At 70.6% G+C, this 113,533-nt stretch carries 100 protein-coding genes; 50 read left to right on the plus strand and 50 right to left on the minus strand.

What is annotated here, in order from left to right; genetic code table 11:
• Positions 1 to 169: 169 nt before the first annotated feature.
• Positions 170 to 313 (minus strand): hypothetical protein, encoded by a 144-nt coding sequence (locus AB0I98_RS26785; RefSeq protein ID WP_362946013.1) that lies wholly within the window; start codon positions 311 to 313, stop codon positions 170 to 172.
• Positions 314 to 617: 304 nt separating this feature from the next.
• Here AB0I98_RS26785 and AB0I98_RS26790 point away from each other — a divergent pair, with 304 nt between their 5' ends.
• The 4 genes from AB0I98_RS26790 to AB0I98_RS26805 all read left to right on the plus strand — a co-directional run bounded on the left by AB0I98_RS26790 (position 618) and on the right by AB0I98_RS26805 (position 5,635).
• Positions 618 to 2,867 carry an MMPL family transporter gene (locus tag AB0I98_RS26790; RefSeq protein WP_362946015.1) on the plus strand — a complete coding sequence of 750 codons (2,250 nt, stop codon included), beginning with the start codon at positions 618 to 620 and terminating at the stop codon, positions 2,865 to 2,867.
• A gap of 7 nt (positions 2,868 to 2,874) precedes the next feature.
• On the plus strand, positions 2,875 to 4,200 hold the full coding sequence (locus tag AB0I98_RS26795) for a sensor histidine kinase (protein ID WP_362946018.1): 1,326 nt from the start codon (positions 2,875 to 2,877) through the stop codon (positions 4,198 to 4,200).
• Complete coding sequence (locus AB0I98_RS26800) at positions 4,197 to 4,889, plus strand: response regulator transcription factor (RefSeq protein ID WP_362946021.1); 693 nt, start codon at positions 4,197 to 4,199, stop codon at positions 4,887 to 4,889. The genes AB0I98_RS26795 and AB0I98_RS26800 overlap by 4 nt, the downstream gene beginning before the upstream one ends.
• 197 nt (positions 4,890 to 5,086) lie before the next feature.
• On the plus strand, positions 5,087 to 5,635 hold the full coding sequence (locus tag AB0I98_RS26805) for a hypothetical protein (RefSeq protein WP_362946023.1): 549 nt from the start codon (positions 5,087 to 5,089) through the stop codon (positions 5,633 to 5,635).
• Between the two features lie 91 nt (positions 5,636 to 5,726).
• On the opposite strand, the gene AB0I98_RS26810 is transcribed toward AB0I98_RS26805, so the two are convergent.
• Together AB0I98_RS26810 and AB0I98_RS26815 are read right to left on the minus strand one after the other, a co-directional pair.
• Positions 5,727 to 6,374, minus strand: coding sequence for a response regulator transcription factor (locus tag AB0I98_RS26810; protein WP_362946025.1), 648 nt, complete (start codon positions 6,372 to 6,374; stop codon positions 5,727 to 5,729).
• Positions 6,371 to 7,618 (minus strand): sensor histidine kinase, encoded by a 1,248-nt coding sequence (locus AB0I98_RS26815; RefSeq protein ID WP_362946028.1) that lies wholly within the window; start codon positions 7,616 to 7,618, stop codon positions 6,371 to 6,373. The genes AB0I98_RS26810 and AB0I98_RS26815 overlap by 4 nt, the downstream gene beginning before the upstream one ends.
• Positions 7,619 to 7,795: 177 nt before the next feature.
• Here AB0I98_RS26815 and lgt point away from each other — a divergent pair, with 177 nt between their 5' ends.
• From lgt to AB0I98_RS26830, 3 genes are all read left to right on the plus strand, one after another.
• Positions 7,796 to 8,662 (plus strand): prolipoprotein diacylglyceryl transferase, encoded by an 867-nt coding sequence (gene lgt / locus AB0I98_RS26820; protein ID WP_362946031.1) that lies wholly within the window; start codon positions 7,796 to 7,798, stop codon positions 8,660 to 8,662.
• Between the two features lie 30 nt (positions 8,663 to 8,692).
• On the plus strand, positions 8,693 to 9,124 hold the full coding sequence (locus AB0I98_RS26825) for a DUF6069 family protein (protein ID WP_362946033.1): 432 nt from the start codon (positions 8,693 to 8,695) through the stop codon (positions 9,122 to 9,124).
• Between the two features lie 283 nt (positions 9,125 to 9,407).
• Positions 9,408 to 10,886, plus strand: coding sequence for an FG-GAP repeat protein (locus AB0I98_RS26830; protein WP_362946035.1), 1,479 nt, complete (start codon positions 9,408 to 9,410; stop codon positions 10,884 to 10,886).
• 78 nt (positions 10,887 to 10,964) lie between these two features.
• Here AB0I98_RS26830 and AB0I98_RS26835 read toward each other — a convergent pair whose 3' ends face one another.
• Positions 10,965 to 11,894 (minus strand): LysR substrate-binding domain-containing protein, encoded by a 930-nt coding sequence (locus AB0I98_RS26835; protein WP_362946038.1) that lies wholly within the window; start codon positions 11,892 to 11,894, stop codon positions 10,965 to 10,967.
• Between the two features lie 99 nt (positions 11,895 to 11,993).
• On the opposite strand from AB0I98_RS26835, the gene AB0I98_RS26840 reads away from it, so the two are divergent.
• The 3 genes from AB0I98_RS26840 (at position 11,994) to AB0I98_RS26850 (ending at position 14,931) form a co-directional block, all read left to right on the plus strand.
• A complete protein-coding gene (locus AB0I98_RS26840) occupies positions 11,994 to 13,322 on the plus strand; it encodes an aspartate aminotransferase family protein (RefSeq protein ID WP_362946041.1) in 1,329 nt (442 codons plus the stop codon).
• 117 nt (positions 13,323 to 13,439) lie between these two features.
• Positions 13,440 to 13,832 carry a VOC family protein gene (locus tag AB0I98_RS26845; RefSeq protein WP_362946043.1) on the plus strand — a complete coding sequence of 131 codons (393 nt, stop codon included), beginning with the start codon at positions 13,440 to 13,442 and terminating at the stop codon, positions 13,830 to 13,832.
• 34 nt (positions 13,833 to 13,866) lie between these two features.
• Positions 13,867 to 14,931 (plus strand): adenosine deaminase, encoded by a 1,065-nt coding sequence (locus tag AB0I98_RS26850; RefSeq protein WP_362946046.1) that lies wholly within the window; start codon positions 13,867 to 13,869, stop codon positions 14,929 to 14,931.
• Here the strand turns inward: AB0I98_RS26850 and AB0I98_RS26855 are convergent.
• Complete coding sequence (locus tag AB0I98_RS26855; RefSeq protein WP_362946048.1) at positions 14,919 to 15,428, minus strand: DUF664 domain-containing protein; 510 nt, start codon at positions 15,426 to 15,428, stop codon at positions 14,919 to 14,921. The two genes, AB0I98_RS26850 and AB0I98_RS26855, sit on opposite strands and share 13 nt — an antisense overlap.
• A gap of 27 nt (positions 15,429 to 15,455) precedes the next feature.
• Positions 15,456 to 16,343, minus strand: a complete 888-nt coding sequence (locus AB0I98_RS26860; protein ID WP_362946050.1) for a LysR substrate-binding domain-containing protein — start codon at positions 16,341 to 16,343, stop codon at positions 15,456 to 15,458.
• Positions 16,344 to 16,459: 116 nt separating this feature from the next.
• On the opposite strand from AB0I98_RS26860, the gene mgrA reads away from it, so the two are divergent.
• Positions 16,460 to 17,452 carry an L-glyceraldehyde 3-phosphate reductase gene (gene mgrA, locus AB0I98_RS26865; RefSeq protein ID WP_362946052.1) on the plus strand — a complete coding sequence of 331 codons (993 nt, stop codon included), beginning with the start codon at positions 16,460 to 16,462 and terminating at the stop codon, positions 17,450 to 17,452.
• Between the two features lie 132 nt (positions 17,453 to 17,584).
• Here the strand turns inward: mgrA and AB0I98_RS26870 are convergent, their stop codons facing one another.
• Positions 17,585 to 17,872 carry a DUF1905 domain-containing protein gene (locus tag AB0I98_RS26870; RefSeq protein WP_362946055.1) on the minus strand — a complete coding sequence of 96 codons (288 nt, stop codon included), beginning with the start codon at positions 17,870 to 17,872 and terminating at the stop codon, positions 17,585 to 17,587.
• Between the two features lie 71 nt (positions 17,873 to 17,943).
• A complete protein-coding gene (locus tag AB0I98_RS26875; protein ID WP_362946056.1) occupies positions 17,944 to 18,327 on the minus strand; it encodes a nuclear transport factor 2 family protein in 384 nt (127 codons plus the stop codon).
• A gap of 342 nt (positions 18,328 to 18,669) precedes the next feature.
• On the opposite strand from AB0I98_RS26875, the gene AB0I98_RS26880 reads away from it, so the two are divergent.
• The 4 genes from AB0I98_RS26880 to AB0I98_RS26895 are packed head-to-tail and all read left to right on the plus strand — an operon-like array spanning position 18,670 to position 22,992.
• Entirely contained in the window at positions 18,670 to 19,080 is a 411-nt protein-coding gene (locus AB0I98_RS26880; protein ID WP_362946059.1) for a hypothetical protein, read from the plus strand.
• Between the two features lie 47 nt (positions 19,081 to 19,127).
• A complete protein-coding gene (locus AB0I98_RS26885) occupies positions 19,128 to 21,467 on the plus strand; it encodes an FHA domain-containing protein (protein ID WP_362946062.1) in 2,340 nt (779 codons plus the stop codon).
• A gap of 6 nt (positions 21,468 to 21,473) precedes the next feature.
• The gene (locus AB0I98_RS26890) at positions 21,474 to 22,010 is read left to right on the plus strand and encodes a hypothetical protein (RefSeq protein ID WP_362946065.1); all 537 of its coding nucleotides are present in this window, start codon (positions 21,474 to 21,476) and stop codon (positions 22,008 to 22,010) included.
• The gene (locus AB0I98_RS26895) at positions 22,000 to 22,992 is read left to right on the plus strand and encodes a serine/threonine-protein kinase (RefSeq protein ID WP_362946067.1); all 993 of its coding nucleotides are present in this window, start codon (positions 22,000 to 22,002) and stop codon (positions 22,990 to 22,992) included. The genes AB0I98_RS26890 and AB0I98_RS26895 overlap by 11 nt, the downstream gene beginning before the upstream one ends.
• Positions 22,993 to 23,058: 66 nt before the next feature.
• On the opposite strand, the gene AB0I98_RS26900 is transcribed toward AB0I98_RS26895, so the two are convergent.
• Complete coding sequence (locus AB0I98_RS26900; RefSeq protein ID WP_362946070.1) at positions 23,059 to 24,318, minus strand: streptophobe family protein; 1,260 nt, start codon at positions 24,316 to 24,318, stop codon at positions 23,059 to 23,061.
• 158 nt (positions 24,319 to 24,476) lie between these two features.
• On the opposite strand from AB0I98_RS26900, the gene AB0I98_RS26905 reads away from it, so the two are divergent.
• Positions 24,477 to 25,640: a DUF6777 domain-containing protein gene (locus tag AB0I98_RS26905; protein ID WP_362946073.1), complete on the plus strand. Its 1,164-nt coding sequence runs from the start codon at positions 24,477 to 24,479 to the stop codon at positions 25,638 to 25,640.
• 95 nt (positions 25,641 to 25,735) lie between these two features.
• Positions 25,736 to 26,191 (plus strand): ATP-binding protein, encoded by a 456-nt coding sequence (locus AB0I98_RS26910; protein WP_362946076.1) that lies wholly within the window; start codon positions 25,736 to 25,738, stop codon positions 26,189 to 26,191.
• Positions 26,192 to 26,201: 10 nt separating this feature from the next.
• Here AB0I98_RS26910 and AB0I98_RS26915 read toward each other — a convergent pair whose 3' ends face one another.
• Positions 26,202 to 27,086, minus strand: coding sequence for an RNA polymerase sigma factor SigF (locus tag AB0I98_RS26915; RefSeq protein ID WP_362946238.1), 885 nt, complete (start codon positions 27,084 to 27,086; stop codon positions 26,202 to 26,204).
• A 220-nt stretch (positions 27,087 to 27,306) separates the two neighbouring features.
• Between AB0I98_RS26915 and AB0I98_RS26920 the strand changes: the two genes are divergently transcribed.
• Positions 27,307 to 27,807 (plus strand): helix-turn-helix transcriptional regulator, encoded by a 501-nt coding sequence (locus AB0I98_RS26920; protein WP_362946079.1) that lies wholly within the window; start codon positions 27,307 to 27,309, stop codon positions 27,805 to 27,807.
• Between the two features lie 13 nt (positions 27,808 to 27,820).
• On the opposite strand, the gene AB0I98_RS26925 is transcribed toward AB0I98_RS26920, so the two are convergent.
• From AB0I98_RS26925 to AB0I98_RS26935, 3 genes are all read right to left on the minus strand, one after another.
• Positions 27,821 to 28,423 carry an ATP-dependent Clp protease proteolytic subunit gene (locus AB0I98_RS26925; protein ID WP_362946082.1) on the minus strand — a complete coding sequence of 201 codons (603 nt, stop codon included), beginning with the start codon at positions 28,421 to 28,423 and terminating at the stop codon, positions 27,821 to 27,823.
• 1 nt (position 28,424) lies between these two features.
• Positions 28,425 to 29,078 carry an ATP-dependent Clp protease proteolytic subunit gene (locus AB0I98_RS26930; RefSeq protein WP_362946084.1) on the minus strand — a complete coding sequence of 218 codons (654 nt, stop codon included), beginning with the start codon at positions 29,076 to 29,078 and terminating at the stop codon, positions 28,425 to 28,427.
• 160 nt (positions 29,079 to 29,238) lie between these two features.
• A complete protein-coding gene (locus AB0I98_RS26935; protein ID WP_362946087.1) occupies positions 29,239 to 30,447 on the minus strand; it encodes an epoxide hydrolase family protein in 1,209 nt (402 codons plus the stop codon).
• 123 nt (positions 30,448 to 30,570) lie between these two features.
• Between AB0I98_RS26935 and AB0I98_RS26940 the strand changes: the two genes are divergently transcribed.
• The gene (locus tag AB0I98_RS26940; RefSeq protein WP_362946089.1) at positions 30,571 to 31,053 is read left to right on the plus strand and encodes a VOC family protein; all 483 of its coding nucleotides are present in this window, start codon (positions 30,571 to 30,573) and stop codon (positions 31,051 to 31,053) included.
• Positions 31,054 to 31,103: 50 nt separating this feature from the next.
• Here AB0I98_RS26940 and AB0I98_RS26945 read toward each other — a convergent pair whose 3' ends face one another.
• The 4 genes from AB0I98_RS26945 to AB0I98_RS26960 all read right to left on the minus strand — a co-directional run bounded on the left by AB0I98_RS26945 (position 31,104) and on the right by AB0I98_RS26960 (position 35,358).
• On the minus strand, positions 31,104 to 31,994 hold the full coding sequence (locus AB0I98_RS26945) for an aminoglycoside phosphotransferase family protein (protein ID WP_362946091.1): 891 nt from the start codon (positions 31,992 to 31,994) through the stop codon (positions 31,104 to 31,106).
• Between the two features lie 72 nt (positions 31,995 to 32,066).
• Entirely contained in the window at positions 32,067 to 32,969 is a 903-nt protein-coding gene (locus AB0I98_RS26950) for an SGNH/GDSL hydrolase family protein (RefSeq protein ID WP_362946094.1), read from the minus strand.
• A 77-nt stretch (positions 32,970 to 33,046) separates the two neighbouring features.
• The gene (locus tag AB0I98_RS26955) at positions 33,047 to 34,675 is read right to left on the minus strand and encodes an ATP-binding protein (protein ID WP_362946096.1); all 1,629 of its coding nucleotides are present in this window, start codon (positions 34,673 to 34,675) and stop codon (positions 33,047 to 33,049) included.
• An 8-nt stretch (positions 34,676 to 34,683) separates the two neighbouring features.
• Positions 34,684 to 35,358, minus strand: a complete 675-nt coding sequence (locus AB0I98_RS26960) for a response regulator transcription factor (RefSeq protein WP_362946098.1) — start codon at positions 35,356 to 35,358, stop codon at positions 34,684 to 34,686.
• Positions 35,359 to 35,513: 155 nt separating this feature from the next.
• On the opposite strand from AB0I98_RS26960, the gene AB0I98_RS26965 reads away from it, so the two are divergent.
• Complete coding sequence (locus AB0I98_RS26965; protein WP_362946100.1) at positions 35,514 to 35,651, plus strand: hypothetical protein; 138 nt, start codon at positions 35,514 to 35,516, stop codon at positions 35,649 to 35,651.
• Between the two features lie 17 nt (positions 35,652 to 35,668).
• Here the strand turns inward: AB0I98_RS26965 and AB0I98_RS26970 are convergent, their stop codons facing one another.
• Positions 35,669 to 36,679: a zinc-binding alcohol dehydrogenase family protein gene (locus AB0I98_RS26970; RefSeq protein ID WP_362946241.1), complete on the minus strand. Its 1,011-nt coding sequence runs from the start codon at positions 36,677 to 36,679 to the stop codon at positions 35,669 to 35,671.
• 175 nt (positions 36,680 to 36,854) lie between these two features.
• Here AB0I98_RS26970 and AB0I98_RS26975 point away from each other — a divergent pair, with 175 nt between their 5' ends.
• Positions 36,855 to 37,652 carry a VOC family protein gene (locus AB0I98_RS26975; protein ID WP_362946102.1) on the plus strand — a complete coding sequence of 266 codons (798 nt, stop codon included), beginning with the start codon at positions 36,855 to 36,857 and terminating at the stop codon, positions 37,650 to 37,652.
• A gap of 46 nt (positions 37,653 to 37,698) precedes the next feature.
• The gene (locus AB0I98_RS26980) at positions 37,699 to 38,388 is read left to right on the plus strand and encodes a ribonuclease H (protein ID WP_362946105.1); all 690 of its coding nucleotides are present in this window, start codon (positions 37,699 to 37,701) and stop codon (positions 38,386 to 38,388) included.
• A 74-nt stretch (positions 38,389 to 38,462) separates the two neighbouring features.
• On the opposite strand, the gene AB0I98_RS26985 is transcribed toward AB0I98_RS26980, so the two are convergent.
• On the minus strand, positions 38,463 to 39,479 hold the full coding sequence (locus tag AB0I98_RS26985; protein WP_362946107.1) for a LacI family DNA-binding transcriptional regulator: 1,017 nt from the start codon (positions 39,477 to 39,479) through the stop codon (positions 38,463 to 38,465).
• Between the two features lie 283 nt (positions 39,480 to 39,762).
• Between AB0I98_RS26985 and AB0I98_RS26990 the strand changes: the two genes are divergently transcribed.
• The 6 genes from AB0I98_RS26990 to AB0I98_RS27015 all read left to right on the plus strand — a co-directional run bounded on the left by AB0I98_RS26990 (position 39,763) and on the right by AB0I98_RS27015 (position 46,401).
• A complete protein-coding gene (locus AB0I98_RS26990) occupies positions 39,763 to 41,076 on the plus strand; it encodes an extracellular solute-binding protein (protein ID WP_362946109.1) in 1,314 nt (437 codons plus the stop codon).
• A gap of 212 nt (positions 41,077 to 41,288) precedes the next feature.
• Positions 41,289 to 42,218, plus strand: coding sequence for a sugar ABC transporter permease (locus tag AB0I98_RS26995; protein ID WP_362946243.1), 930 nt, complete (start codon positions 41,289 to 41,291; stop codon positions 42,216 to 42,218).
• A gap of 13 nt (positions 42,219 to 42,231) precedes the next feature.
• Complete coding sequence (locus tag AB0I98_RS27000) at positions 42,232 to 43,173, plus strand: carbohydrate ABC transporter permease (RefSeq protein ID WP_362946112.1); 942 nt, start codon at positions 42,232 to 42,234, stop codon at positions 43,171 to 43,173.
• 91 nt (positions 43,174 to 43,264) lie between these two features.
• Positions 43,265 to 44,710: a GH1 family beta-glucosidase gene (locus AB0I98_RS27005; RefSeq protein ID WP_362946114.1), complete on the plus strand. Its 1,446-nt coding sequence runs from the start codon at positions 43,265 to 43,267 to the stop codon at positions 44,708 to 44,710.
• A gap of 112 nt (positions 44,711 to 44,822) precedes the next feature.
• A complete protein-coding gene (locus AB0I98_RS27010) occupies positions 44,823 to 45,806 on the plus strand; it encodes an aldo/keto reductase (protein WP_362946116.1) in 984 nt (327 codons plus the stop codon).
• Between the two features lie 91 nt (positions 45,807 to 45,897).
• On the plus strand, positions 45,898 to 46,401 hold the full coding sequence (locus AB0I98_RS27015; RefSeq protein WP_362946119.1) for a DUF6328 family protein: 504 nt from the start codon (positions 45,898 to 45,900) through the stop codon (positions 46,399 to 46,401).
• A 24-nt stretch (positions 46,402 to 46,425) separates the two neighbouring features.
• On the opposite strand, the gene AB0I98_RS27020 is transcribed toward AB0I98_RS27015, so the two are convergent.
• Positions 46,426 to 47,451 (minus strand): hypothetical protein, encoded by a 1,026-nt coding sequence (locus AB0I98_RS27020; RefSeq protein WP_362946121.1) that lies wholly within the window; start codon positions 47,449 to 47,451, stop codon positions 46,426 to 46,428.
• 161 nt (positions 47,452 to 47,612) lie between these two features.
• Here AB0I98_RS27020 and AB0I98_RS27025 point away from each other — a divergent pair, with 161 nt between their 5' ends.
• Positions 47,613 to 49,043: a serine hydrolase domain-containing protein gene (locus AB0I98_RS27025; RefSeq protein WP_362946123.1), complete on the plus strand. Its 1,431-nt coding sequence runs from the start codon at positions 47,613 to 47,615 to the stop codon at positions 49,041 to 49,043.
• On the opposite strand, the gene AB0I98_RS27030 is transcribed toward AB0I98_RS27025, so the two are convergent.
• The 4 genes from AB0I98_RS27030 to AB0I98_RS27045 form a co-directional block, all read right to left on the minus strand.
• Positions 49,035 to 50,669, minus strand: a complete 1,635-nt coding sequence (locus tag AB0I98_RS27030) for a serine/threonine-protein kinase (protein WP_362946126.1) — start codon at positions 50,667 to 50,669, stop codon at positions 49,035 to 49,037. The genes AB0I98_RS27025 and AB0I98_RS27030 overlap by 9 nt on opposite strands.
• Positions 50,670 to 50,826: 157 nt before the next feature.
• Positions 50,827 to 51,795: a threonine/serine dehydratase gene (locus AB0I98_RS27035; protein WP_362946128.1), complete on the minus strand. Its 969-nt coding sequence runs from the start codon at positions 51,793 to 51,795 to the stop codon at positions 50,827 to 50,829.
• Positions 51,796 to 51,925: 130 nt separating this feature from the next.
• Positions 51,926 to 52,603, minus strand: coding sequence for an AIM24 family protein (locus tag AB0I98_RS27040; RefSeq protein WP_328370639.1), 678 nt, complete (start codon positions 52,601 to 52,603; stop codon positions 51,926 to 51,928).
• 69 nt (positions 52,604 to 52,672) lie between these two features.
• Entirely contained in the window at positions 52,673 to 54,157 is a 1,485-nt protein-coding gene (locus tag AB0I98_RS27045; RefSeq protein ID WP_362946131.1) for a CAP domain-containing protein, read from the minus strand.
• A 263-nt stretch (positions 54,158 to 54,420) separates the two neighbouring features.
• On the opposite strand from AB0I98_RS27045, the gene AB0I98_RS27050 reads away from it, so the two are divergent.
• The 8 genes from AB0I98_RS27050 to AB0I98_RS27085 all read left to right on the plus strand — a co-directional run bounded on the left by AB0I98_RS27050 (position 54,421) and on the right by AB0I98_RS27085 (position 66,573).
• Positions 54,421 to 55,326 carry a DUF4239 domain-containing protein gene (locus tag AB0I98_RS27050; protein ID WP_362946133.1) on the plus strand — a complete coding sequence of 302 codons (906 nt, stop codon included), beginning with the start codon at positions 54,421 to 54,423 and terminating at the stop codon, positions 55,324 to 55,326.
• Positions 55,323 to 56,660, plus strand: coding sequence for a sugar ABC transporter substrate-binding protein (locus AB0I98_RS27055; RefSeq protein WP_362946135.1), 1,338 nt, complete (start codon positions 55,323 to 55,325; stop codon positions 56,658 to 56,660). The genes AB0I98_RS27050 and AB0I98_RS27055 overlap by 4 nt, the downstream gene beginning before the upstream one ends.
• Positions 56,661 to 56,971: 311 nt before the next feature.
• Complete coding sequence (locus AB0I98_RS27060; protein WP_362946137.1) at positions 56,972 to 58,759, plus strand: M4 family metallopeptidase; 1,788 nt, start codon at positions 56,972 to 56,974, stop codon at positions 58,757 to 58,759.
• A 104-nt stretch (positions 58,760 to 58,863) separates the two neighbouring features.
• Positions 58,864 to 60,039 carry an ROK family transcriptional regulator gene (locus AB0I98_RS27065; protein WP_362946140.1) on the plus strand — a complete coding sequence of 392 codons (1,176 nt, stop codon included), beginning with the start codon at positions 58,864 to 58,866 and terminating at the stop codon, positions 60,037 to 60,039.
• A gap of 41 nt (positions 60,040 to 60,080) precedes the next feature.
• Complete coding sequence (locus AB0I98_RS27070; RefSeq protein ID WP_362946142.1) at positions 60,081 to 61,865, plus strand: CBM35 domain-containing protein; 1,785 nt, start codon at positions 60,081 to 60,083, stop codon at positions 61,863 to 61,865.
• A gap of 33 nt (positions 61,866 to 61,898) precedes the next feature.
• Complete coding sequence (locus AB0I98_RS27075) at positions 61,899 to 64,253, plus strand: glycoside hydrolase N-terminal domain-containing protein (RefSeq protein WP_362946145.1); 2,355 nt, start codon at positions 61,899 to 61,901, stop codon at positions 64,251 to 64,253.
• 23 nt (positions 64,254 to 64,276) lie between these two features.
• The gene (locus AB0I98_RS27080) at positions 64,277 to 65,416 is read left to right on the plus strand and encodes an SGNH/GDSL hydrolase family protein (protein ID WP_362946245.1); all 1,140 of its coding nucleotides are present in this window, start codon (positions 64,277 to 64,279) and stop codon (positions 65,414 to 65,416) included.
• 26 nt (positions 65,417 to 65,442) lie between these two features.
• Positions 65,443 to 66,573: a glycoside hydrolase family 88 protein gene (locus tag AB0I98_RS27085; protein ID WP_362946148.1), complete on the plus strand. Its 1,131-nt coding sequence runs from the start codon at positions 65,443 to 65,445 to the stop codon at positions 66,571 to 66,573.
• 9 nt (positions 66,574 to 66,582) lie between these two features.
• Here AB0I98_RS27085 and AB0I98_RS27090 read toward each other — a convergent pair whose 3' ends face one another.
• The 5 genes from AB0I98_RS27090 to AB0I98_RS27110 all read right to left on the minus strand — a co-directional run bounded on the left by AB0I98_RS27090 (position 66,583) and on the right by AB0I98_RS27110 (position 73,634).
• Positions 66,583 to 69,528: an AAA family ATPase gene (locus tag AB0I98_RS27090; protein WP_362946150.1), complete on the minus strand. Its 2,946-nt coding sequence runs from the start codon at positions 69,526 to 69,528 to the stop codon at positions 66,583 to 66,585.
• 150 nt (positions 69,529 to 69,678) lie between these two features.
• On the minus strand, positions 69,679 to 70,032 hold the full coding sequence (locus tag AB0I98_RS27095) for a UBP-type zinc finger domain-containing protein (protein WP_362946152.1): 354 nt from the start codon (positions 70,030 to 70,032) through the stop codon (positions 69,679 to 69,681).
• Positions 70,029 to 71,486 carry an ATP-binding protein gene (locus AB0I98_RS27100; protein WP_362946154.1) on the minus strand — a complete coding sequence of 486 codons (1,458 nt, stop codon included), beginning with the start codon at positions 71,484 to 71,486 and terminating at the stop codon, positions 70,029 to 70,031. Before AB0I98_RS27100 ends, AB0I98_RS27095 begins: the two co-directional genes overlap by 4 nt.
• Positions 71,483 to 73,159: an FAD-dependent oxidoreductase gene (locus AB0I98_RS27105; RefSeq protein ID WP_362946157.1), complete on the minus strand. Its 1,677-nt coding sequence runs from the start codon at positions 73,157 to 73,159 to the stop codon at positions 71,483 to 71,485. The genes AB0I98_RS27100 and AB0I98_RS27105 overlap by 4 nt, the downstream gene beginning before the upstream one ends.
• Positions 73,160 to 73,277: 118 nt before the next feature.
• Positions 73,278 to 73,634 (minus strand): VOC family protein, encoded by a 357-nt coding sequence (locus AB0I98_RS27110; protein ID WP_301977395.1) that lies wholly within the window; start codon positions 73,632 to 73,634, stop codon positions 73,278 to 73,280.
• Positions 73,635 to 73,710: 76 nt separating this feature from the next.
• Here AB0I98_RS27110 and AB0I98_RS27115 point away from each other — a divergent pair, with 76 nt between their 5' ends.
• Positions 73,711 to 74,583, plus strand: a complete 873-nt coding sequence (locus AB0I98_RS27115) for a universal stress protein (protein ID WP_362946160.1) — start codon at positions 73,711 to 73,713, stop codon at positions 74,581 to 74,583.
• A gap of 1 nt (position 74,584) precedes the next feature.
• Here the strand turns inward: AB0I98_RS27115 and AB0I98_RS27120 are convergent, their stop codons facing one another.
• The 3 genes from AB0I98_RS27120 to AB0I98_RS27130 form a co-directional block, all read right to left on the minus strand.
• Positions 74,585 to 75,817 (minus strand): DUF4032 domain-containing protein, encoded by a 1,233-nt coding sequence (locus tag AB0I98_RS27120; protein ID WP_362946162.1) that lies wholly within the window; start codon positions 75,815 to 75,817, stop codon positions 74,585 to 74,587.
• A gap of 10 nt (positions 75,818 to 75,827) precedes the next feature.
• Positions 75,828 to 76,574, minus strand: a complete 747-nt coding sequence (locus AB0I98_RS27125) for an MBL fold metallo-hydrolase (RefSeq protein WP_362946164.1) — start codon at positions 76,572 to 76,574, stop codon at positions 75,828 to 75,830.
• Between the two features lie 127 nt (positions 76,575 to 76,701).
• On the minus strand, positions 76,702 to 77,328 hold the full coding sequence (locus AB0I98_RS27130) for an alpha-ketoglutarate-dependent dioxygenase AlkB (protein WP_362946167.1): 627 nt from the start codon (positions 77,326 to 77,328) through the stop codon (positions 76,702 to 76,704).
• Between the two features lie 119 nt (positions 77,329 to 77,447).
• On the opposite strand from AB0I98_RS27130, the gene AB0I98_RS27135 reads away from it, so the two are divergent.
• Positions 77,448 to 78,074, plus strand: a complete 627-nt coding sequence (locus AB0I98_RS27135; protein WP_328370686.1) for a helix-turn-helix domain-containing protein — start codon at positions 77,448 to 77,450, stop codon at positions 78,072 to 78,074.
• Between the two features lie 17 nt (positions 78,075 to 78,091).
• Positions 78,092 to 79,765, plus strand: a complete 1,674-nt coding sequence (locus AB0I98_RS27140; RefSeq protein ID WP_362946169.1) for an FAD-binding dehydrogenase — start codon at positions 78,092 to 78,094, stop codon at positions 79,763 to 79,765.
• 18 nt (positions 79,766 to 79,783) lie between these two features.
• Here the strand turns inward: AB0I98_RS27140 and AB0I98_RS27145 are convergent, their stop codons facing one another.
• Positions 79,784 to 80,134 (minus strand): DUF488 family protein, encoded by a 351-nt coding sequence (locus AB0I98_RS27145; protein WP_362946172.1) that lies wholly within the window; start codon positions 80,132 to 80,134, stop codon positions 79,784 to 79,786.
• A gap of 213 nt (positions 80,135 to 80,347) precedes the next feature.
• Between AB0I98_RS27145 and AB0I98_RS27150 the strand changes: the two genes are divergently transcribed.
• The 3 genes from AB0I98_RS27150 to AB0I98_RS27160 are packed head-to-tail and all read left to right on the plus strand — an operon-like array spanning position 80,348 to position 83,623.
• Positions 80,348 to 81,091 (plus strand): L,D-transpeptidase family protein, encoded by a 744-nt coding sequence (locus tag AB0I98_RS27150; protein WP_362946174.1) that lies wholly within the window; start codon positions 80,348 to 80,350, stop codon positions 81,089 to 81,091.
• Between the two features lie 19 nt (positions 81,092 to 81,110).
• Positions 81,111 to 81,806, plus strand: a complete 696-nt coding sequence (locus AB0I98_RS27155; RefSeq protein WP_362946177.1) for a response regulator transcription factor — start codon at positions 81,111 to 81,113, stop codon at positions 81,804 to 81,806.
• Entirely contained in the window at positions 81,806 to 83,623 is a 1,818-nt protein-coding gene (locus AB0I98_RS27160) for a HAMP domain-containing sensor histidine kinase (protein ID WP_362946179.1), read from the plus strand. The genes AB0I98_RS27155 and AB0I98_RS27160 overlap by 1 nt, the downstream gene beginning before the upstream one ends.
• 25 nt (positions 83,624 to 83,648) lie before the next feature.
• Here the strand turns inward: AB0I98_RS27160 and AB0I98_RS27165 are convergent, their stop codons facing one another.
• Positions 83,649 to 84,839, minus strand: coding sequence for a fumarylacetoacetate hydrolase family protein (locus AB0I98_RS27165; RefSeq protein WP_362946181.1), 1,191 nt, complete (start codon positions 84,837 to 84,839; stop codon positions 83,649 to 83,651).
• 51 nt (positions 84,840 to 84,890) lie between these two features.
• Positions 84,891 to 86,627, minus strand: coding sequence for an IlvD/Edd family dehydratase (locus AB0I98_RS27170; RefSeq protein WP_362946184.1), 1,737 nt, complete (start codon positions 86,625 to 86,627; stop codon positions 84,891 to 84,893).
• Between the two features lie 122 nt (positions 86,628 to 86,749).
• On the opposite strand from AB0I98_RS27170, the gene AB0I98_RS27175 reads away from it, so the two are divergent.
• Positions 86,750 to 87,439, plus strand: a complete 690-nt coding sequence (locus AB0I98_RS27175) for a FadR/GntR family transcriptional regulator (protein WP_362946187.1) — start codon at positions 86,750 to 86,752, stop codon at positions 87,437 to 87,439.
• A 103-nt stretch (positions 87,440 to 87,542) separates the two neighbouring features.
• Here AB0I98_RS27175 and AB0I98_RS27180 read toward each other — a convergent pair whose 3' ends face one another.
• The 4 genes from AB0I98_RS27180 to AB0I98_RS27195 form a co-directional block, all read right to left on the minus strand.
• Positions 87,543 to 89,915, minus strand: coding sequence for a glycoside hydrolase family 3 N-terminal domain-containing protein (locus AB0I98_RS27180; RefSeq protein ID WP_362946190.1), 2,373 nt, complete (start codon positions 89,913 to 89,915; stop codon positions 87,543 to 87,545).
• 94 nt (positions 89,916 to 90,009) lie between these two features.
• On the minus strand, positions 90,010 to 90,903 hold the full coding sequence (locus AB0I98_RS27185; RefSeq protein ID WP_362946193.1) for a carbohydrate ABC transporter permease: 894 nt from the start codon (positions 90,901 to 90,903) through the stop codon (positions 90,010 to 90,012).
• Between the two features lies 1 nt (position 90,904).
• A complete protein-coding gene (locus tag AB0I98_RS27190) occupies positions 90,905 to 91,807 on the minus strand; it encodes a sugar ABC transporter permease (RefSeq protein ID WP_362946195.1) in 903 nt (300 codons plus the stop codon).
• Entirely contained in the window at positions 91,804 to 93,132 is a 1,329-nt protein-coding gene (locus AB0I98_RS27195) for an extracellular solute-binding protein (RefSeq protein ID WP_362946197.1), read from the minus strand. The genes AB0I98_RS27190 and AB0I98_RS27195 overlap by 4 nt, the downstream gene beginning before the upstream one ends.
• Positions 93,133 to 93,430: 298 nt before the next feature.
• On the opposite strand from AB0I98_RS27195, the gene AB0I98_RS27200 reads away from it, so the two are divergent.
• On the plus strand, positions 93,431 to 94,441 hold the full coding sequence (locus AB0I98_RS27200) for a LacI family DNA-binding transcriptional regulator (protein WP_362946199.1): 1,011 nt from the start codon (positions 93,431 to 93,433) through the stop codon (positions 94,439 to 94,441).
• A gap of 35 nt (positions 94,442 to 94,476) precedes the next feature.
• Here AB0I98_RS27200 and AB0I98_RS27205 read toward each other — a convergent pair whose 3' ends face one another.
• Complete coding sequence (locus AB0I98_RS27205; RefSeq protein ID WP_362946202.1) at positions 94,477 to 95,376, minus strand: LysR family transcriptional regulator ArgP; 900 nt, start codon at positions 95,374 to 95,376, stop codon at positions 94,477 to 94,479.
• A 69-nt stretch (positions 95,377 to 95,445) separates the two neighbouring features.
• Here AB0I98_RS27205 and AB0I98_RS27210 point away from each other — a divergent pair, with 69 nt between their 5' ends.
• Both AB0I98_RS27210 and AB0I98_RS27215 read left to right on the plus strand, forming a co-directional pair.
• On the plus strand, positions 95,446 to 96,057 hold the full coding sequence (locus AB0I98_RS27210; RefSeq protein WP_362946204.1) for a LysE/ArgO family amino acid transporter: 612 nt from the start codon (positions 95,446 to 95,448) through the stop codon (positions 96,055 to 96,057).
• An 80-nt stretch (positions 96,058 to 96,137) separates the two neighbouring features.
• Positions 96,138 to 97,436, plus strand: a complete 1,299-nt coding sequence (locus tag AB0I98_RS27215; RefSeq protein WP_362946206.1) for an MFS transporter — start codon at positions 96,138 to 96,140, stop codon at positions 97,434 to 97,436.
• 4 nt (positions 97,437 to 97,440) lie between these two features.
• Here the strand turns inward: AB0I98_RS27215 and AB0I98_RS27220 are convergent, their stop codons facing one another.
• From AB0I98_RS27220 to AB0I98_RS27230, 3 genes are all read right to left on the minus strand, one after another.
• Positions 97,441 to 97,893, minus strand: a complete 453-nt coding sequence (locus AB0I98_RS27220) for a cyclic nucleotide-binding domain-containing protein (protein WP_362946209.1) — start codon at positions 97,891 to 97,893, stop codon at positions 97,441 to 97,443.
• A gap of 266 nt (positions 97,894 to 98,159) precedes the next feature.
• On the minus strand, positions 98,160 to 99,653 hold the full coding sequence (locus AB0I98_RS27225; RefSeq protein ID WP_362946211.1) for an aminotransferase class I/II-fold pyridoxal phosphate-dependent enzyme: 1,494 nt from the start codon (positions 99,651 to 99,653) through the stop codon (positions 98,160 to 98,162).
• Between the two features lie 50 nt (positions 99,654 to 99,703).
• Positions 99,704 to 99,925 (minus strand): hypothetical protein, encoded by a 222-nt coding sequence (locus AB0I98_RS27230; RefSeq protein ID WP_362946213.1) that lies wholly within the window; start codon positions 99,923 to 99,925, stop codon positions 99,704 to 99,706.
• A gap of 151 nt (positions 99,926 to 100,076) precedes the next feature.
• On the opposite strand from AB0I98_RS27230, the gene AB0I98_RS27235 reads away from it, so the two are divergent.
• Positions 100,077 to 100,508 (plus strand): ATP-binding protein, encoded by a 432-nt coding sequence (locus AB0I98_RS27235; RefSeq protein WP_362946216.1) that lies wholly within the window; start codon positions 100,077 to 100,079, stop codon positions 100,506 to 100,508.
• 9 nt (positions 100,509 to 100,517) lie between these two features.
• On the opposite strand, the gene AB0I98_RS27240 is transcribed toward AB0I98_RS27235, so the two are convergent.
• Positions 100,518 to 102,761, minus strand: coding sequence for an FUSC family protein (locus AB0I98_RS27240; protein WP_362946218.1), 2,244 nt, complete (start codon positions 102,759 to 102,761; stop codon positions 100,518 to 100,520).
• Positions 102,762 to 102,851: 90 nt separating this feature from the next.
• The gene (locus tag AB0I98_RS27245) at positions 102,852 to 104,228 is read right to left on the minus strand and encodes an NAD(P)/FAD-dependent oxidoreductase (RefSeq protein WP_362946220.1); all 1,377 of its coding nucleotides are present in this window, start codon (positions 104,226 to 104,228) and stop codon (positions 102,852 to 102,854) included.
• Between the two features lie 307 nt (positions 104,229 to 104,535).
• Between AB0I98_RS27245 and AB0I98_RS27250 the strand changes: the two genes are divergently transcribed.
• Complete coding sequence (locus AB0I98_RS27250) at positions 104,536 to 105,138, plus strand: hypothetical protein (protein WP_362946222.1); 603 nt, start codon at positions 104,536 to 104,538, stop codon at positions 105,136 to 105,138.
• A 14-nt stretch (positions 105,139 to 105,152) separates the two neighbouring features.
• Positions 105,153 to 105,713 (plus strand): fibronectin type III domain-containing protein, encoded by a 561-nt coding sequence (locus AB0I98_RS27255; RefSeq protein ID WP_362946224.1) that lies wholly within the window; start codon positions 105,153 to 105,155, stop codon positions 105,711 to 105,713.
• A gap of 8 nt (positions 105,714 to 105,721) precedes the next feature.
• Here the strand turns inward: AB0I98_RS27255 and AB0I98_RS27260 are convergent, their stop codons facing one another.
• The 5 genes from AB0I98_RS27260 to AB0I98_RS27280 form a co-directional block, all read right to left on the minus strand.
• Positions 105,722 to 107,626: an AMP-dependent synthetase/ligase gene (locus tag AB0I98_RS27260; RefSeq protein ID WP_362946226.1), complete on the minus strand. Its 1,905-nt coding sequence runs from the start codon at positions 107,624 to 107,626 to the stop codon at positions 105,722 to 105,724.
• A gap of 125 nt (positions 107,627 to 107,751) precedes the next feature.
• Positions 107,752 to 109,956, minus strand: coding sequence for a 1,4-alpha-glucan branching enzyme (gene glgB, locus AB0I98_RS27265; RefSeq protein ID WP_362946229.1), 2,205 nt, complete (start codon positions 109,954 to 109,956; stop codon positions 107,752 to 107,754).
• A 4-nt stretch (positions 109,957 to 109,960) separates the two neighbouring features.
• Positions 109,961 to 111,328, minus strand: a complete 1,368-nt coding sequence (locus AB0I98_RS27270) for a maltokinase (protein ID WP_362946232.1) — start codon at positions 111,326 to 111,328, stop codon at positions 109,961 to 109,963.
• Positions 111,329 to 111,356: 28 nt separating this feature from the next.
• Positions 111,357 to 113,075, minus strand: coding sequence for a maltose alpha-D-glucosyltransferase (gene treS, locus AB0I98_RS27275; protein ID WP_362946234.1), 1,719 nt, complete (start codon positions 113,073 to 113,075; stop codon positions 111,357 to 111,359).
• The coding region (locus AB0I98_RS27280; RefSeq protein WP_362946236.1) for an alpha-glucosidase C-terminal domain-containing protein at positions 113,072 to 113,533 on the minus strand (462 nt) is incomplete at its 5' end. The genes treS and AB0I98_RS27280, both read right to left, overlap by 4 nt.

A 113,533-nucleotide genomic window follows, 5' to 3' on the forward strand; every position in this document is an offset into this window, starting at 1 on the left:
TGACCATACTGTGGCCGGTCCCTGGTTTCACCATGGGGAGCGGATGAGATTCGCCTGAGCATTCACGCAGGGCGCCCAGCAGCAGCGGCAGCGAGGGCTCTCCAGGAGGGGGCGGACCTTGCCGGTGCGGCCGAGCGCGGGGGAGCCGATCGTGAGGTCGACGAGGCGGTCACCCGCCCCGCTCCTCAGCGACAACTCGGGCGCCGTGTGGCGCGGGGGCGGACGCGTCGGCTTCGGACACGGCCAGCAACAGCAGCAGGTCCGCGATCACGAGGGCGAGGAGTAGACGTACACGGGCGGGGCTCAACGACATGGCGAAGTCTCCTTTCGTACAAGGGTGTGTACGTGCGCCGTCGTCATGCGTCTCGCTCGCGCGGCGTTTCGGCCGCGAGCGGGCGGGCCCGGTCCATAAGGCCGCGCCCGCCACCCTCAAGCCCCGTTGAGGCCCAAGTCGGCCTGTGGTGCGTAGGCACCAGGACGCGTGCGGGCTGGTGCGGGTGCACCAGGGGGAGATGGCGGCGGGGAACGATGCCCGGCGAGGGCGCCGGAGGGAAGTGTGGGTGGCGCGTGAATCTCGCGTATTTCCCTTGCCTAGCGGTGTCTGGAGTGATCAACAGGTGGCGACATTTCTTTACCGGATCGGACGGTGGGCCTTCCGGCGGCGCCGGCGCGTGCTGGGTCTGTGGCTGGGTGTCCTGGTGCTGGCCGGGCTCGCCGCCGCCCTGGCGCCGGCCGCGGAGGAAGAGGACCTCTCCATGCCCGGCACCGAGTCGCAGAAGGCGTTCGACCTGCTGGACGAGCGCTTTCCCGAGAGCAATTCCCAGGGTGCCGAGGCCCGCTTGGTGTTCCGGGCCCCGGACGGGCAGCGGGTGACGGCCATGGAGCACAAGGCGGCTGTCGAGGACACGATCGGCTCGCTGGACGGGGGCGATCAGGTCGCGTCGACCACCGACCCCTATGAGACCGGCGCTGTCAGCGAGGACGGCACCATCGCCTACTCCACGATCACCTACACCGCGGACGCCGTCGACCTGACCGAGCCGACGAAGAGCGCCCTCGAGGACGCCGCGAGCCAGGCCCGGGACGCGGGGCTGACCGTGGAGATCGGCGGCTCGGCCCTGGAATCGGAGGAGGCACCGGGCGGTACGACGGAGATCATCGGCGTGGCGGTGGCGGCGCTGGTGCTGATCCTCGCCCTCGGGTCGCTGGTCGCGGCCGGATTGTCGCTGCTGACCGCCTTCGTGGGCGTGGCCATCGCCTTCGGCCTGGTCTCCGCGCTGGCCGTTCCGCTGGGCCTGACGTCCACCGTCGCCATCCTGGCGCTGATGCTGGGACTGGCGGTCGGCATCGACTACGCGCTCTTCATCACCTCCCGCTTCCGCGACGAACTCGCCCAGGGCAGCCAGCCGGAGGAGGCCGCCGGCCGGGCAGTGGGCACGGCCGGATCCGCCGTCGTCTTCGCCGGCGCGACCGTCATCATCGCCCTGGTCGGGCTGGGGGTCGTCGGCATCCCCGAACTCACCAAGATGGGCTTGGGCGGCGCGGGCGCCGTGGCCCTTGCCGTCCTCGTCGCACTGACCCTGGTCCCCGCGCTGTTCGGCTTCTTCGGCCGGCGGATCCTGTCCCGCGCCGTCCGCAAGGCCACCCGGCCGGGTAGCGGGCGCCCGCACCCGGAGCCCACCGCGGCCGGCCGGCCCGGGCTCGGCACCCGCTGGGCGCGGTTCGTGCTGCGCCGGCCCGTGCCCGTGCTGATGATCGCCGGACTCGGTCTCGGCGCCGTCGCCCTGCCGGCGCTGAGCCTCGAACTCGGGTTGCCCGGAGACGAGTCCAAGTCGGTGGAGACCACCCAGCGCCGCGCCTACGACCTGCTGTCGGAAGGCTTCGGCCCCGGCTTCAACGGCCCGTTGACCGTGGTGGTGGACACGTCGGCATCCACGGACACCCAGGCCACCACGGATCAGGTCGTCGAGACCCTGCGCGGAGTGGACGGGGTCGCCTCGGTCGGTGATCCGGTCCTCAACCAGACCAAGGACACAGCCGTCCTCACCGCCGTCCCGCAGACCGCGCCGAACAGCGGCGAGACCAAGGACCTGGTGCACGCGATCCGGGGCGCGGTCTCCGACGTCGAGGCCGACACGGGCGCCGGCGTCCTCGTGACCGGGAAAACCGCGCTGAACATCGACATTTCCGAGGCCATGTCCGATGCCCTCATCCCCTATCTGACCGTGGTCATCGGCTTGGCGGTGCTCCTGCTGATGGTGGTCTTCCGCTCGGTCCTGGTCCCGGTCAAGGCCGCGCTCGGCTTCCTGCTGTCGGTGGGTGCCGCCTTCGGCGTCCTCGTCGCCGTCTTCCAGTGGGGCTGGGCGGCGGACCTGGTCGGCATCGAGCAGACCGGACCGGTCATGTCGCTGATGCCGATTCTCATCATCGGCATCGTGTTCGGCCTCGCCATGGACTACGAGGTCTTCCTCCTCACGCGGATGCGGGAGGCCTACGTCCATGGCGCGTCGCCCGGCGAGGCAATCGTCAACGGTTTCCGGCACAGCGGACGTGTGGTGGCCGCGGCGGCGATCATCATGGTCAGCGTGTTCGCCGGATTCATCGGGATGAGCAACCCGACCATCCAGACGATGGGCGTCGGCCTGGCCGCCGCCGTCGCCTTCGACGCCTTCGTGGTCCGGATGGCGATCGTGCCGGCGGTCCTGGCCCTGCTCGGCCACCGGGCCTGGTGGCTGCCTCGTATCCTGAACCGCGTGCTGCCGAATGTGGATATCGAGGGCGAGAAACTGAGCAGGCGTGTCCCGGACTCCGCGACCGAGCCGGACACAGCGGTGACGCCGCTCGCCGTCGGCCGGCACCAGCGCTGAGCCGGCCATGACGAACACGGGCGGCGGCGGCCCGCGACCACGCGGCACGTGGTGGCGGGAGGCGGCGATCACGGCGACGGCGTTCGCGATCTGTCTGTTCGGCGGCGTGGTGCAGGCCGACGACAAGCCGCTGTCTCCGCCGCCCGCCGCCGCCTACCTCATCGCCGTGGTGTCCTGTGCCGTGCTGCCGGTACGGCACAGGACACCCCTGGCCGCCATCGCGGTCACGACCGTGAGCGGCATGCTGGTCGCGCCGTCGGGTCTCCTGCTGAGCCCGCTCATCGTGGCCCCCGCCGTGATCACCGCCTACTCAATCGCCGTGCGCATGGAACGGCGCGCGGCGAGCGCGGTGTTGCTCATCTCCACGGCGCTGCTGGTCGCCTCCACCCTCCCGTTCGGGACCGATTCGTGGAAGGACGCGAGCAGGATGGGAGCGGTGGCGGCGTTCCCGCTGGTGGCCGGCGTACTCGGCAACTCGGCGCAGAACCGACGGGCCTACCTGGCTGCCGTGGAGGAACGGGCGCGGCGGGCCGAGGAGAGCCGGGACAGCGAGGCGCGCCGGAGAGTGGCCGAGGAACGGGTGCGCATCGCCCGGGAGTTGCACGACCTGGTGGCCCATCAGATCACCCTGGCCAACGCACAGGCCACGGTCGCCGCCCACCTCTTCGACGCCCGCCCGGAGCAGACCCGCAAGAGCCTGAAGGAGCTCGTCAAGACCACCGGCGACGCGCTCGACGACCTGCGGGCCACGGTCGGTCTGCTGCGCCAGTCCGGGGACGCGGCCGCGCCCGCCGAGCCGGCGCCCGGGCTGGCCCGGCTTCCCACGCTCCTCGAGTCCTTCCGCCGCGCGGGTCTGGAGGTGGCAGTGCACCAGGAGGGCACGGCCAGGCCGCTGCCGCCGGGAGTGGACCTCACCGCCTACCGCATCGTCCAGGAGGCCCTGACCAACGTGACCAAGCACGCCGGTACCGGTAGCGCCCGGGTGCGTCTCGCTTGGAACCGCGATCGCGTGACCATCACAGTCGCCGACGACGGAAGGGGTGTCCGTACGGTGCCGACCGCATCGGCGGGACCGAGTGCGGCCAAGGTGCCGGACCGTCCGCCCGGTTACGGTCTGATCGGGATGCGTGAACGTGCCACGGCGGTCGGCGGCCATCTCTCCGCGGGCAGGAGCCCGGAGGGCGGTTTCCTCGTCTCCACCCAACTGCCCCTCCCGCCCGCCGAAGACGCGACGCGGAGGACTGACGCAGCGACAACCATCGAGGGACGAATGACCGACGGAGCGACAGGCGACCGACGGACGGGCCACTCAGAGGCCGGGGATGCGCCGTGACGATCCGCGTGCTCCTCGCCGACGATCAGGCCCTGCTGCGCGGTGCCTTCCGGATGCTTCTCGACACCGCCGACGACATCACCGTGGTCGGCGAGGCCGGCGACGGCAGGGAGGCGGTGCGGCTCACCCGGGAACTGCGCCCGGATGTGGTGGTCATGGACATCCGTATGCCCGAAGTGGACGGTCTCACCGCCACGTCGGAGATCTGCGCGGACCCGGAACTACGCGGCAGCCGCATCCTGATCCTCACCACGTACGAGACCGACGAGCACGTCGCTCAGGCGCTCCGCGCAGGGGCCGGCGGCTTCATCGGCAAGGGCATCGGCGCCGAGGACCTGGCGGACGCCGTCCGTACGATCGCCGACGGCGACACACTTCTGTCCCCTGCCGCGACCCGCTCCCTGGTCGCCCGTTTCCTGGCCACCCCGGCCCACGCCCCGCCGCACGACCCCGAACAACTCGCCGTGCTCACCCCGCGCGAACGCGAGATGGTGGCCCTGGTCGCGACCGGCCTGTCCAACCAGGAGATCGCCGAGCGGATGTTCCTCAGCCCCTTCACCGTCCGCGCCCACGTGCAGCGCGCCATGACGAAGCTCGAGGCCCGCGACCGGGCCCAACTCGTCGTCATCGCCTACCGCACGGGCCTGGCCCACGCCGCCCCCGACGGCGACACCGACCGCCTGCCGTAGTCCGATACGGCGGCCGGCCGCCCGCTGTCGCAGAACAACACCGCAGGCTGGGGTGCCCGACTCACCTCAGGGCTGGCGTGCCGATTCGTTGCTCGGTTGCCTGGTGGCGGCGGTAGCGCTGGCCGGCGCAGCGCGGTCGCCAACAGGACTGTGCCGCCGCGAGATCACCCAAGCTGTCACTCGGGTACGGTCTGCACGTGATCTACCTGATAGGCGGCCCGCCGCGGGTGGGCAAGAGCACGCTCGCTTGGATGTTGCTGGAACGGGATGGCATCCCGGGATGCCCGACCGACGCTCTGGTTTCGATGCTGCAGCGCGCCGCGCCCCGGCTCGGCGTGCGGCACGGTACGCATCCGGACAAGGCTGTCCAGGCACAGCCCTTCCTCGTGGAGTTCATCCGCGCCACCGCGGAGGGGCTCGACGAATCCGATCCCCTGGACGGTTACGTGGTCGAGGGCGACATCGTCACGCCTGCGGCGGCCGCAGCCGCCACCGGTCTCGGGATGCCGCTGCGCTCCGTCTTCCTCGGAAACACGGAGCTGACCACCGAAGACTTGAGAACCGCCCCGGACTGGCTCGATGGAGCCGATGACACCACCTACCGGGAGATCGCCGCGTGGGTCAGAGAACAGAGCTCGGCCTTGCGTGAGGCCTGTGCGGCCGGCGGGCACGTCTATGTCGAGTTGGGGGCCAGCTACACGCAGGGCCTCGAGAGGGCCTACTCGATACTGGTGGAGAGGGCCTGACCGTCCACCGCCGGCACCCGCGAAGACCGAACTCGTGCAGTGATGGCGCGCCCTGCAGCGCGTGATGCTCAGCCTGGGCTCCGTGCGGCGTTCAGTCGATGCGGATGATTCCGCGGCTCAGTGCGGCGGTGACGGCGGCGGTGCGGTCGGCGACGTCGAGCTTGGCGTAGATGTGCAGCAGATGGGTCTTGACCGTGGCCTCGGACAGACGCAGGGCGCGGGCGATCAGCTTGTTGCTCTGCCCGCGGGCCACGGCGGACAGCACTTCGAGTTCCCGGCCGGACAGCCCGGCAGCCCGGTCACCGCGCATGTGGGCGAGAACTTTGGCGGCCACCGTGGGGGACAGTGCTGATCCTCCCCGGGCGGCGGTACGCACGGCCTCGCACAGTTCGTGTCGTCCGGTGTCCTTGAGCAGGTAGCCGACCGCGCCGGCGTCGATGGCTGCGGTGATGTCGGCGTCCGTGTCATAGGTGGTCAGGACGAGGACCCGCACCTCGGGCTGGGCGGCACGGATGGCGGCGGTCGCGGCCGTGCCGTCCATGCCGGGCATCTGCAGGTCCATCAGGACGACGTCGGGTGCGAGTGAGGCGGTCTGGTGCACTGCCTCGGTACCGCTGGCTGCTTCGCCGGCGACCGTGAGGTCGGGCTGGGTGGCGAGTATGGCGGCCAGCCCCTCGCGGACGACGAGGTGGTCGTCTGCGAGGAGGATGCGGATCGAAGGGGAGGCCGAAGTGGTCATGGTGCTGGGGCCATCCGTTCAGTACCGGCCACGGGTGAGGCTTCGGCGGCCGAAGGGCCGACCGGGACGGAGACCGAAGGCTCGATCGGGAGAGGCACGGTGACGGCGACGGTCGTACCCTCGCCCGCGCCGCTTTCCACCGCGAACGTGCCGTCCAGGGCGGCGATGCGCTCGCGCATGGTGATCAGCCCGATGCCGGCATGCCGGCCAGCGGGTGCGAAACCGGTGCCGTCGTCCTGGATGTCGACGGCCAGGGCGTCTCCGAGGTAGGACAGCGTGACCGACACGCTCACCGCGTGGGCGTGCCGCCGGGCGTTGGTGAGTGCCTCCTGCACGACACGCAGCAACTCGCCCTCGCTGCCGGCAGTAAGGGCGACCGGTTGGCCGGTCACGACCGTGTAGGCCTCGATGCCGGTCTCCTCCGTCAGTCGGGTGGTGAGTTCGCGGACCGCGTCCGCCAGGTGTGTGCGGTCCAGTGGCGCCGGGCGAAGGGCCTGCACGAGGCGGCGGCTCTCGGCGAGGTTGTCCCGGGCCGTGCGCATGGCCTGCTCGACGCGGCGGGCCGCGGGGGAGTTGGCCGGCAGGTCGTCGCGTGCGGCGTCCAGCAGCATGGAGATGGACGCGAAGCCCTGGGTCAGGGTGTCATGGACCTCTCGGGCCAGGCGCTGGCGTTCGGCCAGCGTGCCTGCCTGACGTTCCGCCGCCGCTCGTTCCGCCTGAGTGGCGGTGAGCTCGTCCAGGAGCCGCTGGCGCTTGTGGCTCTCGTGGTCGAGGGCGGCGACGTAGCAGACGATGGTGACCGCCAGCGCGGCACCGAGCACGCAGCCCGTGAGTATGCGCGCGTCGGCGGAACCGTCCGTGGTGAAGCGCTGCCACGACCAGGCGCCGCTCAGCACCAGCACCCCGCCGGCCGACCACCAGGCCCGTCGTAGCCAGTACGGGGTCAGCACGGCCACGGCGACCGGGAGCAGCGCGGGGTCCACCACGGACATGGCCATCCACGCCGCCAACGCCCCGACGAGGTAGGGCAGCGGTGGGCGGCCGGCGCCGCCGCGCAGCGCGATCCAGTACGCGTACCAGGCGGCGAGTCCCACCGCCGGGCCGATCCGCAGCAGTGCCGTGCCGGTCGTCAGGTCCGTCCCGGCCAGTGCACCCAGCACGGACAGGGTGAGCACGACGGCGAAGAAGGCGTGTTGGCCCACGGCCTTCCACCGTGCTCTCTCCCATGCCTGCTGCAGTGCCATGGTCGTCAGCGTACGGGCAGCCGAGTAGCCGGAGGATCAGTCGTCCAGTGCGAACGCATCGACCGATCGGTGGGCGGAGGATGCGTCGATCGGTCGATGTGCCAGGCCGTGCGGACGGCGAAGATCAGCCTCGCACCCGGCCGCCCGAGCTCCACCGCACCCCGTGAGGAACCACCAGTGCCCCTGGCCTTCATTCCCAGCCCCTCCATCGGCGAGATCCACCTGGGGCCGCTCCCGCTGCGCGGCTACTCACTGATGCTGATCCTCGGAATCGCCGCGGCGGTATGGCTGGGAGGCCGTCGCTGGGCCGCCCGCGGGGGAGAGAAGGCCGTCGTGACGAATGTGGCCCTGTGGGCGGTCCCCTTCGGTGTGGTCGGTGCCCGCCTCTACCACGTGATCACGTCCAGCGAGCCGTACTTCGGCACGGGCGGCGATCCGCTCAAGGCCCTCTTCGTCTGGGACGGGGGCATCGGCATCTGGGGCGCCATCGCGGGCGGTGCCGTCGGAGCCTGGATCGGCTGCCGCCGGGGCGGTGTCCCCCTGCCGGCGTTCGCCGACGCGGTCGCCCCCGGCATCGCCCTGGGCCAGGCCGTCGGCCGCTGGGGCAACTGGTTCAACCAGGAACTCTACGGGCGGGCCACCACCCTCCCCTGGGGGTTGGAGATCGACCCCGCGCACCGGCCCGAGGCCACCTCCGACCTGGCCACCTACCACCCCGCCTTCTTGTACGAGTCGCTGTGGTGTCTCGGTGTGGCCGCCCTGGTCGTGTGGGCGGATCGCCGCTTCCGCCTCGACCGAGGGCGCGCGTTCGCGCTGTACGCCGCCGCCTACTGCGTCGGCCGCTTCTGGATCGAGTACCTGCGGGTCGACGAGGCCCACCACATCCTCGGCCTGCGCCTGAACGACTGGACCGCACTGCTGGTCTTCGCGGCAGCCCTCGCCTACCTGATCGCCGCGAGTCGGCATGCGTCCGACAGCCGTGGCGACGCCGACTCCGACCGTCTCCTGCCGCGCCTGGACGCGACCAGCAGTCCCAGGAGCTGACCATGTCCCCTTTCACGAACTGGAGTTGCCATGCCCCCTGTCTCCGCTGTCTCCGAGGCACTCCCTTCACGGCGGAGCCCGCTGGTGGTGGCGGGAGGTGTTTTCCTCGCCTTCCTGCTCGCCTCCTCGGTAAACGCGTTGATCGCTGTGCTGGCGCACGCGATGAGCGCGCCGGACGACTTCGACCCGCTGGAGCCCCCGTCGTACGTCTTCCTGACCGCCCTGGGTGTGCTGGCGGGAGCGGTCGGGTGGGGCATCGTCCGCAGGCTTTCCCAGGATCCCGAACGCCTGGTCCGCCGACTCGTCCCCTCGGTCGTCGTCATCTCCCGCGTTCCGGACTTCTTCCTGTTCGACGAGGGCGAGGTGACCGGTGTGGTGGCCCTGCTCGTGATGCACCTCGCGGTCGCGGTGATCGCGGTGCAGGCGTATCGCAGGGTCATGCCACTGGGCTCGGTGCGGTGACCGTAGCGGCATTCGGGCTCATCGCCCGCGCCCGCGCGGAGCCGGTCCGAGGAAGACCCCCAGGCAACTCCCGTGCGGGAAGAGGATGTCGGGCGTGCGTACGCCCGGGGTGGTTGCCGTTTCCGCGCGACCGAGCACAACCCTTGTGCCCGGTCTCCGGTCCAACCTCGCGGCAGCGGGGAACGGGCCCCCGCCGCACCCCCGCGACTCCGCGCCCGACCGGCCATGCCGAGATCCCAGGAGCCACGAAGTGCGCAGTACGCGTTCCACCACCAGAACCTCCATGACACGACGAGGCCTGCTGTCCGGGCCTGCCGCCGCGACCGTATTACTCACGATCGGCGCCACCATCACCGCGACGGCCGCTCCGGCGCCCGCCGCGCCCGCGGCCGTGCAGGCGGCCCACGACGACTTCAACGGCGACGGGTACCCCGACGCGGTGATATCCGCCCCCGGCGGCACGGTCAGCGCCCAGAAGGGCGCCGGATATGTCGCCGTGCTGTACGGCTCCGCGAGCGGCCTGTCCGTCGCCCGCCGGGCGACGTTCAGCCTGAGCACCCCCGGGATACCGGGTCTCGCCCAGACCGACGACGGCTTCGGGCGGACCACCGCCTCCGGGGACCTGGACGGCGACGGTTACGCCGACCTCGTCGTCGGCATGCCCGGCAAGGACTTCGGCACCACTGTCGACGCGGGGGCGGCGGTCGTGCTGTGGGGCTCCGCGAACGGGCTGCGGGCCACCGGCGCGGTCACGCTGCAGGACAGCACCCCGACGACCCGCGGACGCTTCGGACTGGGCCTGGCCGCCGGCCGCTTCCACGGCTCCGGCACCGAACTCGCGCTCCTGAGTAGCAAGGCGCTGCAGACCTACGTCTTCGAAGCCGGCGCCGACGGCGGACACACCGTCCGGGCCACTCCCGTGAACTGGAGGTGGAATGAGGACTTCACCCCCACCGGCCTCACCCCCGGCGACTACGACAAGAGCGGCAACGACGACGACCTGGTCCTGCTCGGCACCTTCACCGTCTACGAATCGCTCAATCCCGTCGAGACGTTCGGCGCGGCCAGTTACCTCCGGGGTGGCCCCGATGGGCTGACGTACGGTCGTGGTCTGCGCGGTGGCCCGGTCGGTGCTTCCGGTGACCTCAACAACGACGGCTACGCCGACCTAGTCTTCGGTTCCCCGGCCGACAGCGACGACCTCAACGAGGTCCTGGTCGACGGCGGCACCGTCGATGTCTTCCTCGGCGGGCCCAGCGGCCCGGGCGGTCCGGATGCCGACCAGCACTTCACCCAGACGACCATCGGCGCCTCCGGTGACGACAAGACCGGCGACCGTTTCGGCGGTGCGGTGACCGTGGCGGACGTCAACGGCGACGGCTATGCCGACGCCGCGCTCGGCGCTCCCGCCAACGACATCAACACCCTCACCGACCCGGGCACCGTGTGGGTGATGCGGGGGAGTCCCGGCGGGCTCACACCGAGAGGTTTGGCCAGCTTCAGCCAGAGCACACCGTCCGTTCCCGGTGACAACGAGAACGGCGACTGGTTCGGCGGCGCCCTGCGGCTCATCGACGCCAACAAGGACGGCAAGGCCGAACTGATCGCCTCCGCACCCCGCGAGGACACCAACGACGGCGCCGCCTGGGTCTTCCCCGGCACGGCCAACGGCCCCGCCGCGGCCGGATCCTGGTCCTTCAACGGCGCCACACTCAGCGCCCCCTCGCCCGACGCCCGCTTCGGGGAGACCCTCGCCCCGTAGCGGCGGCCCCCACCAACTGCCGATCACCGGCCGGTCTGCTCCGCCGCCACGGGGCAGACCGGGCGTGATCCCGACCGACTACCGGACGTCGCGCGGCCCGAGCAGCTGGGCGCTTTCTGGGGCCGGATGGTCACGCAGGACGTCCAGCACGACGCGCACCGCCGCGCGAGGTGGTGAGCCGCGGCGGATCGCCGCCGTGATGTCTCGCGTCACGGGAGTCGCGAGTTCCCGGGTGGCGACGCGATAGCGGCTGTGGTGGACAGCCAGGCCGGGCAGCAATGTGATCGACAGCCCGGCCTCGACGTGCTGAAGGGCCATCATGTAGTTGCTGAACCGGCAGACCACCCGCGGTTCGAACCGTGCCTGGCGGCACAGTCGTAGCGCGAGATTGGCCATGTACGAATGCGGCATGTCGAACGCCCAGGGCTCGTCCGCCAGGGCCGCGAGGTCCACCGCGCCACGGCCGACGGCGTGATGCCCGGGCGGGACGACCAGCAGGATGCGGTCGGTGGCCAGTGGTACGAGGTCGACGTCCGGACCCAACGGCAGCTCGTCGACGTCCGTGGTCGTGATGATGACGTCCACGTCGCCCGCCCGCAGGGCAGGCATGCTGGCGTGCGGCTCCAACTCGCGCAACTCTACGTCGAGGTGCGGATGTTCGCGCGCCAGACGGGTCACCGCCGGTACGGCCATGGTGTGGATCGCGCTCTGGAACGCGCCCAATCGCACCAGCCCGGCCGGTTCCTCGCCGAAACCGCGCAACTCCGCCTCGACGCTGTCCATGTGGTCGAGGATCACCCGCGCCCGCCGCGCGAGAATCAGCCCGGCCGAGGTCAACCGCACCCGCCGACCCGTGCGTTCCAGCAGTTGGGTTCGCGTCTCGGTCTCCAGCACGGCGAGCTGTTGGGACACGCTCGACGGGCTCAGGTTGGCGGCCTGGGCGACCGCCCGGACGGTGCCCAGCGCGTCCAGCTGGGTCAGCAGCCGCAGCCTCCAAGGGTTCATCACGCCGCCATTGTGCTGCGGATCGCTGTGCGGAAACACCGAACAGGAAGGCCGGAATTGTGAGATGGACGTGTCGCTCGACCCCGACCTAGCGTCGGCGGCATGGCCTCTTCGACCCCCTCCCTTCCGTCCACCGACGCCTTCTGGGCCGATGCCGAGCGGCATCTCGTGCGCTACGGCGGCGAGTTCACCCGCGAGATCATCGTCCGCGCCGCCGGGAGCTTCCTGTTCACCGCGGACGGCCGGAAGATCCTCGACTTCACCTCCGGCCAGATGAGCGCGATCCTCGGCCACTCCCACCCGGAGATCGTCGCGACCGTCCAGCGGCAGATCGCGACCCTCGACCACCTCTACAGCGGCATGCTCAGCCGCCCCGTCGTGGACCTCGCCGCGCGGCTGGCCGGCACCTTGCCCGCACCGTTGGAGAAGGTCCAGCTGCTGACGACCGGCGCCGAGTCGAACGAGGCCGCCCTCCGGATGGCCAAGCTCGTCACCGGCAAGCACGAGATCGTGTCCTTCGCACGGTCCTGGCACGGCATGACACAGGCCGCCGCCTCCGCCACCTACAGCACCGGCCGCAAGGGCTACGGCCCACCCGCGCCCGGCAACTTCGCCATCCCCGTGCCGAACGCCTACCGACCGGACTTCACCACGGCCGACGGCTCGCTGGACTGGCGCCGCCAGCTGGACTTCGCGTTCGACCTGATCGACGCCCAGTCGACCGGCAGCCTGGCCGCGTGCCTCGTAGAACCGATTCTCAGCTCGGGCGGCGTCATCGAGCCGCCGGAGGGGTATGTCGCGGCCCTCCAGCAGAAGTGCCGGGAACGCGGCATGCTGCTGATCCTCGACGAGGCCCAGACCGGGCTGTGCCGCACCGGGACCTGGTACGCCTTCGAGCGCGACGGTGTCGTCCCCGACATCCTCACGCTGTCCAAGACACTCGGCGCGGGACTCCCGCTCGCGGCCGTGGTCACCAGCGCCGAGACCGAGCAGGAGGCGTACGACCGCGGGTTCCTGTTCTTCACCACGCACGTGTCCGACCCGCTGGTGGCCGCCGTCGGCAACACCGTCCTCGATGTGCTGACCGGCGACAAGCTCGACGAGCGCGCCCGGTCGCTCGGGGAGTTCCTGCGTCAGGGACTTCAGGACATCGCCGGGCGTCACGCGGTCGTCGGCGACATCCGCGGCCGGGGGCTGCTGGCCGGGCTCGAACTCGTCGTGGACCGCGAGTCGAAGCGGAGCTCGGACGAACTGGGCGCCCGGGTCACCCGGCGCTGCCTCGAACTCGGCCTCCACATGAACATCGTCCAGCTCTCCGGCATGGGCGGAGTCTTCCGCATCGCGCCACCGCTGACCGCCACCGAGGAGGAGCTCTCGCTCGGCCTGACGATCCTGGACGAGGCGATCGGCGACGCCTGCGCCGCGCTCTGACGTCACCGTGCCGATCGGGCCGCCCGCATGCCCGTACGTACCGACTGGCGCCCCGGGGGTTTTACGTATAACCTCTCGCGTCAACCACTCCTCGGCACCCCGCCCCGAAAGGCCCCGATGAGACGCATCGCCCTGGTCACCCTCGTCGTCGACGACTACGACGAGGCGATCCGCTACTACACCGAGGCCCTCGGATTCCGGCTCGTCGAGGACACACCGCGCCCCGACGGCTCGCGCTGGGTCGTGGTCGAACCCGGTGCCGGGGTGCAGGGGACCGGGCTGCTGCTCGCGCGCGCCCAGGGTGACGCCCAGCGCGGGCGGATCGGCGACCAGACCGGTGGGCGCGTCGGGTTCTTCCTGTACACCGACGACTTCGCCCGTGACCACGCCCGGATGCTCGCGGCCGGCGTGACCTTCCTGGAGGAGCCGCGGCATGAGCCGTACGGCTCGGTCGCCGTCTTCCAGGATCTGTACGGCAACCGCTGGGACCTGCTCCAGCCCGCGGCCTGACCCCGCTCAACCGAACGTCGAGGAACCATCGCACATGTCATCTACGCGCATAGACCCCGCCTCTCTCCGCCGCCTCCCCAAGGCAGTCCTGCACGACCACCTCGACGGCGGACTGCGCCCCGCCACCGTGGTGGAACTGGCGGACGAGGTCGGCCACACGCTTCCCACCACCGACCCCGACGCGCTCGCCGCCTGGTACTTCGAAGCCGCGAACTCCGGCGACCTGGTCCGCTACATCGCCACCTTCGAGCACACCCTCGCCGTGATGCAGACCCGCGAGGGACTGCTGCGCACCGCCGAGGAGTACGTCCTCGACCTCGCCGAGGACGGTGTGGTCTACGCCGAGACGCGGTACGCGCCCGAGCTGATGGTCAAGGGCGGGCTGCCCCTGTCGGAGGTCGTCGAGACCGTGCAGGAGGGGCTGGCGGCCGGCATGGCGAAGGCCGCGGCCGCGGGCACGCCGGTCCGGGTGGGCACGCTGCTGTGCGGGATGCGGATGTTCGACCGCGTCCGCGAGGCCGCCGACCTGGCCGTCACCTTCCGGGACGCCGGAGTCGTCGGCTTCGACATCGCCGGCGCCGAGGACGGCTTCCCGCCCGCCGACCACCTCGCCGCCTTCGAGCATCTGCGCCGCGAGAGCGTCCCGTTCACGATCCACGCCGGCGAGGCGCACGGGCTGCCCAGCATCCACCAGGCCCTCCAGGTGTGCGGCGCCCAGCGCATCGGCCACGGCGTCCGCATCACCGAGGACATCGTGGACGGCAAGCTCGGCCGTCTCGCGGGCTGGGTACGGGACCGCCGTATCGCGCTGGAGATGTGCCCGACATCCAACCTGCAGACCGGTGCCGCCACCTCGATCGCCGACCACCCGATCACCGCCCTGAAGGATCTGGGCTTCCGGGTCACCCTCAACACCGACAACCGACTGGTGTCCGGCACGACGATGACCCGGGAGATGTCCCTGCTGGTCGAAGAGGCGGGCTGGGGTGTCGAGGACCTGCGCACGGTCACGGTGAACGCGGTGAAGAGCGCGTTCCTCCCGTTCGACGAGCGCAAGGCCCTCATCGAGGACGTCGTCCTGCCGGGCTACCTGCTCTGAAGCAGTCCGCGGATGTAGGCGGCCTGTCCGACGTGCTGCAGATCGTCGGACAAGACGCTGACCAGCCGGACGCCGAGGCTGACCGGCGGATCCCAGCGGTCGTCCACGATGCGCTCCAGATCCTTGGCGGCGAGCGCACGCAGGGCACCGAGCGTCTGCTCGTGGACGGCGTCGTAGTAGCCGGTCAGCAGGTCACCGGAGTCGACCCGCACCTTGGCGACCTTGGTCGACGAGTGCCCGTACCCGGTGTCGTGGCGCGGCAGGTCGAGACCGAAGGTCTTCTGCCAGTCCTGGGTGAGCCACACCTGGTCGAGCGCGAAGGCGTCGGCGATGTGGTCGTCCTGGACGCGGGTGAGATGCCAGACCAGCCAGGTGATGGAGTTGGCGTCGGTGGACGGCCGGGCGTTGAGGTCGTCGGGGCCCAGGCCCTCGACGGTGGCGTGGACTTCTTCCTGGATGCGGCCGTACGCGTCGATGAGGATGTCCTTGGCATGCATGGCTCCACCATCGCGCATCGCCGTCCGTCACGCGCCCTCTGTTTCCAGCAGAGTCATCAGGGCCCGGGCGGCCGGGCTCGTGGCCTGCGCGGGCGGCAGCAGGGCGACCGTCTCGTACACGATCTCGTCGGTGTCCTTCACCGACAGGGCCGTCAGCGACTCGCGCTTGTGCCGGAAATGCCGCGGTACGACGGCGATGCCGAGGTTCTCGTCGACCATGTCCAGCAGGCTGTGCACGTCGTTCACCTCCAGGGCGACCGTCCGCCGTACGCCCGCGTCGGCGAACGCGGCGTCGGTGGTGCGGCGCGGCCCCCAGTCCGGGTGGAAGTCGACGAAGACCTCGCCGCCCAGCTCCTCCAGGGTCACGGCCGTACCGGCCGTCGCCAGCCGGTGGCTGGGATGGCACAGCACTGTCATCGGCTCGCTGGTCAGGGGTACGGCTCGCAGCTGATCGGTGTCCTCGCCCGCCGTCCGGACGGTGAACGCCAGATCGAGCCGCCCGGCCGCGACCTCCTCCGCCAGCGCGCCCGAGCCCGCCTGCCGCAGACAGATCTCCACGTCCGGGTGGCGGCCCCGGAACGCGGCGAGCAGCCCGGCCACATGCACCCCGGCGATGCACTGCTCCGACCCGAGCGCCAGCATGCCGCGCAGCACGCCCTGCACCGCGGCCACCGCCTCATGGGCCGCCCGCACCTGGGCGAGGATCCGTTCCGCCTCGACCAGCAGCGCCCGCCCGGCCGGGGTGAGCGTCACCCGGCGCGTCGTCCGCACGAACAGCGGCGTCTGCAACTCCCGCTCCAGCGCCCGGATGGAGGCGGACAGGCCGGACTGGGACACCAGCAGCCGCTCGGCGGCACGGGTGAAGTGCTGGTCCTCGGCGACCGCGACAAAGTGCTGAAGATGGCGCAGTTCCATGACTGAGAAGCCTATCCGCTGAATTCCATCGGATTCTTCTGTTGGACCAATGCCCCCAGGTCGCGAAAGAGTGGACAAAGGTAGTCAGGAAACCGCGCCAACCCCCTGGAGTCGCGTTGTACACCGCACACCCCGACCGTTACGCCGACATGCCCTACCGGCGCACCGGACGCAGCGGCCTGAGGCTGCCCGCTCTGTCGCTCGGCCTGTGGCACAACTTCGGTCCGGACCGCCCGGTCGAGACACAGCGCGCGATCCTGCGCCGCGCCTTCGACCTCGGCGTCACCCACTTCGACCTGGCGAACAACTACGGCCCGCCGCCCGGCGCCGCCGAGAGCGCCTTCGGTGAGGCCCTGAAGGCGGACTTCGCGGCCTACCGCGACGAGCTGGTCATCTCCACCAAGGCCGGGTACCTGATGTGGCCCGGACCGTACGGCGAGTGGGGCTCCCGCAAGTACCTGCTCTCCTCGCTCGACCAGTCCCTCTCCCGTATGGGCCTGGACTACGTCGACATCTTCTACTCGCACCGCCCCGACCCGGAGACTCCCCTCGATGAGACGATGGGCGCCCTGCACTCGGCGGTGCAGCAGGGCAAGGCGCTGTACGTGGGCGTCTCCAACTACTCGGCCGAGCAGACCCGTGAGGCCGCCCGCATCCTCGGTGAGCTGGGCACCCCGCTGCTGATCCACCAGCCGCGCTACTCGATGACCGACCGCCGCCCCGAGGACGGGGGTCTGCTGGACGCCCTCGACGAGCTGCAGGTCGGCTCCATCGCCTACTCCCCGCTGGACCAGGGCGTGCTCACCGCCCGCTACCTCGACGGCATCCCGGAGGACTCGCGAGCCGCCGGTGACAGCCCGTTCCTGAAATCCGAGGCACTGACCGGGGAACTCGTCGCCCGGCTGCGCGCCCTCGACGACATCGCCAAGTCCCGCGGCCAGACCCTGGCCCAGATGGCCCTGGCCTGGGTCCTGCGCGGCGGCCGGGTGACATCCGCCCTCGTCGGCGCGAGCAGCCCGCAGCAGCTCGAGGACAGCGTCGGCGCCATCCGCAACCTCGACTTCGACGCGGACGAACTGACCCGAATCGACGCGCTCGTCAAGCCGTAAGCGGCTTCCCGCGCTGAAGTCGACTACGGTGCGGTAGCGCCCTGAAGGGGCGCGGGGAACTGCGCGACCAGCCACGACGGGCCCGCAGGCGAACGACGGACTGTTGCGGCACTTCCTGCGGAGCGCTGCCGCTCAGGAGCTGAGCCGCTCGTCCAGGTGCACGGTCACCGTGTCGCCCTCGCCCTTTCCGATGGCCTTGCGGAGGTCGGTCTTGATGGGCAGCTTGTGGGTGCCGTCGCCCAGGGCCATGAAGGAGCTGCGGAAAGGGTGTCCGTCGATCGTGCCGCGGACCTTGACGAGCCCTCGGGTGCCGAAGAACTCGACGCTCCGCGGCCAGACGAGGTAGGTCCAGCCGCCCTCGCTCGGGCTCTTGCGCAGGACGGCGGTGAATTGCTCGTCCAGGTGGGTGGTCGTCGTCATGATGCTGCCTCCGCTCGCGGTGGTCCTCGTATGGAGAAGACCCCCGCGAGCGGAGAAACTCATCGCGAGCCTCACGCCCCGGCGGGCACCCGGTCCAGAAAGCCCAGCACGGACCGGATGCGACCGTCGGTGTCCAGCGTGATCACGTCGAAGCCGGCGACGGGCGCCGCCCCGTCGGTCTCGCTCACCAGCTCCCAGGAGAAGCGCGCCGTGTCGTGGTGCCCGTCGACGGCGCCCAGCGGCCGGAAGGCGAAACCGGGGAACTGCTCGTGGGCCGCCGCGATCACGGCCGCGATCTGCTCGTGGCCGCTGACGTCGGCGAGCGGGTCGGTGTAGCCGCCGTCCGTTGTCCAGGCGGCGGCGACCGCCTTGGCCAGTTTCTCCGGCTCGACGGCGTTCCAGGCCTCGAAGTAGCGGGCGACGGCACTCTCGTAACGGTCGGTGTTCGCGGACATGCGAAATCAGCCTCCATCGAGGTCGTACGTGCTGGTCGGAGCCCGGATCACGGTCGGGGTGACCCGGTACCGCAACCATGCCCGGCTCGGAGGAGACCGTCGATTACCCCTCGGGTAATGGCCGCGCCCGCCGCCTTTCGGCCAATGACTGCCCTGAATATGCCAGGAGAGTGGCCGGAAATTCATGGTGACAGTGATTCAGTCGTGAACATACTCGACTTCAGGGACCTTCACAGTCGGCGCAGCATCCGTCACGCACCGCGCATGAGCCGCGCACAGCACCAGAGCCGCAGGAAAGCGAGGACTGGCCAACCGGCGAGCGGAACAAACGGGGAGTGGATCGTGCACGACGAATTCCTGTGCCATGTCACGGGGTACGGCACCTGCGGCGGCCGGCGTATAGGAGTGCCCTTAGGAACCTACCGGGCTCCCACGCTCGCCCTCGCCCTGTGGTGGCTGCGTGACCGTGCCTCCTGGATCGCCGACCGGCTGGATCCGCAGCCCGCGGCCGAGCATCTGCCGCCCGGCGCGCTCGTCCCGGTCGCCGACACGGTGGCCGACGTGCCCGCCGTGCTCCGCGGCTGGTGCCGTGACGTGGACCAGCAGGAGCTCATCGCCGAGGCGTTGGCCGAGGGCCGATTAATCAGGGTGGCCGTCAGCGATGACACCACCGAGTACGAGCTGCTGGCGGAATCCGTGGACGCTCTGCGTATGCAGCGGACCGCCGCGGCCCTGTTCGCGCCGGTCGCCTGAAGCCTTCGCGTCGCGCGCATATATGAACAGATCGATAGAATTCCGGCATGGCGGAGCGGTCGTTCGCGCCGACGGCGCCCGAACTCGTCCTGGAGACCGACACCGGCTCCACGGTGATGAGTCCGGGGCGCGAGTACCACGTCGGGCGCGATCCACTGAGCGACATCGTCATCGACGATGCCCGGGTCTCGTGGCACCACGCGGTACTGCGGGCCGACGACGGCCACTGGACCCTCGAGGACGAGCACAGCACCAACGGCACCTACGCCGACGGCCGCCGTATCCAGGCAGGGGACGTCGGCCCCGGCTGTGAGATCCGCTTCGGCAACCCCTCCGACGGCCCCCGTGCCCTCCTGGTCGGGCCCGCCGCGCCGGCCCCGGAGCGCCCCTCCGCCGTCTCCATGCCGTCCCACACGGGAACCTTCCGCCGGCCCACCACCGTACGGCCGCTGCCCACCCGTACCGTCCGCATCGGCCGCGCCGACGACAACGACCTGGTCATCGACGACCTGGTCGTCTCCCGCCGACACGCCGAACTGCGTGCCCTCCCGGACGGCAGCTACGAGATCGCCGACCTCGGCAGCCACAACGGCACCTTCCTCAACGGCCTGCCCGTGACCCGCGCGCCGATGGGCCCCGGCGACATCGTCGGCATCGGCCACTCGGCGTTCTGCCTGGTCGGCGACCAGTTGCAGGAGTACGTCGACACCGGCGAGGTCTCCCTCGACGTACAGGACCTCGCGGTCGCCGTCGACCGCGGTCGCAAGACACTGCTCGACCATGTGTCGTTCCCGGTGGGGGAGAAGTGCCTGCTCGCGGTCGTCGGCCCGAGCGGTGCCGGCAAGTCCACCCTGCTCAACGCCCTGACCGGCCAGCGCCCCGCCGACCACGGCACCGTCCTCTACGACGGCCGCGACCTCTACCGCGACTACGCCGAACTGCGCCAGCGCATCGGCCTCGTCCCGCAGGAAGACATCCTGCATGCCCAGCTGACCGTCCGCAGCGCCCTGTCCTACGCCGCCGAACTGCGCTTCCCGCAGGACACCGCCAAGGCCGAGCGCCGGGACCGGGTCGACGAGGTGATCCGCGAACTGGGCCTGGAGCAGCGCGCCCGGCAGCCCGTGCACAGCCTGTCCGGCGGACAGCGCAAGCGGGTCAGCGTGGCCCTGGAACTGCTGACCAAGCCGTCGCTGCTGTTCCTCGACGAGCCGACCTCGGGTCTGGACCCCGGCATGGACCGCTCGGTGATGCACATGCTGCGCAGCCTCGCGGACGACGGCCGGACCGTCATCGTGGTCACCCACAGCGTCCTGAGCCTCGACGTCTGCGACCGGCTCCTGGTGCTCGCGCCCGGGGGGAAGATCGCGTACTACGGACCGCCCGACGAGGCCCTCGCCTTCTTCGGTTTCGAGCAGTGGCCGGAGGCCTTCGAGGCGTTCGAGCGGGACACCGACCGGGACTGGGCCGGTGACTTCCGTGCCTCGCCCCTCCACCGTCGGTACATCACCGACGCGACCGCGCAGCCCCTGCTGGACGGCTCCGCCCCGGTCGCCGTTGCCCCGCCGCCCCGGCCGCGCAGCCGCGGCGCCCAGCTGGGCACCCTGATCCGCCGGTACGCCGCGGCACTCGGCGCCGACCGCACCTTCCTCGCCATCATGATCGCGCTGCCGTTCGTGATGGGCGCCATGGCCCGCGCGCTGGCGGGCAGCAAGCTGACGCAGGAGACGGCGATGAACGCCCTGCTGATCCTGTGCGTCGGCGGCGTCCTCACCGGCGCGGCCAACGCCGTACGCGAACTGGTCAAGGAACGCGTCATCTACCAGCGCGAGCGAGCCGTGGGCCTGTCCAGATCGGCGTACCTGATGTCCAAGGTCGTCGTGCTGGGCACGATCACCGTCCTCCAGGCGGTGGTGCTCACACTGGTCGCGCTGCTCGGCGTCGACCTCAACGCGCCTGGCGGAAAAGGCGTGTTGATGCCGCCGCTCATCGAGATCACGGTGGCCGTCGCCCTGCTCGCCTTCACCGCCATGATGCTCGGCCTGCTGGTGTCGGCGCTGGTGCGCAAGGAGGAGGTGACGATGCCACTGCTGGTGCTGCTTGCGATTGTGCAAGTCGTCTTCTGCGGCGCCCTGCTGAAACTCCACGGCGTGCCCGGCCTGGAGCAGCTGTCGTGGATCGTGCCCTCCCGGTGGGCGCTCGGCGCCATGGCCGGCACCGTGGGCCTCGCCCGGATCGTGCCCGGCGAACTCACCGGCGACCCTCTGTTCAAGCACGCGGCGGGCGTGTGGCTGCTCAACGTGGGCATGCTGGTCGTGCTGTCGGCGGTCTTCGGCTACGCGGTGTCCCGGCTGCTGCGCCGGCACGAACCCGTCGTGATGCGGAAGTAGGCGGCCATGACGGCGACCCCCGGCTTCCGCCCCACCCACGTCGTCCCGCAGCACGGCATGCCCGCCTGGGAGGCCCCCGACCCCGCCCGGCCCACGGTGCCCCTCGACCCGCTGCTGCCCGTCCAGCTCGTCGAGCGGCGCGGCGACTGGGGCCACGTCCTGTGCGCCAACGGCTGGTCCGCCTGGGTCGACGGCCGCTGCCTGGTCGCCGTACCCCAGGATCCACCCCTGCCCGGCGGACCGCTCACCCCCGGCGACGACCCGCGCCCCCTGCTCGCCCACGCCGAACAGACCCTCGCGCACTACCGCGCCGCGGTCGCGGAGCTCGCCGCCGGCACCCTCGACGGAGAGGCCTTCCGCAGCCGCACGCAAGGGCTGCGCATCGGAATCGTCGTCGACGGGGAGCACGTGTGGCTGTACGACGTCGAGAACGCGCGCTGGGTCTACGCGGACGGCGTACGGGCGAGCACATTCGCGACGGACGACGGGCCCCGCGCCGCTGGCCACGCCCCCACGCAGGTGGTGACACCCGATGGCCCGTGACACGAGCCTCTTCTCCGGCCGCCCCTCCGAACTGATCGGCAGGCAGGTCGCGGGCTACCGCATCGAACGCGAGATCGGCCGCGGCGGCATGGCCGTCGTCTACCGCGCCCGGGACCTGCGCCTGGAACGCACCGTCGCCCTCAAGCTCCTCGCCCCCGAACTCGCCCGCAACGACACCTTCCGCCGCCGCTTCACCCACGAGTCCCGGGCCGCCGCCGCGATCGACCACCCGCACATCGTCCCGGTCTTCGAGGCGGGCGAAACGGACGGCGTCCTCTACATCGCGATGCGGTACGTGGCCGGCAGCGATCTACGTCATCTGCTCGACCGCCAGGGCCAGTTGCCGCCCCCGACCGTCCTGCGCATCGCCGCCCAGATCGCCTCCGCGCTCGACGCGGCCCACGAGCACGGCCTGGTGCACCGGGATGTGAAACCCGGCAACATCCTGGTCTCCCGCGGCACCGACAGCGACCACCCCGAGCACGCCTACCTCACCGACTTCGGTCTCACGAAGAAGTCGCTGTCCCTGACCGGCTTCACCACCGTCGGCCAGTTCGTCGGCACGCTCGACTACGTCGCCCCCGAACAGATCTCCGGCAAGCCCGTCGACGGACGCTGCGACGTCTACGGGTTCGCCTGCGTCGTCTACGAGTGCCTGGCCGGCCGCCCGCCCTTCCGGCGCGACGACGACATGGCGCTGCTGTGGGCCCACCAGTACGACGAGCCGCCCCCACTGACCGACTCCCGCCCCGACCTCGCCCCTCTCGTCGACCCGGTGTTCACCAAGGCCCTGGCCAAGAGCCCCGACGACCGCTACGACACGTGCCTGGCCTTCGTCACCGCGCTGCGGGTCGCTGCGCGCGGCGAGCGGGAGTCGGGTCACCCGGCGACGGAGGTTGATCTGAGGGGCGTCGGAGTACAGCGGGAGGAGCCGAAGCCGCCGCCGCGGTGGGCGGCACCGATCTTTGGAGGACGGGACTGAGGCGCCCCATAGGGGCGCGGGGAACTGCGCGACCAGCCACGACGGCGCAGCAGGCGAAGAACCACGTCATGCCTGCCCCCGCCGCCGCACCCGCCGTGCCGGCAGCGCGCCGATGAAACCCGCCACCAGCCCCCACAGCACCGCCAAGCCCAGCGCCGACCACAACTCCGGTCGCAGAAGCAGCTCCCCGCCGAGATCGCCGCCCAGGTCGCCGATGCCGAGTACGGACAGGCCGTAGTGCGCGGAGATGCGGCCGACGAGGCAGACCATGAGAACCGTGAGGGCGAGCGCGACCGCCAGATGCACCGCGTGCTGCCACGCCCGCATCCGGCGGGGTGAGCGGGCCGCCATCAGGAAAGCGACGGTCAGCAGCAGTACGGCGTCGACGACCACGAGCCACCACACCCGCCCGTCCTGCTCGGCGAGGGTGCTCAGGTTGAGGGTGGAGACGTCCGGACCGCGCAGCACCTCGTCGAGGACATGCGGCATCGGCAGCCCGAACGGCCCCTCGACCTGGCCCTCCCAGCTCGCGCCGAGGCCGATGGTGAAGGCGAGCCAGACCAGGTTCGGCAGACCGAGCAAGATCACGGCGAAGGTCTCCGCGGCATGGCCGCGCGTCGCGGCGGTGACGAGGGCGATGACGAGGCCGAGAGCGACGTAGGAGAGGAGCAGGACGACCATGGCGTACGCGGCCGGGCGCACCGACTCCTGAAAGCGCAGCAGCCGGGGCGGCAGCGGTGCTCCGCGTGCGACCAGCAACGCCAGTACCAGCACACCGGCCAGCCACAGCAGGCCGAACACGAGCGTCAGCGGCACATCGGTCTCGAAGCCGACCTTGGGTGTGATGCCGAACAGGTCGCCGATTTCCCCGAGGGTGTCGTCGCCGAGGGCGATCGTGAAGGTCTGGCGAGCGGCGAGGGCGAGGCCGAGCAGCCCCAGCACCCACAGCGCGGCGATCCGGCCCGCCCAGCCCGCCAGCTCCCGGGCACCTGCCACCGCCCGGTGCCGCAGCGGCCGTAGAAAACCGGCGGCGAGGACGAGGGCCCCGGCGAGCGTGACGGACAGCGGGATCACGGTGAGCCCTGCCGAACTGTCGGCCAGGCCACCCGCGTCGCCCGACAGCTCGATGGTCCCTCCGACGGACGTGACGACCGTCGCCGCCACCACCCGGGGGAACGCGCCGTCCGGCAGATCGGCCGCGCCGGCCGCCCAGAGTCCCAGAGCGGCGGTCACTCCCATCGCGATCAGCCCGGCCAGCACGACGGCGACGGCCTGGACCCAGCCGTGACGGGCGAGGGCCTGGCCGGAGGGGGTACGAGCGCTCACGCTGCCACGCTAAGCAGGAGCCGGTGGGCTCGCCCGCCGGGAGGTCCGTCCGCGTCGGCTTGCGGGGGCCACCGCACCGGGGCGCACAATGAGGATGTTGCGGATAAAGAGCAGAACTGCCAGCAGATACTGACAATTCACTTCGGGAAGAAGAGCTCGTGAGCGTCGAACCGCCGTCCTCAGGCCGCCCCACTGGACCACCCTCCGGTCCGCTGTCGGGGCCCTCCCAGCCGCCGCCCCCGGGACCGCCGTCCCAGCCGGGCGGTGGTGGCGAGACGCCCGAACCCGGTCGGCCGTGGTGGAGGTCGGTGCCCCGGATCGCGGTGCTGGCCACCGTCGTGGTGGCCGCCGTCGTCCTGGCCGTCGTCCTCAGCCGCTCCGACGGCGGCTCGGGCAAGGGCAGCGAGGTCTTCCTCCAGGCTGCGGGCAAGACGGGCCCCGACCCCTTCACGGAGTCGACGGCGACCGACAGCTCGGCCCCGCCGGTCTCCCCCTCGCCCACCCGGCCGGCGCCCTCGAACGCGGTGCGCGGCGTCGACGGCGGGGCGCCCGGCCTGTACGGCGGCACGCGCAACGTCGCCAGCTGTGACGTGGAGAAGCAGATCAAGGCGCTGCGGGCCGACCCGGACAAGAACCGGGCGTTCGCCTCCGTCGCCGGTGTCGACCCGTCCGCCGTGCCCGCCCATCTCCGCTCGCTCACCCCCGTACAGCTGCGCATGGACACCCGCGTCACCAACCACGGCTACCGCGACGGCGCCGCCACCAGCTACCAGGCCGTCCTGCAGTCCGGCACCGCCGTCCTCGTCGACGACCGCGGCGTGCCCCGCGTGCGCTGCGCCTGCGGCAACCCGCTGACCCCACCCGTCGCCCAGCGGACGACGCCGCAGCACACGGGCGACTCCTGGCCGTCGTACCGGCCCTCGAACGTAGTCGTGGTCACGCCCTCGACGACGGTCATCAACATCTTCGTCGTGTACGACCCCGAGCGCGGCGACTGGTTCGCCCGGCACCGCGGTGACACCGGCGAGAAGGACCGGAAGACCGACCCGCCGGCCCGGCCCTCGCCCTCGGTGAGCGTGTCGACGCCGGCCTCGCCGTCGCCCTGCGACTCGAAGGCCGCCGACGGGGCGACCACGTGCCCGCCGACGTCGACCGCCCCCTCCCCGGTGACCCCCAGCCCCGAGTCCCCGCCCTCCGAACCGACGACCTCGGAGCCTGAGAAGCCTGAGACAAGCGTCGAACCGCCGTCCCCCGAGACCTCGCCGGCCCAGCCGCCGCCGGTCTCGGGCCCGACGAGCACACCGGAAGCGCCCGCCGGCTGACCGGCTGTGCGGTTGCGGGGACTGCCGCGCGCCACTCGGGGTACGAGCACTGATGCAGCAGCGTCCGGCGAGCCCGGCTTCCGAGAGAGAAACGCATGATCGACAACCTGGACGGGGCAGTGGTAGCGACTGGTTTCGACGTGCCCGTGGAACCACTACGGCGGGCGGCGCACTACACCGGCGAGCCGGGATGCATCGCCGAGGCGCGGTCCTTCGCCGCGTTCTTCCTCGATCAGCTCAGAACCGAGTGGTGCGCCGAGATCGACGAGCGGGCCGAGGGAGCGCTGCTCCTGGTGGTGAGCGAGCTGGTCACCAACGCGGACCGGCACAGCGACGGGCCGTACATCCTGGACCTGGAGGGCACGGACACCGCGGTGACGGTGTGCGTCTACGACAGCAGCGCCGCGCTGCCCCGGCGCTTCCCCCGGGATCCCGAGCGCGTGGGCCGGCACGGGCTGGAGATAGTGCACGCGCTCGCGACGGAGGTCGCCGTCGAGCGCGTGCCGGTCGGTAAGCGCGTGCGCGTCGTGGTGGGCCTGACTTCCGAGTGACGGCCCTTGGTCAGGCGCAGCCCAGCTCGCCCAGCATGCCGTGCCGCAGCCGCGTGATGATCCGCTTGATCAGCCGGGACACATGCATCTGGGAGCAGCCCAGCCGGGCGCCGATCTCCGCCTGCGTGGCCTCCTCCACGAACCGCATATGGATGATCTGCCGGTCCCGCTCGCTGAGTTCCGCCATCAGCGGGGCGAGCGACTGGCAGTCCTCGACGAGCCGCAGCCCATCCTCCTCGACGCCGATGAAGTCGGCGAGCACCGCCTCCCCGTCCTCCGGGCCGTCGCCGGTGAGCGCGGCGTCCAGCGACGCGGAGTTGTAGCCGTTGGAAGCGACCTGGGCCTCGATGACCTGGTCCTCGTCGATGTTCATCAGCGTGGCGAGTTCGGCGACGGTGGGCTCCCGGTCGAGCCGGCCGGCGAGTTCGTCGCGTGCCTTGGCCAGGTCGACCCGCAGCTCCTGCAGCCTGCGCGGCACGTGCACGGCCCAGGTGGTATCCCGGAAGAACCGCTTGATCTCACCGACGATGTACGGCAGCGCGAACGACGTGAACTCCACCTCGCGGCTGAGTTCGAACCGGTCGATGGCCTTGATCAGGCCGATCATCCCTGTCTGGACGATGTCCTCCATGTCGTCCCCGCGGCCCCGGAACCGGCCGGCCGCGAACCGCACGAGGGACATGTTCATCTCGATGAGCGTGTTGCGTGCGTACTGGTGGGCGTGTGTGCCCTCGTCGAGTTCCGACAGGCGCTGGAAGAACTGGCGGGACAACTCCCGCGCGTCCCGCGGAGCCACGGTCCGCGGGTTCTCGATGTCCGGCAGTGGTCCGATCCCCGTGCTGGTCCCGGCGGTCCGCTCGACCTCTGCCTCCGACCGCATCACGGCGGTGTCCATGTCGTCCTCTCCCACGCGGGTCATGTGCGACTCCGGCTCGGTCCTCCATAAGCGGGTACCCCGGTCCGCACGCCGCATGCCCATCGGGCCGTCGGGCGGCGGAAATTGAGTGGTGTGGGGCAGATGGGTTCAGCTGCCGTCCACCCTCCGCCTCGGCGATTCCACCCAGGGCAGAATGCTGCTCCCTTCCCCTGGAGTCGAGGGAATTTAGTCTGGGAAGGTGAGCAACCAAGCGCCGAACCAAGCCCGCGTGATCCCTCTGCGCCCGCCGGCCCAGCGCCCAGCGGCCCAACGCCCGCAGCACGAACGCCCGTCGGGCCAACGCCCCCAGGTTGAGCGCCCCTTGGCGCAGCGCCCGTCAGCCGAGCGTCCGCAGTCCCAGCGCCCGTCGGTGTCGCGCCCGGAGACCGGCGCCCGCCCCCTCGCGCCCGCTGCCTCCAAGGAACCTCTCTGGCGTGACCTGATCGGCGATGTGCTGCGGCGCGAGCGGCTCGCGCAGGAGCGGACGCTCAAGGATGTGTCCGACGCCGCTCGTATCTCCATGCCGTATCTGTCGGAGGTGGAGCGGGGCCGCAAGGAGGCCTCCTCGGAGGTCCTCGCGGCCGCCGCTCACGCCCTCGGCCTGGGCCTCGGTGATCTGCTCTCGCTTGCGCAGAGTGAGCTCACTCGGAGCCGGGCCACGGGCATGTCGTCGTACAACGGCCTCTGCCTGGCCGCCTGACGGGACCGCCGCCTCAGACTCCCACCAGGCGCCGGCTCACCACCTCGTCGGCCAACCCGTACGCCACCGCCTCCTCGGCCGTGAACACCTTGTCGCGGTCCATGTCCGCGCGCAGCGTCGCGATGTCGTGGTGCGTGTGCCGGGCCAGCACCTCCTCCACCTGGGAACGGATCCGGACCATCTCCTTGGCCTGGAGCGCGAGATCGGAGATCGCGCCCCGGCTGCCGCCGCTGGCCGGCTGACCGAGCAGCACGCGCGCGTGCTCCAGCACGAACCGCCGGCCGGGATCCCCTCCGGCCAGCAGTACGGCCGCCGTGGAGGCCGCCTGGCCCACGCAGAACGTCGAGACCGGCGCCTGCACGTAGGTCATCGTGTCGTAGATCGCCATCAGCGAAGTGAACGAGCCGCCGGGCGAGTTGATGTAGATCGCGATCTCGCTCTCCGGCGCCGAGGACTCCAGATGGAGCAGCTGCGCGATGACGACGTTGGCCACGCCGTCGTCGATCTCGGTGCCGAGGAAGATGATCCGCTCCGACAGCAGACGGCTGAAGACGTCGGAGGAGCGCTCGCCGTGCGCGGTCCGCTCGACGACGTACGGAATCGTGTAGTTCCCCATGTCACAGCCCCATCCGTCGCTTCGAGGCGGCCGGGCGGACGTCGGCGAGCGACTCCAGGACCCGGTCCACCATGCCGTACTCCATCGCTTCTTCGGCCGTGAACCAGCGGTCGCGGTCGCCGTCCCGGGCGATCGTCTCCGGCGTCTGGCCCGTGTTCTCGGCGAGAAGGCGCTCCATGGTCCGCTTGCTGTGGTCCAGGTTCTCCGCCTGGATCTCGATGTCGGCGGTGGTGCCGCCGATGCCCGCCGACCCCTGGTGCATCATGATCCGCGCGTTCGGCAGGGCGTACCGCTTGCCGGGCGTGCCTGCGCAGAGCAGGAACTGGCCCATACTCGCCGCGAAACCCATTGCCAGCGTCGACACATCGTTCGGGATCAGCCGCATCGTGTCGTAGATGGCGAGGCCCGCGTAGACCGAGCCGCCCGGACTGTTGATGTACAGGCTGATGTCCATGCGCGGGTCCTCGGCGGACAGGATCAGCAGTTGCGAGCAGATCCGGTTGGCGGAGACCTCGTCGACCTGGGTGCCCAGCAACACGATCCGCTGGCCCAGCAGTTGGGCGGCGAGGTGGTCGTCGAGCCGGGTCGGAGGGGTGTCGCCCTCCTCCGCCCGCGGGATGAGGTCCGGCCCCCGGCCGGCGATGAGTGGAGACATCGGCGCGCTCCTAGTCGAGATGTCGGGATGTCGAGATGTAGATGTCGACGGGTCGAGTCGCAGTGGCCTGCGCTCTCCACTCTCGGCCGGGAACGCCCCTCACCGGGGATTTCTCTGCCCGCGGCAGATTCGCCGTGGGCAGAGCCCCGTACGCGTACGGTCAGGCGTCACCCTTCTCGCGCAACTGCCGGAAGAACGCCCGTACGTCCTCGACCAGCAGATCCGGCTCCTCCATCGCGGCGAAGTGCCCACCGCGGTCCAGCTCCGTCCACCGCACGATGTTCTCCGTGCGGTCCGCCTTGTGCCGCAGCGGGATCTGCGGTTCGGCGGGGAAGAGGGCGAGCGCGGTCGGCGCGGTCGACGGCTGCCTGGGCGCGCCGGCCCGGTCGGCCGGGGCGTGCGCGCGCTCGTAGTAGATCCGGGCGGACGAACCGGCGGTCCCGGTCAGCCAGTACAGCATCACGTTTGTCAGCAGCCGGTCCCGGTCGACGGCCTCCTCGGGCAGCTCCGCCGAGTCCGTCCACTCCTGGAACTTCTCGACGATCCAGGCGAGTTGACCGACGGGGGAGTCCGTGAGCCCGTACGCCACGGTCTGCGGCTTGGTGGACTGAAGGATGGCGTACCCCGTGCCCTCGCGCGACCAGGCGCTCCAGCCGCGCCAGGAGGCGAGCGCGCGCTCCCGCTCCTCGGGACTGAGCGCGTCCAGTTCCTCGGCCGTCGGTTCATGGGTCGCCTGGGCGCCCGGCAGCAGATTGAGGTGCACGCCGATCAACCGGTCCGGGTACGCGCGGCCCAGCTCGCGGGAGATGGCCGACCCCCAGTCACCGCCCTGCGCGCCGAACCGCTCGTAGCCGAGCCGTGTCATCAGCTCGGCCCACGCGTCGGCGACCCGCCCAGCCTCCCAGCCGGTGTCCGGAGTGGGCCCCGACAGCCCGAACCCCGGAATGCTCGGTACGACGACATGGAACGCGTCGGCCGGATCGCCCCCGTGTGCGGCCGGATCGGTCAACGGCCCTACGACGTCCAGGAATTCGACGATCGAGCCGGGCCAGCCGTGCGTGATGATCAGGGGCGTGGCGTTCGGTTCCGGGGAGCGGACATGCGCGAAGTGCACGTTCGCGCCGTCGATGGTGGCCGTGAACTGGGGCCACTCGTTGAGCTGAGCCTCGGCCGCACGCCAGTCGTACTCGTGCCGCCAGTACCGGGCGAGCTCCTGGAGGTAGTCGCGCGGGACGCCGTACGACCAGCCCACCCCCGGCAGCATGTCCGGCCAGCGGGTGCGGTCGAGCCGGTCGTGGAGATCATCGAGGTCGCTCTGCGGGATGTCGATACGGAAAGGACGGATGCCGTCGGCGGGCGTCGATGTCATGCTCGCGATGCTATGCCGGGACCGTGTAGCGGCCGCGTGGATTAATCCGCTGCCCGACCGATGAGTTCCGGGGGCAGGATCGGTCGATACAGGTGACCGCGTTCCATGCCCCAGGAGGTACTCATGGCCACCGACGGATTCACCACGTGTCTCTGGTTCGAGGACCAGGCCGAGGAAGCCGCCCACTACTACGTCTCGATCTTCAAGAACTCCAGCGTCGGCAAGGTCGCCCGCTACACCGAGGGCGCCATGCAGCCCGCCGGATCCGTGATGACCGTCGAGTTCACGGCCAACGGCCAGCGCTTCCTGGCCCTCAACGGCGGCCCGCAGTTCAAGTTCACCGAGGCGATCTCCTTCATGATCGCCTGCGCGGACCAGGAAGAGGTCGACTTCTACTGGAACAAGTTCCTCGAGGGCGGCGGCGAGCCCGGTCCCTGCGGCTGGCTCAAGGACAAGTACGGCCTGTCCTGGCAGGTCATCCCCGACCGCCTCGTCGAGCTGACCACCGACCCGGACGTGGAGAAGGCCACCCGCGCGATCGGCGCCATGATGAAGATGGGCAAGATCGACATCGCCGCGCTGGAGAAGGCGGCGGCGGGGGAGTAGGGCACGCGGCGCGGTGACCGGTCGCCGAGCACCCGGCGGCCGGTCCGCCGCTACCCGACCTCGGCCAGGATCTCCTTGATCACATGCCGTGAGTTCGCCGCGAGCGGCGGATTCGTCTCCCAATAGAAGGGCAGCTGGATCAGCGAGATCGACAGCGCCCAGCCCCGGCCCCGCGCCCACTCGGCGTCGTCGACACCGAGAGCGTGACGGAGGACGGGGCGGGCCGACGCGGGCAGGAGGTTCCAGGCCACGATCAGATCCACGGCCGGGTCGCCGACGCCCAGGGTCCCGAAGTCGATCACGGCGCTCAGCCGTCCCTCGGCCACCAGTACGTTCCCGGGTGACAGGTCCCCGTGCGCCCAGACGGGCGGCCCGGCGTGCTCGGGGACCCGCAGGGCCGCGTCCCACAGCGCCGTCACCGCGTCCGTGTCCACGGCGCCCGCCAGCTGGGCGATCGCCTCACGCGTCGGCGTGTCCCGGTTCGCCAGGGGAGTCCCCCGGTAGCCGACCGGCGCGCCCGTGGGGTCCACGCGGCGCAGCGCGCCGATGAAAGCCGCCAGCTCCCCGGCCAGCGTCTCGGGATCGTCGAGCGCGTCGACGGCCGGGTTACGCCCGTCCAGCCACCGGAACACCGACCACGCCCACGGGAATCCGTCGCCCGCCACACCCCGCCCGACCGGCTCGGGCACCGCGGCGGGCAGCAGCGGCGCCAGCCGGGGCAGCCAGCGCTGCTCGTGCTCCACGTCCCCGACGGCACCGGGATGCCTGGGGAGCCGTACCACCAGGTCGTCGCCGAGCCGGAACATCGCGTTCTCGGTGCCGGAGGACCGCAGTCGCGCCACGGGCAGTCCCGCCCACTGGGGGAACTGCCGGGCGATGAGCCGGCTCACCAGGGTGGCGTCGATGTCCACTTCGTCCGGACGCATCTTCTGGGCACACATGGGCGCCATCTCACTCGTCAACGGCCCCTGCTGTCCAACGATTTCGGTGCGCGCCGCCGAGTCACAGCAGGCTCATCGAGACCGAGCCCGTTCGCCGATCACCCGAGTGATCTCCCGGGCGATGCGCAGGATGCCGGGGGAGCGGACCGGGCACGGCTTCGGGGTGGACGTCGTGGGTGCCAGACAGAAGTGCAGATAGTCGTCGCCGAAATGCAGCTCGGTCCGGTCGCCGCCCGGTTGGGTGCAGTAGTCGGGGTGCTCGCGCTCGTACGGCGTGCAGGGCAGGTACTTGGTCCAGGTGTAGCGGGCGCCGTCCGGGCTGACCGTCCTGCCCGCGTCGGCGACGACATCACCCGAAGCGGCGGCCCGCTCTTCGTAGATGGCGTTCACGCGCCGCACCCGGTCGGGGGTGATCGGGTCAGGGCCCTGCAACACCCAGACGATCCGCGGGCGGTGGGATCCTCCGGCCGCGGCGATCTGTTCGGTGAGGCGTTCGGCGTCGGCGGCGTACCGCGCGAAGTACGTGCCGGGGGCCTTCGCGTGCGTGATCCCGTCCATGCACCAGGTGTAGCCCCAGGCGTTGCCCCAGAACTGCAGCACGACGTAGTCCGGGTGCAGGGAGCGCACCAGGGCGGCCGCCTTGTGCGCGTCCGGGACGAGGGAGCGCTTGTCGGTGCCCTCCAGGTAGTCGCAGAGCGTGGTGCCCGAGTACGGGGCGCTGGTGTACTCGGCGTCCAGGTCCTTGCGCAGCTCCTGCCCCAGCACCTTCTGGTTCTCCATTGCGAGGGAGTCCCCGAGGTAGAGCACGGTGGGAGCCTTCACCGGCGGCGTCGGCGTGGCCGGCGCCTGCTGTCGTGTCGTGCCCCCCGGCGCGGAGGGTGTGGGCGGTGCCTTCTCCGGCTCGGACGCCGGATCCCCGCACGCGCCGAGCAGCACCCCGGCCAGCAGCACCCCCACGATCCACGGTCTCCGCATACAGCAACTCCCGCCCCGGACACGGAAAAAGCGGCTCCCCAGGCAAGCACAGCCCGGCCCGAGGGGGAAGACACATGTCAGGGATGCTCGACCAGGTCCAGCAGATCGGTGAGCGGCAGCGGCTTCGCCAAGTGGGTGTCGAATCCGGCCGCCCGGGACAGCACGCGGTCGGTGCCCTGGCCGAAGCCCGACACCGCGATCAGCCGGATCCGCTTGCCGTGCGGCCGGGCCCGCACGCCCCGCGCGACCGCGTAGCCGTCGATGTCGGGCAGGCCCAGGTCGCACAGAACGACGTCGAACAGGTCGGCCTGTGTGGCGGTGAGCGCGTCGGCGCCCGTGTGCACGGCGGTGACATGGTGGCCCTGTCGTTCCAGCAGGGTGCGATAGGTCGCCGCCAGGTCGGTGTTGTCCTCCACGATCAGGACGGCGAGATGACGCCGGGGCGGCCGGACGGCGGACAAAGGGCGTGGTGGCTGGGGCGCCGTGGTGTCCGCCACCGGCATCAGTGCCGTGAACGTCGCGCCCTTGCCGGGGCCGTCGCTGTGCGCTGAGATGGTGCCGCCGTGCAGTTCCATGACCGTCCGCGCGACCGCGAGCCCGAGCCCCAGGCCGTCCGGGCTGCGGGGGCCGACCGGGGCCGCCCGCATGAACACCCCGAAGAGGTCATCCGCCTGTCCGGGGTCGAAGCCGATGCCGTCGTCCTGCACGGTGAGCCGGACCTGGCCCTGCTCGACCGTGAGCCGCACCTCGGTGTGGCCGCCCGGCGCGGTGTACTTGAGGGCGTTCGACAGCAGGTTCGTCAGAACCTGGGCCAGCCGCAGCCGGTCGCCGTCCACCAGCACGGGCCCCGGTGGCAGGCCGACGTCCAGCGTGCGGTCCTCGTGCCCGAACAGGCCACGGATGTCGGCGCAGGCACTGTCGACAACGGACCGCAGATCGGTCCGCTCGCGCACCAGCTCCAGCCGGCCGGTCACCGCCCGGGTGCCGTCCAGCAGGTCGTTGCTCATGCGCACCAGCGTGCCCAGCTGCCGTTCCAGGACCGACAGCGCCGGATGCCCCTCCGGCATGTCCAGCGCCAGCAGCTCGGTGGCCGCGGTCGCGGCTGCCAGCGGGTTGCGCAGCTCGTGCGAGAGCGTGGCGATGAACCGGTCCTTGGCCCGCTGCTCCTCCCGCAACCGCCGCCCCACCGCGTCCAGTTCGGTATTGGCCCGGCTGAGCTGCTCGTTCGCCTCGCGGATCTCCCGGGCGCGCACGAACAGATCGATCTCCATGCCCTCGGCCGTCGCCGGCCGTGTCCGGCGCAGACGCACCAACTCCGTGACGTCCTCGACCCGGTGGATGATGTGCGTGACCTGACCGTCCGCACCGATGACCGGTGTGTTGACGGGGCTCCAGTAGCGCTCGGCGAAGACCCCCTCGTCGCCCGTGGGGATGTCGTACCGCTGCAACGCCATGACGTCCGTACGGCCGGTCGCCACCACCGTCTCCAGCGAGCGGCGCAGTTTGGCGACGCCGTCGGCCGACGGGTCGTCCGGGTTGTCGGGAAACACCTCGAAGATCGGCCGCCCGACGATCTCCCGCTTGGTGCGGGTGGCCGCCAGGTAGGCGCGGTTGACCTCGACGATCGTGAAGTCGGGGCTGAGGACCAGCAGCGGCGACAGCGTGGCGTCGAAGAGTCTCTGGAAGTCCGGGCCGGTCGGCGGCATGGCGGCTCTCAGGGGTCGAGGCGGTAGCCGTAGCCGCGGACGGTGGTGATCCGCGGAGCCGATGCGGGCAGGCACGCGAGCTTGCCGCGCAGCCGGTACACGTGCTCGATCACGGTCGCGGACTGCTGCCAGGCGGCACCCCAGACCTGTTCGAGGAGCTGCTCCGCCGAGAACACCCGCCCGGGAGCACCGGCCAGCACCTCCAGCAGCGCGTATTCCTTGGGGCGCAGCGTCAGCATCGTGCCGCCGGCGGAGGCTTGGCGGGCGCCCGTGTCGACGCGTAACGACCCGACCTGGAGGACTTCCGGTGTCTCGGGAGGCTGCGAGCGGCGCAGCACGGCCCGGATCCGGGCCACCAGCTCCCGCTGCGAGAACGGCTTGACCAGATAGTCGTCGGCGCCGATCTCCAGCCCCGCCACACGGTCGGCCTCCGCGCCCCGCCCGGTCACCACGATCACCGGAAGACGGCTGGTGGAGCGCACCGCGCGCAGCAGTTCGAGACCGCTGCCGTCCGGCAGCCCCAGATCCAGTACGGCCAGGTCGACCCGTGCCTCGTACAGCACGGTCTTACCCGCGCGGGCGTCCATGGCCCAGGTGACGGTGAAACCCTCGCGCTCGAGATAGGAACGGCACATCAGTGCGAAGTCGGGGTCGTCCTCAATCAGCGCGAGGTGCGGACGCATTCCACATCACCGGCCCCATCCGCCGCTCGGGCGTTGTGTCGCCGATGAGCGGGCGTTGATGCCCCGACCATGTGGCGAAGGTAGAACAGTAATCGCCCAGGGTTCAAGGGGGGAGCCACCAGGGGGAGGTCCGGCGCGGGCGGTGCGGTGCGGGGATGACGAAGTCGCCGCACCCGCCCGTGCCGGATGCGCTGCGCGTCGTAGGTGTGCCCGTCGCCGTGCTGCACGGCAGCATCCATCTCGTGACGGCCATGCGCCTACGCTCCTGGCCGGACATCATCGCCGCCCTGTGAGCAGGCGGCGTACGCCATCACCGCGCCACGTCGTTCACCAGCACCGCCGCCCCGTCGAAGCGGCCGTGCTTGAGGTCGGCCAGCGCCCGATCGGCGGCCGACAGGGGATAGGTGTGCGTCGTGGCGTGGACGTCGTGCCGGGCGGCCAGTGCCAGGAACTCCCGTGCGTCCTCACGGGTGTTGGAGGTGACGCTGCGCAGCTCCTTCTCGTAGAACAGCTCGCTTTCGTAGCGCAGGGACGGGATGTCGGTGAGGTGGATCCCGGCGATCGACAGGATGCCGCCGCGGTCGAGGGCGCGCAGCGCGACCGGGACCAGGTCGCCGACCGGTGCGAACAGGATCGCCGCGTCCAGGGGTTCCGGCGGCGGCTCGTACGCGCCGCGCGCCGACGCCACCCCCAGCTCCAGCGCCAGCCGCCGCGCCGCCGCACCCCGGGTCAGCACATGCTCGGTGGCGCCCTCGGCCAGTGCCACCTGCGCGCACAGATGGGCGCTGCCGCCGAAGCCGTACAGCCCGAGCCGCCCGCCCGGCGGGAGCGACGCCCGCCGCAGCGCGCGATAGCCGATGATCCCGGCGCACAGCAGGGGCGCAGCCGCCACGTCGTCGAGACCCTCGGGGAGTCGGTGGGCGAACGCGGCCGGAACGGTCGTGTACTCCGCGTAACCACCGTCGGCGTCCCAGCCGGTGAACTCGGAGCGCGGGCACAGGTTCTCCGCCCCGCGCAGACAGTACGCACAGGTGCCGTCGGTCCGCCGCAGCCAGGCCACACCGACCCGGTCGCCGACCGCGAACCCGCGCACGTCCGCCCCGAAGGCCGCGACGACGCCGACGACCTCGTGCCCCGGCGTCACCTCCGGCCGGTGCACCGGCAGGTCCCCCTCGGTCACATGCAGGTCGGTCCGGCACACCCCGCACGCGCGCACACGCACCAGCAGGTCGTCGTCCCCCGGCACCGGCACCGGTCTCCGCACGAACCGGAGGGGCCCCTCCTCGACGGGCGCCGGTCGCACCACGGCCCACGCCCGCATCGTCCCGTCCGCCATCCCGCACCCCGTCCACCCGACGTCCGCCCCCCGTCCCCCTCCAGTCTGGAACGGAGTCAGGCATTCGGCGCGCGGTCCGGCCGACGGGTGGCTAGCGTGAGAATCCGGACAGCCAACCCACCCGATTCGGACAAGCCAACACACCGAGAGGGCCGCAGTCATGGCGGTACAACCTGAGGGAACCCCCTGTTGGGCCGATGCGATGTTCAGCGACGTCGAGGGGGCGAAGAGCTTCTACGGCGACGTCCTCGGCTGGACGTTCGGCGAAGAGGCGACGGAGTTCGGCAACTACACCCAGGCCTACGTGGACGGCAAGGCGGTCGCCGCCGTCGTACCGCCGATGCCCGGCCAGGAAGACCAGTCCCAGTGGTGTCTCTATTTCGCGTCGCCGGACGTGGCCGCCACCGCGGCCAAGATCCGTGACAACGGTGGCCAGGTGGTGATGGAGCCGATGGCGGTGGGCGACTTCGGCAGCATGTGCCTGGCGAGCGACCCCGGCGGCGTCGTGTTCGGCGTGTGGCAGGCGGGCACCCACGAGGGGTTCGAGGCGCCGATGGACCAGCCGGGCGCGTTCTGCTGGGCGGAGATCTTCACCCGGGAACCCGAGAAGTCGGACACGTTCTTCCCCGCCGTCTTCCCGTACACGTCCCAGCAGATGGACGACGACGAGATGGACTTCCGGGTCTACAACGTCGGAGGCAACCCCGCCCTGGGCCGGATGAAGATGACCGAGGACTTCCCGCCCGAGGTTCCGCCGTACATCAACGTCTACTTCGGTGTCGCCGACTGCGACGACGCCGTCGCCAAGGCCACCAAGCTCGGCGCGATCCTGCGATTCGGGCCGATGGACAGCCCCTTCGGACGGTTCGCGGCGCTCACCGATCCGCAGGGTGCGAACTTCTCGGTGATCGACACCACGACCATCCAGGGTGAGATGCCCAAGCTCACCGACGTCTGACCCACACCACGTTCAGGGCCCGGTCCGTCCATGGCATGATCGGCACATGCGTGAACGACTGGTGGCCGCGTGCGACGGGGCTTCGAAGGGAAACCCCGGACCGGCGGGCTGGGCCTGGGTGGTCGCCGACGGGGCCGAGACCCCGAGCCGCTGGGAGGCGGGGCCGCTCGGCAAGGCGACCAACAACGTCGCCGAACTCACCGCGCTGGAACGCCTGTTGACGGCTGTCGACCCGGACGTGCCGCTGGAGATCCGGATGGACTCGCAGTACGCCATGAAGGCCGTCACCACCTGGCTGCCCGGCTGGAAGCGCAACGGCTGGAAGACCTCGGCCGGCAAGCCCGTCGCCAATCAGGACCTCGTCGTCCGCATCGACGAACTCCTCGACGGCCGCAAGGTCGACTTCCGCTACGTCCCCGCCCACCAGGTCGACGGCGACCCGCTCAACGACTTCGCCGACCGCGCCGCCAGCCAGGCCGCGATCGTCCAGGAACCCGCGGGCAGCGACCTCGGCTCCCCCGAGCCGCCGCCCTCGCCCGACACCCCGGCCTCCGGCGCCCCGCGCCGCAAGGCCGCCACCGCGTCCCGGCCGCGCAAGGGCGCCAGCTCCTCCCGCACGATCAAGGCGAAGTTCGCGGGCCGCTGCCTGTGCGGCCGCTCCTACGCCGCCGGGGAGCCCATCGCCAAGAACGCGCAGGGCTGGGGCCACCCGGAGTGCCGTACGGCGGACGCCTGATCAGACCGGTCGGCACACGTCCTGCCACGGCTTCATCGTCTCGTTGATGTCGACGACGTCCGGGGCGCCCGGACTCATGACGATTCGCGTACGACGAGCTCAGTGGGAAGCGTGACCCGCCGACGCGGCTCCTCGTGATCGCCGATCTCCTCCAGAAGGATGTGGGCGATCATGCTGCCGATCTCCTCGACGGGCTGACGCACGGTGCTGAGGGGCGGATTGGTATGCCGGGCGATGATGGAGTCGTCGAATCCGACCACGGCCACGTCGTCGGGGACGCTCCTGCTTTGCCTGCGCAGCTCCGCCAGGGCCCCCGCCGCCATGACGTCCGAGGCGACGAACACGGCGTCGAGCTCGGGGACGTGTTCAAGAAGTGAACGCATCGCCGCCTCGCCGCCCTCCTCGGTGAAGTCGGCCGAGGCCACGAGGCGGTCGGTGGACTCGTGGCCCGCTTTCTCGAGGGCCTCGCGCCAGCCCTGGAGCCTGCTGCGCGCCACGTCCATGTCGAGCGGTCCGCTGATGGTGGCGACGGTCCGCCGCCCTCGCGAGAGGAGGTGATTGACAGCCGCCGAGGCCCCGCCGGTGTTGTCGGAGTGCACATGGCTGAGCGACTCGTCGGGGGAGCGGCGCCCGGCGAGCACCGTGGGCAGCCCCATGTCCTCCAGCAGTCCGGGCAGCGGGTCGTGCTCGTGCACCGAGACCAGGAGCACCCCGTCCACGCGCCGTTCCGCAACCGACTGGGTGAGCTGGTCCCGCTCGGCCTGGTCGCGTACCAGCACCAGTTGGAGCTGCGTGCGGGTGTCCGCGAGGGCCGTGCTGACCCCGCGGATGACCGCCGAGAAGTAGGGCTCCGCGCCCAGTCTGCTCTCCGACTCGGGGATCACCAGGGCCACGGAGTTCGTCCTGCTCGTCACCAGCCCCCGGGCAACCGAGTTCGGGACGTAGTTCAGCTCGGCGATGGCGGCGAGCACGGCGGCCCTGGCCTTCTCGCTGACGAGCTCGGAGCCGTTGATGACTCGTGAAACCGTGGTGCGTCCGACACCGGCGCGCGCGGCCACGGTCTTGATGGTCGGGAGTTGTCTGTCCCCCATGACGCCTCCCTCGCTCGGCGCTGCCCCGACGGCTTTCACCTGCGCATTGTGCCAGACCCGAGGAGAGCGCCCGCAGGGTCCGGGAGCGGGCTCACGACATCTTTCCGCAACGAAGTGGATTCAACTTCTTGACAGACGCCTTCCGGGGCGGCGAGGCTGCGGACTCCTGGGTGGGCACGTTCCCATTGCCAGTTGGGAACGTACCCACCGGACAAATCGCGCCTACGGAACGGTCCGTGGGGCTCGAACTCCGGTGCGTCAGCGCCGCCGCTTGGAGGACGAAATGGACAAGTTCCGAAGGAAGTTGCGTACGAGGGTCGTGGCCGCCGTGTCGGCTGCGTCGGCTCTCGGTCTGGTCGTGGGCTGCGGGGGCAGCGGTGACGGGGGAACCGGTGGGGGGAAGCAGGACGGCAAGGTCACCATCACCATGGGCCTGTTCGGTGTCATGGGCTTCAAGGAGAGCGGCCTGCTCGACAAGTACATGAAGGAGCACCCGAACGTCGTCATCAAGGCGGACGTCGCGGGCGACGAGCAGACCTACTACACCGCGCTGCAGACCCACTTGGCCGCCGGCAGCGGGCTGAAGGACATCCAGGGCATAGAGATTGGTCGGGCCAAGGAGTTGTCCGACACGCAGAAGGACAAGTTCGTCGATCTGGCCGGCGTGCCCGGGACGGACCACTTCCTTCCGTGGAAGCAGAGCCAGGTCACCGCCTCGGACAAGAAGGTCATCGGCCTCGGCACCGACATCGGCCCGATGGCGGTCTGCTACCGCAAGGACCTCTTCGAGCAGGCCGGCCTGCCCACCGACCGCGACGAGGTCGCCAAGCTGTGGGAGGGCGACTGGTCGAAGTACGTCGCCGCGGGCAAGCGGTTCAAGCAGAACTCGAAGGACGACAAGGTCGCCTTCATGGACAGCTCCAGCGGGCTGTTCAACGCCATGGTCTACGGCGACTCCCAGCAGTTCTACGACAAGCAGGGCGAGCTGATCTACGCCACCAACCCTGTCGTGAAGGACGCGTGGAAGCTGGCCTCCGAGGCGGCCACGTCCGATCTGACCGCCAAGCTCCGCCAGTTCCAGGCCGGTTGGGACCCCGGTCTGGCCAACAGCACCTTCGCCAGCACCGTCTGCCCGGCGTGGATGCTCGCGCACATCAGCGAGAAGGCGGGCCCGGAGAACAAGGGCAAGTGGGACGTCGCCAAGGCGCCCAAGGGCGCCAACTGGGGTGGATCGTTCCTCGGCGTGATGGAGCAGAGCCCCGTCAAGAAGGAGGCGCAGGAGCTCGTAGCCTGGCTCACCGCCCCTGAGCAGCAGGCCTACATCTTCAAGAAGCTCGGCAACGTCCCCTCTTCGCAGACCGCGTTGAAGATGCCCGAAGTGGTCAACGCCAAGTCGGACTACTTCGGCGGCGCGCCCATCGGGCAGATCTTCGGCGCCGCGGCTCAGGAGATCCCCGATGAGCAGGTGCTCGGCCGCAAGGACGGCACCATCAAGGACATCTTCTCGCAGGGTCTGACCTTGATCGAGGCGCAGAACAAGAGCCCGAACGAGGCGTGGGAGACCACTGACGAGCGGATCGAGAAGGCCGTCGGCTGACAGACGCTTCGCTGGAAGCGCCGGTGCGTCGGCCGCGGTTCCGTTGTGGCTGGTCGCGCAGTTCCCCGCGCCCCTTTGGGGCACCTCCGCTGCCCGGCGCCCCACGCATGGCCCGTGTGGGCCGCCGGGCCCTGCCCGTCTCCTCATTCCTCCAGGAAGGACGCCTTCCGGTGGCCATCTCCACCTCGACACCTCCAGACGGTGCGCCCGGCATCGGCGTGGAGCGGCAGCGGCGCCGTACGCTGCTGCACCGCCTCGACGTCCGGGGCGCCCCGTACGCCTTTGTCGCTCCCTTCTTCGTCGTCTTCGCCGCCTTCAGCTTCTACCCGCTCATCTACACCTCGTGGATCTCGCTGCACCGCGTCGAACTGTCGACCCTGAACCTCATGGAGTGGGTCGGCTTCGACAACTACACGGCGCTATGGGACGACGAGCGCTTCTGGAACGCGCTGTTCAACACCCTCACCATCGGCGTCCTGTCGACCGTGCCGCAGCTGCTGATGGCGCTCGGGCTTGCGCATCTGCTCAACTACCGGCTGCGCGGCTCGACGTTCTTCCGTGTCGCCGCCCTGACGCCGTACGCCACGTCGGTCGGTGCCGCGGCCCTCGTGTTCACGATGCTCTTCGAACGCGACTTCGGCATGATCAACTGGATGTTGAGCCTGTTCGGTGTCGACAACATCGACTGGGAGAACAACAAGTGGGCCGCGCAGACGGCCATTTCCTCGATCGTCATCTGGCGCTGGACCGGCTACAACGCCCTGCTCTACCTCGCGGCGATGCAGGCGATCCCGCGCGACCGGTACGAGGCCGCGGCCATCGACGGCGCCTCACGGTGGCAGCAGTTCCTGAAGGTCACCGTCCCCGGTATCCGTTCCACGATCGTGTTCACCATCGTCCTGTCCACGATCGGCGCCACCCAGCTCTTCGGTGAGCCCCTGATCTTCGGCCAGGGCCCGAACGGCATCACCGGGGGAGCGGACAACCAGTACCAGACGCTTGGTCTGCTGCTGTACGAGGAGGGCTGGAAGAACTACCAGATGGGGCGGGCCGCCACGGTCGCCTGGGCGATGTTCCTGTTGCTGATTCTCGTGTTCGTCGTCCAACGAATCGTCAAGCGCGTCCTGGCGCGCAGGGCCTGACCGGGAGATCTCCATGACCACAGACAGCATCCCGGTCCAGACGGCGGACGCGCGCCCCGCGGTCGCGCAGAAGGCCCGGAAGGGCACACCGTCCGGCGGACGGCGCCGACAGTTGTTCCGGCACCCGGGTGCCGGACGTCAGCACCACGCGGGTCCCGTCGCCTACATACTCCTGGGAATCGCGGCGCTGTTCTCGCTCTTCCCGCTCTACTGGACGATGGTGGCGGCGTCGACCGACAACACGCGTGTCACCCAGACGCCTCCGCCGTTCCTGCCGGGACCCAACCTCCTGGAGAACCTCGGCAAGGCCTGGCAGGACGCCGCGCTGGGCAAGGCCATGCTCAACAGCCTGATCGTGGCCGGTGTCATCGCCCTGTCCACGGTGCTGTTCGCCACCCTCGCCGGCTTCGCGTTCGCCAAACTCCGCTTCAAGGGCCGCAACATCCTGCTGATGCTCGTGATCGGCACGATGATGGTGCCGCCCCAACTCGGCGTCGTACCACTGTTCATGATGATGACGGAACTGGGCTGGGGTCAGAAGCTGCCCGCGGTCATCTTCCCGACGCTGGTCAGCGCCGTCGGCGTGTTCTTCATGCGGCAGTACCTGTCCGAGGCGCTGCCCGACGAACTCGTCGAGGCCGGGCGGGTGGACGGTGCGCACTCCCTGCGCATCTTCTGGAGCATCGTGCTGCCGATCGCCCGGCCTCCCATGGCCGTACTGTTCATGATCACGTTCGTGCACGCCTGGAACGACTTCTTCTGGCCGTTCATCGTGCTCGACATGAGCAATCCGACGGTCCCCGTCGCGCTCACCCAGATCAGCGCGGGATACGTGCGCGACCAGTCGGTGATCATGGCGGGCGCGCTGCTCGGCACGCTGCCCCTGCTCGCCCTGTTCGTCGTCTTCGGCCGCCAGATCGTCGGCGGAATCATGCAGGGAGCGGTCAAGGGATGAATTCCGTGCCGTCCCACCGCTGCCGTGGCCCTTCGACGCCCGCCACCCCACTTCGCCGCTCCCGCCCCGCAGTACATCTGGAAGGACCCACGTGACCACCGCAACCCGACGCGTCGCGCCCGCCCTGGAGAACACCACCGCCATCAAGTTCCCGCAGGGATTCACCTGGGGTACGGCGACCGCCGCCTACCAGATCGAGGGTGCCGCCTCCGCGGACGGCCGCACCCCTTCTATCTGGGACACCTACTCGCACACGCCCGGCAGGGTGCGCAACGGTGACACCGGTGACGTCGCCACCGACCACTACCACCGCTGGCGCGAGGACGTCGCGATCATGGCCGACCTCGGAGTGAGCGCGTACCGGTTCTCCCTGTCGTGGCCGCGCGTGCAGCCGACCGGCCGCGGCCCGGCCGTCGAGAAGGGGCTCGACTTCTATCGCGCCCTGACCGACGCACTGCTGGAGAAGGGCATCGAACCGGTCGTCACGCTGTACCACTGGGACCTGCCGCAGGAGTTGGAGGACGCCGGCGGCTGGCCGGTGCGCGCCACCGCCGACCGGTTCGCCGACTACGCGACGCTGGCGGCCCGTGCGCTGGGGGACCGAGTGAAGACCTGGACCACCCTCAACGAGCCCTGGTGCAGCGCCTTCCTCGGCTATGGCTCCGGTGTCCACGCGCCCGGGCGCACCGACCCGGTCGGGGCCCTGCGCGCGGCGCACCACCTCAACCTCGCCCATGGCAAGGCCGTTCAGGCGCTGCGCGCCGAACTGCCCGCCCGCGCACAGGCGTCCATCACACTCAACATCCACCACGTCCGCGCCCTGACCGAGGCCGCCGAGGACCTCGACGCGGCCCGGCGGATCGACGCACTGGCCAACTGCGTCTTCACCGGTCCTCTGCTGGAAGGCCAGTACCCGCAGGATCTCCTCGAGGACACGGCGAGCCTGACCGACTGGTCCTTCGTACGGGACGGCGACACCGCGACGATCCACCAGCCGCTGGACTTCCTGGGCGTCAACTACTACACACCCACGCTCGTCTCCGCCGCCACCGGCGAGGCCAGCCACGGTTCCGACGGCCACGGGGCGAGCGAGCACAGCCCCTGGCCGGGCGCCGACAACGTCGCCTTCCACCGGCCGCCGGGCAGCACCACCGCGATGGGCTGGGCGGTCGACCCCAGCGGCCTGTACGACCTGCTGATGCGACTCAAGGCGGACTTCCCCGCGATGCCTCTGGTGATCACCGAGAACGGCGCCGCGTTCGACGACTACGTGAACCCGGAGGGCGAGGTGGCCGACCCCGAACGCATCGCCTACCTCCACGGCCATCTGTCGGCCGTGCACCGGGCGATCGTGGCCGGCGTCGACGTCCGGGGCTACTTCCTGTGGTCCCTGCTGGACAACTTCGAGTGGGGCTACGGCTACAGCAAGCGCTTCGGTGCCGTCTACGTCGACTACCCGACCGGCAAGCGCACCCCCAAGGCCAGCGCGCGGTGGTACGCCGACGTGGCCCGCACGGGCACCCTGCCGGAGGACTGACAGACGATCCCCGTTGCGGTGCGCGGGACGCACGCCGTCCCGCGCACCGTAACGGGCGCAGCACGAGCCGGCCCGGTCCGCGCGCGCGGATCACGGATGGCAGACTGACGCCATGGACGAGCGCGTATTCAGTAGGTCGGGTCAGCAGGCATCCGTCGTAGGTCTCGGCACATGGCAGCTGGGTGCCGACTGGGGAGACGTCGACGACAAGGAAGCCCTGGCGGTGCTGGAGGCGGCGGCCGAGACGGGGGTGACGTTCTTCGACACCGCCGACGTGTACGGCGACGGCCGCAGCGAGCAGACCATCGCCACGTTCCTGCGCGGACGCCCCGATCTGCGGGTCCTGGTCGCGACCAAGATGGGCCGCCGTGTCGACCAGATCCCGGAGAACTACGTCCTGGACAACTTCCGCGCCTGGAACGACCGCTCCCGCCGCAACCTCGGCGTCGACCGTCTCGACCTGGTGCAGCTGCACTGCCCGCCGACGCCCGTCTACTCCACCGACGAGGTCTTCGACGCCCTGGACACGCTGGTCGCCGAGGAGCGGATCGCCGCGTACGGAGTGAGCGTGGAGACCTGCGCCGAGGCGCTGACCGCCATCGCCCGCCCGAACGTGGCGAGCGTGCAGATCATCCTCAACCCGTTCCGCATGAAGCCGCTGGCCGAGGTGCTGCCGGCCGCGCGGGAGGCCGGCGTCGGCATCATCGCCCGGGTTCCGCTGGCCTCGGGGCTGCTCTCCGGCAAGTACACCAAGGACACCGTCTTCGCCGAGAACGACCACCGCACCTTCAACCGGCACGGGGAGTCCTTCGACCAGGGTGAGACGTTCTCCGGCGTCGACTTCGAGACGGGCGTGGAGGCCGCGGCCGAGTTCTCGGCGCTGGCCCCGCAGGGGTACACGCCGGCCCAGCTGGCGCTGCGCTGGATCATCCAGCAGCCCGGCGTGACCACCGTCATCCCTGGCGCCCGCTCGCTCGAGCAGGCCCGCGCCAACGCGGCCGCCGCCGAGCTGCCGGAGCTGTCCGGCGAGACGCTCACCGCGATCCGGGACCTCTACGACCGCCGGATCAAGGACCAGGTGGAGAGCCGCTGGTAGCGAGGGCGTGCCGCCCTGACCGATCGAACCGCGCGAATCTGGGCACTCGGGGTCCGAGACAGATGCGGGTTCGATCGATCAGGGAGGAACCTTGTCGGTCACGAGAAAGAGTGCGGACACCGAGGACTGGGGTCGCGGCGAGACCCCGGAGCAGCGGGCCGACCGGAAGTGGGGCGAGCTGATCCAGGAGGTCCGGGTCGCGCAGACCGGTGTGCAGATCCTGTTCGGCTTTCTGCTGACGGTCGTGTTCGCCCCGAGGTTCGTGGATCTGGACGCCACGGACGAGAACATCTACATCGTCACCGTCGTCCTGGGCGCCGCCTCGACCGGAGCACTGATCGGCCCGGTGTCCCTGCACCGGCTCGTGTCCGGCCGACGCATCAAGCCGCAGGCAGTGGAATGGGCCTCCCGGCTGACCCTCGTCGGCCTGTTGCTGCTGCTGGCCACGATGACCGCCGCGGTTCTGCTGATCCTCAGGGTCGCGACGGGCCACGACGACTATGTGCCGTGGCTCGTCGCCGGCATCGTGGCGTGGTACCTGCTGTGCTGGTTCGGCGTGCCGTGGTGGACACGGCACCGCCACACGTCACGGTGAGATCGCGCATGTCACCCTGTGTGATCAGGAAGCGTCCCCACGGGCCCCGCGCAGTGCAACGATGCATGTGCTGATCGCCTGCTGGAGCTCCTCCAGCTGCTGGACCATGTCGTCCTCGTAGAAGTCCTGGGCGTCGTCGAAGGTCAGCTCCTCGAACACCTTCGTCGCCCGCTGGAGACTGCTGTAGAACTTCGTCCGCCGCTCCTGCACGCGCAGTTCGGGGTCGGCCTCCACGGTCTCGGCGACCAGGGACTTCATGGTGTCGTAGGCCTCGCCGGCCCACTCGCCGGGGTCCTCCGCCTCGTCCAGCTCGTCGATGAGGGACAGATGCCGCTCGGCCTCCTGGCGTACGTCGAGCGGCGCGTCGACGGTCTGCCCGGCGGGGGTCTTGATCTGGCCCGACTCGGCGATCTGGCGGACGTATCCGATCCGGTCGGCGGCCCTGCTCTCGGTGGCGACGGCCTTCTTCAGGTCGTCGGTGCGCACGATGTCACGGGCCAACTCGGCCTGGAGTTCCGGGTCTTCGCGGACGCGGTCCAGGAGTGCCCGGCGGGCCGCCTGTGCGGTGGAGGGGTCCGCGAGGATCGCGGCGCGCAGTGCGGTGGGGTTCTCCGCTACTTCGAGGGCCTTGGTCGGCCGGATGCCCTCGGCCTCGGCTGCCTCGGTGATGGCGGTGCCGCGCTCCGAGGCGGCGCTGTTGCGTGAGACGTAGTAGCTGAGCCATACGTCCGCGTCGGGCAGTTCGATCTCCTGGCCGGGCGCCAGTTCCTCGAAGTGCGGGACGAGACCGTCGTCGGCGGCCCGGTCCCAGGCCTTGTAGTAGCGCATGACGCGGTCGGCGGAGCAGCCGGCGAGCTCGGCGAACTCCTTCGCGGAGACCTTCGGCGTCTCGTCCGCGCCCTGACCGCCGGGCCGTACGCTGCGCGCCACCAGCAGGCCGAAGGCCCAGCCTCCGGTCCGCGCATAGACCCCGAACTCGCGGGCGTCCCGCGTCACGAGATCTGACAGGGGCGCGGGGGACGTCTCGGACGGGACGGTCGCCAGGGTCACGGGTGACTCTCCTGAAAGGTGTGCCGGGGGCTGGACAGGTGCGACAGGAAGCCTATAGGGGCTCATGACGAGGCCTTTCCCGGCCTCGGCCTAATGTGTTTCGTCTCCCGTTCCTCGGCAGACCCCTCGATCATGGCGGCCGGCCGGGAGAGGATGCGGGCATGAGTGTTCGCCCGCTGCCCAAGAGCACCCCCGCCGCCCAGGGCGTCGACGCGTCCGGCGTCCACGCCTTCCTCGACGCCCTCGACGCCGCCCCGGACATCGAGCCGCACAGCCTGATGATCCTGCGGCACGGCCACCTCGTGGCGTCCGGCTGGTGGGCGCCGTACACCGAAGACCGCCCGCATCTCCTCTACTCGCTCAGCAAGAGCTTCACGGCGGCGGCCGCCGCGCTCGCCGCCGACGAGGGGCTGCTCGACTTCGACGCCCCGGTGATCTCGTACTTCCCGGAGTTCGAGGCCGACATCACCGATCCGCGCAGCCGCGCGATGCTCGTACGGCACGTGGCGTCCATGGCGAGCGGCCACGGCGCCGACACCCTGTACCCCGCTCTCGCCCTCGACCACCGGAACCTGGTGCGCGGCTTCCTGCTGCTGCCGCCGGACCGTGATCCGGGGACCGTGTTCGCGTACAACCAGCCCACCACGTACACGCTCGGCGCGATCGTGCGGCGCGTCTCCGGTCAGTCGCTGACGGACTATCTGCGGCCCCGGCTGTTCGATCCGCTCGGCATCGGCGAGACGGCATGGCTGCGTGACGGGTCCGGCGGCGAGCTGGGCTTCAGCGGACTGCACGCCACCACCGACGCCGTCGCCCGGCTGGGCCAGCTGTATCTGCAGCGCGGCGTGTGGGAGGGCGAGCGGCTGCTGACCGAGGCGTGGGTGGCCGAGGCCACGCGGGCGCACATCTCCAACGCCGGGGTCGAGATGACCGGGACCGACTGGCAGCAGGGCTACGGCTTCCAGTTCTGGATGTCCCGGCACGGCTACCGCGGCGACGGGGCGTTCGGCCAGTTCTGCCTGGTGCTGCCGGAGCACGACGCGGTGATCGCGACGACGGCGGCGACCGAGCAGATGCAGAAGCTTCTGAACCTGGTCTGGGATCATCTGCTGCCCGCGTTCGGACTGACGCCGCTGCCCGGCCACGAGGAACACGACACCGTCCTCGCCGCGCGGCTGGCACGCCTCGCACTGCCGCCGGCCGCGGGCAAGCCGACACCGCCGGAGCGCGCGGAAGCCTGGTCCGCCGCCGACTTCGCGCCGCACGGCGGTGTGTGTGAGGCCCAGCCGACACTGACCGCGGTGCACATCACCGAGGGCCGGAACCTGGCGCTGATCGACGACGGGCAGCCGCTGCAGGTGCCGATCGGCAACGACGGCTGGACCGTCATCGAGGAGCCGGTGCCCCTCGCGGTGAGCGGGGGGTGGAGCGACGCGGACACCCTCGTGGTGGACATCGCCTTCCTGGAGACACCGCACCACCTGGTCGTGACGTGTTCGCTCACCGACGGCACCTTCACCGCGCGGTGGCTCACACAGCCGCTGCACCAGGGCGCGCTGCGCACGATGCGCGCACCCCGCGCCTCACTCTGACGGCACCCGGAAGGTCCGCAGGAAGGTGTCCAGCGCCTGACGGTTGGCGGCGTCGTCCCAGTCCTCGGCGGGGGTCGTCCAGCGCAGGGAGAAGCCCCGGTGTTCGCCGATGAGGAAGCCGCGGCCGAAGGTGCGCACGTGCGTGCCGTCGATGTCGATGAGCCACTCGATGTCGGCGGCCTCACGGCCCTGGTACGTCGTCGCGCGGATGTCGCCGATCCGCCGGTAGTCGTCGTCCTGCTTCAACGCGGGCTCGACATCGTCCCGCCACACGGCGACCGGATCCGGGCCCACCGCCTCGCTGTAGGTGACGGCGAGCGTGCGCGGGTCGCCGTCCTTGCCGAGGACGACCCGGTAGGCCAGATCGGCCTGGCGGGTGGTCTCCAGCGGCTTCCAGCCCGCGGGGAGGGCGAGCGAGAACCCCTTGGGGGAGTGGTAGCGGCTGAAGCCGGGCGGCAGGGGCGTACCCGTGGGGGACGGGGACGCCGACGTCGGAGTAGGTGTGGGCGTGGGCGTGGGCGTGGGTGTCGGCGTCGGGGTGGGGGACGGTGTCACGGACGGCGACGGGGTCTGTTGCCCCGGGGCGGTGGCCGAAGCCGGTGGCCGGGGTGCCGTACCGGCCTCGGACGTGCTGTCGTTGTCGGAGACCTGGCGGGACACGGCGAGGACGGCGACGGACACGGTGACGACGGCCAGCGCCGTCCCGGCGACCATGGTGCGCCGGCTCCACCCCTCACTCGCGTGCAGGGCCGCCGCGTACGCCCCGCGCAGCCGGGGCCGCGACGTCGACCGTGCGACCATCTCGGGGTCTTCGCTGAGAACACGGACCAGCGTCTCGCGGACCACCGGCCGGGTCAGCCGCTCCCGGCAGTTCTTGCGCAGCAGCCCCTGCACCAGCTGGGTGAGCGGTCCGGCGCGCAGCGGTGTGCGCAGCGGAAGCTTGTCGACCCCCTTCAACGTCGTTTCGGGCCGGTCCCGTTCACGGAAGGGCGGGCGGCCCTCCAGCATCGTGTAGAGGAGCGCGCCCAGGGCCCACAGGTCGGCCGCCGGGCCGATGCGCTCGTCACGGGCCTGTTCCGGGGAGGCGTACGACGGTGCTGTCACGCGCGGTACGAGGGTCGCGCCGGCCAGGCCGAAGCCGGTGACCACGACGGGGCCCTGGTCCCGCACGAACACCTGACCCGGACTCAGCTCGCCGTGCGTGATGCCCTCGCCGTGCGCCGCCTCCAGCACGTCGAGCAGCTCCAGGCCGATGCGCGCTGCCCGTACATAGTTGAACGTGCCCTCCTGCGCGAGGAGTTCCCCCAGCGGAATGCCGTCGATCCACTCGGTGACGGTCCACAGGGTGCCGTTCTCCTCGATCGCGTCGACGACCGTGGCCACCTTGCCCGGACGCAGCAGTCCCATGGTCTCGGACATGCGGATCACCCGGGCGGTGGCCCGCCGCACGGTCTCCCCGTCGGAGTCGGCCGGGATCACCGTCTGTGTGAGGAGACAGGGCCGTGAGGCCTCGACATCCTCGCCGTACCAGCAGATGCGGTTCGTCTCGCGATGGAGGACTTCCAGGAGGCGGTACCTTCCGGCGACCAACTCGTGTGTGGAGACGTGCGCCTTGACCATGGTCATCCCTCGCTGAACCCCTGGCTCTCACCCTTCTCAGAGAGGTACGACGGGTGCATTGGTGTGCGTTCAACGAATCCGCAACTCTGGTCCTCTTCTTTCGTCTTGCGCCCAAGGTGTGCGGAACATGCCGTATTCCATGGGGAATTCGACCGGGATGCGCTCAGCGCAGACCGAAGCGCTCCGTCCACTTAATGACGTCCCCGGTCGTCGCGTTGCCGCCGCACACCACCAGGCCGAGCCGTGCCCCTTCGCCCACCCGCTCCAGGACCCGGCGGGCCGCGGGCAGCAGACATCCTGCGGCCGGCTCGGTCCACAGCTTGGCGTGGTCGGCGAGGTCGAGAACGCCCTGCACGGCCTCCCGGTCCGGAACCACGAGCACGTCGGTGACCAGGGAAGACACATGGTGGTATGTCACATGTGACACGGACGGGGCGCTGAGCGTGGTCACGATCGACGACAGCGCCACCGGCACCGGTCCGCCCGCCGCCAGCGCCTCGGACATCGCCTGCGCGCCCTCGGTCTCCACGCCCCACACCCGCACGCCGGGCCGGCGCGCACGCAGCGCCGCCGCCACACCGGCGATCAGCCCACCGCCCCCGACGCTCACCAGGACATCGGTCAGTTCTCCGGCGTCGTCCGCGAGTTCCAGCCCGACGGTGCCCTGTCCGGCGATCACCACCGGGTCGTCGAACGGGTGGACCAGCGTCAGCCCCTCGTCCCTGAGCCGCGTCACCAGCGAGAACGCGCCGTCCATGTCATCGGTCAGCCGCACCGAGGCGCCCGCGTCCTGGGCGGTCTCGATGGCACGGGCCGGCGCCGAGCGCGGCATCACGACCGTGGCCTTCACATCGAGGGCGGCGGCCATGACCGCGAGCGCGATGCCGTGGTTGCCGCCGCTGACCGCCACGACCCCGGCGGCCCGCTCGGCCTCGCTCAGCGAGAGCAGCTTCGCCGTCGCGCCACGGGCCTTGAACGACCCGGTGCGCTGCAGGACTTCGAGCTTCGCGGTGACCGGGACGCCGAGCAGCGCGGACAGGCCCGGGCTGGGCACGGTGGGGGTGCGGACGACGTGTCCGGCGATCCGTGCGGCGGCGGCCTCGATGGCCTCGATGTCCGTGATCCCGATCATGACCATCACCTTTCGGCGCGGGTGACTGAGTCCGCGTCCGCATCGAACCCTGACCCGAGACGTGGCGCAGGTCAACTCGGTATCAAACGGGCCAGGGCATCACCTTGTGCAGGTCACTTCATGGGACCTCTCAGTGCTGCTGTGCCTTCTGTGGTGTCAGCTCGCTAGGTCGTACGACGACATGGCCCTGGCCCTGCAGCATCAGCTGCACCGCTTCCCCGGAACCGCCGCGCAGCATCGAGCCGATGGACTGCGAACGGTGCAGCGAGGTCTGCAGGCCGGCGGTCCAGCCGACGATCGCGTCCGTGTCGACGTACACCGGATACTGCGGCGAGACCGGGATGACCAGCGGGTTGCCGTCACACACCAGGCCCAGCCTGCCCTGCCCGGAGAAGACGCTGTTGAACAGGCCGCCGCCCGTCATGCCCGCGCCCTTCACGGTCGCGATCCGATACGAAAGCGAGGCGTCGAAGCACAGCACGTTGCGGCCGTTGACGGTGAACTCGTCACCGGGGTTCACATCGACCACGAAGCAGTTCTGCGCCTCGTGCGCGAACCACGCCTCGCCCTGCCCACGAACCGCCATCAGCGGGAGCCCCTCGCCGGTCACCGCGCGCTTGAGCATCCCGCCCATGCCCTGGCCCTTGCGCTCGAACTGGAGGTTGCCGCGGTAGGCGATCATCGCGCCCTGACGCGCCATCATCTCGCCGTTCACCGCGTACTTGATGCACTTGGCGTTCTCGATCGTCATGCCCGGCGCGGCGGCGGGCTGGACCATGTGCTCGCTGGAAAACAGATCACCCTTCATGTCCGCATCCTTTCCCGGAGCCAGTCCTTCCGCCAAGATCGCGGGGCACGGGTCTTCCACGGGTTTCCGTCAGGCGCCGAAAAGCTGCGTCCAGTACGTGCCCGCCGCGCCGCCGCCCTCGAAGCCGACGCCGATGTGGGTGAACGTGGGCTTGAGGATGTTGGCCCGATGCCCCGGACTGTTCATCCAGCCCTCCACCACCTCGGCCGGCGAGCGCTGGCCGCAGGCTATGTTCTCGCCGATCGAGCGCCGGGTGGAGCCCGCGGCGGCGGCCCGGTCCCAGGGCTGGCTGCCGTCGGGCGACGTGTGCGAGTAGAACGCGCGGGCGATCATGTCCGCGCTGTGCGCCTGCGCGGCGGTGGTGAGCACCGGGTCCACGGCCAGCGGCGGCAGACCTGCCCTCGCACGCTCCCGGTTGGTGAGCTCGACGACGTCGGCCGCCGTCCGCGCCAGTTCCTGCGGTGTCAGCGGCCTGGCCCACAGCGCCGTCCAGTACGTGTCGCCGGAGCGGCCCCCGGTGACGTACGCCAGGCCCGCGTGGGTGAACGCCGGGTCCTGCAGCGTGCGGCTGGGCTCCCGCGAACCCAGGCAGTAGTCCACGAACTCGGCGGGCGTGCGCGGGCCGGAGACGAGGTGCTCGCCGACCGTGACATACGTGAATCCGGTCGCGGTGACGCGCTGGTAGACGGAGACCCCGTCCCGGCCTTCGACACCGAGCCGCCCTGCCGCGGCCATGGCGGAGGCGTGGGCTCGCGCGGCGGACGTCAGGCGAGCGTCGAGAGAGACGGGCGGCGAACCGGCCCTGGCGCGGGCGGAGTTGACGAGGCGGAGGAAGCCGTCGGGGTCGGGGACGGGGAAGGAGGGCGCGGCAGTGGGTTGGCGGGGCGTGGGGGGAGGCATAGAGGGCCCGGCAGCGGGTCGGCGGGGCGCGGTGGACGGATGCTGGGGCGTGGTGGAAGGGATGGGCGGCGCGGCAGCGCGTTGATGTGGCGCGGTGGCGGGACGCTGCGGCGCGTGAAACGGCGACGCGGGCGCCCCGCCGGAGCGGGCCGGCGGTGACGCCGTGGCCGCGCTGTCCTCGGTGACCTCGACCCCGAAGTCCCGGGCGAGTCCGGCCAGTCCGTCCGCGTACCCCTGCCCGAGCGCCCGCAGCTTCCACCCGCTGCCGCGCCGGTAGATCTCCGCGAGCAGCAGCACCGTCTCCTGACCCAGCCGCGGCGGGGCGAACCGGGCGATCAGCCGGCCGCCCTGACCGGTGACCAGGAGGGTGGGGGCGGGCAGGCGGCCCAGGGGAGTGCCGGGCTCGGCGGGGCTGACGACCACGGTGACTTTGGTGGCGCCGGTGCGCAGGCTGGGCGGGTCGACGGTGAGCGTGTGGCCGTGCAGGCGGGCGCCCGGTGCGGACGGCTGGTTGTAGAACACGAAATCGGCGTCGCCCCGGACTTTCCCGCTGTCGTCGGTGATGAGCGCGGACACGTCGAAGGGGCCGGGCACCTGGACGCTCACGGCGCCGCCCGGGAGGGGCAGATTGCCTCCGGGGACCAACTCGCTCATGACGCCGCCCTGATGGTCGTGGATCCGGCCCCGGTCGGGGTTGTCCGGGAAACGTCCACCAGGGCGCGCGGGTTCCCCCTCGGGGGCGTTCTTCGTACCAGGTGGCGCTGGGTGGCGTACGCATGCGCGATGTGTGTGTGCCGGGAGTGGTGACTGCTCTTTGTCGGCTCCGCGCGCCCTGGTGATGACAGCGGTCACGTGAGGACCATCGAACTGGGATGTGAACTGGGGTGTGAAGGGCGGACAGGGGGCGAGATCGGCGAATGCCTGCTTGGTTCTCACATGTGCCGTTCTGGTCCCAGGCTCTGCTGCTGGTGGGCGGATTCCTTGTCTTCGGCCTGAGCGGCCTGCTCGTACGAGCCCGGATCCGCGATTGGTTCGGCGAAGATCCCGAGCACAACGATCGCGTCAAATTCCTGGTCGAAGTCGTCGGAGGCTTTTACGCCTTGCTGATCGGGCTGGTTGCCGTGGGGGCGTACGACCACTATGTGGAGGTGAAGAAGCTGGTCAATGAGGAGGCTTCGCAACTCACCACGGTCTATCGCGCCGGTGAGGCGTTTCCCAACAGCCGTAGATGCCGTATTCAGTCCCAGGTGCGGAACTACGCCGAGAATGTGATCAACGAGGTCTGGCCGCAACAGCAGCGGGGCGAAATCGTCGAGGACCAAGGGCGGCTGGACGCCGTATTCGAATCCCTGATGTTCTATGAACCGCAGAACGAAGAGGAGTCGAACGCGCAGTCCGTCACCCTCGAAGCCTTCAACGACTACAACCACCTTCGGCGTGAACGGCAGGGTGAGGTGAGCATCGGACTGCTTCCGGTGCTGTATCTCGTCCTCTTCGGCGGCGCGTTCGTGACCATTGCGGCGACCTGGGCACTGGTCGGCGTCAGAATGATCGACCACGTGGCCCTGACCGGCCTGCTGTCGTTCTTCATCGGCCTGTTCATCACGCTGATCATCGCCCTCGATCACCCTCTCCAGGACAGCAACGCGATCGACCTGACGCACTGGAAGGTCGCGCTGACGCAAGGAATGGGAGTTCCTCCCGAGGGACAGGAGCAGATCACCACGTACTTCGGGGTGTCGAGCAGGGAGCGGGTGCCGGGCTGCCTCCTGGACGTGGCCGACTACGTTTCGTTCGCCAGCTCGGAGCAGCTTCCGCAGTGAACATCACACGGCTCACCCGTATCCCCGTCGTGGGAGCCTTGCTCGCTTCACTCGCGCTCGGCACTGCTGCCTGCGCCGGGAACAGGCAGGACACGACGATCACGGTGGCGTCCGTCGACTTCACACGGGACATGGAGAAGCTCGTCGACGATTTCCGGCGTACCCACCCCCGTATCCGCGTGAAGTTCGTTTTCCTCCCCGAGAGGGTCCTGCGGAATCGGCTGTCCAAGGACATCGCCGACGAGGAGAGCCGCTACGACGTCGTCTCCATCGGCCCGTGGGAGGCGCCGATCTGGGCCTCGCGAGGATGGCTCACCCGACTCGACGTCCTGGCGAGCCAGGGCGATTACGACGTAGAGGATTTCATTCCCGTGGTGCGTACGGCGCTGTCGTACCGCAAGGGCCTGTACGCGGTGCCGTACTACGGCGAGTCGTCCTTCCTGATGTACCGCAAGGACCTCTTCGCCAAGGCCGGCTTGGCCATGCCGGAACGCCCTACCTGGTCGCAGGTCGCCGAACTGGCGGCCGGACTCCACGATCCCCGGCACGGAATCGCCGGAATCTGCCTGCGCGGCGGTCCCGTCTGGCTGAACCTGCTGCCTCTCAACACGGTGATCCTGACCTTCGGCGGCCGTTGGTTCGACGAGCATTGGAACCCCCAATTCACCTCCCCCGAAACCAGGCGGGCGGTGCAGTTCTACGTGGACCTGGTCCGTAGCTCCGGTGAGCCTCGGGCGTACGAAGCAGGGCCCGCCCGGTGCCAGGCGACGATGCAACGGGGCAAGGCGGCCCTGCTGTACGACACCACCTCCTTCGCCGGCCGTCTCGAGGACCCCAGGACCAGCGAGGTCGCCGGCAAGCTCGGCTATGCCCCCGCGCCCGTGATGCGCACCGACAGCTCGGGATGGCTGTGGACCTGGGCGCTGGCGATCCCGGTCACGTCCAAGCACCAGAAGGCCGCGTGGGATTTCGCCTCCTGGGCCACGTCGAAGCGGTATCTGAGGCTTTACGGCGAAAGGCTCGGCTGGGTCGGGGTGCCACCCGGTAGCCGGCTGTCCACGTACCGCCTTCCTCCGTACAGGAAGGCCGCCAAGGCGTTTCTGCAGCCGACCCTGGACGCACTCAACGCCGTCGACCTCACCCGGCCCGGCCTGCACAAGCAGCCGTGGACGGGGACCTCGTACGTCGGCATCCCGGAGTACGCGGGCCTCGGCGGCCGGGTGGCCAAGGAGATCTCCGCGGCGATCGCCGGCCTGCAGTCGGTCGACGAGGCGCTGGAGAAGGCCCAGCTCTTCGCGAACGACGTGGTCGAGGGCGGCGGCTACCGGGACTGAAACGCCGGTGAAGGGCCCGCTCGCGGTAGATGCGACATCGGTCACATCGAGGCCGGGCAACCTCCGTGCGTCCCGTCACCTCTCCACTGTCGACGCACGGTTGATCGCCCGCGGATCAATGAGCAGTGGGATCCGGATGCGGACCGAATCGCCATGAAAAGCATGTAACCGATGATTCGTGCTTTACATGGACATGACTCATCCGGAAGGGTTGCGCACCGGGGGCCCGACCAGCCCCCATGGCGTCTCAACCGCGCCATGCCCCAGGGCGGTTGGTGACCCCGGCCGCCTTCGCACGAAGGAACCCTCAAGTGCGCAGAGCTCACATACGCAGCCTGGCGGTCGCCGTCGCCGTGACGACCGCCGCAACGGGGCTCACCGGAACGGCCTTCGCGGGCCCGGCCACGGGGATCGAGCCCACCTCCGCCGCTGTCGCCTCCTCCATAGTCGACGCGGCCCGAGCCGCCGCCTTCGCCCACGCGGCGGCCACCGGTGTCGCACCGGGTGACGAACTGCGCGCGCAGGACGTGCTGATCGATCCGGAGGGCGCACGGCATGTGCGGTTCGTCCGGGCCCACCGGGGGATGCCGGTCCTCGGCGGCGACCTCGTCGTCCACCTCACCGAGCGGCTGAAGTACGCGGGTGTCACCCGGGCCGCCGACCACAGCGTCGCGCCCGCCGCCACTGAGGCCCAAGTGAGCGACCGCCAGGCGGAGGAGAAGGCCGCCGATGTCGCTCAGGGGTCGGTGAAGAGCGTCGAGCTCGTCGTCGACGCTCGCCGTGGCGCGTCGGCCCTCGCCTACGAAGTGCACGTCAGCGGCAGCGACACCGCGGACGGCGGTGGCTCGCGGACCGTCGTCATCGATGCCCGCACCGGCAAGGTCCGCAGCAACACGCCCGACAGCGAAGAGTTCCTGTCGCCGGACCTGGTGGACACCCTGCGCGAACGAGGCGAGACGCTCGACCCCGCCACCGGCACCGCCCCGGAGCCGAGCAGCCTCGCCGCGACCCCCGCGCCGGGCGCCGCCCGCTACCCGGCACCGGCGACCGGCACCGGCACGTCCCTCTTCGCCGGCAAGGTCGCGCTGACCACCACCCGGACCGCCCGCACCAGCTACGTCCTCAAGGACCCCAGCCGCTGGGGAACCGAGACGCGGGACGCCAAGGGCACGGAGCCGACCAGCTTCGCCCGCGGCAAGACGTTCACCAGCACCACCAACAAGTGGGGCAACGGCACCGTCGCGAACCGCGCCAGCGCCGCCGTCGACGCCCAGTACGGCATCACCAAGACCCTGGACTTCTACAAGAAGACCTTCGGCCGCAAGGGCATCAAGAACGACGGCAAGGGCGCCCGCGCCCTGGTCCACTTCGGCAACAAGGTCGCCAACGCGTTCTGGGACCCCTCCTGCGGCTGCATGCTGTACGGCGACGGCGACGGCGAGATGTTCAAGAAGCCGCTCGTCGTCCTCGACGTCACCGGCCACGAACTCACCCACGGCGTCGTCGACGCCACCGCCCGCCTGGAGCCCACCCGTGTGGACGCCCAGGGCAACCAGTACGGCGAACCGGGCTCCCTCAACGAGTCCCTCGCCGACATCTTCGGCTCCGCCGTGGAGTTCAGCGCCAACAACCCCAAGAACCCGCCCAATTACCTCGTCGGCGAGAAGCTCGGCCTGGACCAGAAGTTCCTGCGCCGCCTCGACCGCCCCTCCCTCGACGTGCTCGAGGGCGCGATCGACTACTGGTCACCGGCCGTCTACGACGCCGAGGTGCACGCCGGGTCCGGTGTGTCCTCGCACGCCTACTACCTCCTCGCCGAGGGCAGCGGCCGCAAGAGGATCGGCACCGTCACCTACGACTCGCCGACCTACGACGGCCTGCCGGTGAAGGGCATCGGCCGCGCAAAGGCCACGGCGATCTTCTACCGCGCCCTGACCCGCTACATGGTCTCCACGACCGACTTCCACGACGCACGCACCGCGACCCTGAAGGCGGCCAAGGACCTCCACGGGCTCAACAGCACGGAGTACAAGACGGTGAACCGAGCCTGGGCCGCCGTCAACGTGACCAAGGCGAACACACCGGCCGACAGGCACTGACACGACACCGGCAGCCGCGCGACGCACGCCCGGCTGCCGGGTCCCACACCCCAATCCTGCTTCTTTTATTGACGACGGAAAAAAACAGTTCTAGGTTCCCGGCCATGCGCCCGACCGCTCGAGCCGAGACGTTCCCCGTCAACACCCCCGCCGCCTCCCAGGTCTTCACCACCGTCCTCTCCCAAGGACCGCTCACCCGGCTGGAGTTGTCCCGGCGTGCCGGACTCTCCGCCGCGGCGGTGACCAAGGCGGTACGGCCGCTGATCGAGGCCGGTTACCTGGTGGAGGACGCGGACGCGGAGACACGCCCCGCGCTCGGTCGGCCCGCCAACCCGGTACGGGTCGACGGCGGACGGGCACTGTTCATCGGGATCAAGCTGACCGGCGACGAGATCATCGGCGTACTCACCGACCTGTGCTGCCGCATCCGCGTCGCCCGCCGTATGCCGCCGCCCGCCCGCGACCCCAAGGCGGTGCTGGCCTCCATCGCGGAGCTGGTGCAGCAACTCCTCGTCGAGGCGGACGAGTTCGGCACCCCCGTCCTCGGACTCGGCATCGCCGTCTCCGGCGACGTCGACCGCGCCGAAGGCGTCGTCCGCTACTCGCCGTTCCTCGAATGGCACGGCGTCCCGCTCGCCGAACTCGCCGCCATGACCACCGGACTGCCCGTCACCGTCGACAACGACGTGCGGGCCCTGACCGTCGCCGAGCAGTGGTTCGGCGCCGGCGCCGGGCTGTCCGACTTCGCCGTCGTGACCGTAGGCGCCGGCATCGGCTGCGGACTTGTCGTGCACGGCCGAGTGGTCGCGGGCGCGCACGGCGTGGCCGGTGAGATAGGCCATGTGACCGTCGACCCGGCCGGCCCGCTCTGCCACTGCGGCAACCGGGGCTGTGTGGAGGCGATCGCCGGGGACGCCGCGATCGTCCGGCAGATCCGCGAGACCACGGGCCTCGAGGTCGCCGACACCGCTCAGGCCGTGGCACTGGCCCACCAAGGAGTCGCCGGAGCCCGCGAGGCGTACGCCCGCGCCGGTGCCGCGATCGGCCGGGGCATCGCCACCGTGGCCAACCTGCTCGGCCCCGAGCGCGTGATCATCTCCGGCGAGGGCCTGGCCGCCTACGACCTGTTCGCCGAGCAGATACGTGACGCGTTCACCGCCGCCGCCTTCGGCTCCGCCGCCCAGTGCGACGTACGGACCCGCCCGCTGCCCTTCGAGGAATGGGCACGCGGGGCCGCCGCCACCGCGATCCAGTCTTTCATCAGGTCGGACATGAACTAACCCCCACCCGCACCCGCACCCACTCCCAGGAGGTACGACCCATGCGGTCATCCTCGTACTCCGTCATGCCCGCACGCGCGCTGAGAACCCTGTGCGTGCTCGCCCTCACCGCCGGCCTCGCGACGACCGCCCCCGCGGCCCGCGCCGAGACGGCAGCCACACTCGCCGACAAGCCCTATATGGGCTGGACGAGTTGGAGCATGCAGTCGTCGAAGTACCCGGGTCTCAACCCGAAGGGCGACTACAGCTACCTCACCGAGGCGAACGTCATCAAGCAGACCGACGCCATGGCCAAGAAGCTGAAGAGTTCCGGATACGAGTACATCAACATCGACGCCGGATGGTGGCGCGACTGGTCGTGGAAGCCGCGCTTCGACGGGTACGCCCGCCAGCAGGCCGACCCGGAGCGCTTCCCCAGCGGCATGAAAGCGGTCGCCGACCGCATCCACGCCCAGGGCCTCAAGGCGGGCATCTACCTCCCGGTCGGATTGGAGAAGGAGGCGTACAACGACGGCAAGTCGCCGATCTGGAACGCCGAGGGCTGCACCACCGCCGACATCGTCCACGACGACCTGCGCACCACCAACGGCTGGGACAGCGCCTACAAGCTGGACTTCACCAACCCCTGCGCGCAGAAGTACATCGACTCCCAGGCGCAGTTGTTCGCCGACTGGGGCTACGACTTCCTGAAGCTGGACGGCGTCGGCCCGGGGTCGTTCAAGAGCGGCGGCAACTACAACAACGTCCCCGACGTGGCCGCCTGGCATAAGGCCATCGCCACCGCCGGCCGCCCGATCCACCTGGAGCTGTCCTGGTCCCTCGACTACGGGCACGTCGAGGACTGGAAGAAGTACTCCAACGGCTGGCGCATCGACACCGACGTCGAGTGCTACTGCAACACCCTCGTCAGCTGGGAGAACTCCGTCGACGACCGCTGGGACGACACCCCGGCCTGGACCGACCACGCCGGCCCCGGCGGCTGGAACGACCTCGACTCCCTCAACGTCGGCAACGGCGAGATGGACGGCCTCACCAAGGCCGAGCGGCAGAGCTACGCCACCCTGTGGGCGATAGCCAAGTCCCCGTTCTACACCGGCGACGACCTGACCAGGCTCGACTCCTACGGCCTGTCCCTGCTGACGAACCGCGAGGTCATCGCGATCAACCAGGGCAACACGCCGCCCGCCCAGCCGGTCACCGCCTCCGACCCGCAACAGGTGTGGGCCGCGAAGAACCCCAACGGGACGTACACCGTCGCCCTGTTCAACCTGTCCGACGCACCGGCCTCGGTGACCGCGAACTGGCCGACCCTCGGCTTCAAGGGCAAGGCCACCGTGCGCGACGTGTGGAACAAGGAGAACCTCGGCACCCACACCGACAAGATCACCCAGGCGCTGCCTGCGCACGGCTCCCGGCTGTTCACCGTCACCCCGCGCGGCATCGCCCTGGCGTGGACCGGCTACGAGGCCGAGGCGGGCACGCTGAGCGGCAACGCTTCCGTCGCCGACTGCTCCGCATGCTCCGACGGCCGCAAGGTCGGCAACCTCTACGGCGGCGGCAAGCTCACCGTCAACGACGTGGTGGTGGCCAAGGCCGGGACCTATCAGATCAAGGTCGCCTACATCAGCGGTGACTCCCGTTCGGTCGCCGTCTCGGCCAACGGCGGGGGCGCCGTCTCGCACAAGTTCGCGTCCACGGGGGACTGGTCCACGGTGAACAGCGTCCATGTGCCGGTGAAGTTGAAGGCCGGGGCGAACACGATCACGTTCGACAGCGGCTCCAGTGGCTACGCGCCGGACATCGACCGGATCGACGTACAGAAGTAGGCCCTTGTGCCCCTCCCCGCATCCGGAGCCGCCATGAACCCCCGTCCGAGCGACCCCAGCAGACGGACTCTCCTCTCCCTCACCACCGCCGTCGCCCTCAGCACCCTGCCCATCTTCACCGCCACCGCCGCACCCGTGCGCCCCACGGAAGTCCCGCGGCACGCCGGATCCTCCCTGTGGTGGCAGGCCCCCGGCGACGAGGCCTCGCTGATCGAGCAGGGCCTGCCCGTCGGCAACGGCCGCCTCGGAGCGCTCGCGAGCAACGACCCCGGCCGCGAGCTGCTGCTGATCACCGACGCCACGATGTGGACCGGCGGCCTCAACGACACGCTCGACGCGGACGGTCAATTCCCCTACGGGCGGGCCGACTTCGGCTCGTTCACGCTTCTCGCCAGGCTCACCGTCGACATCCCCGACCACGACCTGGGCGCCGTCTCCGGCTACCGCCGCACCCTCGACCTCGCCCAGGGCCTGGCCACCAGCTCCTACGTCCGTTCCGGCGTCACCTACCGGCGAGAGATCTTCGCCAGCCACCCCGACGACGTGATCGTCCTGCACTTCACCCAGAGCGGCGGCGGCCGCTACACCGGAACGATCACGCTCACCGGCACCCACGGCGAAACCCCGACCACCGCCGAGTCGTTCGGGGCGACCCTCGCCAACGGCCTTCGCTACGGCGCCGCAGTGCGGGCCCACGGCAGCGGCGGCAAGGTCACCGTCGACGGCACCCGCATCGACTTCTCCGGCTGCAAGGACCTCACCGTCGTGGTCAGCGGCGGCACCAACTACGCGCCCGACGCCGCCGCGAACTTCCGCAACCCCTCGCTCGATCCCGAGCGGTTGGCCCGTACGAAGGTCCGCGACGCCGCCACCGAATCGGCCGCCGCCCTGCGGCGCACCCACATCGCCGACTACCGCGCCCTCTTCGGACAGCTGGACCTCTCGCTCGGCTCGTCCACGGCCGCGCAACGCGAGATGGACACCTGGGAACGCCTCCAGGCGCGCGCCCGCGACCTCGAACCCGACCCCGAACTGGAGGCCGCCTACCTCCAGTTCGGCCGTTACCTCATGATCTCCGGCTCGCGCGACAGCCTGCCGCTGAACCTCCAGGGCCTGTGGCTGGACGGCAACGACCCGGACTGGATGGGCGACTACCACACGGACATCAACCTCCAGATGAACTACTGGATGGCCGACCGGGCGGGCCTGTCCCGGTGTTTTGACGCGTTCACCGACTACTGCCTCGCCCAGCTCCCGTCCTGGACGAAGCTCACGCAGACCCTCTTCAACGACCCGCGCAACCGCTACCGCAACTCCACCGGCAAGATCGCCGGCTGGACCGTCGCCATCTCCACCAACCCCTATGGCGGAGGCGGCTGGTGGTGGCATCCGGCGGGCAATGCCTGGCTGTGCAACAGCCTGTACGAGCACTACGAGTACACCCAGTCGTCCGCCTACCTCGCGAAGATCTACCCGCTCCTGAAGGGTGCCTGCGAGTTCTGGGAGGCGCGGCTGCTGACCACGACCCTCCCCGGCACCCCGACAGAGGTGCTGATCGCGGACAGCGACTGGTCGCCGGAACACGGCCCGCTCGACGCGAAGGGCATCACGTACGCCCAGGAACTGGTGTGGGCGCTGTTCGGCACCTTCACTGTCGCGGCGGCCACGTTGCGGCGGGACAGCGGCTATGCGGACACGATCGCGGGTCTGCGCAAGCGGCTGTACCTGCCGAAGGTCAGCCCGAAGACAGGCTGGCTGGAGGAGTGGATGTCGCCGGACAACCTCGGCGAGACCACCCACCGGCACCTGTCCGGGCTGGTCGGCCTGTTCCCCGGTGACCGCATCCGCCCCGACGGCTCCACGCCCCAGGAGATCGTCGACGGAGCCACCGCTCAGCTGACCGCACGCGGCATGAACAGCTTCGGCTGGGCCAACGCCTGGCGTGGCCTGTGCTGGGCCCGGCTCAAGGACGCCGACAAGGCCTACCAACTGGTCGTCAACAACCTCCGGCCGTCCACCGGCGGCAGCAACGGCACCGCCTTCAACCTCTTCGACATCTACGAGGTGGAGAAGGGCCGCGGCATCTTCCAGATCGACGCCAACTTCGGTACACCGGCGGCGATGCTCGAGATGCTGCTGTACTCCCGCCCCGGCCACCTGGAGCTCCTCCCCGCCCTCCCCGACGCCTGGTCCGCGTCCGGCTTCCTCACCGGGGCCCCGGCACGCGGCGGCTTCGTCGTCGATCTGCGCTGGGCGGACGGTGCGCCGACCCAGGTGCGCATCCGCAGCGTGGGCGGGCGGACGACGACGGTGGCGTACGGCGGTACATCGCGGACAGTGAAGCTGAAGCCGGGGCAGTCCGTGACGCTGAAGGACCTGGCCCGGTGATCGCCAGAGTCGTCTGCGCGCTCCTGCTGGCCCTTCCGGCCGCCCCCGCGTACGCCTCCGACGAGCGGCCGCGCGAGGTCATCACCTGGGGTGCGAGCGCGGACCGCCTGGGCGACGGCGTCGCCGACCGCGGCTACCGGCTCGTCGTGCACACCAGCGCCGCCGGCACCGACCTGCGGATCCGGCTCTCCAACGCCTTCGGAGACCGGCCGATCACCTTCGACAGCGCCTACGCCGGCCTCCGCAAGGCGGGCGCCGAACTGGTCCGCGGCAGCAACCGGCGGCTGACCTTCGGCGGCGCCCGGTCCGTCACCGTCCCGGCCGGAGAAACCGTGCTCAGCGACCCCCTGCCCGGGAAGCTGCCCGCCGCGACCGACCTGGTGATCAGCATCCATACGCCGGACGCGGCGGGACCGGCGACCGGACACGGCATGGCGATGGCGACGTCGTACACGACCCAGGGCGATCACACCGCCGACGAGGGCGCCGCCAACTGGACGGGCACGACCGGCTCGTGGTTCTACCTCGACGCGGTCTCCGTCCGTGCCGGCTCCGCGGCGGTGGTCGCCCTCGGCGACTCCATCACCGACGGCTGGCAGTCCACCACCGATCTGAACCGCCGGTGGCCCGACTATCTCGCCCGCCGGCTGCGGCAGGCGGACACGGACGTCAAAGGCGTGGCCAACGAAGGGATTTCAGGCAACAAGGTGCTGGCCGACGGCCTCGGCCAGAGCGCCCTCAACCGGCTGGAACGCGACGTCCTGTCCCAGCCGGGCGTGCGCACCGTGTTCCTCTTCGAGGGCGTCAACGACATCAAGGCCCACACGGGGGTGACCGCCCAGGACTTGGTCGACGGCTACCGGAAGATCATCGCGCGGGCGCACGCGGCCGGGAAGTGCGTCGTCGGCGCCACCGTCGGACCGTTCAAGGGCTGGTCGGAATGGGACCCGGCGGCCGAGGCCGTACGCCAGGAAGTCAACCAATTCATCAGGTCCGGCGGGGAGTTCGACGCCGTCACCGACTTCGACCGCGTCCTCCGCAGCCCCTACGACCCCGAGCGCATCCTGCCCTTCTTCGACAACGGCGACCATCTGCACCCCAACGACAAGGGCATGCAGGCCATGGCGGACGCCGTGGACCTGGACAGCCTCGACTGCGCATGAAACCCGTACCCGAGAGGAGCCGACTCATGAACCGACGTCGCTTACTGACCGGCGGTGCCGCCCTCACGGCCGCCGCGACACTCCTGCCGACGACGAGAGCAGCGGCCGCACCGGCGCCGGCACTCCCGTCGCGAGCGGAGGTGGTGCGCGTCCTGCGCCGGGTCGCCGACCACTGGATCACCGCCCACCAGGACCCCGGCGACAACGGCTGGGCCAACGCCACCTTCTTCAGCGGGCTGCTCACCCTGCACCGCCTCACCGGCACGCCCCGCTACCTCGCCTATGCCAGGGAGTGGGCGGAGAAGCACGCCTACGGACTCAAGGGCGGGGGCACCACCCGGCACGCCGACAACCACAACGCCGGACAGGCCTACCTCGACCTCTACGCGATCGAGCCCGAGGAGCGGAAACTCGCCGCGATCGAGGAGTCGTTGCACCGCATGGTCTACACGGACCAGCCCGAGAAGAACGACGACTGGTGGTGGGACGACGCCCTGCACATGGGCATGCCGCCCTTCGCCCGCCTCGGCGTCCTGCGCGGCGACCCCGCCTACCGGGCCAAGCTGTACTCCCTCTACGACCACACCAAGCGGATCGAGGGCGGACCCGGCCTGTACGACCCGGCCACCGGTCTCTGGTACCGCGACAAGCGGTTCCTGCCCGGCGGGATCCTCTCGCCCTCCGGCAAGCCCGTGGTGTGGTCCCGCGGCAATGGCTGGGTCACCGGCGGCCACACCAAGACCCTCAAGGCCCTCCCGCCGGGCGAGCCGCACACCGCCGAATACCGGGAGACCCTGACCCGGCTCGTCCGCGCGCTGGCACGGGTGCAGCGGACGGACGGCTTCTGGAACGTCAACCTCGCCGACCCCGACCACCTCCCCGGACCCGAGACCAGCGGCACGTCCTTCTTCCTCTACGGCACGGCCTACGCGCTCCGCGCCCGGCTCGTCGACCGGGCCGCGCACCTGCCCGTCGTGTCCCGGGCCTGGCAGGGCCTCGTCACCACCGCCGTCCACCCCGACGGCTTCCTGGGCTACGTCCAGAAGGTCGGCGACCGCCCGGAGTCCAGCCAGCCCGTGACGTACGACAGCACCGCTGACTTCGGTGTCGGCGCCTTCCTGCTGGGCGGTACCGAACTGGCCCGGCTGCTCGGCTGATCGGGCCGGTCAGCCGGACGCCGTCGGCTCCGGGGTGATCAGGCCCCGGCGGTAGGCGATCGCCACGGCCTCGGTGCGGCTCGCGGCGCCCAGCTTGCCGAGAATGTTGGAGACGTGGACGCTCGCCGTCTTGCCAGCGATGAAGAGCTCCTCGCCTATCTGGCGGTTGCTGCGGCCGAGGGCGAGGAGCCGCAGGACGTCCTGTTCGCGGGCGGTGAGCAGTGACGTGGCGTGGTCGTCACTGCCCGACAGCCTGCCGCGGCGTATGAGGGCGTCCGCGCGCTCCAACAGCGGCGTGGCGCGGAGTTCGGCGGCCGTCTCCCGGGCCGCGCTTGCCTCGACGGCCGCCTCCTCGCGCCGCTCAGCCGCCAACAGGGCCTCGGCGAACCGCAGTCGGCAGCGCGCCCGCTCATACGGGTCGCCGTAGTCGAACGCGGCCACCGCCTTCCCCCACGCCTCCGCGTCCGCACCGGACACGGCCCGCGCCCACTCCGCCTCTGCCCGGGCCAGCCACGCCTGGCCCTCCGGCCCCTGCGGAATGCCGTCGTCGCCGTGCCCCGCCACATCCCGCGCCAGCTCCACCAACTCGCCCGCCGTCTGCGCCCGGCGGCCGGCCCCCGCCTCGTCACCGGTGCGGCGCAGATCGACGGCCGAGTCGGCGACGGCGGACAGGGCGAGCGCGGCGAGCCGGACCGTCACATCGGGCGGCGTGCCCACCTCATCGGTGAGCGCCGCGACGGTGGACCGCATCTGCGCCACGGCCTCGTCCGCATCGCCGAGCAGCGCGGCGGCGTCCGTCAGCACGATGCCCGCGACGAGCGTGGCCATCCAGTCGAACGGCCCCTGAAGCAAGGCGCGCGCACGGTCGGCTGCCTTGAAGTCGCCGCGCGCCAATGCGACGTTCAGCGCGGGACCCGCCGTATAGCCACCGGCCGTCGGCAGCACCGCGGCGTCACTCGCCGCCGCGCGCAGGCACTCGTCCCAGCGGCCCAAGGTGTACAGCACCAGCAGGTGCAGATAGCGCATCTCCAGCGGATACGGCGAGGACAGCAGACCGGCACGGCGGGCGCGGTCCAGGCCCTCGGTCAGCCAGGGCAGACACTCCTCCAGATCGCCGGACTCGAAACAGCCCATGGCGAGGTTGAACAGGGCACGCAACTCCACCGGCGCGTTCCCCGACCTCCGGGCCAGCTCCCGGGCCTCCTTCAGCCGCGTGCGCCCTTGGGGAGTGCGTCGGCCGCCGCCTTCGAGCGTGGCCAGCGAGATCAGCAGGTCGGCTTGGGCGTCGGTCACCCGCAACTGCTCGGCGATGCCCAGCGCCTGGCGGGCGACCCGCAGCGCGATCTCGGTCTCCCCGACCTGGCGGGCCGCCATCACATGCGTGGCCGCCGCCCACACCCAGGTCCGCGAGGCGGGTTCGGCGGGGATCAGAGCGAGCGCCTCGCTGCTGTACGCGAACGCCGCCGTCAGGTTGTCGACGCTGATCAGGTTCCCCGCGAGCGTGTAGCGCACCCGGGCGGCGAGCTCGGAGTCCGCGTCCTGGCCGATGCCCGCCAGCGCCGCACGGGTGAGGGAGACCGCGCGGTGCGACTCCCCGGCGTGCGCCGCCGCGGCGGACGCCCGCAGCGTCAGCGTCACCCTGTCGATGCCCTCGCCGGAGGGACGCGCGCCCGGGTCCACCGACGACCACACGTCGAACGCGGCTTCCAGGTGTCGGAGTTCCTCCGCGGGAGCACCGAGCCGATGGGCGTGATCGGCGGCCTCCAGCGAGGCGGCCAGGGCCTCGGCCAGATCATGGCTCGCGCGATAGTGGTGGGCGCGCTCGGCCGCGGTCTCCGCGCGGTGCCCCCGGCCGGACAGCAGCCGGGCGAACGCACCGTGCAGCCGCGCCCGTTCACCCGGCAGCAGATCGGCGTACACCGCCTCCCGGGCCAGGGCATGACGGAAGGAGTACGTGTCGCCGTCCCCGGAGACCAGGAGTTGCCGCTCCACGGCCTCCCGCAGCGCCGACTCCAACTCGTCCTCCGGGAGCCCGACCGCGTCCCGCAGCAGATCGTGCTCGACCCGCCGCCCCGCGACGGCGGCCGTACGCAGCACCTGCTGGGCCGTGTCGGTCAGCTGCTCGAAACGGATGAGGAGGACATCGGCCAGCCCGCTGGGCACCCCGCCCGCCTCGGCGTCCGTGGCGGCCAGCAACTCCTCCGCGTAGAAGGCGTTGCCCTCGGCGCGCTCCACGATCCGCCGGACCGTCGTGTCCGGCACCGGACGCTCCCGCAGCCCGCGCACCAGCCGGGCCACATCGGGATCGGCCATGGGCCGCAGCTCCAGCCGCTCCACAGCGGGCAGCCGCACCAGCTCCGCGAGCAGCGGACGCAGGGGATGGCGGCGATGCAGATCGTCCGCCCGGTACGAAGCGAGCACCGCCAGCCGATGCGTGGGCGCACCGCCCGCGGCCCGCTGCAGGATGCCGCGGCTGAGCAGGAACCGCAGCAGATCCCGCGAGGACTGATCCGCCCAGTGCAGATCCTCCAGCACGAGCAGCAGCGGAGCGACATCCGCCAGATCGGCCAGCAGCCCCGCCACACCCTCGAACAGCCGCACCCGCCCACCGTCGTCCGATCCACCACCCAGCAACCGCTCCACCGCCGGATGCGCCGCGACCACAGCCGCGAACCGCTCATCAGCGGCCAGCACCCCCAGCACCTCACTGAACGGCAGATACGGCAGCCCCACGTCACCGAGATCCACACAATGCCCGGTCAACACGGTCATCCCAGCGGCAGCGGCCCGCCCGGAGATCTCGTCCAGCACACGGGTCTTCCCGACTCCGGCGTCCCCGGCGATGAGAACGGCACGAGCCTCACCACTCCGGGCACGTTCCAGCACGTTGGAGAGGCGAGCAAGCTCATCCTCCCGGCCGATGGTGGGCGTGGTGAATGCGGTGGTCTGCGGCACGTATCCATCCTGGCACGAGGCACTGACAGCACCTGGTCCGACCTAAAGGGGCGCGGGGCTGTATCGATATGCGGCTCCGCCGCGTGGGCGCGACAAGCCACAGACAACCCGCACCCGCCACGAAACAGAACCCCCCGAGCTAGTAGGCGCTCAGCCCTTCAACACCCGAGCCCAATCCTCCGGCACCCGCCCCGCAGGACCCGGCGCCGGTTGATCAGCCGGATGACTCACCGGAGGCGCCAGCTCCGGCCCCGCCTCATACATCTCGGACGTCGCATAGTTCCAGAACCACTCCTCACCCGGCTCGAAACTCCGCACCACAGGATGCCCGGTCTCCCGGAAATGCGCGGTCGCATGCTTCGCCGGCGAGGAGTCGCAGCAACCGATGTGCCCACACTGCGCACACCGCCGCAGATGGAACCACCACCCGCCGACCTCGTCGCACTCCACACACCCCGCGCCACTGGGCGGAACAGCCGGGTCGATCATGGTGTCGCTCGTCATACGGCCTCCTCGGGCATGTCATTCGCGGACGCGACCAGCGGAAGCAGCACCTGGAAGCGCGTGTCGCCCGGCTCGGACTCGACCTGAAGCGTGCCGTGGTGCTTGTTGACGACGATCCGCCAGGAGATGTCCAGGCCGAGCCCGGTGCCCTCGCCCACCGGCTTGGTGGTGAAGAAGGGGTCGAAGATACGGCTGCGGATCTCCTTGGGCACGCCCGGCCCGGTGTCACGGAACTCCACCAGCAACCGTTCGTGCTGGAGCGCCGTCCGCACGGTCAACGTCCCCTCGCCACCCGCGTCGTTGATCGCGTGGACCGCGTTGTCGATCAGGTTGGTCCACACCTGGTTGAGCTCCGCCGGGTACGCCGGGATCTTCGGGAGCGTACGGTCGTACTCCTTGACGACCTTGATCCGCTCCCCGATCTTGCCCGAGAGCATCAGCAGTGTGCTGTCGAGGAGTTCGTGCACGTCGGCGACCTGGTAGGGCGCCCGGTCGAGCTGTGAGTACTGCTTGGCGGCGTCGACGAGGTGGGAGATGCGGTTGGTGGAGTCGTTGATCTCGTCCATCAACAGCTCGGTCTCGACGGTGTAGTTGAGCCACCCGATCGCGTTCGGCAGGATCTCCTCGTCCACGGCCGCCGCGATCTGGTCGAGCCAGTCGGTGTCGATACCGGCCTGCACGAAGGTCGGCGCGATCCGCCAGCCCTCCGGGATGCCGTGGTCGTCGAGCCAGTCGGCGAGGGCGTCCTCACGGTCGGCGGCTTCCAGCGGAGTCAGCACGGGTGCCTTGGCGACGCGTTCGGCGGTGCGTTCCTGGATGTCGATGAGGTTCGCCATGACCTCGGGGGAGTAGGAGCCCTGGGCGATGATGGCGAGCTTGTGCCGCATCTTGCCCACGCGTTCCCGGAGCGTCGCGGTGGCTCGTACGGCCGCCGCGGCCGGGTTGTTGAGTTCGTGGGTCAGACCGGCCGACAACGACCCGAGCGCCAGCAGCCGTTCGCGCTCCCCGATGGCCCGCTGGGTGTTCTTCGAGCCGAAGAAGAGGCCTTCCAGCAGGTGGACCGCCATGGGGAACCACTGCTGCATGAAGGCCGCGAACTCCTCGGCGGGCACCACGAAGAACCGGGTGGGCTCCGTGACCCGCATGGAGCTGTTGTAGACCTGGCGCACCCGGTCCCCGAGGTACGCCTGCATGGACCCCGCGTACACCCCGCGCTGGGAGGTGCGGGTCACCTCCACGTCGTCGACGCCGACCCGGCGGGAGAGCACCACCGTGCCCTCGATCATGACGTAGAAGCAGGTGGCGGGCTCGCCCTCGGTGTACACGGGCCCGGGCTCGAACTTCTCCACCCGCCCCGCCCTGCACAGCTGCCCGAGCTGCTCGGCGGACAGCTTCTCGAACAGGAACAGCGACCCGATCTCCGCCGGGCTGCACGGCATCGGCTGCCCGCTCACGACTGCTCCAGATACCGGTGGACGAGCATCACGGCCATGGCTCCCTCTCCGACGGCGGACGCGACGCGCTTGGCGGACTCGGCGCGCGCGTCGCCCGCCACGAACACGCCGGGGATATTGGTCTCCAGGTGGTACGGCGGCCGGTCAAGCGCCCAGTCCGCAGGTGGCCGGCCGTCGGCGGTCAGGTCGGGCCCGGCCAGGATGAACCCGCGCTCGTCGCGCAGCACCGTGTCTTCGAGCCAATGGGTCAGCGGTGCCGCGCCGATGAACACGAACATCCACTGCGCGTCGACGAGTTCGGTCTCACCGGTCTGCGTGTCGCGCAGGGTGAGCTGTTCCAGGTGGTCGGAGCCATGCGCGGACTCGACGACGGTTTGTGCGCGCACCGAGATGTTCGGTGCCTCGTTGATCTGCTGGATCAGGTAGTACGACATCGACGCGGACAGGTCCGCCCCGCGCACCAGCAGGGTGACTGACTTGGCGCCTCGGGCCAGGTACATCGCCGCCTGCCCCGCCGAGTTGGCGCCACCGACGATGTACACGTCCTGCCCCTGGCAGGAGGCCGCCTCCGTGAGCGCTGAGCCGTAGAACACCCCGCAGCCGGTGAGGTCGTTGCAGCCCGGTGCCTCGAGCTGCCGGTACGACACGCCGGTCGCCAGGATCACGCTGTGCGCGGCGACCGCCGAGCCGTCCGAGAACCGCACCGTCCGCGCCGCCCCGTTGACCTCGAGCCCCGTCACTTCCCGCGCGGTGAGGATCTCGGCGCCGAACCTCGCCGCCTGCCGCCGCGCCCGGTCGGTGAGCTGTGCCCCCGAAACTCCGTCGGGGAAGCCGAGGTAGTTCTCGATCCGCGAACTCTGCCCGGCCTGCCCACCGGTCGCCGACCGCTCCACGAGCACGGTCCGCAGTCCCTCCGAGGCCCCGTACACGGCCGCGCCCAGCCCGGCCGGACCGCCCCCGATCACCACGAGGTCGTAGAAGTCGGCCGTCGGCGTGGTCGCCAGCCCGACCCGGGCGGCGAGCTCCGGCGCGTCCGGCTCGACGAGAGGCGTGCCGTCCGCGGTGATCACCACCGGCAGCCGCTGTCCGTCCTGCCCGGCGGCCGTCAGCAGCCGCCGCCCCTCGGGTTCGTCGGCGGAGTACCAGCGGTACGGCACCTGGTTGCGGGCCAGGAACTCCCGTACGTCCGAGGAGCGCGCCGACCAGCGGTGCCCGACCACCTTGGTGCTGGGCACCGGCCGGTAGTCGCTGCACCGCCAGGCCTCCAGCAGATCGTCGAGGACGGGATAGAGCTTCTCCTCGGGCGGATCCCACGGCTTGAGTAGATAGTGGTCGAGGTCGACGACGTTGATCGCGTCGATCGCCGCGTTCGTGTCCGCGTACGCGGTCAGCAGCACCCGCCGCGCGCCCGGGTAGACGTCCAGCGCCTGCTCCAGGAACTCGATGCCGTTCATCTGCGGCATGCGGTAGTCCGCCAGGATCACGGCCACCAGATCGCCGCGCAGCTTCAGCTCACGCAGGGCGTCCAGCGCGGACTCGCCGGACTCCGCGCGCACGATCCGGTATGACCCGCCGTAGCGGCGCCGCAGGTCGCGGGCGACGGCGCGGGAGACCCCCGGGTCGTCGTCGACGGTCATGATGACGGTCCGCGCTGCGTCGGCGGCCTGTGCCATACGTCTCCCACCCCGAGAGCGTTCGGATTCGCGGTACGGCGACCCCGCCGCGCCGGCTCCCGCCCATCGTATGTTCGATCGTCCCGCTTCGCTCAGGTATGCGGGACGCCAGAGCCCGTCAGCGGCGTCGCGAGCTCAGCACGCAGAACTCGTTGCCCTCCGGGTCGGCGAGCGTCACCCAGCTCTCCTCGCCCGTCTGGCCGACGTCCGCGTGCCGTGCGCCGAGGGCGAGGAAGCGGGCGACCTCGGCCTCCTGGTCGTCGGGGCGGAAGTCGAGGTGCAGCCGGTTCTTGACCGTCTTGCCCTCGGGCACCGGCCCGAAGATCAGCCCCGGCAGCCGGTCCTCCCGCGGCCGGATCTCGAACTCCTCGGGCGAATCGTTGATCACCACCCACCCCAGCGCCTCGGCCCACCAGCGGCCCAGGGCAACCGCGTCGGCCGCGTCCACGTTGACTTGCTCCCACTCCAGGCCCATCCGGGCAGCGTAGTGAAGACTGTTCCGACGAAGCGACCGCAATCATGAAGCGACCGCACCACAGGGAGGCAACCGCATGACACGCCCGATCACGGCAGGGGTCGACGGGACCGACGAGAGCCACGCCGCGCTGGCCTGGGCGGCCCGCGAGGCGGTCCGTCGCGGGCTGCCGCTACGGGTGGTGCACGCCTGGCGGTTCCAGCCGCACGAGGCGATCGACGCCGGTGACGCCGACAGCCAGGCCGGGTGGGTGCGCAAGGCCGTGACGGAGGCCGCCCGGACCGTCACCGAGCGGCACCCGGAGCTCGACGTGACGACGGACGTTCTCGAAGGCGGCCCGGCCGACACCCTGGCCGCCGCGGCGGCCGACGCCGAGATGCTGGTGCTCGGCTCGCGCGGCCACGGCCGGGTCGTCGGCTTTCTGCTCGGCTCGGTCGGACAGCAGGTCATCGCCGGGGCCACGGGTCCCGTCGTCCTCGTACGGGCGGGGGACGAGCCGGCCGCCGAGGCCGCGGGCCGCGAGGTCGTCGTGGGCCAGCAGGGCGACCCGGACGACAGCGCCGCCGTACTGCGGTTCGCGTTCGAGACGGCGGCCGCGCGCGGGGCGACCGTCCGTGCCGTACGCGCCTGGACGCTGCCGCCGGTGTTCTCCTACAGCCCGGCCTCGCTCAAGCTGCTCGATGAGGCCGGGGGCCTGGAGCCGTACGAGAAGAAGGCGCTGGCCGCGGCGGTGCAGCCGTGGCGGGACCGCTTCCCGGACGTTCCGGTGGTGGAGCACGTGGAGATGGGTAGCGCCGGGCAGGTGCTGCTGGACGTGGCCGGGCAGGCCCAGCTGATGGTCGTCGGGCGCCGGGCCCGCCGTACGGCCGTCGGCGCACGGATCGGCTCGGTCGCCCACGGGGTCCTGCATCACGCGGGCTGCCCGGTGGCCGTGGTCCCGCCCGCCTGAGTCACTCGGCCGTCGGCTGCAGCGTCTCGCGAGCCTTGGGCAGGATGTTCTTGACGTACTCGTCCACCGCCGTGTCCAGCCCGATGTCGTGCTGGGCACGCTCGGACAGGTACCAGCGGTGTTCGAGCAGCTGGTGGTAGATCTCGGCCGCGTCCATCGAGCCGCGCAGCTCCAGCGGCACCGCGCGCACGGTGGGACGGAACACGTCCCGCACCCAGCGGTGGGCGAGCACCTCAGGGCGGGCGCCGAGGGGGTCGCCCGGGGCGTAGTCGTCCTGGGTGGCCATCCAGCTCTCCAGGTCGTTCAGGAGCCGCCGCGCCTGGTTCTCCTCGGTGTCGAGGCCGGTCAGCCGGAGCAGCTGGCGCTGGTGGTGGCCCGCGTCGACGACCTTGGGCACGAAGGTGACCGTGTCGCCGTTGGAGTTGTGCTCGATCTGCATCTCGGCCACGTCGAAACCGAGTTCGTTGAGGCGGCGTATCCGGCGCTCTATGTACTGGTATTTGCCCGCCGGGTAGACGGAGGTGCGGGTCAGCTCGTCCCACAGGTCCCGGTAGCGTCCGCAGATCTCGGTGCCGAACTCGATCGGGTCGACGGAGGGGTGCAGCGCCCCCGACGCCTCCAGGTCGAGCAGCTCGCCGCTGATGTTGACCCGGGCGAGGTCGAGGTCGTAGTCGCGCTGTCCGCTGCTGAGCTGCGGATGCAGATCACCGGTCTCGGCGTCCACGAGATACGCGGCGTAGGCGCCCGCGTCCCGCCGGAAGAGCGTGTTGGACAGCGAGCAGTCGCCCCAGGCGAACCCGGCGAGGTGCAGCCGCACGAGCAACACGGCCAGGGCGTCCATGAGGCGGTGCATGGTGGCCGGGCGCATGGTCGTCTCGAACATCGAGCGGTACGGCATCGAGCCGCCCAGATGCCGGGTGATCAGCACCGGCTCCAGCGGCGCCCCGTCCTTGTCGGCACGCCCGGTGACCACGGCGAGGGGGTCGACCGCGGGGATGCCGATCCGGTCCAGGTCGCGCAGCAGCTCGTACTCGCGCTGCGCGGGCCGTTCGGCCAGCTCCTTGACGGCGATGACCTCGGAGCCGGCCCGGGCGTAACGCACCACGTGGCGGGAGATGCCGCGCGGCAGCGGGACGAGGTACTCCTCGGGCCACTCCTCAAGGGGCACGTCCCACGGCAGCTCGAGGAGGAGCGCGGGGTGCTCCGGATTGGTCGCGCTGATCTGCAATGCCATGGCCAGAACTCTAGAGCGCGCGCTCCCGTGCGTGCCGTGCCGCCTCACGTACTGGACCGCGGTGCACCGGACCGTGCCCGGGGACCAGGAAGTCGCCGTCGAGACCCTCCAGGATCTCCAGCGAGGTCACGGCACGGGCGCGTTCGTGATGGAACATGTCCGGCAGCAGCTGGGGCCCCTTGGCGCGCGAGGTGGGGTGGCCGCTGACCAGGGCGTCGCCCGAGATCACCACTCCGGTGCCCGGGAGGTGGAAGGCGGTGTGGCCGAGCGTATGTCCGGGCGTGTGGACGGGGACGGGGCGGCCGGGCAGGTCGAGCGGCCCCGGCGCCGGGAACGGCTGCGGTTCGGCGACCGGGACATGGGCGGTGCCGCCGACCCGCAGGGCGCGCACGGCCCACGGCAGGACGCCCGGACGCCAGCCGTTCCTGAGGACCCGGCCGATGGACACCTGGTGCAGGAAATCACGGCGGGCGTGCGGCACTTCGGCCTCGTGCAGGTAGACGGGTGTGCCGTACGAGGCCCGCAGGTGCTCGGCGGAACCCAGGTGGTCGGTGTGGGCGTGCGTGATCAGTACCGCCGTCACCGCCTGCGGCGAACTGCCCACCTCCGCAAGGGAAGCGAGGAGCCGTTCCCGGTCCCCGGGGTAGCCCGTGTCGATCAGCGTCACGGCGTCCCCCTCACTCAGGATCACCCAGTTCGTGTTGCTCCCGTGCACCAGATAGGTGCCGCCGGCGACTTGCTGCACGGCTGCCCGCATGATCGTCCCGCGTGGTGAGGTCCCTGCCCGACGGCATCAGCAAAGCAGACGGCGGGGGTGAGGCTGCCTCCGGCACCGTCCCCCGGAGGCAGCCCCCGCGCGCATCCGAAGCGGCCGCCTCTCCGCCTCAGTGCACGCCGTCCGGGCGGAACTGCACGCTGATGCGCGGTCCCGCGGCCCGTGCGGTCTTCGGTACGGCGTGCTCCCAGGTCCGCTGGCAGGAGCCGCCCATCACGATGAGGTCCCCGTGGCCCAGCGGACGCCGGATCGTGTCGCCGCCGCGCAGGGGTCGCAGCAGCAGATCACGGGGTGAGCCGACGGAGAGGATCGCGACCATGGTGTCCTCTCGGGCGCCCCGTCCGATCCGGTCGCCGTGCCAGGCGACGCTGTCGCGGCCGTCGCGGTAGTAGCACAGGCCGGCCGTGGTGAAGGGCTCGCCGAGTTCGTCGGCGTAGTGCGCCGAGAGCATGTCGCGGGCCTCGTCCAGCACGGGGTGCGGCAGCGGGTCGTCGGCGCCGTAGAACGCCAGCAGTCGAGGTACGTCGACGACGTGGTCGTACATCGTCCGCCGTTCCGCACGCCACGGCACCTCGTCCACCAGCTGTTCGAACAGGGCGTCGGAGCCTTCGAGCCACCCGGGCAGGACGTCGATCCACGCGCCACGGCCCAGTTCGGTGCGGCGCATCCCGTCGAGGGAGCCGAGCCGGAGCCGGTCCGCCTGGTCGAAGAGCGAGCCCTGGAGGTGCGTGGTCATGGATCCAGCGTACCCCTTATTCGAAAGTTTGTTCCATCGGGTGTGTGCGGACTTCTCGCACCCCCCTTTGGATACGTTCGTGTATCGGATACATTCCCGTATCGAACGAAGGGCGGGCCATGGTGGCGGAGGCGACGACCGGGCGCGTGACCAGGCGCCGTGTCCGCACGCGCGCGAACCTGCTCGACGCCGCGTTCGCGGTGTTCGCGGCCAAGGGCTTCGGCCGGGTCTCGATCGAGGAGGTCTGCGAGGCGGCCGGGTACAGCCGGGGTGCCTTCTACTCGAACTTCGCCAGCCTCGACGAGCTGTTCTTCGCCCTCTACCGGCAGCGCGCCGACCTGATCGCCGAGCAGGTGTCCGGGGCGCTCGCCCTCGACGGCCCCGACCTCGACGTGCCCGCCGCCGTCGACCGCGTCACCGAGGTGCTGCTGCTCGACCGGGACTGGCTGCTGGTGAAGACGGACTTCCTGGTGCACGCCGCCCGTGACCCGGACGTCGCGCGGACCCTGCTGGAGCACCGGGCGCGGCTGCGCGGCGCCATCGCGGAACGGCTCGCCCGCGCCCAGGGTCACACCGAACTGCCCGCCGTCCTGGGCGACATCGACGCCGCCGCCCATGCGGTGGTCGCCGCGTACGACGGGGTCACCACCCAACTGCTCCTTGACCGGGACGCCGAGCACGCTCGCGTCTGGCTCAAGCAACTGCTCACCGCGCTGCTGACCGACGGCAGCGACACCACCGTATGAGGAAAGGGACGGTCGCCATGGATGCCGACGTCATCGTCGTCGGAGCGGGCCTCGCCGGCCTGGTCGCGGCGCACGAACTCACCAGCCGGGGCCGCAGGGTCGCCCTGGTCGACCAGGAGAACGCCGCCAACCTCGGCGGCCAGGCGTTCTGGTCCTTCGGCGGGCTGTTCCTGGTCGACACCCCGGAACAGCGGCGCCTGGGCATCAAGGACTCCTTCGACCTCGCCTGGAACGACTGGCAGGGCAGCGCGCAGTTCGACCGCGTCGACGACGAGGACTCCTGGGCGGTGCGCTGGGCGCGGGCCTACGTCGAGTTCGCGGCGGGGGAGAAGCGCTCGTGGCTCGCCGGGCACGGCATCTCGTTCCTGCCCACCGTCGGCTGGGCGGAGCGCGGCGACCTGAGGGCCGACGGGCACGGCAACTCCGTCCCCCGCTTCCACATCGCCTGGGGCACGGGCACGGGAGTCGTCGAGCCCTTCGTCGGCCACGCCAAGCAGGCGGCGCGGGACGGGCTGCTCACCTTCTACCACCGGCACCAGGTGGACGAACTCGTCGTCGAGGAGGGCTCGGTGCGCGGCGTGCGCGGCACGGTCCTCGCCGAGGACCGCTCGGCCCGCGGTGTCCCCTCCAGCCGCGACCGGATCGGCGACTTCGAACTCACCGCCCAGGCCGTCGTCGTCACCACCGGCGGCATCGGCGCCAACCATGACATTGTCCGCCGCTACTGGCCCGAACGTCTCGGCACCGCGCCCACGGAGATGGTCACCGGCGTCCCGGCCTACGTCGACGGCCGCATGCTCGACATCAGCGACCGGGCCGGCGTACGGCTGGTCAACCGCGACCGCATGTGGCACTACACCGAGGGCCTGCAGAACTGGGACCCGATCTGGCCCGGCCACGGCATTCGCATCCTGCCCGGCCCGTCCTCGATGTGGTTCGACGCGCTGGGCCGCCGGCTGCCCGACCCGTGCCTGCCCGGATACGACACCCTCGGCACCCTCAAGCATCTGCGCACCACCGAGGACATCGCCGGATACGACCACTCCTGGTTCATCCTCACCCAGAAGATCATCGAGAAGGAGTTCGCGCTGTCGGGCTCTGAGCAGAACCCCGACATCACCTCCAAGGACCGCAAGGCGTTCCTGCGCGAGCGCGTGCTGGGCAAGGGCGCGCCGGGACCGGTCGACGCGTTCCTGCGCAAGGGAGCGGACTTCGTGACGGCCCCGACCCTGGACCAACTGGTCGAGAAGATGAACCAGTTGACCGAGAAGCCGCTTCTCGACGCGGCCGAGGTACGGCGCCAGATCGAGGCACGCGACCTGCAGATCGCCAACCCGTACGCGAAGGACTCCCAGGTCCAGGGCATCCGCAACGCCCGCCGCTACATCGGCGACCGCCTCGGCCGGGTCGCGACCCCGCACCGCATCCTCGACCCGGCCGCCGGACCCCTGATCGGCGTCAAGCTGCACGTCCTGACCCGCAAGACCCTCGGCGGCATCCAGACCGACCTCGAATCCCGCGCCCTGGGCGCCGACGGACAGCCGGTCGACGGCCTCTACGCGGCGGGCGAGGTCGCCGGCTTCGGCGGCGGCGGCGTCCACGGATACAACGCCCTCGAGGGCACCTTCCTCGGCGGCTGCCTGTTCTCCGGGCGCGCGGCGGGGCGGGCGGCGGCCCAGCAGACCGCCTGAACCCTCGGGCCCGCCTCCTCAGCCCTGGAGGAGGCGGGCCAGCACGGCGGCATGACTCTCCTCGGGAGTCTTGGCCGAGGTGAGCAGGGTCACCGGCCCCTTGCGGGCCAACTCCCTGATGGTTTCGACGAGTTCGGCCGCCTCGGGCGCGGCGAGCTCCGCCTCGTAGCGACGGCTGAACTCCTCGTACGACCCCTCGCCCGCGTGGTACCAGCGGCGCAGTTCGGTCGACGGAGTGAGCGCCTTCGGCCACTCGTCGACCCGCGCCGCGTCCTTCGACAGTCCGCGCGGCCACAGCCGGTCGACCAGGACACGCACGCCGTCCTCGGGCTCGGGCGGATCGTAGACGCGACGGACGCGAACGCTCACGGTGAGGCCTTTCGACGGGGATGTGCCGGGAGCGTACTGCGGGGTGCGGCGGGGAAGGCGGTACGACTTGACCTGAACGGGGTCGAAACGTGGACGGAGTGACGCCTACCGTGAAGCTGTAGCCCGCCCCCGACCCGCAAGTGCCGAAGACTCGTGACCGAACACCCCTCAGAACCTGACGAGTTCCTCACAAGTGTTGGTCAAGGTCGAGCCATGATCACACGCAAGCCCGGCGTGGCCCTGCTCGCCGTGTCCCTGCTCCTGACCGGATGCGGCCGCGGTGCCTCGGCCGCACCGGACCACAAAACCGTGACCCCCCAGGCCGGCGCCCCGAACACCCCCGCCCCCAAGATCTCCGCAGAGACGGCACCGCGGCAGGTGCCCGGTCTCGGGCCGAAGACCTGGGCGAAGGTGCCGTCGGACACCCGGCAGGCCGTCGTCGTGACCGGACGGGGCAAGAACTCCTCGCGCTCCACCGTCGTCCTGTACGAGCGCACCTCCGACGGCTGGCACGCGGGCGCGAGCTGGCCCGCCCACAACGCCCTCAAGGGCTGGACCGACGACCACCGGATCGGCGACCTGCGCTCACCCATCGGCGTCTACACGCTCACGGACGCCGGTGGCCTGCTCGACGACCCCGGAACCAAGCTGCCGTACGACCGCTCCACCGGCTTCACTTCACCGGGAACCGGTTTCGAGGGTGAGTCGTTGCTCGGCTCCTTCGACTACGTCATCGCCATCGACTACAACCGGCGGCCCGGCACCACGCCCCTGGACTGGACCCGCCCGCTCGGTGCGAGCCGCGGCGGCGGGATCTGGTTCCACGTCGACCACGACGGCCCCACCCAGGGCTGTGTGAGCATCGCCAAGGAGCACATGAAGGAGCTGCTGCTGGCGCTGGACCCCCGGCTGAACCCCGTCGTCGTCATGGGCGACGCCGCGTCCCTGGCCCGCTGAACCGCTTAGGATCCGCCGGGTGTGCGCACATGTGCTGGTCGCCGAGGACAACGAGATGCAGGCCGAGTTGATACGGCGCTCCCTGCTCGCGGAGGGTCACACCGCCACCGTGGTCCACGACGGGCGGGCCGCGCTGGACGCGGCACGGCGGCTCGCCCCTGACCTCGTCGTGCTGGATCTGATGCTCCCGGTGATCGACGGGTTCGGGGTGTGCCGGGTGCTGCGCGCGGACGACGACATCCCCGTCCTGATGCTCACCGCCCGCTCGACCGAGGACGACATCCTGCTCGGCCTGGAGCTGGGCGCGGACGACTACATGACCAAGCCGTACAGTCCGCGCGAGCTGATGGCCCGCATCCGGACCGTCCTGCGGCGCAGCGGACGGGTGCCCGTGGACCGGCGCGAGGATCCGGTCGTACGCGCCGCGGGTCTCTCGGTCGATTCCGTACGGCACGAGGTGCGCTGCGACGGAACGCCGGTGGAGTGCACGCCGGCCGAGTTCGAGATCCTGCTGGCCATGGCCGGGGAACCGGAACGGGTGTTCTCCCGGCGGCAGTTGCTGGAGATCACCCGGGGCACCGACCGGGCCTCCACCGAACGGGCCGTCGACGTCCACATCATGAACCTGCGCAAGAAGATCGAGGCCGACCCGCGCCGCCCGGCCCGGCTGCTGACCGTGTTCGGCGTCGGCTACAAGCTCAGCGGCGGCCGCTGATGAGCGAGCGCATCCCGCTGCGCAAGCGCCTCCTGGTACGGCTGCTGATCGCCTCCGTCCTCATCGCCGTGTGCTCGGTTGCGGCGACCGCATGGCTGGCCGTGGCGACCACCACCCGCGCGCTGCGCGAGGAGCAGGGCCAGGCCCTCGCCGCGGACATGGAGGTCCTGGCCGAACTCAGCGGCTACGCGGCCACCCATCGCGACTGGAGGGGAGTCGCCGCGACCGTGCGGGAGTTGTCGGCGCAGACGGGCCGGCGTATCGCCCTGACCACCCCCGACCGCAGGACCATCGCCGACTCGGCGCCGCCCGGCACCTCCCTGCCACCGACCGCCGCCGCGACCGTGGACCCCCTGCGCACCGACACCTCCACCGAGCGGGGCGCCCAACTCGGCGGCACCGACCCGCGCGTGGTCGGCCCGTACCGGCTCACTACGGCGGAACGCACGAAGCTCGACCTCCTGGCCCGGAAACGACAGAGCTGCTTCGCCCACCACGGCCTGGAGACCCGCCTCACCCGCACACCGAGCGGCCGCCCGGTCCTGGCCGACGCGGACGGGAACGGTCAGCCCGGCTACGTGCCGGAGCCGTGCGGCGACGGCCTGCTCAACACGCCCACCCCCACGGAGGAGAAGGCGCTGACCGCGCTCCACACGCTCGCGCGCGACTGTCTGGTCCGGGCGGGCGTGGATCCCCGGCTGCCCGTGGCCCTGGGGGACGCCCTGCCTGGCCTGCCCTTCCGGAGCCCGTCCTTCGCGTCCGGCTACGACAAGACAGGTGTCACGGACATGCGGCAGGCCGAGTCCTGTCTCGACGACGCCCGTCGCGCCCAGCTCGACCCCTATACGGCGCCGGTGGCCGAGCTGTTCCTGGGCGGTGGGGGCAGCCCTGCCGTGCGGTTCGACATGTCCCCGGCCAACAAGGCCAAGGTCGTGGGCACCGCGGGGCTCGTGCTCGCCGTCACCGTGGCCGTGACCGCCGTGGTCGCCACCCGGCTGGTACGGCCGCTGCGCGCGCTGACCGCGGCGGCCCAGCAGCCCCCGGACCGCCATGTCCGCGTCCCCGTCACCACGCGGGACGAGACCGGCATCCTGGCCGCGGCCTTCAACGACCTGACCGAACGCCGCGAACGACTGGAAGCCCAGCGCAAGGCCATGGTCAGCGACATCGCCCACGAACTGCGCAGCCCGCTCACCAATATCCGCGGCTGGCTGGAGGTCACCCGCGACGGAGTCGTCGACCCGGACCCCGCCCTGCTGGCCGCGCTGCACGAGGAGGCCGTCGTCCTCCAGCGCGTCATCGACGACCTGCGCGACCTCGCCGACGCCGACGCCGGCACCCTGCGCCTGTACCGCGAGCCCGTGCGCTGCGACGAACTCCTCCACCAGGTCGCCGCGGCCCACCACGTCGCCGCCGACGCGGCCGGCGTCGAACTGCGCACCGACATCGACGGCACGCCCTGGCTGGACGCCGACCCGGTCCGGATGCGGCAGGCGCTCGGCAACCTGGTCTCCAACGCGCTGCGGCACACCCCGGCCGGCGGCACCGTCACCCTGGCCGCGCGCCAGGACGGTGACGAGGTCCTCATCGAGGTCGCCGACACCGGCACCGGTATCACGCCCGAGGAACTGCCGCACGTCTTCGACCGGTTCTGGCGAGCGGAGAAGTCCCGCAGCCGCCGCACGGGCGGCAGCGGACTCGGCCTGCCCATCGTCCGCCACCTGACCGCGGCCCACGGCGGAACGGCCGAGGCGGTCAGCGAGCCCGGCCAGGGCAGCGTCTTCACCCTGCGGCTGCCGGGCGGCCCGACGTCGTAGCGGGCCGCGTGGCGTCGAGGCAGGGTCACAGCATGCCGCGCCGGGCCAGGTTGTGCATCAGTGCCCGTACGCCGAAGGTCCACGGCGCGGCCTGCTCGCTGGCGACGACGGTGTTGACCAGAGCGCCGAGCGGCGGGCTGGAGATCCGTACGATGTCGCCGTGCTCGTGGGTGAAGCCCGCGCCGGGTGCGTGCCGGTCCTCGGTGGGCGCGAACAAGGTGCCGGTGAACAGCACGAAGCCGTCCGGGTACTGGTGGTGCGCACCGTGCGTCGCGGCCACCAGGTCCAGCACGTCGCGGCTGATCTCGCGCATCGAGCTGCTGCCCTGGAGCACGAAGCCGTCCGCGCCGTCGACGCGCAGGTCGATGTCGAGCCCGCGTACGGTGTCGAGGTCGAAGTCGTCGTCGAGCAGGCGGATGAACGGCCCGATCGCGCAGGAGGCGTTGTTGTCCTTGGCGCGAGAGAGCAGCAAGGCGCTGCGTCCCTCGATGTCCCGGAGGTTGACGTCGTTGCCGAGGGTGGCGCCGCGTACCCGGCCGCCCGAGTCGACGACGAGGACGGCCTCGGGCTCGGGGTTGTTCCACACCGACTCGGCGAGCACTCCGATGTCGGCTCCGGTGCCGACCGCGGACAGCACCGGGGCCTTGGTGAACACTTCCGGGTCCGGCCCGATCCCGACCTCGAGGTACTGCGACCACAGTCCCTCGGAGACCAGCAGCTCCTTGACTTTGCCGGCCTCCGGCGACCCGGGCCGGAGTCCGTCGAGCGCCCCGCCCACCGCCTGCCGGACGCGCTCCCGCACGCGGGCGGCCTGCGCCGGATCGCCGCCCGCGCGCTCCTCGATGACGCGCTCCAGCAGACTCCGGGCGAAGGTGACGCCCGCCGCCTTGATCACCTGGAGGTCGATGGGGGCGAGCAGGTGCGGGACATCGCGGCGGCCGGTCGCGGTCGCGTCCAACAGCTCGTCAAGGGGCCAGGCGTGTTCACCGACGGCCTCGCGGACCACCGTGGCCGCGTCGTCGCGTTCCAGCAGGTCGGAGACGGTGGGCGTGACGGCGGTCAGGTCGACGACCTGCTCGCCGCGCACCGCGGCCACACACGGCCCGTCCCACTCCGGGGCGTATACGCGTGCGATGAGGGTGGCCCGGTCGGCGTCGTCCGGCAGGACGGAGCCGGGCGTGAGGGCGGGACGGGGGCGGGCCGGTGCCGATTCCACGCTGCTGGTCTCCCGGGTTCGCGGGCGGGGGTGGGGGTGTTGGGCGGCGGCTCAGTGGGAGTCGCGGGGGACTTCGTGGCCGCGACTGCCGCGCAGGAAGCCGAAATCGGCTCCCTCGTCGGCCTGTCCGACGTTCTGGGTGTACAGCCAGGTGTAGCCGCTGGTGTACCGCGGTGCGGGCGCCTCCCACAGCTCCCGGCGCCGCTGGAGTTCGGCGTCGGCCACGTCCAGACGCAGGGTGCGGTTCGGGACGTCGAGGACGATCGGATCGCCGTCACGCACCAGGGCGAGAGGGCCGCCGACGGCCGCCTCGGGGGCTACGTGCAGCACCACGGTTCCGTACCCGGTACCGCTCATCCGGCCGTCGCAGACACGCACCATGTCCGTCACGCCCGCCTTGAGCAGCTTGGCGGGCAGCGGCACGTTGGCGACCTCGGGCATGCCGGGGTACCCCTTGGGGCCGGCATTGCGGATGACGATGACGGTGTTCTCGTCGACGTCGAGTTCCGGGTCGTCGGCGACCGCGTGGTACGCCTCGGGGGAGTCGAAGACGCGTGCGGGGCCACGGTGGGTGAGCAGGTTCGGTGACGCGGCCGACTGCTTGATCACCGCGCCGTCGGGACACAGGTTGCCGCGCAGCACGGCGGTACCGCTCCCGGCCGGTTGGAACGGGGCGTCTAGGCCGGTGATGACGTCCGCGCCGACGCGCTCGGCGTCCGCGACGTTCTCGGCGACACCGCGGCCGGTGACGGTGATCTGATCGCCGTAGAGCAGTTCGCCCCGGAGCAGTTCGGCCATGACGGCGGGCAGCCCGCCCGCGTAGCAGAAGTCCTCCATCAGGTACCTGCCGCTGGGCATCAGATTGACCAGGGTCGGCACCACGCGGGCCAGTTCGTCGAAGTCCTCCGGGCTCAGGTCGACGCCGACGCGTCCGGCGAGGGCGGTGAGGTGGATGATGGCGTTGGTGGAGCCGCCGATGGCCGCGTTGACCCGGATGGCGTTCTCGAAGGCTTCCCGGGTCAGGATCCGCGCGGGGCGCAGTTCCTCTTCCACCATCCGGACGATGCGCTGGCCCGCCGCCTGCGCAGTCTCCATCCGCCGAGAGTCGACGGCGGGCCAGGCCGCCGAGCCGGGGAGTTGCATGCCGAGTGCCTCAGCCATGCACGCCATGGTGGAGGCGGTGCCCATCGTCATGCAGTGGCCGTTGGAACGGGCCATACAGCCTTCGGCGAAGAAGCACTCCTCCTGCGTCATCCGCCCGGTCTTGAGGTCTTCCTCGAACTTCCACACGTGGGTGCCGGACCCCACGTCCTGGCCTCGGTACTTGCCGTTGAGCATGGGCCCGCCGGTGACCATGACGGCGGGCAGGTCGACGCTGGCGGCGCCCATGAGCATGGCGGGCGTCGTCTTGTCGCAGCCGGAGAGCAGGACGACCCCGTCCAGCGGATTGGCCCGGATCAGCTCCTCGACCTCCATGGCCATGAGGTTGCGGTAGAGCATGGCGGTGGGACGCATCAGCGTCTCGCCGGTGGCCATGGTCGGGAACTGGAGCGGGAAGCCGCCCGCCTGCCACACACCGCGCTTGACCGCTTCGGCGACGCGGGTCAGATGTGCGTTGCACGGGGCGAGTTCGGAAGCGCTAGTGGCGATGCCGATGACGGGACGCCCGTCGAACACCTCGTGACCGAAGCCCTGGTTGCGCATCCAGGAGCGGTACACCATCCCGCTGCGGCCTTGCGCGCCGAACCACGCCTGGCTGCGGCGGCTCGTCGTCTTCGCGTCCGTCATGTCGCCTGCTCCTGTGGCTCGTGTGCCGACCGGTGCGTGGTCCCGTAGCGTGAGACAATCATTAAATGATTCAATGAATGGCGTCCAGGGGGTGAACGAAGATCGTGGTGGTTTTCCGGACCATGCATCAGCAAGTGGTCGACGAGCTGGGGCGGCGAATCGTCGGCGGTGCCTGGGCGCCGGGGGAGCCGCTGCCCGTCGAGGACGCGCTCGCCACTGAAATCGGCGTCAGCCGCGGCGGGCTGCGGGAGGCGGTCAAGGCTCTGGTGGCCAAGGGGATGCTGGAGGTACGCCCGCGTACGGGTACGCGAGTGCTGGCCCCGGAGCACTGGAACCACCTGGACCGCGACGTGCTGCGCTGGCAACAGGCCGGAGATCCCTCGGCTTTACTGCGCGACACGGTTGAACTGCGCCGGATCGTCGAGCCGGAGGCCGCCCGGCTCGCAGCTGACCGGGCCCGGCCGGATGACGTGCGCGCCCTGTACGACGCCCTGGCGGCCATGGAGGCCGCGGCGGCGAGGCCCGGGCGCGAGGGCTACGTCGAGGCCGACATCGCCTTCCACCGCGCTCTGCTGGACGCGAGTGGCAACCGCCTGCTCGGCTCCCTGGGTCGCGCGGTCGACATCGCGCTGGAACACAGCTTCCACGTCAGCACCCAGACACCCGGCGCCGTCGAGGCCTCGCTGCCGGCTCACCGCGCCGTCGTGGACGCGGTGGCGGCCGGCGATCCAGCGACGGCGTCGGCGGCCGTGCTGTCGATCATCGAAGCGGCCGAACAGGAGATCGCGGAGTCGCCTGGACTGCGGCGCTGAGTCCGAACCCGGCTGCGTCCGCCGGTCCGAGTGGGGAAGGCGACGCGACCCGAGGACAAGTTCAACCCTTGGGCAATGGGCTCCGGCTGCCCGACCACCCCACCTAGCCAGCGTCCTGCTCGAACGTAGCGTGGAGGCGCCGCGTGTGATCCACGTGGCGCTCGGTTCCGGTCAGCGTGACCCTGGCCGTCAGACGCGGACCCGCGCTGGAGGCGGCCAACCGCACTTCCAGTTCGCCCGGTTCGACCACCCGCCGACCGTCGCGTCCGGTGAAGGAAGCGAGGTCGGCCGGGACCGTGACATGGATGCGGCGGGCCTCGCCCGGCCTCAGCTCGAGCCGGGTGTAGCCGACGAGGCGCTGCACCGGCTGGACGACGGAGGCAACCGGGTCGTGCAGATAGAGCTGGACGACCTCGGCTCCAGGCCGTTCGCCGGTGTTGCGGACTGTGAATGTGAGGGTGAACTCGCCGTCCGTCGGGGCCTCTTGGACGTCCATGATCAGGTCTGTCCAGTCGAACCGCGTATAGGACAGGCCATGGCCGAAGGAGAACGCCGGGGTCGGGTCGATGTTGGACACCTCGCTGGCGTGCGCGAGGCGCGCGCCGAGGTACGTGGTCGGCTGGGAGCCCGGCCCACGCGGCACGCTGACCGGGAGACGTCCGGAGGGATTGACACGGCCGCTGAGCACCCCGGCAATCGCGTGAGTGCCCTCCTCACCCGGGAAGAAGGACTGCACGATCGCAGCGGACTCGTCCACGGCCCGGCCAAGGGCGTACGGCCGTCCCGCGAGCAGCACGGTGACCACGGGCGTCCCCGCATCGAGCAGGGTGTCGAGCAGTTGCTGCTGCGCACCGGGCAGGACCAGCGCCTCGGCGTCACATCCCTCTCCGCTGGTGCCCTGCCCGAACAGCCCGGCACGGTCGCCGAGCACTACCACGGCGACATCTGCCTCGCTTGCCACCCGGGCGGCCTCGCGGATGCCGGAGAGGTCTCCGTCGTCTATTCCGGTGCCGCGAGCGACCGTGATCTCGGCGTCGGGAAACTCGACGGCGAGAGTGTCGCGCAGCGTGGGCAACTCGATGCCGAGCGGGGTCCCGGGGTGGCGGACGCCGATGTGCTGAGGGAAGGAGTAGCAGCCCAGCACCGCTGTGGGCTCGGTCGCGTTGGGGCCGATCAGGGCGATGCGGCGCGGCCGGGTGAGCGGCAGGGTACCGTCGTTGGACAGGAGGATGACCGCCTTCTCGGCGACTTCTCGGGCCAGTTGGCGGTTCTCAGGCGGGTCCAGGTCGACCTTGCCGCGCAGGGCGTCCGGGTCGTCGAGGTCGGCGCCGTCGAGCGCGGCCGGTACGGCGCTCCAGTCGGGGTCGAGCAGGCCGAGCGCCGCCTTCTGGAGGAGAACGTGGCGCAGAGCGCGGTCGATGAGCTTCTCCGGTACGCGGCCCTCGGTGACGGCCTGCACGAGGGGTGTGCCGAAGGTCTTGACGTTGGGCAGTTCGACGTCGACGCCCGCCGCGAGTGCGGCGCCGGCGGCGTCGGCCCAATCGGCTGCGATGCCGTGCAGGGTCTTGAGGAAGGCGATGCCGAAGTAGTCGGAGACGACGGTGCCGTCGAAACCCCAGGTGTCACGGAGCAGTCCGGTGAGCAGTTGCTCGTCGGCGGCGGCGGGAATGCCGTCGGTGTCGGTGTAGGCGTGCATCACGGAGCGGGCACCGCCCTCGCGGACGGCCATCTCGAAGGGGGGCAGCAGGACATCGGCCTGCTCGCGGGCCCCCACGGAGGCGGGAGCGAGGTTACGACCGGCGCGAGAGGCCGAGTAGCCGACGAAGTGCTTGAGGGTGGCGACGATCCCGGCGGACTCAAGGCCCTGCACGTACGCCGTGCCGATGGTGCCGACCAGGTACGGGTCCTCGCCGATGGTCTCCTCGACCCGGCCCCAGCGGGCGTCACGCATCACATCCAGGACGGGCGCGAGTCCCTGGTGGACGCCGACCGCACGCATGTCGCGGCCGATGGCGGCGGCCATGCGCCGCACCGTGTCCGGATCGAAGGTGGCGCCCCAGGAGAGCGGAACGGGGTAGGCCGTCGCCCCCCAGGCGGCGAAGCCGGCCAGACACTCGTCATGCGCGAGAGCGGGAATGCCGAACCGGTTCGTGGCGGCGATACGGGTCTGGGTGCGGGCCAGGGAGAGCGCACCCAGGGCGGGGTCGACCGGGACCGTGCCGAAGGGTCGGGTCAGCTGGCCCAGTCCGTTGGGCAGGAGTGCGTCGAGATCGACGGCCTCCTCCAAGTCGTGCTGATGGGGGGCCACTTCAGCGCCCTGATTGGAGGCGCCCACCCACACTCCGTACAGCTGGGCGGTCTTCTCCTGAAGGGTCATCGCGTCGATCAGGGCGTCGACTCTCGCGGTGACGGAAACGGTGGGGTCGTTCCAGAGGGAGATTGCGGGGGCGTTCTCTACAGCCACGTTGGCGTTCACTTTCCTCCCACGCCCATCAGACCAGAATTCGATCTTGGAGCTCACAGAATGTCTCGGACCACAGGCCGGCCACCGCCCACGGCGGCAGCGTCGGTCAACGGCTGAATCCGGCGGTCAGACCGCTCAGCAGCTGACGGCGGCCGAACGCGTACAGGATGATCAGGGGCAGGGTGGTGAGGACGACGGCGGCCAGGAGGGCGGGGACGTTGACCCCGTACTCGCCCTGGAAGGTCCACAGGGCGAGCGGCAGAGTCCGCTGGGAAGGGCTCTGGGTGAGGATCAGCGGCAGCAGGAATCCGTTCCAGATGGTCAGCGCGTTGTAGATGGTCACGGTGAGGATGGCCGGTCGGGTGAGCGGCGCCGCCAGGCGCCACAGCGTCCCCCACTCGGTGGCTCCGTCCACCCGCATCGAGTCGAACAGCTCCTTGGGCACGTCGCGGATGAAGTTGGCGAGTATCAGCACGGACAGCGGGATGGCGAAGGCGATCGACGGCAGGATCAGCGCCAGCAGGCTGTCGTACAGCTGCAGCTTGATGATGATCAGATAGACCGGGATGGCCGTCGCCTGCAGCGGGATGGCGAGGCCCATGAGGAACATGCCGTTCACCACGCGCAGGAACCGCATGCGCCAGCCGCGCACGATGGCGTAGGCGGCCATGAAGGAGACCGCGACCGCCGGCACCACCGCGCCGGCGGTGACCACGACGCTGTTCCAGAAGTAGCTGATGAAGTCGGACTCGAGGACCAGCTCGTAGTTGTCCAGTGTGGGGTCGGTCGGCGGCGCCAGCGGGTTGCTCGCGTAGTAGTTGCTCCGGGCCTTGAGGCTGGTGATGAGAATCCAGTAGAGGGGTACGACGACGACGGCGAGCCAGAGCCATCCGGCCAGACCGCCGAGCCAGTTGCGCCGGCGGGCGGTCGCACCGGGACGGTGCCCCCGCTCGCGTGGGGTGGTCTTCTGCGGTTGCGGCTTGGTCAGCGTGGTGGTCATGTCAGACTCCCTCGAGCTGGCTCTCACCGGCGTCCCGGCCTCCGAGCCGGCGCAGCAGCAGGGCGATGGCGAGGCCCATCAGGACGAGGATGACCGCGATGGCGCTGGCCGGCCCCATCAGGTCGGCCTGGAAGCCGCGTTTGTACATGTCCAGCGCGAGGACCCGGGTGGCGTCTCCGGGGCCGCCCTCGGTCAGGACGAAGATGAGGTCGAAGAAGGTGAGCGACCCGATCACCATCAGCGTCGACGAGGTGATGATGGTGTATTTGAGCTGGGGCAGCGTGATGCTGAAGAACTGGCGGATCCGCCCGGCGCCGTCCAACTGTGCGGCCTCGTACAGGGACTGCGGGATCTGCTGGACGCCCCCCTGGTAGATCAGCGAGTGGAACGGGACGAACTGCCAGGAGACGACGAAGACGACGACGCCGAAGGCGAGCCAGGGGCGCCCCAGCCAGTCCTTGCTGAGCCACTCGAACCCCAGCCCGGCGCCCAGCCCGAAGTTGGGGTCCAGCAGGGCCCTGTACGCGACCGCGATCGCCGCGGAGCTGAGCAGGAGCGGGACGAAGTAGATCAGGCTCAGCACCGCGCGGTAGCGCTGGCGGCCGGCCAGGAACGTGCCGAGCAGAATGCTCGCCGGTGTCTGAACCGCCCAGGACACGGCCATCACCAGGAACGTCACCCAGAGGGCGTGCGGCAGCCCGGGGTTGGTGAGCACCGCACGCCAGCTGGTCAGGCCGGACGGGTGGATGGTGCCGATCCCGTCCCACGTCGTGAAGCTCAGCACGAAGACGCCGACGAGCGGGACCACGGCGAAGCCGACGAAGAACAGCAGCGCCGGCACGGCCAGCCAGGGCAGGATGCTGCGCCGGCCCTCGCGCCCTGCAGAGCCCGTGAGTGCGCTCACTTGCCGATGACCTTGTTGAGATTGTCGGTGAACTGCCGCGGCGAGATGGACAGCTGGAACAGCTTGGCGATGTTGTCCAGCAGCGTCTCGGCGGCCGTCGGGCTGAGCGCCTGGTCCCAGGACTGGGCGAACGACTTCGCGTTGCTGGCGATCCCGTAGACGAACTGCAGGAACTCGGCGCTCTCGGATCCGGCCAGCAGCTTCTCCGAGCCCTTCCGGATCGGCACCGCCCCGGTGTCGATCCAGTCCTTCACCTCTTCGTCCGTGAGGACGCCGGTGGCGAAGAAGTCCTTCGCGATCTTCTTCTGCTCGGCGCTGGCCTTCGAGGAGATGGACAGGTACTGGGCGGGGTTGCCGACGGAGTTGCCCGGATCGCCCTTGCCGCCGTCGACGGGTGGGAAGTTCATGAAACCGAGGCCGTCGCCGGAGACGAAGTCCCCGCCCTCGGTCTGCTGGATGCCGTACGACCAGGAGCCGTGCAGCATCATCGCGGCCTTGTCGGTGTACAGCAGCGCCTGGTCGGCGTTGGAGTCCGCGGTGATCGAGGAGAAGCCCTTGACGAATCCGTTCGCCTTGACCAGGTCCTGCACCTTGGTCAGCGCCTCGATGGCGGCCGGGTGGGACCAGGCGTTCTTCTCGCCGTCGAAGACGGCCTGGAACACCTCGGGGCCGCCGATGCGGTCGAACAGGAACTCCAGCCACATCATGTTCGTCCACCGGGACTGGCCGCCGAGGGAGAACGGCGCTATGCCCTCCGCGTTGAACTTGGGCACCAGGGCCATGATGTCGTCCCACGACTGGGGCGGCTCCACGCCGACATCGTCGAAGACCCTTTTGTTGTAGAACAGGACGATCGGCTCCACGCTCTCGAACGGCATCGCGTAGATCCTGCCGTCGACGGTCGCAGCGCCGAACGAGGACGGAAAGAGCCGGTCCTTGATCTCGGGGTTCTGGTCGAACCACGGGGTGAGGTCGTCGACCTGGTCGGCCTGCACGTACCTGCGCAGCGTGCCGCCGCCCCACCCCCAGATGATGGTGGGCGCCTTCCCGGCGCCGATGGCGGTCTTGATCTTCGTCTTGTAGGCGTCGTTCTCGAAGGTGGTGACCTCGATCTGCCCCTTGGGGTTGGCCTCGTTGAACCGCTCCACCGCGCCGGTCCTGACGCCTTCCTGGGGCTGGCCGCTCAGGTGCCAGTACGTGGCCTTGCCGCCGTCGCCGCCTCCTCCCTTGCTGGGACCGGACGTGCCGCAGGCCGTCAGCGCCGCGGAGACCGGCACAGCGGCGGCCATGCCGAGGAGGGTACGTCGAGAGAGGGGTATCTCCATGTTTGTTCTCCGCACTCGAGAGCCACCGGCTACTCGTGAGTCGTGGTGAAAGGTTTTCGAAACTTTTCGAAACTTCCCTTTTCGAGCCAGCTCGTTGTGCCTGTGCGTGCAAACTAGATTTCGGGCTGACGCCCTGTCAAGGTATGTGCAGCCACGTTGTCAGGCAGCAGCTACGTGCCTAATGCCGGGCGAGCGCGACCCTCGAAAGGTCTTGGAAGGGGCCGAAATGTTTCGGAGGTAAGGGGCAGGTAGAGGAGTGCATGTTGTCGTACGGTTGACGTACTGCTGGGAGGAACCGATGCCACCGAACGCCAGGCGCACCACTTTGGCGGACATCGCCCAAGCGGCTGGGGTCTCCGTCGCGACCGTGTCCAAGGTGGTCAACGGCCGCGGTGAAGTGGCGCCGCAGACCCGCGCCCGGGTGCAGGAACTGCTGCATCAGCACGACTACCTCGCGCGCGTGTTCCGCCATACCGAATCGATGGCGAGCCCGACGATCGAGGTGCAGTTCCAGGGCGGCCTCAAGTCGTATGTGGCCGAGACCCTGGAAGGCATCCTGGACTCCGCCACCGAAGTGGGGGCCTCGGTGGTGATCAGCAAGGCGTCCCGCGCCCCGCACTGGGCCCGGGACCTGGTCTCAGCCGGGCGCCGCGCCGTCATCGCGGTCACCAGCGTGTACACCGCCGCGCACGTGAAGGAGCTGGCCCGGGCCGGGCTGCCGCTGGTCGTGCTGGACCCGCTGCATCTGCCGGACAGCCGGGTCAACAGCGTCGGGGCGACCAACTTCGCCGGCGGCCTGTCCGCGACCCAGCACCTGCTCTCCCTCGGCCACCGCCGCGTCGCCTATCTCGGCGGACCGGCGATGGCCGTGTGCAACCAGGCACGCATGCACGGCTACCGCGCCGCCATGGAGTCGGAAGGAGCGCCGGTACCCGACGCCTACGTCCGGCCCGGAGAATTCACGTACGAGACCGGCTTGCTCGGTTCCGCGGCGCTGCTGGACCTGGCAGAGCCACCGACGGCGATCTTCACAGGCAACGACGAGATCGCCCTGGGTGTCATCGAGACCGCCCGCGCCCGAGGCCTGCGCGTCCCCGAAGACCTGAGTGTGGTCGGCTTCGACGACACGCATCTCGCTGAGATGGCCTCACCACCACTGACCACTGTGCGCCAGCCACTACGGGAGATGGGCGGCGCCGCCCTGCGCACCGCCCTCCGACTGGCCAACGGTGAGAAGGTCGAGTCCCACCACATCGAACTTGCCACGGAACTCGTGGTACGCGCCTCAACGGCGCCGCCGGGAGGGTAAGCCCAAGGTATCCGGCGATCAGGCGGCGAAGCAGGTCACCAGGAGCGAAGCGTCTCAGCCGCCGTCGCTGACACGGCGTCGGCCACCGCCGCCAGTGCGGGTGAGTCCAGCTTCCACTGCTGCCAGTACAGGGGCACCTCGACCGGCCGCTCCGGCGCCAGTTGAACCAGTCGCCCCGCCCGGAGCAGCGGCACGGCCTGCGCCTCGGGCAGCATGCCCCAGCCGAGACCGGCGGCGACGGCCGCCGCGAAGCCTTCCGATGTGGGGATGAAGTGCCGCACCGGTCTCGCTCCCTCGTGACCTCCCCCCTCTCCGCCGGGCAATCGCCGTACGAAGCCGTCCTGGAAGTCGTCCCGTCGGTCGAAATTCACCACCGGCGCGTCCCGCAGCGGCCCGTCGCGATGTTCCTCGGCGAAGGCCGGACTGGCCACGGCGAGGTAGCGCATCCGGCCCAGCGCCCGCACCGAGCACCCTGCCACGGCGTCCGGCGAGGAGGTCACCGCCGCCATCACCTGGCCCTCCCTGAGCAGCGCCGCCGTGTGGTCCTCGTCCTCGCGGCGCAGTTCGAAGGAGAGCCGGGGCTCGGCGGGCAGGCGGGTGAGCGCGCCCAGGAACCAGGTGGCGAGGGAGTCGGCGTTCACGGCGATGGACACCCGGGTCGGCTCCCCGGCGCCGGTCATGCCCAGCTCGGCGCGCGCATCGCGCTCCAGCCGGGCCAGTTGGCGGGCGAACCGCACGACCACCTCGCCAGACTCGGTCGCCCGCACCGGCTTGGTCCGCGTCAGCAGCACGCGCCCGGTGCGCTGCTCCAGTGCCTTGACGCGCTGGCTGACCGCCGACGGCGTCACATGCAGGGTGGACGCCGCCGCGTCGAACGTGCCCTCGTCCACCACGGCGAGGAGGGTCCATACCTGGTCGAGAGGCAGGTCTGTCATCACGAGCGCTAATGATACGTAAGAATCTTTAGCTGTACTCCAGGCGGTGCCTTCCCTAGCGTCGATGCCATGTCCCACGCACTGTCCGCCGCGGCCGCCGGGTTCGGCACCGGCCTCTCGCTCATCGTCGCCATCGGTGCCCAGAACGCCTTCGTCCTGCGCCAGGGCATCCGCCGCGACGCGGTCCTCCCCGTCGTCGCGATCTGCGCCCTCTCCGACGCGGCCCTCATCGCGCTGGGTGTCGCCGGTGTCGGTGCCGTGGTGGTCGCCTGGCCGGGGGCGCTGACCGCCGTCGGCTGGATCGGCGGTGCGTTCCTGCTCTGCTACGGCGCACTCGCCGCACGCCGGGTGTTCCGGCCGGGTGCCCTGACAGTGGAGGGGGAGGCCGCGGGCTCCCGCAGACGTGCCGTGCTCACCTGCCTGGCCATGACCTGGCTCAACCCGCACGTCTACCTCGACACGGTGTTCCTGCTCGGCTCCGTCGCCGCCGACCGCGGCCCGCTGCGCTGGACGTTCGGACTCGGCGCGGTCTGCGCCAGCCTCTGCTGGTTCGCGGCCCTGGGCTTCGGCGCCCGGCTGCTCAGCCGCTTCCTCGCCCGGCCCGCCGCCTGGCGGGTCCTGGACGGTCTGGTCGCCGCGACGATGATCGCCCTCGGTGCGACGCTCATTGCCGGAACCTGAGGTTGCCGATCCGCGCGCTCAGTCGGTGGTGCCATAGTGATCCCTTGATTCGAAAGATGTAGCGAGCATCAAGGGACCCCGTGGACACGAGCGAGAGCAGCCCCCACTCCGACTCCGAGGCCGCCGAGAAGGCGGGACCGCCCCGCCGCGGCTGGCGCCGCTGGGCCCTGGACACCCGTCCGCTGCGTCGCCCTGCCTATCGCCGCCTGTGGAGCTCGACCATCGTCACCGCGGTCGGCAGCCAGCTCACCGCCGTCGCCGTGCCCAAGCAGATCTACGACATCACCGGCTCCTCCGCCTGGGTCGGCTACGCCAGCCTCGCCGGACTGCTGCCCCTGGTGGTGTTCGCGCTGTGGGGCGGCGCCGTCGCCGACACCATGGACCGCCGCAGGCTGCTGCTGATCACCAACAGCGGCATAGCCGTCACCTCGCTGCTGTTCTGGATCCAGGCCGCCGCCGGGCTCGGCTCGGTGGCGGTCCTGATGGTGCTGCTCGCCGTGCAGCAGGCCTTCTTCGGCCTCAACGCCCCGGCCCGCAGCGCCTCGATCGCCCGCCTGGTCCCCGCCGACGAACTGGCCGCCGCGCAGGCCCTCGGCTCCACCGTCATGCAGACCGGCCTGGTCGCGGGTCCGCTCCTGGCCGGCGCCCTGATCCCGGTCATCGGCCTGCCCGAGCTGTATCTGATCGACGCGCTCGCCCTGTGCCTGGCGGTCTGGGCCGTCGTACGACTGCCCGCGCTGCCGCCGCTGGACGGCCGGCCCGCCCGCCGTGCCGGGCTGCGGGAGATCGGGGCCGGGTTCCGGTACATCTCCCTGCACAAGGTGCTGTTGCTGTCCCTCCTCGCCGACGTCGTGGCGATGGTCCTCGGCATGCCCCGGGCCCTGTTCCCGCAGCTGGCCGCCGAGACCTACGCGTCGTACGGCGAAGGGCTCGCGCTCGGCCTGCTGTTCGCGGCGATCCCCATCGGCGCGGTGCTGGGCGGGCTGTTCTCCGGCACGTTCTCCCGGGTCCGCCGACACGGGTGGATGGTGATCGGCGCGGTCGTCGTCTGGGGCGTGGCCATCACCGGCTTCGGGCTGAGCGGCAGCCTGTGGCTCGCGGTGGCGTTCCTGGCCGTGGCCGGGGTGGCCGACATGGTCTCGATGGTCTTCCGCGGGGCGATCCTGCTGTCCGCCGCCACGGACGAGATGCGCGGCCGGATGCAGGGCGTGTTCACGGTCGTCGTCGCGGGCGGCCCACGCCTCGCCGACCTGCTGCACGGCACCGCGGGCTCCGCCTTCGGTCCGCGTACGGCGGTGGTGGGCGGCGGCGTCCTGGTCGTCGCCGTGATGCTGGGCCTGGCCGTCGCGATGCCCGCACTGCGCCGCTACCGCGTCTGACGCCCTACAGGCCCCGCCGGTGCATCGCGTACTGCTCCATGAGCTTGCCCCGGGTGGTCTCGAGCCGGTGCGCGAGGATCTCCGCAACGGTGCGCACCAGCGTCAGCCCGAGCTGCGCATCCTCCTCGCACAGCTGGAGCACGGCCGCCGCGTCGAACTCGTAGGCGCGTACCGGGCTGAACGCCTCCGCGCCGAAGTCCCACTCGTGCGGCGGGAACAGCCAGGACCAGCCGAGTAGATCGCCCGCGCCGAGACTCGCCACGGTGACCCGCCGCAGGGAGTTCACCCGCTGTGTGAGCGAGACCGCGCCCGAGCGGATGACCCAGAAGCGGTCGGCCCGGCCACCCGCCTCGAAGATCCGGCAGTCCTCCGGGAAGGAGACCTCCCGCGCGAGCGCCATCAGGCGCTGCCGCTGGGGCGGAGGAAGGGCAGTCAGCAGTTTTATCGCTTTGGTCATGACGCGGGGCTCCTCGCCGGCGATCGGATCCGGTGCTTTCCCTACGCCCATTTCAGCCGCTGCCGACGCCCGGAGCACCTCGGCGGACAGCAGTTGCGGACGGCAACCCCGAGTACCCGCGGCGGGCATGAAAAAGCCCTGGCTGGACGGGGGAGGCCAGCCAGGGCCGTTCTAGGCGGTGTCGGAGGACGGATACGGTCGACCCCGTCACCACGTATGAATGAACCGTAAACCATCACGGGCCCTTTCGCGCACTTGCAAGCCGGTCAGGTGACCCGTTTCACGTCGGGCCCGGGTTTTACGACCCGCACCGTGTCCAGGGCCGGGTCGCTGGGGTCCGGGAGGTTCATGCCCGCGGCCAGGCCTGTCACCAGGTACCGCAGCACCGGTTCGGTGAGCCGTTCGCCGGGCAGCGCGGCTGGGATCCCCGGTGGGTAGGGCGTGATCATCTCGGCCACGACGCGCCCGGCGGCCGCGTCCACCGGAACGTCCTCGGTGGGTCCGAAGAACGCGTCCCGAGGTGTCATCGCCGGCTCCAGGCGCAGCTCCGCCGGTGCCGGAACGTCGACCCGTGGGGCCGGGGGCATGGAGGGCGCGGCCTGTGCGAGATCCTTCAGCGCGGCGAGCAGCTCCCCGGTGGTCTCCTCGTCGTCGCCGTGGGTGATCTGCATGCCGATACGACGGTGGTCGGCCAGGTGGGCGTCCACGCTCCGGTGCGCACGGAGCCAGTCGGCGGCCTGGTACCCGGTGATGCCGAGGCCGTCGAGGTCGATCATGACGGGCAGCGGGTCGAAGTCTGCGGCGAGTCCCGCACCGCAGAAGTCGTCGCGGTCGTTGACGTGCGTCCCGTCGATCTGCTCGACGGCGGCCCGGACCTCGGCGACGAGTTCGAGCGTGGCGCCCATGATCTCCTTCCCTCGCAGGGCCATCTGCCGGCGCCAGCCGTCGAGACCGGCGAAGATCAGCACCGACGGGCTGGTGGTGCCCAGCAGGTCCGCCCGCAACCGCAGCAGTTCCGGCGCGACGAGGTCGCCCCGCAGATGGAAGACCGAGCCCTGCTCCAGGCCGCTGCCCATCTTGTGGATGCTGGTCACGCAGATGTCGGCGCCCGCGTCCATGGCCCAGGACGGCAGATCGTCATGGAAGGGCAGATGCGCGCCCCAGGCCTCGTCGACGATCAGCGGCAGCGAGCGCCGGTGGCAGACCCGCGCGATCGCGTTGAGGTCGGCGCAACTGCCGTACGGCGTAGGGCTGGTGACCAGGGCTCCCTTCGCGTCGGGGTGACGGTCGAGGGCCCGCTCGAACGCCTCCGCGGACGGCGAATGGGCCAGATGCCGGGCACCGTCCCACTGCGGATCGACCCACACGGGCTCGATCCCGGACAGGATCAGTCCGGCGGCGACGGACTTGTGGGCGTCGCGCCCCAGCACCAGCTTCTCGTGCGGGCCCGCCAGCGTGAGCATCGCCGCCTTGACGGACAGGGAGCTGCCACAGGTGGTGAAGAACGTGTGCTCGGCGTGCACCGCGTCGGCCATCAGCTCCTCGGCGCGCTCCAGGACCCGCCCCTGGTGGAGCCGGTCGTCCAGACCGCCCGACGCCAGGACGTCACCGAGGAAGACCGCGTCCCCCAGCACCGCCCGCACCGCCGGGTCGGCCCCGCGAGCCTGTTTGTGCCCGGGCGGCGTGAACGACAAGTGCCCCTGGCGGCGATAGTCGTCCAAGGCCTCCAGGACCGGTGCGCGTGCGTGATCGGCCGTCATGCGCATCCGGGTTCCCGGCAGCACGGCAGGCAATCCGCTCCGGTCCCGGGTCAGCCCTCCTCGCTGTGCCTGCCCGGGGTGACGATCTCGTCCAGCACCCCGAGCACGGCCTCGTACGCCAGCGTCCGTACGGCCGCGTCCCGGGCCTTGTCCGGCTCGGCGGGCGTGAGCGCGTCGCTGCGCGACCGCCACGTCCGCTTCTCCTGTTCGGCGTAGGCCCTGGCCCGCTGGATGCGCCGCAGCAGTTCGTCCGAGTCCACGACATCCGTCATGTGATCCGGGTACCCCCGTGTCGGGCGGCTACGACCCGCACTCCTGTTCCCGGGCAGAGGTTTGGCGGGATGCGCAGGGGTGAGGCGAACAACTGTGACCTCTTACACAGCCGGGCCCGGCTTCTTTCCGTATCGAACAGGAGCCAGAGGTATGTACGAGGATCGCAGGACCGGCATCGGCGCGTCGGCCCCGAGCTGGCCCGGGCGGAGTTGTGCACCCGCCGAGGCGCGCAGAACCGTGGAGCGTGTGGTGACCGAACGCTGCCGCGCCACCGGAACCGCGTGCGGCGCCGCCGCCCTGTCGGACGCCCTGCTCGTCGCCACGGAGCTGACGACCAACGCGATCCTGCACGGCGGCGGGGTCACGGACTTCCGTGTCGACGTCGAGGGACCCGCGGTACGGGTCTCGGTCTGCGACCGCAGCGACGCCCTGCCGGTGACCGAGCCGCCGGTCGACGCGGAAGGGCGGCAGCGGCCGGGCGGGCGCGGCTGGCCGATCGTTCTGCGGCTCGCCCGCGATGTACGGGTCGCGGACCTGCCGTCGGGCGGCAAGTGCATCACCGCGGTGGTGCCGCTGTCCTGAAGACCCGCGTCACTTCTTCGACCGCGACCCGACGGGCACGTTCAACGGCCGTGCCAGACCGACCACGCCCTCGTCCAGGCGCTGCAGATGGCGCAGCACACGGTCGGTGACGCGGCCGAACCGGGGGGTGCCGGGGATGTCGGGCTCCAGCAGCGAGGCGATGCTCGGGCCGGTCTCGACCTCGGCGGTGCAGTGCTCGTCCGCGACATGCCCGGCGATGGCCTCGATGTTGTGCGCGATCCGCCGTCCGGCCCGGCGCAGCCGGGGGTCCGCCGCGATCGACGGGTGGGTGGGCAGGAGTTCGGCGGTCGCGGCCAGCGCCCGCGCGTGGTACGCGCAGGTCTCCAGGAGCGCCACCACATAGCGCGCGGTGTCACGTCGCGTCCGCAGGGGCGTGATCGGATGGGTGAGCGGCTGCGTGGCCGCGCTCAGATCGGCCAGCGCCTCGTCCAGGTCGCGCGCCTTGTCCAGCAGATCGACCTCCGGCCCGCCGCTGAGCTGGTCGATGGCGGCCTCGGCGACCTCGCCGAGCCGCTCCAGTACCGTCCCCAGCAGATCGTTCGTACGACGGTCCGTGTGGACCGGCAGCACCAGCGCCGCCGCGACGATCCCGCAGGCCGCGCCGAGCGCCGTCTCCTCCACGCGCAGCAGCAGCACCGAGAGGCTGTAGGTGTGCAGCAGGGTGTAGAGCAGGCCGAGTGCGGCGGTGACGAAGAACGACATCAGCGTGTAGGACAGCGGCGCCGTGTAGAACATCGCGAAGACGCACAGCAGCACCAGCGCGAACGCGGGCCAGGTGTGCCCGGCGACGAGGCCCGCTAGCGCGATCCCGGCCACGACACCGAGCACGGTCCCCAGGAGCCGGCGGTAGCTCTTGACCAGGATCTCGCCCGTAGACGCCGTGTTGATGAAAACGATCCAGCAGGTCAGCACAGCCCAGTACCAGCGCTGGCTGGAGAGCAGCTCGCCCCCGGCGATGGCGAGCGCCGAGCCGACGGCCACCTGCACGGCGGCCCGTGTCGTGGGGCGGCGCAGCCCCGTTTCCGTCGGCTCGCTCTCCTCGGCGCCGGTGATGGCCGCGTCCTCGGCGTCGAGTTCCTCGCGCGAGCGGGCCGTCGCCGGGGTGTCGTCCGACTCGTCCTGCGGGCCGTCGAGGGCGATCCGGAGCCCGAGGACCGCGCGGGCACTCTCGCCGATGCCGCGGAAGACGTCCTGCACGGCGGGCGGCGCGGGCGGCAGGTTCTCCTCTTCGCGGTAGCCGAGCAGCCGGTTGCGCACGTGGGACAGCCCCGTACCGGTGTCCTGGGAGACCGGCCGCAGCACGAGTAGCCGGAGGGCGTCCAGGTCGCGGCGCAGCGTGGCGGTCGCCTCGTCCCGCACCGGAAGCGGGCTGCCCGTCGGGGCGGGCGCGCCCGGCAGATGCAGGGTCAGCGTGTCCGCCCGCTCGGCGCTGCGCGCGGTCAGCAGCAACAGGCCGAGCCGTTCGGCGGCGACCTCGGCGTCCGCGACCCGGCGTTGCAGCAGTCGCGCCACCGTCTCGTCGGACGTCCCGTCGTCGAGCCGGCCCTGGATCAGCATGGCCGTCTCGTGCAGCCGCGCCGTGCCGTCGCGTACGTCCTCCAGCGCCTTGTCGACGTCGTCGGGACCCGCGTCCAGCAGGTCGAGCTGGGCGGACACGAGCTGGGCCAGCCGGGCGCGGAACGCCTCCCGCAGCCGCTCCAGCGTCCCCGCCGCCGTCTGCGGCACCACCACGAAACGCATGGCGGCGCTGCACAGGAAGGCGACGACGATCGCCCCGCACAGCTCCGGCAGGGCCGAGACGGTGGCGCCGACGAACAGCGACAGGAAGTACACCTGGAAGGCGATCAGACCGAGCGCGGTGCCCCGGTCGCCGAACCTGCGCACATACACACCGGCGAAGACCAGCATGACGAAGAAGGCGTCACCGGCCGCCACATGGGAGTGCAGCAGCGCCCCCAGGCTCACGGCGGCCAGCGCCACCGGCAGGCCCAGCGCGAGCGTGACGGCCTGCTGGGCGCGCTGATTCTCCCGGATGGCGAAGGTGGCGACCATCGCCGCCATGGCTCCCGCGACCAGATGGGTCACGTCGGATCCCAGCAGAGCGAGCACGGCCAGCGCGAGGGCGATGGCACCAACTGTCCGCAGTCCGGCGGTCAGTCGTAGCAGGCCGGGGTCGGACGCCGCCGCGAGGTCCCGCAGCCGCGCCCGGTCCCTTCGTCCCGCTGCTCTCACTCCGCCGTACTCACTCCCGCCGCCTGCCAAGATCCGGCCTCAGCATCGCACGCCGGGCCGATGCTCAGCAGAGCCGGTCAGCCACGGGCGTCACTGGTCCTGCCGGTCCGTGCCTTCGACATGCGCCCGCACCTGTTCGGGCGTCAGATACGAGTGGATGTACTCGAAGTCATGCAGCTTGGCGGGCTTGCGGGACTGGAAGCCGGTGCGCACGAAATCGTCGCCCGCGAGCGCGTTGAGCACCCAGTTCGTCATGACCCGCGTCTTGGCGACGTTGGTGCGCAGCGCCGACCAGTGGTAGCCGCGGGCCACCGCCTGCGCGGGCACGCCCCGCAGTTCGATGCCGAGCGGCTTGGACACGGCGTCCTTGCCGCCGAGGTCGACGACGAGGCCGAGGTCCTTGTGGACGTACGGCACCATGGGCTGGTTGCGCAGCGTCGCGATGACGTTGTCGGCGACGCGCTTTCCCTGGCGCATGGCGTGCTGTGCGGTCGGTGGGCAGACCGCGCCCTCCTCGTCCTTGGCCTTGTCGGGCACCGCGGCCGCGTCGCCGAGTGCGAAGACACCGTCGTGGCCGGGCAGGTTCATCTCGGCGGTGACCGCGAGCCGCCCCCGGACCGTCTCTGCGCCGAGGGTGGCGATGAGCGGGCTGGCGACCACGCCGGCGGTCCAGATCAGCGTGCGGGTGGGGATCACGCGCCCGTCGGTGAACGTGACTTCCTCGGGTCCCGCCTTGGCGATGGAGACGCCGAGGGAGATATCGATCCCGCGCCTGCCCAGGATCTCCTGGGCGCTTCGGCCGAGCTTGGTGCCCAGCTCGGGCATCAGCTTCGGCGCGATGTCGATCAGATGCCACTTGATCAGCGCCGGGTCGATGCGGGGGTAGCGCTTGACGGCGGCGTGGGTGAGGCGCTGGAGGCAGGCGGCGGTCTCGGTGCCCGCGTATCCGCCGCCGACGACCACGAACTGCAGCCGTGCGGCGCGTTCGGCCGGATCCTGGCTGGCGTCGGCGAGATCCAGCTGGGAGATGACGTGGTCGCGGATGTAGGCGGCCTCGGCGAGGGTCTTCATGCCGAACGCGTGGTCCGTGAGCCCGGGGATGTCGAAGGTGCGGGTGACGCTGCCGGGTGCCAGCACGATGTAGTCGTACGGCTCGTCGACGATCTGGCCGTTGATGGTGCGGATGACGCATACCTTGGCCTTGAGGTCGACGCCTATCGCGCCGCCCGGGATGATCCGGGTGCGGTACTTCTTGCTGCGGCGCAGCGATACGGCGATCGACTGCGGCGTCAGCACGCCGGAGGCGACCTGGGGCAGCAGCGGCAGATAGAGCTGGTAGGCGAACGGCGTCACCAGGGTGACGTCGGCCTCGTCGGGGGCGAGTTTGCGTTCCAGGCGGCGTACGCACGCCACTCCGGCGAAGCCTGCGCCAACCACCAGGATCCTGGGTCGTGTCACGGTGTCCATCCCTTCTGCGGCTCCAGCCGGTCTTACTGGACGCGGTTCGTATGCCCCTGGATCACTGGCTCGCACCTCATCGATCCCACCGTGCCTTCAGCCGTTCCGCCAGCCGGGTACGGCAGGCAGACGAACGCGTCGATGACCACCATGCCCCGCCCGGTGCCCCGGCGCACCGGGCGGGTGTGAATGAGGTGTGTGCGCGAAGCCTTGACGGGTGATTGGTCTGGTCCTACCGTCCGAGACGTTCGTTCAGGACAGGGATCGAGATTCACATATATGACTACCTCGATCACCCCCCACCCCAGGAGGCAGGATGTACCCACGCCTGCGGACGCTCACCGTGACCACCGCGGTGTGCGCCACGTCGTTACTGGCCGTCCCTCACGCCGTCGCCGAAGTGGAGCCCGGCGGCTGGCAGTCGGTCTCACCCAGCTACACCGTCCAGGAGCGCGGCTGCGGACAGGTCGACGGCCTGACCTTCCGGCTCACCTGCTCGACAGCGAGCGGAGACCAACGGGCTGAACGCCGCTACGCCACCTACACCGGCGGCACCCGGCAGTTCGAGGGCTACTTCCGCATCACCAACCTCAGCGGCACCCGGATCAGCCTCAAACAGACCTTCCACGAGTCGGGTTCGGGCCCGTACTTCATGCTCGCCGTCGAGCGCGGCGGCCGGCTGTACGCGGTGCACGGCGGCACCACGCTCTCCAACGCCGGGACCGTCGGCGCGACCGTCCGCGTCAACACCGTCCATACGGTCGGCGACGAGCACCGCACCTACATCAACGGCTCGCTGAAGCACAGTTACGACAGTCCCGGCGGAAGCTTCTACGACAAGTTCGGCGCCTACCGCACCAACAGTGGCAACGGAACCGCCACCGTGGAGTGGAGCGGCATCCGGTTCTGGCGCAAGTAGGCGCACGCAGTCGTATGCCCTGGACATCACGTATCGCGGTGCCGGCAGCGCTGTTCCTGGCGCTGTCGGCCTGCACGACCCCCGCGCCAAACCCCGACCGGCCGCTGAAGGCCGCCCTCACCACACCCACCGACGCCGTCCTGACCTGGCACGACGACCGGCCCGGCGTCGCCGGCCACGTCCTGGAGTTCGCCACCGAGGAGGACGGACCGTATACCGTGCTGGAGTACCTGCCCCGGCAGGTGACGTCATACCGGCACCCCGACCTCATACCGCACACGACGTTCCACTACCGGCTGCGGTCCTATAGCGGTCCCACCTCCGCACCGGCCCGCGCCGACCGCACGGAGAGCATCCGCTTCACCTGGACCGACGAGTCGGACGACGAGGACGGCTTCCTGGTGGAGATCCGCGGAAAGGGCGGCACCTGGTACGAACCGGTCGCGGTGCTCGGCCCGGACGTCACCTCGACCGAGCTGGCCACCCTGCCCGGCGAGAAACGCGCCTCCTACCGGATCCGGGCCGTCGTCCTCGGTGAGCAGTCCAACGTGGTGCGGCTGACGACGGGGGAGTAGGCGGCAGATCACCGGAACACGTTGTCCGACTCCTCCCAGCCCGCGGTCTCGTCCGGCGCGGTCCGCCGAAAACTGCGGGAACGCGCCTGGTACATGGCATCGATCTCGAACGCGTAGTGCTCGACGATCGCGTCCCGGCGCAGCTTCATCGACGGTGTCAGCAGGCCGTTGGACAGGGCGAACGGCTCCGGCAGCACCCGGAAGACGCGGATGGACTCCGAGCGGGACACGGCGCTGTTGGCCGCCGCCACGGCACGCGCGATCTCCTCCCGCAGCGCGTTCTCCTCCCGGGCGTCCCGGCTCGGTGTGTCGCTCGGCAGGGCGAGCGCGCCGCGCCAGTGCGCCAGGAACTCCGGGTCCAGGGTGATCAGGGCGCCGACGCAGGGCCGGTTGTCGCCGACGACGACGGCCTGATGGACCAGGGGATGCATCCGCAGCCGCTGCTCCAGCGGCGCGGGCGCCACGCTCTTGCCGCTGCTGGTGATGATGATGTCCTTCTTGCGGCCGGTGATCGTCAGATAGCCCTCGGGGTCGAGCCGTCCGATGTCACCGGTCGCCAGCCAGCCGCCGCGGAGCGCGGCCCGGGTGGCGGCCTCGTTGTTGACGTAGCCCTGGAAGACGGAGGGACCGTGCACCAGGATCTCTCCGTCGTCGGCTACCCGGATGTTCGTGCCCGGCAGTGCCTTCCCCACGGTTCCGGACCGCTCCCGGCCCAGCGGCTGCATCGTGATGCCGCCGCAGGTCTCCGTGAGGCCGTAGCCGTCGTGGACGTAGATGCCGATGCCCTCGTAGAAGAGGGACAGTTCGCGGTTGAGCGGGGAACCGCCCGAGGTCGCGCGGCGTGCCCGGCCGCCCAGCGCCGTTCTGAGCTTGCGGTACACCGTCCGTTCGAACAGGGCGTGTTGCAGCCGCAGGTCGAAGGCCGGCCCCGGTCCCTCGCCGAGCCGTTGCCGTTCGCAGGCCGCGGCGAAGTCCCGTGCCGTGTCGGCCGCCTTCTCGAACAGGGCGCCACGGCCCGTCTGCTGGGCCGTCCGCAGGAAGTTCTTGTAGATCTTCTCGAAGACCGACGGAACGGCGTAGAAGTACGTCGGCCGGAAGGACTGCAGGGCCGACACGAGTGCCCCCTCGCTGATGTCGGGCTGGTGGCCCATGAGGATGCCGCCGCGCAGACACAGACCCTGGATCATGAGGCCGTAGACGTGCGAGAACGGCAGGAAGGCGAGCACGGACGGCTGCTCTCCCGGCGGTGCCGCCGTGTGGCCCCAGCCCGCGAGCAGCGTGTCGCAGGGGCTCGCCAGCCCACGGTGGCTCAGCGCGCACCCCAGAGGATGCCCCGACGTGCCGGACGTGTAGGCGATGACCGCCGTGGAGTCCGGCATCACGATCCGGCGCAGCGAGTCGACCGTGGCCAGCGGGATGAACGCGCCCCGTTCCGTCAGCTGGTCCAGCGCCCCCGCGTCCAACTGCCAGACGTGGCGCAGCAACGGCAGCCCCGAGCACACGGAGCCGACGGTCATGATGGCCTGCTCGTCCTCCACGACCATGGCCACGCAGGCGGAGTCCCGCAGGATCCACTCGATCTGGTCGCGCGACGACGTCGGATAGATCGGCACGACCTCGGCGCCCACCGCCCACAGGGCGTAGCTGAGCACCGTCCACTCGTACCGGGTACACGCCATGATCGCCACGCGGTTGCCCGGCAGGATCCCGCACGCGACGAGCCCCTTGGCCACGTCGACCACTTCGTCGCGGAGTTCGATGGCGGTCACCTCCTCCCACACCTGGGAGGTGGGGTGGGAGCGGCGCGCGAGCACCGGGAGGGTGGGCCGGAGGTCCGCTGTCTCGAAGACGGTGTCGGCGAGTCCGCCGGTCATGGGCGTGGTGGTCGGTGGAGCGAGGGCGAAGTCGCGCATGCGCTGCTCCTGCTGCTATGTACGGGCTGTGACTTCGCCGACGAGCACAGTTATCGGCGGGCTCGAATCTAGCCCAGGTGACAGCCCATGGTGCCGGGAACGGAGAAGTCTCCTCCGCCCGAGCGTCACACGGTGTACGGCGTCAACCACACCGTGGCCAGCGGCGGCAGCGTGATCCGGAGGTGCCCGTCCTCCGGTGTGACCGGGCCGGGGTTGGTGACGTCGCTGCCGCCGTACTTCGCCGCGTCCGTGTTGAGCGTTTCGTGCCAGGCGGGGACGGTGCCGGGGACGCCGAGGCGGTAGTCGTGGCGGACGACGGGGGAGAAGTTGGAGACGGACAGGAGCGGAACGCCCTTCGCGTCGTACCTCAGGAAGGCGAAGACGTTGTCCTCCCATGCGTCCCCGATGACCCATTGGAAGCCGGACGGTTCGGTGTCGCGCTGCCACAGGGACGGGGTCGCCCGGTAGATCGTGTTCAGGTCGCGGACCAGGTCGCGCACCCCGCGATGGTCGGCCTCCGCGCCGTAGTCAGGATCCAGCAGCCACCAGTCGGGTCCGTGCGCCTCGGACCATTCGGCGCCCTGGGCGAACTCCTGGCCCATGAAGAGGAGTTGTTTGCCGGGGTGGGCCCACATGAAGCCCAGATACGCACGGTGGTTGGCGCGCTGCTGCCACCAGTCGCCGGGCATCTTCGAGACCAGGGCCTGCTTGCCGTGGACGACCTCGTCGTGGGAGATCGGCAGGACGTAGTTCTCGCTGTACGCGTACACCATCGAGAAGGTCATCTCGTTGTGGTGGTACTTGCGGTGGACCGGCTCGTGCGCGATGTAGCCCAGCGAGTCGTGCATCCAGCCCATGTTCCACTTCAGGCCGAAGCCCAGGCCGCCGCTGTCGGTCGGCCGCGTCACCCCGTCCCACGCCGTCGACTCCTCGGCGATCATCACGACCCCGGGCGCCCGCCGGTACACGGTCGCGTTCATCTCCCGCAGGAACGCCACCGCGTCCAGATCCTCCCGCCCTCCGTACACATTGGGCGCCCACTGACCGGAGTCACGCGAGTAGTCGAGGTAGAGCATCGAGGCGACGGCGTCCACCCGCAGCCCGTCGATGTGGAACTCCTCGCACCAGTACACGGCATTGGCGACAAGGAAGTTGCGCACCTCGGTGCGCCCGAAGTCGAACTCGTACGTCCCCCAGTCCGGATGCTCGGCCCGCCGGTCGTCTCCCGGCTCGTACAGCGCATCGCCGTCGAAGCGGGCCAACGCCCAGTCGTCCTTGGGGAAATGGGCGGGCACCCAGTCCATGATCACGCCGATGCCGGCCCGGTGCAGGGCGTCCACCAGGTACTTGAAGTCTTCGGGGGTGCCGAGGCGGGAGGTGGGGGCGTAGTACGACGTGACCTGGTAGCCCCAGGAGCCGCCGAAGGGGTGTTCCATGACCGGCATCAGTTCGACGTGGGTGAAGCCGAGGTCCTTGACGTAGGCCGGTAGCTCCTCGGCCAGTTGACGGTATGTCAGCCCGGGCCGCCAGGACGGCAGATGCACCTCGTACACGGAGAACGGCGCCACATGCACGGGCACGTCCCCACGCCGCGCCAGCCACTCCGAGTCGCCCCACTCGTAGTCGGACGCCGTCACCACGGAGGCCGTGTTCGGCGGGACCTCAGCGCGGCGGGCCATCGGGTCGGCCTTGAGGAAGCGGCCGCCGTACCGGGAGGTGATCTCAAACTTGTAGCGCGTGCCCTCGTCGATGCCGGGCAGGAACAGCTCCCACACGCCGGACGAACCGAGGGAGCGCATGGGGAACGCCGTCCCGTCCCAGCAGGTGAAGTCCCCGGCGACGCGCACACCTTGAGCGTTCGGCGCCCAGACGGTGAAGCGGGTGCCGGTGACGCCCTGGTGGGTCATCGGCTCGGCGCCGAGCGCCCGCCACAGCTGCTCGTGCCGGCCCTCGCGGATCAGATGCAGATCGAGATCGCCGAGGGCTGGCAGGAAGCGGTACGGGTCGTGGACTTCGTGCTCATCGTCCTCGTAGGCGACCACCAGCGTGTACGACGGAATCGCGTCCAGCGGCAGTACGGCGGAGAAGAGGCCGTCCCCGTCCGAGGCGAGCCCGGTGCGCCGGCCGTCGATCACGACGCTCACCGCGCGGGCGAACGGACGCAGCGCCCGGAAGGCCACCCCGCCCGGCACCGGATGGGCGCCGAGCAGGGCGTGCGGGTCGTGGTGGGCGCCGGCCAGGAGGCGCTCACGGTCGGCGGGGTCCAGGGGCGCGGCCGTGGGCGGCAGCGGGCCGGACGGCTCGGGGAGGGAGGTGTCACGCAGGGCCACGGCTTCAGCTTCCTCTCACGGCGAGACGCTCGATCGCCGCCATCGGCACGGAGAGCCAGTCCGGACGGTTTCTGGCTTCGTACAGCACTTCGTACACGGCGCGGTCGGTCTCGTAGGCGCGCAGCAGCCCGTGCTTCTTGCGCGGGTCCCAGCCCGCACGGGCGGCATAGCCCGCACAGTAAGCCTCCCTGCAGCGGCGCGCCCACTCGGGACGCCACGGCCGGCGCTGCCGGGCCGCGTAGTCGAAGGAGCGCAGCATGCCCGCGATGTCCCGCACCGGCGACTGGGCGCTGCACCGCTCGGCGAGCGGCCGGGACGGCTCGCCCTCGAAGTCGATGACGAACCACTCGCGCCCGGCGCGCAGCACCTGCCCGAGGTGCAGATCGCCGTGGATCCGCTGGGCGGGTGGCCCCGTGTCGCAGGCCGTGAGCGCGGAGAACGCGGTCCGCAGGCCGGGGACGAACGGCCGCAGCGCCGGTACGCAGTGGGTGGCGGCGTCCAGCCGCGAGATCATCGCGGCCGCCGTGCGGCCGTGCTCCTCGTGCGCGCCCGCTGGGAAGGCCGACGCCAGCGCGAGGTGCACCTCGGCCATCGCCTGCCCCAACTGGTGCGCCTGCGCGGTGAAGTCGGCACCGGACGACAGCGCGTGCAGCGCCAGGGTCCAGCCGTCGGACGCGTCCCGCAGATACGGCTGCAGCACGCCGAGCGTCGCCTCCTGCGGATGCGTGGTCCGGAACCAGGCCACCGGCGCGGGCACCCGGCGGCAGCCCAGCTCGGCCAGCGCGCCCGGTACCTCCAGGTCGGGGTTGACGCCCGGCTGGATGCGCCGGAAGACCTTCAGGATGTACATGTCGCCGTACACCAGCGAGGAGTTGGACTGCTCGGCGTCCAGCAGCCGGGGCGGCAGTCCGGCGGGGATCTCCGCGGCCGGGTCAGCCTCGAAGCGGAGGGGGCCCACCGTGCCGGGATGCCGCAGCCGCTCCAGGAGGAGCTGCGCCGAGCGCGGGTCGTGCAGCGCGTCGTACACCGTCAGGCCGGCCAGCGGCCCGTCCTCCGCCCGCCCGATCAGGGCCCGGCCGAGACGCGGCGACAGATGCCTGCGCACACCGAGCAGCAGCTGGTAGCAGTCACCGGCCGGCGCGGGACTCGCGCCGCCGGGGGCGGGCACGGCCGGAGGGCCGGCGTGCACCAGCAGATGCAGACAGCCCGGATACAGCTCCGTCATGGACAGCAGCGCGAGGTCGGTGACGGGCCGGTCCTTGCCCGCGAACCACCGCTGCCGCGGCAGCCATTCGCGCAGCAGCCCGGCGAGCGAGGCCATGGGCCCGGCGACAGCCGTACGACTGGGGTGCAGCGATGCGGTCTTCGGCATGGTGACGCGTCCTTTCCTCGGCGCCCACTCAGTGGCGTCGGCCGATGCGGGATGCGACTCGGACGAGCCGGAACCAGTAGAAGCCGTGGCCCCCCAGGGTCAGCAGGTACGGAAGTTCACCGATGGCGGGGAAGCGGACTCCGCCGAACAGCTCAACGGGATGCCGGCCGCTGAACTCGCGCAGGTCCAGCTCGGTGGGCTGCGCGAAGCGCGCGAAGTTGCTCACGCAGAGCACCAGGTCGTCCTCGTACTCGCGCAGGAACGCGATCACCGCCGGGTTGGAGGACTGCAGTTCGGTGTACGAGCCCAGCCCGAAGGCCGGGTTCTGCTTGCGGATCTCGATCATGCGGCGGGTCCAGTGCAGCAACGACGAGGGTGAGGACATGGACGCCTCGACGTTCGTGACCTGGTGGCCGTAGACCGGATCCATGATCGTCGGCAGGAACAGCCGGCCCGGGTCACAGGTGGAGAAGCCCGCGTTGCGGTCCGGGGTCCACTGCATCGGCGTGCGGACGGCGTCGCGGTCGCCGAGCCAGATGTTGTCGCCCATGCCGATCTCGTCGCCGTAGTACAGGATCGGGCTGCCCGGGAGGGACAGCAGCAGTGCCGTGAACAGCTCGATCGTGTGGCGGTCGTTGTCGAGGAGCGGGGCGAGCCGGCGGCGGATGCCGATGTTGGCGCGCATGCGGGGGTCCTTGGCGTATTCGGCCCACATGTAGTCGCGTTCCTCGTCGGTGACCATTTCCAGGGTCAGCTCGTCGTGGTTGCGCAGGAAGATGCCCCACTGGCAGTTGGAGGGAATCGCCGGAGTCTTGGCGAGGATTTCGGAGACCGGGTAGCGGGATTCCCGGCGTACGGCCATGAAGATCCGCGGCATCACCGGGAAATGGAACGCCATATGGCATTCGTCGCCGCCGGTCCGGTAGTCGCCGAAGTAGTCGACGACGTCCTCCGGCCACTGGTTCGCCTCCGCCAGCAGCACGGTGTCCGGATACAGCGCGTCGATCTCACGGCGGACGCGTTTCAGGAACTGGTGCGTGGCGGGGAGGTTCTCGCAGTTGGTGCCATCGGCCGCGTACAGATACGGCACGGCGTCGAGCCGGTAGCCGTCGACGCCCAGGTCCAGCCAGAACCGGAGGGCGGCCAGGATCTCCTCCTGGACGGCCGGGTTCTCGTAGTTCAGATCCGGCTGGTGGGAGAAGAACCGGTGGAAGAAGTACTGGCCCCGGACCGGGTCGAAGGTCCAGTTGGAGGCTTCCGTGTCGACGAAGATGATCCGGGCGTCCTGGAACTGCTTGTCGTCGTCGGCCCACATGTAGTAATCGCCGTACGGGCCGTCGGGCTGGAGGCGGGACTCCTGGAACCACGGGTGCTGATCGCTGGTGTGGTTCATGACGAAGTCGATGATGACGCGCATACCGCGCTGGTGGGCGGCGTCGACGAATTCCACGAAGTCGGCCAGGTCACCGAATTCCGGCAGGACGGCCGTGTAGTCGGAGACGTCGTAGCCGCCGTCCCGCAGGGGCGATTGGAAGAAGGGCGGCAGCCAGAGACAGTCCACGCCCAGCCACTGGAGATAGTCCAGCTTGGCGGTCAGGCCGCGGAGGTCGCCGACGCCGTCGCCGTTGCTGTCCTGGAAGGAGCGGACGAGGACCTCGTAGAAGACCGCTCGCTTGAACCACTCCGGGTCCCGGTCCTTGGCGGGAGTGTCCTCGAAGGTGTCCGGGACGGGCTGGTTGACGGTCATGACACTGCCGACCCTCCGTTGGGCGCCCGCTCCACGTGGAGTACATGCGCGGGAGCCCGGCCGGGCTCCAGGCGGACGTAGTTGGTCCTGCCCCACCGGTATGTCTCACCCGACAGCTCGTCGTGCACGGACACCGACTCGTGCCAGTCCAGGCCGAGTTGCGGCATGTCCAACGAGACCGTGGCCTCCTGGGCGTGGTGCGGGTCCAGGTTCGCGACCACGATCACCGTGTCGTCGCCCGTGCGTTTGCTGTACGCGATGAGGGCGTCGTTGTCCGTTTCGTGGAAGGTGAGGTTCCTGAGCCTTCGCAGTGCGGGGTGGCGTCGCCGGATGGTGTTGAGCTGGGTGATCAGCGGGGTGATGGTGGCCCCCGCGCGTTCGGCCGCTTCCCAGTCGCGCAGCTTGAGCTGGTACTTCTCCGAGTCGAGGTACTCCTCGCTGCCCTCGCGCAGCGGAAC

Source organism: Streptomyces sp. NPDC050211 (assembly GCF_040656035.1).
GTDB lineage: Bacteria > Actinomycetota > Actinomycetes > Streptomycetales > Streptomycetaceae > Streptomyces.

Bases quoted from the DNA above. Each gene is read 5' to 3' on its own strand.
- AB0I98_RS26785 (WP_362946013.1), bottom strand. From the start codon at position 313: ATGTCGTTGAGCCCCGCCCGTGTACGTCTACTCCTCGCCCTCGTGATC.
- AB0I98_RS26795 (WP_362946018.1), top strand. From the start codon at position 2,875: ATGACGAACACGGGCGGCGGCGGCCCGCGACCACGCGGCACGTGGTGG.
- AB0I98_RS26810 (WP_362946025.1), bottom strand. From the start codon at position 6,374: ATGACCACTTCGGCCTCCCCTTCGATCCGCATCCTCCTCGCAGACGAC.
- AB0I98_RS26815 (WP_362946028.1), bottom strand. From the start codon at position 7,618: ATGGCACTGCAGCAGGCATGGGAGAGAGCACGGTGGAAGGCCGTGGGC.
- AB0I98_RS26825 (WP_362946033.1), top strand. From the start codon at position 8,693: ATGCCCCCTGTCTCCGCTGTCTCCGAGGCACTCCCTTCACGGCGGAGC.
- AB0I98_RS26830 (WP_362946035.1), top strand. From the start codon at position 9,408: ATGACACGACGAGGCCTGCTGTCCGGGCCTGCCGCCGCGACCGTATTA.
- AB0I98_RS26840 (WP_362946041.1), top strand. From the start codon at position 11,994: ATGGCCTCTTCGACCCCCTCCCTTCCGTCCACCGACGCCTTCTGGGCC.
- AB0I98_RS26845 (WP_362946043.1), top strand. From the start codon at position 13,440: ATGAGACGCATCGCCCTGGTCACCCTCGTCGTCGACGACTACGACGAG.
- AB0I98_RS26850 (WP_362946046.1), top strand. From the start codon at position 13,867: ATGTCATCTACGCGCATAGACCCCGCCTCTCTCCGCCGCCTCCCCAAG.
- AB0I98_RS26855 (WP_362946048.1), bottom strand. From the start codon at position 15,428: ATGCATGCCAAGGACATCCTCATCGACGCGTACGGCCGCATCCAGGAA.
- AB0I98_RS26860 (WP_362946050.1), bottom strand. From the start codon at position 16,343: ATGGAACTGCGCCATCTTCAGCACTTTGTCGCGGTCGCCGAGGACCAG.
- AB0I98_RS26870 (WP_362946055.1), bottom strand. From the start codon at position 17,872: ATGACGACGACCACCCACCTGGACGAGCAATTCACCGCCGTCCTGCGC.
- AB0I98_RS26875 (WP_362946056.1), bottom strand. From the start codon at position 18,327: ATGTCCGCGAACACCGACCGTTACGAGAGTGCCGTCGCCCGCTACTTC.
- AB0I98_RS26885 (WP_362946062.1), top strand. From the start codon at position 19,128: ATGGCGGAGCGGTCGTTCGCGCCGACGGCGCCCGAACTCGTCCTGGAG.
- AB0I98_RS26890 (WP_362946065.1), top strand. From the start codon at position 21,474: ATGACGGCGACCCCCGGCTTCCGCCCCACCCACGTCGTCCCGCAGCAC.
- AB0I98_RS26895 (WP_362946067.1), top strand. From the start codon at position 22,000: ATGGCCCGTGACACGAGCCTCTTCTCCGGCCGCCCCTCCGAACTGATC.
- AB0I98_RS26910 (WP_362946076.1), top strand. From the start codon at position 25,736: ATGATCGACAACCTGGACGGGGCAGTGGTAGCGACTGGTTTCGACGTG.
- AB0I98_RS26915 (WP_362946238.1), bottom strand. From the start codon at position 27,086: ATGGACACCGCCGTGATGCGGTCGGAGGCAGAGGTCGAGCGGACCGCC.
- AB0I98_RS26925 (WP_362946082.1), bottom strand. From the start codon at position 28,423: ATGGGGAACTACACGATTCCGTACGTCGTCGAGCGGACCGCGCACGGC.
- AB0I98_RS26930 (WP_362946084.1), bottom strand. From the start codon at position 29,078: ATGTCTCCACTCATCGCCGGCCGGGGGCCGGACCTCATCCCGCGGGCG.
- AB0I98_RS26935 (WP_362946087.1), bottom strand. From the start codon at position 30,447: ATGACATCGACGCCCGCCGACGGCATCCGTCCTTTCCGTATCGACATC.
- AB0I98_RS26940 (WP_362946089.1), top strand. From the start codon at position 30,571: ATGGCCACCGACGGATTCACCACGTGTCTCTGGTTCGAGGACCAGGCC.
- AB0I98_RS26945 (WP_362946091.1), bottom strand. From the start codon at position 31,994: ATGTGTGCCCAGAAGATGCGTCCGGACGAAGTGGACATCGACGCCACC.
- AB0I98_RS26950 (WP_362946094.1), bottom strand. From the start codon at position 32,969: ATGCGGAGACCGTGGATCGTGGGGGTGCTGCTGGCCGGGGTGCTGCTC.
- AB0I98_RS26955 (WP_362946096.1), bottom strand. From the start codon at position 34,675: ATGCCGCCGACCGGCCCGGACTTCCAGAGACTCTTCGACGCCACGCTG.
- AB0I98_RS26960 (WP_362946098.1), bottom strand. From the start codon at position 35,358: ATGCGTCCGCACCTCGCGCTGATTGAGGACGACCCCGACTTCGCACTG.
- AB0I98_RS26965 (WP_362946100.1), top strand. From the start codon at position 35,514: ATGACGAAGTCGCCGCACCCGCCCGTGCCGGATGCGCTGCGCGTCGTA.
- AB0I98_RS26970 (WP_362946241.1), bottom strand. From the start codon at position 36,679: ATGCGGGCGTGGGCCGTGGTGCGACCGGCGCCCGTCGAGGAGGGGCCC.
- AB0I98_RS26975 (WP_362946102.1), top strand. From the start codon at position 36,855: ATGGCGGTACAACCTGAGGGAACCCCCTGTTGGGCCGATGCGATGTTC.
- AB0I98_RS26980 (WP_362946105.1), top strand. From the start codon at position 37,699: ATGCGTGAACGACTGGTGGCCGCGTGCGACGGGGCTTCGAAGGGAAAC.
- AB0I98_RS26985 (WP_362946107.1), bottom strand. From the start codon at position 39,479: ATGGGGGACAGACAACTCCCGACCATCAAGACCGTGGCCGCGCGCGCC.
- AB0I98_RS26990 (WP_362946109.1), top strand. From the start codon at position 39,763: ATGGACAAGTTCCGAAGGAAGTTGCGTACGAGGGTCGTGGCCGCCGTG.
- AB0I98_RS27000 (WP_362946112.1), top strand. From the start codon at position 42,232: ATGACCACAGACAGCATCCCGGTCCAGACGGCGGACGCGCGCCCCGCG.
- AB0I98_RS27010 (WP_362946116.1), top strand. From the start codon at position 44,823: ATGGACGAGCGCGTATTCAGTAGGTCGGGTCAGCAGGCATCCGTCGTA.
- AB0I98_RS27025 (WP_362946123.1), top strand. From the start codon at position 47,613: ATGAGTGTTCGCCCGCTGCCCAAGAGCACCCCCGCCGCCCAGGGCGTC.
- AB0I98_RS27030 (WP_362946126.1), bottom strand. From the start codon at position 50,669: ATGACCATGGTCAAGGCGCACGTCTCCACACACGAGTTGGTCGCCGGA.
- AB0I98_RS27035 (WP_362946128.1), bottom strand. From the start codon at position 51,795: ATGATCGGGATCACGGACATCGAGGCCATCGAGGCCGCCGCCGCACGG.
- AB0I98_RS27040 (WP_328370639.1), bottom strand. From the start codon at position 52,603: ATGAAGGGTGATCTGTTTTCCAGCGAGCACATGGTCCAGCCCGCCGCC.
- AB0I98_RS27045 (WP_362946131.1), bottom strand. From the start codon at position 54,157: ATGAGCGAGTTGGTCCCCGGAGGCAATCTGCCCCTCCCGGGCGGCGCC.
- AB0I98_RS27050 (WP_362946133.1), top strand. From the start codon at position 54,421: ATGCCTGCTTGGTTCTCACATGTGCCGTTCTGGTCCCAGGCTCTGCTG.
- AB0I98_RS27065 (WP_362946140.1), top strand. From the start codon at position 58,864: ATGCGCCCGACCGCTCGAGCCGAGACGTTCCCCGTCAACACCCCCGCC.
- AB0I98_RS27070 (WP_362946142.1), top strand. From the start codon at position 60,081: ATGCGGTCATCCTCGTACTCCGTCATGCCCGCACGCGCGCTGAGAACC.
- AB0I98_RS27075 (WP_362946145.1), top strand. From the start codon at position 61,899: ATGAACCCCCGTCCGAGCGACCCCAGCAGACGGACTCTCCTCTCCCTC.
- AB0I98_RS27085 (WP_362946148.1), top strand. From the start codon at position 65,443: ATGAACCGACGTCGCTTACTGACCGGCGGTGCCGCCCTCACGGCCGCC.
- AB0I98_RS27095 (WP_362946152.1), bottom strand. From the start codon at position 70,032: ATGACGAGCGACACCATGATCGACCCGGCTGTTCCGCCCAGTGGCGCG.
- AB0I98_RS27105 (WP_362946157.1), bottom strand. From the start codon at position 73,159: ATGGCACAGGCCGCCGACGCAGCGCGGACCGTCATCATGACCGTCGAC.
- AB0I98_RS27110 (WP_301977395.1), bottom strand. From the start codon at position 73,634: ATGGGCCTGGAGTGGGAGCAAGTCAACGTGGACGCGGCCGACGCGGTT.
- AB0I98_RS27115 (WP_362946160.1), top strand. From the start codon at position 73,711: ATGACACGCCCGATCACGGCAGGGGTCGACGGGACCGACGAGAGCCAC.
- AB0I98_RS27120 (WP_362946162.1), bottom strand. From the start codon at position 75,817: ATGGCATTGCAGATCAGCGCGACCAATCCGGAGCACCCCGCGCTCCTC.
- AB0I98_RS27125 (WP_362946164.1), bottom strand. From the start codon at position 76,574: ATGCGGGCAGCCGTGCAGCAAGTCGCCGGCGGCACCTATCTGGTGCAC.
- AB0I98_RS27130 (WP_362946167.1), bottom strand. From the start codon at position 77,328: ATGACCACGCACCTCCAGGGCTCGCTCTTCGACCAGGCGGACCGGCTC.
- AB0I98_RS27135 (WP_328370686.1), top strand. From the start codon at position 77,448: ATGGTGGCGGAGGCGACGACCGGGCGCGTGACCAGGCGCCGTGTCCGC.
- AB0I98_RS27140 (WP_362946169.1), top strand. From the start codon at position 78,092: ATGGATGCCGACGTCATCGTCGTCGGAGCGGGCCTCGCCGGCCTGGTC.
- AB0I98_RS27150 (WP_362946174.1), top strand. From the start codon at position 80,348: ATGATCACACGCAAGCCCGGCGTGGCCCTGCTCGCCGTGTCCCTGCTC.
- AB0I98_RS27160 (WP_362946179.1), top strand. From the start codon at position 81,806: ATGAGCGAGCGCATCCCGCTGCGCAAGCGCCTCCTGGTACGGCTGCTG.
- AB0I98_RS27170 (WP_362946184.1), bottom strand. From the start codon at position 86,627: ATGACGGACGCGAAGACGACGAGCCGCCGCAGCCAGGCGTGGTTCGGC.
- AB0I98_RS27175 (WP_362946187.1), top strand. From the start codon at position 86,750: ATGCATCAGCAAGTGGTCGACGAGCTGGGGCGGCGAATCGTCGGCGGT.
- AB0I98_RS27185 (WP_362946193.1), bottom strand. From the start codon at position 90,903: ATGACCACCACGCTGACCAAGCCGCAACCGCAGAAGACCACCCCACGC.
- AB0I98_RS27195 (WP_362946197.1), bottom strand. From the start codon at position 93,132: ATGGAGATACCCCTCTCTCGACGTACCCTCCTCGGCATGGCCGCCGCT.
- AB0I98_RS27200 (WP_362946199.1), top strand. From the start codon at position 93,431: ATGCCACCGAACGCCAGGCGCACCACTTTGGCGGACATCGCCCAAGCG.
- AB0I98_RS27205 (WP_362946202.1), bottom strand. From the start codon at position 95,376: ATGACAGACCTGCCTCTCGACCAGGTATGGACCCTCCTCGCCGTGGTG.
- AB0I98_RS27210 (WP_362946204.1), top strand. From the start codon at position 95,446: ATGTCCCACGCACTGTCCGCCGCGGCCGCCGGGTTCGGCACCGGCCTC.
- AB0I98_RS27220 (WP_362946209.1), bottom strand. From the start codon at position 97,893: ATGACCAAAGCGATAAAACTGCTGACTGCCCTTCCTCCGCCCCAGCGG.
- AB0I98_RS27225 (WP_362946211.1), bottom strand. From the start codon at position 99,653: ATGACGGCCGATCACGCACGCGCACCGGTCCTGGAGGCCTTGGACGAC.
- AB0I98_RS27230 (WP_362946213.1), bottom strand. From the start codon at position 99,925: ATGACGGATGTCGTGGACTCGGACGAACTGCTGCGGCGCATCCAGCGG.
- AB0I98_RS27235 (WP_362946216.1), top strand. From the start codon at position 100,077: ATGTACGAGGATCGCAGGACCGGCATCGGCGCGTCGGCCCCGAGCTGG.
- AB0I98_RS27245 (WP_362946220.1), bottom strand. From the start codon at position 104,228: ATGGACACCGTGACACGACCCAGGATCCTGGTGGTTGGCGCAGGCTTC.
- AB0I98_RS27250 (WP_362946222.1), top strand. From the start codon at position 104,536: ATGTACCCACGCCTGCGGACGCTCACCGTGACCACCGCGGTGTGCGCC.
- AB0I98_RS27255 (WP_362946224.1), top strand. From the start codon at position 105,153: ATGCCCTGGACATCACGTATCGCGGTGCCGGCAGCGCTGTTCCTGGCG.
- AB0I98_RS27260 (WP_362946226.1), bottom strand. From the start codon at position 107,626: ATGCGCGACTTCGCCCTCGCTCCACCGACCACCACGCCCATGACCGGC.
- AB0I98_RS27270 (WP_362946232.1), bottom strand. From the start codon at position 111,328: ATGCCGAAGACCGCATCGCTGCACCCCAGTCGTACGGCTGTCGCCGGG.
- treS (WP_362946234.1), bottom strand. From the start codon at position 113,075: ATGACCGTCAACCAGCCCGTCCCGGACACCTTCGAGGACACTCCCGCC.